The following is a 101,775-nucleotide window of genomic DNA, read 5'->3' on the forward strand; positions in this document are numbered from 1 at the left end:
TAAGAGGTTTTTTGCGTTTAATGGTTTCTTACCGGCCACTTAGTGGTATTCGTATATCTGGAAACGCCATTAACTCATCCGGGCGTTCTCCCGGCTATTGGCAGTGTTTATTTTCAATCTTCATCAACTGCCAATAGATAAAGGGTGTTACTTCAAAATAGACAGGATTTGCCTTTTTTTAAGCTTTGTATAGTACGCGCTGTTTGGGGAGTTAATGAAGAGCCAACAAATATCGAATGGGTTGTTTGCTTGAAAGGCACTGTGAAGTCTATATAGCAGCTGTTTTTTGGCGCGTGTTTGTATGAGCATTAGTTCCTTAAAGTAGGCTTTCATGTGCATTAAAAAGGTAGCTAAGGAATGCCGGGTGGTAAACTCTCAGTTACATGCCCCACATGTTGTGAATTTAGTTAGGAGATTTCCATTAAATATGTGGTGTTGTCAGTTGTTATTTAAGATTCATATACCGATGTATAATTGCTGTAGATAGTTCAGCGGTGGTTAAATGTTTTTAGTGTGGTTGTATTTGTTCTTTTGCTTAAAATTTAGGGAGTTATGCTTATATTAACTCAGAAAAGCTTACTAATTTGCAGCTAAAATAACAGATAATTATGCGTATAGTTTCAAAAGTAAAAGGTGCACTACTCGGGTTATCAATTATCCTGAGTTTGAGTAGTTGCAATGAAACGGTGAATAACTGTTTGCAAGTTGAGGATCCTGTTGATTATGCTAATCCGCTGATGGGAACCGATTCAGAGTTTGCTTTGTCCAACGGAAATACTTATCCGGCAATTGCAACCCCATGGGGCATGAACTTCTGGACACCACAAACCAATAAAATGGGTGATGGATGGGGCTATCAATACGATGCTCATAAAATTCGTGGGATTAAACAGACTCATCAGCCGAGTCCTTGGATTAATGATTATGCAGCTTTTAGTTTAATGGCTGTTACCGGAGATCTTAAATTTAAGGAAGAGGAAAGACAGAGTTGGTTTTCTCACAAGGCAGAAATTGCCAAGCCACATTACTATCAGGTTTACTTGGCGGATTATGATGTTAATGTAGAGGTAACACCAACGGAAAGAGCGGCACAATTTCGTTTTACCTTCCCGGAAAATGAATCGAGTTATGTGCTTGTTGATGGATTTCATCAGGGCTCCTACGTTAAGATTATTCCCGAAGAGAAAAAAGTAATTGGCTATTGCCGAAATAATTCAGGAGGTGTGCCTGAAAACTTCCATAATTACTTTGTAGTGGAGTTTGATAAGGAGTTTACCGCTATAAATACCTGGAATAAAGATGAGTTGACTGAAAAAAATGAGGTAGAAGGCTATCATGTAGGTGCTGTTCTGAAGTTTAAAACGTCAAAAGGAGAAAAGGTACATGCTAAAGTGGCCTCTTCATTTATTAGTTATGAACAGGCGCAGCTCAATCTGGACAGAGAAATTGGTTCAGATAGTTTTGAAACAACAAAGCAGAAAGCTCATACGGCTTGGAGTAAGGAGCTTAATAAAATAAAAGTTGAAGGGGGCACCGTTGATCAACAGCGAATCTTTTATTCGACTTTGTACCGGGTATTGTTATTCCCTCGCAAGTTTTATGAATACGATCAGGATAACAATGTGGTTCATTACAGCCCATATAATGGAGAGGTATTGCCAGGCTATATGTTTACAGATAATGGATTTTGGGATACTTTCAGAGCCGTTTTCCCATTCTTCACCGTGATGTATCCGGAGTTGAATAACCAAATTATGCAGGGGTTGGTAAATACCTATAAAGAGAGCGGATGGTTACCCGAATGGGCGAGTCCTGGTCACCGTGGCTGTATGATTGGAACCAATTCTGCTGTGAATATTGCAGATGCCTACTTAAAGGGTATGCGCGATTATGATATCGAAACGCTGTATGAGGCCATCCTTAAAAATACTGAATCGTACAATAAAGAGGTGACATCAGTTGGGCGTTATGGAGCATCTTACTACAATGAATTGGGGTATGTGCCGTATGATGTGGGTATTCATGAAAACGCAGCACGAACGCTCGAATATGCCTTTGCCGATTATAACATCTACAAACTGGCTAAAGCATTAGGAAAGCCGCAGGAAGAGATTGATTTATTTGCTAAAAGGGCTCAAAATTACCGTAACCTGTTCTGTGCCGACAATAAATTGATGAGAGGTAAAAATGCGGATGGAACATTTCAGGCACCATTTAGCGCTTTCAAATGGGGCGGTGCTTTTACCGAAGGAAACAGCTGGCATTACACATGGTCTGTGTTTCACGATATTGAAGGTTTGAAACAGCTTATGGGAGGTAACCAGGAGTTTATAGGTATGCTAGATAAGGTGTTTGAGTTACCACCTGTATTTGATGATTCCTATTATGGTTTTCCAATTCATGAAATCAGGGAGATGCAAATTATGAACATGGGACAATATGCGCACGGCAATCAGCCCATTCAGCACATGCCTTATCTTTATAATTATGCTGGTCAGCCTTGGAAATCACAGTATTGGGTAAGAAAGGTAATGGACAAATTATACACTCCAACGCCAGATGGATATTGTGGCGATGAAGATAATGGTCAAACATCAGCTTGGTATGTCTTTAGTTCTATGGGATTTTATCCTGTTTGCCCTGGTCAGCCTATGTATGTTATTGGAAGTCCAATTTTTGATAAAGTAACAGTTACATTACCAAATGGAAACGAATTAGTAATTGCCTCAGAAAACAATGGCAAGGATAATGTTTATGTTGAGGGACTAACCTTTAACGGATCCGTTTGGGACAAAAACTATATTGAGCACGATGAGTTGCTGAAAGGTGGTCTGCTAGAGTTTACCATGAGCAACGAACCTAATAAGAAGCGTGGTGTTGGAGAAGAGGCTTATCCGCCCTCAATGAGCATCGAATAATAATCTTCTAATAAAAAAAAAGAGGCTTGCGTTTACAGCAAGCCTCTTTTTTGCTTTATAATTTAACTACTAACTCATCGAGAGATTTACGCACTTTGGCTAAATGCTGGTATTTATCTTCACTTGAACGAAAACCTACTGCTGCCATCACCACCGAGGTGAGGTTACGGGCTGGCAAGCCTAATATTTCATCAAATGCTTTTTTGTCAAAACCTTCCATTGGGCAGGTATCAATACCTTCAACCGCACAGGTTACCATTAATTGGCCTAGCGCAATGTAAGTTTGCTTTGTGGCCCAGCTTAATATGGCTTCAGCTGGTAAAGAGTGGATGGTATTTTTCATCAAAGCATCGTACTCGGCTAGTGTTTCAACCGGTACTTTGCGGGTGTCAGAAATGCGTTTAACAAACGCTTCCACATCCTTATCAGATAAATTGGTATTGGCAGCAAACAGGATCAGGTGAGAGGCATCTACTGTTTGTGCTTGGTTACGTGCAACGCCACGCAGCTTTTGTCGGAGCTCAGCATTTTCTATTACCACAATTGAATAGGGTTGTAGTCCAAACGAAGAGGGCGCGAGATTGGTGGCCTCAAGGATAAGTTGCAACTGCTCGTCGGATAATTTTTTGCTCGCATCGAATTGTTGAGTGGCATAACGCCAGTTTAATTTGTCTATGATATTCATCTATTTTTTCTTTAATCCTACTTTGCACAAGTAACAACGCAGTCTATATTTTTGTTTGTTATGGCGATACATTTGTTAAAGTTGCCAGTTTCATTACTTTTATACCCATTAAGTTGTAGCGATTGGGAGCTTCTAGATATATATACAGAAATTGTTTAGTCTTACTTGTATTGTTGTTATCAGGTGTGTTAACAACTGTGGGGCAGGTCAGGCGTTATTCTACGTACACTTTTTCAATAAATGATGGGTTATCGCAAAATTCGGTCAACTGCATTTTGAAAGATCAAAAGGGCTTCGTTTGGTTTGGTACTGAAGATGGTTTAAATCGTTACGATGGCAATGAAGTGACCGTTTTTAAGTCTTCCGAGAATAGAAAGAATGGTGTGTTGGTGAATACCATTAGCTGTTTGCTGGAGGATGCCAATACCGGCTTAATTTATATTGGAACAAACGGAGGCGGTGTGAGCGTGTTTGATCCGGCTACCGAAGAATTCACCCATTATTTTTATGAAGAAGGAGAAAACTCCATTTCATCGAGTTTTGTTTATGGATTACATCAAGATGAAGAGGGAAATATTCTTATTGCTAATTCTTATGGGATAAGTGTTCTCAATCCTCAAACCCAGTCGTTTGATAATTTTGAGTCTTCACAGGCCAAAAATGGCAGTTTTCCTTTTGTAGTTGCCACGTGCGTTTTTTCAGATGACAAAGACGTTATCTGGGCAGGCACATACGGTCAAGGACTGGTTAAAATTAATGTCAAAGAAAGAACCTATCAAAAGTACATCAATGAAGGCACTAAAAACCAGCGCTTCAATAGTAACATCATTGTGAAAATTGTGCCGTCAGGTAATCCGCGTTACTTATGGCTGGCAACCGATAATGGTTTCTTCCAGTTTGACAAAAAGAACGGTACTTACAAATTATTATACCTCGAGGATACCAAAGTAAGTGATGTGGTGGTAGACAGCCACAGGGGAATTTGGTTAAGTAGTGGCTTGGATGGTATCGCCTACGTATCGCCTGAAGGCCAGCTCACCCATTACCGGAACGACCCCTACGATATTTATTCATTAGAGGAAAACTATGTTCGTTGTTTATATCTTGATGAACGGCAACACCTTTGGATTGGCACCAAAGGAAAAGGCTGTATTCACATGGATGTTTCAGGCAATCAGTTTTTGCATTACTACCAAACTAAAGACGGCGAAGGCGTTAATGGAACAACCGTCTATGCCCTTGATAAGGACACTGCAGATAACGTATGGATTGGAACCATGAAAGGGTTATCTGTTTGGAATGCTTATAATGGGCAGATAAAAGGATATTATCCCTTTAGTGGCAATCGTAATTTTTCGGTATGGTCTTTATACAATGATGTGAATAGCGATTTGTGGATAGGAACCTCACAAGGGCTATTCAGGCACAATAGGGCAACCAGCGAAAATCGTGAATTCAAGTACATCGATGGCGATACGACCTCCTTGCCAGATAATGAGGTGTTCGCCATTGAAAGAGATGGTGATGGACATTTATGGGTGGGCACAGCCTATGGTTTGGCCCGATATATCGACAGTTCAGATGTATTTAAACGTTATCAGTTCACCAATTATGACGGGACGCATACCAATGAAATGATTTGGGATGTTTTTTGCGATTCAAAAAAACGCTTGTGGATAACTTCTCAGTATGGGGTTAATTTATATCAGGCCGAAACCGATTCGTTTATCTACCTGTTTAACAACACAGCCGATTCATTGCAGCTGAGCAGCTATAATGTGACATCGGTTTATGAAGATAGCAAAAACCGAATATGGCTCACAACCAGCAAAGGCCTTAATCAGGTTAGTGATGACCTGAAGATTGTGAAGCACTACGGTATTAAAGAGGGGATGAGCAATTCCTATGCGTATCATGTGCTTGAGTATAACAATGAGTTATGGGTGTCGACCAATAAAGGGATTTCTCGCATCATATTGCAAACAGGTGAAGTCTTAAACTACGATGTTCAGGATGGGTTGCAAAGCAATGAGTTCAACCCCTCATCAGAAATGTTGACTGATGGTCGCATGCTTTTTGGTGGTATTAATGGGTTCAATGTTTTTCATCCGGATAGTATCAAACAGTCAAAGTATTCCCCACCTATCTACTTTACATCCCTTGAGCTTTATGATCAGCATGTGGCTGATGAAGACTCTGCCGCACTCAATAGGGTAGTAGTAAAGAGCTCGTTGTTAGGTGGGAAGCAGGTTAAATTGGAACCCGATCAGCGGTTTTTTACCATCAATTTTGTAGCCCTCGATTATCAGGCACCATCAGAGGTTGATTATTACTACCGGATGCTTCCCAATTCGCAGGAATGGATTCCTTTGGATAATAAACGTAATCTGACCTTTATTGATCTCAGCACAGGTGAATACACGCTCGAAGTGCGTTCGACCAATGCTGAGGGCTTCATCTGCGACAATGCCCAAAGTATTACAATAACCGTGAAGCCCCCGCTGTGGAAGAAAGGGTGGTTTATCGCCCTTGCCACCTTGTTGTTGGGTTTATTGGTTTATCTGGCTGCACGCTTGTATTACAATCGCCTGCAAAGAGATAAGGAAATTTTGGAGAAGCGGGTGGAGATTCGGACAAAGGAAATTCAGCTGCAGCGCAATATTGCCAATCGTCAGCGTGATGAGATAGCCCGACAAAAAGAAGAGATAGAGAGTTTTGCTAAAAAACTTGAAGACACTGTTGAAAAACGGACCAGAGAATTGAAGTTGGCCAAAGATGCTGCTGAAGAGTCAGATCGCCTGAAGTCAGCATTTTTGTCGAATATGAGTCATGAAATTCGAACACCCATGAATGCAATTATGGGTTTTTCAGAGCTGCTGCTCGACGAATCATTCAATGAAACGGAAAAAACCAATTTTGCGCACCTCATTCGAACCAATGGGGATAACCTTCTTCACTTGCTGAACGATATTATTGATATTTCAATGATCGAGTCGGGGCAGCTTAATCTGATGCTCAGTGAGGTGAATGCGAAGGAACTGGTTGCAGAAGTATACCAAACCTTTAAAACTTCAAAAGTATTGCAGGAAAAACCAGGTATCAGTTTTGAACTTCAGTGTACCGACGAAGCTATTTGCCTGTTAACTGATGTGTTTCGCCTGAGGCAGGTTCTCAATAATCTCATAAGTAATGCGCTGAAATTTACCAGCTCCGGATACGTGAGAATCTGCTTGAGAAGAGAAGAAGGCAATGCCTATTTTAGCGTTGAAGACAGTGGAATTGGGATAAGTGAACAGCACCAACAACGCATTTTCGATCGCTTCTCGCGAATTGATAATACGAACGAGAACATATACAGTGGCAATGGCCTTGGCTTAACCATTACCAAAAATCTGGTAGAAAAGCTCAATGGGTCTATTCATGTCAAATCGGCTCCGGGTTTTGGCTCCTGCTTTTACTTTTATTTGCCAATCAATGTGCCAGACTAGTCCAGGTGTAATTCTGTGCCCGATTTTATTTCCCTCATAACAAACGAACTCTGCACATTCCCTACATTGTTGACGGCTGCTAGCTTATTGTAAATAAAGTTGTGGTAGGTTTCCATATTTTTGGTGATGATTTTCAGGATGTAGTCGAACATCCCGGCGATGTGCAGGCATTCAATCACCTCGGGAAGCTGAGCTATGGCCTCTTCAAACTCTCGAATGACATCATGCGAATGCTGTTTAAGTGAAACATTGCAGATGGCAATCAACTCCTTTCCAACCTTTTCTTTATTAACTATCGCTACATATTTTTCTATCACGCCATTGCGCTCAAGTCTCTTAATTCTTTCAAAAACGGGGGTGGTCGATAAGTTAAGGTGGTGAGCAAGTTGTTTCGTGGTTAGCTTTGCATTGTTTTGCAGTAGGCTAAGTAGCTTTTTATCCGTCTCGTCAATGCTGATCTTAGAAAATTTTTCTGCTTTACCCATTAGAAGGTTGGTTTATAATTTTAATAATCTGCTTGAGTGTTAATATATGGAATAAATAACTAATATATAACTATTATCTGGTATAAATAACTAGTATCTCTTAAATTTGTTAAAAAATGATTCGATGATGAATAAACAGATGAAGCCAGAAAGTTTAATGATGTCTCACGCTTATGATGCACATGAGCATCAAGGGGCCGTTAAATGTCCTGTTTATCAAACGTCTACATTTGCGTTTAATAGCTGTGAGGAAGGAAAAGCCTTTTTTGAACTGGCTTACGGATTACGCGACAAACGTGAAGGTGAAGAAATGGGAATGATCTATTCTCGTCTGAATCATCCAAACATGGATATCCTGGAAAAAAGATTGGCATTGTGGGATGAAGCTGAAGCCGGGGCGTTTTTCTCCAGTGGCATGGCCGCTATATCTACCACCATCCTGTCTTTTGTAAAGCCTGGGGAAGTGTTGCTTTTTTCATCGCCGGTTTACGGAGGTACGGATCATTTTATTCATCACGTCTTGCCTCAGTTTAATATTGGTGTAGTCAGCTTTGTGAAAGGCGAAAAAGAAGACGTTATTATCGAACGGGTTGAAAAGAATTATCCCGGACGGCGGCCGTCAATGGTCTATGTTGAAACACCAGGAAACCCAACTAATTCGATAATTGATATTGAAATGGTTGCACGCATAGCGCGCTACTTTAGTTCTGAAGAGAAAAAATGTGTGTTTGCCGTGGATAATACCTTTCTAGGGCCCGTTTTTCAGCATCCGCTGCAATTTGGTGCTGATTTGGTAGTGTACTCGGCCACCAAATTTATTGGAGGACATAGTGATGTAGTGGCAGGTGCCATTACAGGATCGGCCAATTTGGTTGGGCAGGTTAAGGTGATGCGCACTTTCTTTGGAAGTCAACTCGATCCAAATTCCAGCTGGTTGTTGCAGAGGAGTTTGGAGACGATCAAGATAAGAATGGAAGCTCAGGCTAAAAGTGCACTTGTTGTGGCGAACTTCCTGAAAGATCATCCGATGGTGGATAAAGTGCATTTCCTTGGTATGCTAGATGCAGACAGTGAGATGCAGCAAATATTCAATAAACAATGCTTATCTGCCGGTTCAATGATTGCATTTGATATTGCAGGAGGTGAAAAAGAGGCTTTTATGTTTCTTGATAACCTAAAGTTGTTTAAATTAGCAGTAAGCTTGGGCTCAACTGAAAGTTTAGCTGAGCATCCAGCTACCATGACACATGTTGATGTGTCTGCTGAAGATCGTGAGAAGCTAGGTATCTCTCCGTCTTTAGTTCGATTAAGTATAGGACTAGAGGATCCGCAGGATCTGATAGAACAAATAGCAAACGCCCTCGAAGTGGTTAAGAGGGCGAATAGTTCGGCCATTTGCTAGCATTTGGTTTGAATTTGGTTTTTATGGTTAATGTTTTGCTAAAGTCGCCCTGTGGTGGGGCGACTTTTTTGGTGCTATGAATCAGAATTGAAGGTCGTAAAACCCGATAACAATAAATGCTAATTCGTAATTGATAAATGTTATTTTATTCAAAAATTGTAGGCATTCATACATTAAAACTTCCAATTGTTTGATTAATTATTTACATTCGTTACACTTATCACCTATTATGTATTTAGCTCTTTATAATCCTTCTAAATTAGTAGTGAAAAAGAGGTAAGATAGGCTATATTTGAAATCCAAAAGAATGTTAATTTATGACATTGCAGCTTAAAATGAATAATACGGATTGAGCCCTGATTTTTTGTAATTAGCTCTGAAACACCTAATGCACTTAGAGGAAACTTTCTGGTTAAGAAATCGTTTGTTGTTGTAGCTGCTTTTTCATAGATGATGTTGCTATAGCCATTCAACTTAAACATAGAAAGAATAAAGTATTGTGGTCGATAGCGAAAGAAAGGCCAATTAGCAGCACAGCTTCAGCACCGAAGTTGCAGAAGCTTTCGGCATGGCGATGAGGAATTGGAATACATAGAAGGGGCAGTTTTTTAAAAAAACTATTAGCTAACGAGCTGTTAGTAAGGCAAGATGTATTATTTTTAGCTGAATAAATATACATTATTTGTTGCATAATAAAGGCTGCCGTAATGAATCAGTAATGGGGAGCCAGTTGGTGAAAATCAACTGCTTTTAAAATATAAAATATGAACGATATCAATAACAAGAGGACAGGAACCCTTATTTCCATCCAGGACTCGTTGGTGAAGGCCCGATTCTTTGACGATGTAATAATGGGTGAGACTGCTGAGATTTTCGTCGATGGAAAATTCCTTCAGGCGGAGGTATTGCAGATACAGCCTGACCCTAAAAATGCCGATGCAGGTATTGTCGAGATGCAGGTTTTTGAAGATTTGACCGGGGCTAAAATTGGTGACGAAGTCGTGTTTAAAGGCACGCCACTATCCGTGCTTTTAGGTCCGGGACTGCTAACCAGTGTTTGGGATGGACTTCAAAACCCTTTGTATAAGTTAAGCGAGGAAGATGCCTACTTAAAGCCAGGTATGAAAGCTCCGGCTCTAGATGAAGAAGCTTTGTGGGATTTTACTCCGCTAGTAAAGGTGGGCGACACTGTAACTGGTGGTGACGTTATAGGTACGGTACCCGAAGGTAAAGTGGACCATAAAATTTTGGTACCATTCAATTTTGGCGTTTGCAAGGTCGAAAGCATTATTGGCCAAAGTGCAGTGAATATAATACAGCAGGTAGCCGTTGTGGTCGACGGGCAAGGAAAAAAACACGAGCTTAAATTAGCTTTCCGTCATCCTGTGAAGTCGCCAATTCCTTTTAAAGAAAGGGCAATACCTAACAAGCCGATTTCAACGGGTACGCGCGTTATTGACCTGTTGGCTCCGGTGGGTTATGGTGGTACAGTAGGAAACCCTGGCCCCTTTGGTGCAGGGAAAACCGTATTGCAGCACTCATTGTGTAAGTATGCTTTAGCCGATATTATTATAATGGCCGCCTGTGGTGAACGGGCTGGTGAAGCAGTAGAGGTATTTAAAGAATTTGCCGAGTTGGAAGATCCTTCAACTGGTGAGTCCTTAATGAAACGGATGTGTATTTTTGGTAACACCAGTTCCATGCCTGTGGCAGCGCGTGAAGCTTCGGTATTTATCGCCTTAACAGTGGGAGAATACTACCGCTACCAAGGGAAAAAAGTGGTGTTGTTAGCCGATTCAACATCACGTTGGGCACAGGCTTTGCGTGAGCGAAGTGGTCGTCAGGGAGATATTCCAGGTCCTGAAGCGTTCCCAATGGATATTCCGGATCAGATTAAAGGGATGTACCAGCGGGCTGGCGAAGATTTGGGCACCAACGGGTCGTTAACCTTTATTGGTACGGTATCGCCTGCCGGTGGTAACTTCCAGGAGCCGGTGACTCAGGCAACCATGGATGCGACAGGTGGTTTCTGGGGATTATCACAAGACCGTGCCGATGCTAAAAAATATCCGGCCATCGATCCTCTAGTTTACACAACTTCCGTGTACGATGGCTTTGTATCTTGGAAAGATCGTCGGAAAATGCTTCAGACACTGAACGAAGCGAATGACATTGATCAAACCATCAGCACCATTGGATTAAAGAAGGTGCCGGTGGCAAACTACATACAATTTCAAAAAGGGTTAACTATCGATTTCTGCGTCATGCAGCAAGATGCCTTTGATAAAGTGGATGCCTGTACGCGCCCTGAGCGTCTGGATGTTATTAACCGGGCTGTTCAGAATTTAATTGATAGCGACATTGATTTTCAGGTAGACAACTTGGATGATGAGCAGTTAAAGGAACTGATAAAACAGAAGTTTGATGAGTTGCGTCAGTGGTGGAAAGATTGGAACTACTCAGCTACTACCGACGAGCAACTGGCTCAGTTACCAAAGGCAATTGATAAATTTATATTACAGGAGGAATACGCCGTATGATAAGAAAAGAAATTAATAAAATAAGCGAGGTAGGTAAAGCCCTTATTTCTGTTGAGGGAAATCCGGGAGTCGCGCTTAATCACGTGGTGGAACTTTTAGAGGCTGACTCCGGTCAGAGCTTATCGTTTGCCAAAGCCATTAATATCACCGAGGATTCAACCCGATTTCAGGTGTTCAATGGCACCACCGGCTTAAGCACGCGTACCAAAATTCGCATGCACGAGCTTCCTCTCACAGCCGGGTTTTCTAATAAAATGTTGGGCCGTAGTTTTGATGGGTCTGGTGCTGTTGCTGATGGAGGTCCGGAAATTATTTTTGAAAAGCAGCTATCTACGCGCTTAGACACGCTTAATCCAACAGTTCGTAACGTGCCCAAACAAGCGTTGTGGACCGGTATCCCAATGATTGATGTGTTTAATACATTGGTGAAATCGCAAAAGATTCCAATCTTCGCTGGTCCAACAGAGCCCTATAACCGTCTGTTATCGCAAATTGCTCAAGGCGCCAAAGCCGATGTCATTATTTTTGCAGGTATCGGATTGAAGTTTGATGAATATCACTACTTTAAGGAACAGTTGTCGCAGTCGGGTAACATTGATAAAACCATCATGTTTACGCACCTGGCCGGCGATTCGCAGATTAAAGGCTTGATGTTGCCGGATGTTGCCTTAAGTGTGGCGCGTGAGTTTGCCGACCAGGGGAAAGATGTTCTGGTGCTATTGACCGATATGACTAACTGGTCGAATATTTTACGTAACGTGGCCAACTATCAGGATATGATTCCTTCGTTGCAGGGCTATCCGGGTTCACTCTATTCGGAGTTAGCAAAAAGATACGAGGTGGCTGCCGATATTGAAGGGGCTGGTTCTATTACCATCATTGGAGCTACCACGCTGGAGTCATTGGAAGATCCCGTGCCGGATAATACAGGTTATATCACCGAAGGGCAGTTTTTCCTGGAGAATGGTAAGCTGAAATTGGCTCGTTCGCTTTCGCGTTTGAAGCAAGGGGTGAATGGTAAAACCCGTAACGATCATCGTGCTATTATGACAGCCATGGCCTCTTTATTAGCCGATGCAGAGAAAGCTTATGAAGCATCAGAAGTAGGTGCTGCAAATGATCCATACTCACAAAAGCTATTGCGTTACCGTACCGACTTTATCGACAATATTGAGGAGCCTTTTGGCGAGCCAATGGAGCTCGAGGCTGCTTTGGATAAATGCTGGGCCATCCTTAAGCGCCATTTCGATTCTACGGAAACCGGTCTTAGTAAAAAGCTGATTGAAGAATATTGGGATAAAAACTAAGCGATTATCTATAAAAGTGAAACGAACATGAATTTTAGCCATCAGAATAGAAGCTGGCGCATGATTAAAATTCATCAAGAGTTTCGTCTGGTAATTGAATATTAACGTTAAACAGATGAATGAAATGCACGATAATAAAGAAAACCTGGAAACGATAGTTGCGAAACTGAAGGAGCAAGGGATTGATGCAGGAGAGGCTGAAAAGCAACGCATTATCGAAGATGCTAAGAAGCAGGCTGAAGAAATTATTTCTGCAGCTGAAGCTCAAAAGCAAACTATCATTGACGAGGCTAATATAAAAGCTGAGCAGGCAGAGACTAATGCACGCATGGCTTTACAGCAGGCTTCCCGCGATATGATTGAAGCAACCAAAGTCGCTGTTCTTAAATACATGGAGTCTATTTTTGGTGGTTTGAGTGAGAGCTTATTTACTCAAGAGCAGTATTTGCAGGAGTTGACGAAAGCAGTTGTGGCTTCCATTGCAGGCGACAAAAAGGTTTCTGTTCCTGCCGAAACGTTAAAATCCATGGAGGCATTCATTACAAATGCCGGTTTAAAAGAGCAGGTAGAATTGCAACCTTTGGCCAATAACGAGGCTAAAATTGTAGTGCAGTCAAAAGATAGTGCTGGTGTGCAGTTTGTGTTGAGCGATGAGGATATACAACAAGCGATGTTCACCTTATTAAATAAAGATTTGGTTGAACGTATAACTCAAAACCAGGAGGACTAAGCATGTCAAACTTGGTTTATTTAATGTGTAGTTTGCCTTCCTTGAAATTTGGTCAGGTGCCACCCATCACCATGGATGAGTTTACCGAAAGTGCCAAAAATCAATTGTCGGCAAAGCACTTTAAAAAACTCGAACCGGTAGATATTTATCAGGCAACCGATTCGGAAGGGAAGGTGAGTCTTAAGAGTATTGCCGTTATGTTGGATGAAATGAAAGAAGACATGACGGAACTCAGAGCCGCAAAGGCGCAACGGCGAACCCCCAATTTGGCGAAACTTCCATTAGCTGTTGTGAATGCCAATCCATTGGAGCGCGAGAAGCTGATAATGAGATGGCAATGGGAAGAACTCGATACCATACAGTCCGGCGAAACGTTCACTTTAACAGAGGTGATGGTTTATAAATTGCGCTTGCAGATTTTAAACCGTTTGAACTCCTTTGATAAAGAACGAGGTTCGCAAGTATTGGCGTCGGTCGTTAACCCACCTAAAAAGAAGGAGGAATAATGGCAGGAGTAAAAATAAAATATACAAAAACAGAGCGTGCCCGACAGAAGAAAATTCTGAAGGTGTCTTTGCGCATGCTGCCTTTGTTTGAAGCCATGGAGAAATCCTTGATGTCAACAATTAATACAATTGCTGAACGCATTGAGGAAATTCGCCATGTGATTGATAAGAACAACAAGATGGCAGAGCCGTGGGTAGCTGTTATGAGTGATGTGCATGTAGATGTGACGTCCTTCATTTCTGTTAACAAGGTTGTGACAAAACCCATAGATGTAGCTGGTGTTAGGGTGTATCAGTACGAAAGTGTTGATTTCAAAGTAGAGCCTATCCAGGTGGATACGCCTTTATGGGTAGACAATGCGATTGAGTTAATGAAGGAGCAACTGCAACTGATGGCCGAAATTGACTGTCTGCAAGAGCAGATTCGTTTGCTAGAGGAGGAGTTACTCGATGTGCGCGCCCGTATCAAGCTATTCGAAAACCGTCGTATTCCTAATGCTAAAACGGCCATTCGTAAGATTGGACAAAAGCTGCAGGATGATGAGCGTTTAACAATTGCTACAGCCAAAGTTGTTAAAACCAGTCAAAAGGAAGGAGTGATGGCATGATTACAAAGATGAAAAAACTATTGCTTTTCATGGCTCATCCAACCAACGATATGGATGAGGATTTGACTGTGTTAGGCGAATTAGGCTTAATGCATATTTCGCCGTTTCAGCCGGCTAAGGATGATTCAATTGAACAGGTGTTAAATCGCATCGGTCAGTTGGAGAAAGCCATTTCGATATTGGATAATTGTGAAGGCACTGAAACAGCTTCAACTATAAAAGTACCCGATTATGCCAAGGCTCAAAGAGGCGATATTGCATTATTGGAGCAAGTTTTGGAAACAAACAGGGCGAATAAGGAGCTGCAAAAGCAGATATCCGAACTATCAAAGGCAAAGCAGTGGTACGACAGCTGGGGCAGTATCTCATTAGACGATATTCAAACAATCAATAATAAGGGTGTATATCTAAAGCTTTACGAAGTGCCTGAAAAGGATATGAAGAGTATCCAGGCTCAGGAAAACGTGAGGGTAGTAGGTAATTCCAATGGTATAAATCAAGTTGTGCTTGTTTCGGAGGATCAGGAAGATGCTTTAAACTATGCGCAAATTGAGCTGCCTGCCATATCGCAGCAAGAAGTAGAGCTTGCTTTGAAGGAGAAGAGTACTGAATTAGCTAATGGAGAACAACTCCTGCTTCAGATGAAGGCTCAGAAAGGCCTTCTGGAGGATGCTTTGGACGAACGGAATCGCCGTTTAAAGATTCGCACCGTTCAATATGGTGGGATGGCTTTTCATGATAAGGTTCGCTGTTGGGAAGGCTATGTGCCGGAAGACAAAGTTGCCCATGTTACACAAACAGCCGAAACAAATGGTTGGGGCTATGTTGTAAGGGATCCGCGACCAGATGAGTTTGATTTAGTGCCTACTTTGCTGAAGAATCCAAAGTGGTCGGATAAGATAAAGCCTGTCATGAATTTTATGGGCTTGGTGCCGGGATATAACGAGATTGATGTATCGAAAGTATTTTTAGTTTTCTTTACATTTTTCACTGGTATATTAGTTGGTGATGCAGGTTATGGACTAATCTTCTTTGCAATAACTCTATTGGTTCATTGGAAACAAGGGTTTGCTAAGCAAATTGAGTTTGGTCTGATGTACACGCTCTCGTTTTCTATCATGACTTGGGGGGTGCTGACCGGAACCTATTTTGGTGCAGAAACCATTGCTACTATTCCATTCTTAAAGCAACTGCAAGTAAAAGAACTGGCGAGTTTTGGAGGGGATGACCTGAAGATACAACAGTTCATGTTCTTGATTGGTGCGGTGCATTTAACCATTGGTCATATTCAAAAAGGCTGGAAATACGTTAATACCGTTTTGGTTATTGCTCAGGTTGGTTGGATTGCCATTGTCTGGGGATTGTATTTCATGGTTAATAAGATGGTATTATCCATTCCGGCGCCTGAATATATGCCCTGGTTATTTATTGGCGGAGGTATATTAGTAGCTTTGTTTTCAAGTCCGGGACAACCGATTGTAAAAGGCATATTATCCTCACTTGGTAACTTGCCCCTGAATGTGATTAATGGTTTTTCTGATGTGATTTCATACATTCGTTTGTATGCCGTTGGTTTGTCAACCGTTTTAATGGCCAGTAGTTTTAATGACATGGCTATTGGCGAGGGGATTACAACCGTTGCCTCAGGGATAAGTGCTGTATTAGTGCTTGTGCTGGGTCATGCACTGAATATGACATTGGCAGCTATGGCAGTATTGGTGCACGGTGTACGATTAAACATGTTGGAATATGCAGGCCACGCCAGTGTAGAGTTTTCAGGTAGTGAATACAACCCTTTTAAATTAAAAAATAAGTAAAATCTCATAAAATTAAATACGATGACATTATTAACAGCAGTAAATGGATTTGGTGGTCACGCCATTGCTTTAGGGATAGCAGGAGTTGGTTCTGCAATTGGAACAGGAATAGCAGCTATGGGTGCTATGGGACTATGGAAACAATCAATTAAAGACAAAAAGAAATTACCCGCATTGGCCTTAGCGATGGTAGGGATGCCTTTAAGTCAGGTGATTTACGGTATGATCTTCATGAACACTTTAATTGGAGCCAACCTGAATCCAGACAGCTATATGAACCAGATGATTTTTGCCTTATTCGTGGGTATTGCCATTGCAGCATCGGCTATCATGCAAGGACGTGCAGGTGCAGCAGCTTGTTCTAACTTGGCGGTAGATGATAAGCAAGGTGCCGGTATGTATATTGCGGCCATGGGTGTGATTGAAACAGTGGCCCTTTTGGCAATGGTATTTGGAATGGGCGCCATTCCTGCCGCATAAGGATGAAGGTTTTTACGAAAGCTTAAGTCTTTCAACTGTATAATGTTAAGAAATATATACACACTTTAAAGGTGTATTTATAATATTTAAAAGAGTTGGTTATCTTTGCCAGCTCTTTTTTTATTTGAATTAAGAAGGTTGTAGGATGATCATGCTAATAATTATTACTTCAGCCTTTTGACTAAATGACAGGATTGATGAATTTAACCGGGCAATGGCATTTTTTTGAACAGTTTGAAGCTGGATTTGATATCGGATATGCCTTGCTTAAGCAAAGAGGAGCGCACATTTCCGGCACGCTTGTATATCACGAGTATATTTACGATGAGCCGCCATTCCTGATAGAAGTGAATATCGAGGGGGAAGTTGTGGAAGACAGGTTGATGCTTCGAGGACAATCTTATTCTGTTATTGAGTCGCCATACCCTATTGAATACTGCCTCGATGACAGGATTGCTGAGTTAAATAATAGCAGTAAAGTGGAGGGACATAGTGTCGATGATCAGGATCTGGAAGGGCGCTTTATTTTACGTCGAATGCAGACAATTGGTTGCTGAGGTTATTTGATGCATTTAGATGCTTGTTTAGGTTTCTTATTGTTGATGAATAACTTCTAGTATTTGACGAGTTGTTGGTTTTTGTTGATGAAAAGCAAAACTATCCATTATTTTTTTTCGTATAATAGAGTAACATGTGGTTCGTAATTTTATCGAACAGGTGTGAACCACCAATCCTTTAGCACATGTTACTTTTCCGAAAAGGTTCGGTAATGAGTTTTCCTACGGCGATTAGTGCCGGTGCCGCAAGTAGCTTACCTAATTACAAAAAAGTGTGTTATGAAACGGATTTTGTTACTCACCGATTTTTCAGACACTGCCAGGAACGCTGCCATGTACGTACTCAAGATGTTCGAAAATGAGAAAGTGTATTTCGATCTCTTAAATGCGTATGATCTTGAATTTAGCGGCAGTCCTTATATTATGCAGGTAAAAGAGGAGCTGGCTGAAGAGAGTCTGAAAGGCTTGAAGAATGAATTGTCCTTACTGCATCGACGTTTCCCTAATGCCCGAATAGAGTTGGCATCCCGCTTTGGTTCGTTGTTAGAAGTTGTGCAGGGTGAAATTAAAGATTTTAAACCTGAATTGATTGTTATGGGATGTCGGGGCGAAACCGCTCTAGAAAATTTTCTATTGGGCAGCAACGCCTATGAAGTAGTCAAAAATGTTAATGCTGCTTTGTTAGTTGTGCCCAAGCATGCTAAGTTTAAAAAGCCCGATAAGATTGTTTTTGCAACTGACTTAAGAGATTTGAAGGTAGATGACGTGGTTGAGCCTTTGCGTGATCTGTCGCATCACTTTGGGGCTGATTTGATGTTTGTCAATGTACTTGAAGATGATTATGTGAATCGAATTGAGGCAGAGAATAAAATTGCGGCCCACTTTGAAGGGATAAACCTTTCCTTCAATTTCATCGAAGGGGATGATGTCAGTAATGGAATACTCAAATTTATGGAGGATAATGATGCCGATATTGTTACGCTGGTGCGTCATAACGAGTCCTTCTTTGAGCGTCTGTTCCATCCAAGTGTTACTAAAAAGATGGTGCTGCATCCCGAGCACCCCATGTTAATATTGCATGATGAAGCATAAAAAAAGCGGCCAAAGGCCGCTTTTTTAGTATATAATTAAGTTCAAATTATTTCGAAACTCTTTCTAACCACTTCAACATAAATAGCATGGTGAACATGGAAATGATACAGGCTACAACAAAAATTGTCCAGGTAGCCCAAATTGGAATTGACTCATAGAAGATTGCTCCAATAAATAATAACTGGTTACCAAGTGCTGTAGCACCTAACCAACCACCTTGCATAATTCCTTGATACTGAGGAGGAGCTACTTTTGATACAAACGAGATACCAAGCGGGCTAATAAACAGCTCAGCAACAGTCAGAATAAAGTAGGTACCAATCAATAGCATTGGGGTTACTTTAGCTGCATCATCAAGTGGAGTACCCCCTTGTGATGGATCGATTGAAGAGAATAGCGGCAGGTCTAACGAGCCTAAGGTCATCACAACAAATCCTAATGCAGCAATAAACATACCGATAGCAATTTTCTTAGGGGTTGAAGGCTCAAGATTTTTCGCACGTAACCAGCCAAATATTGCCATTACTACAGGAGTAAGCAGAACAACAAAGAGCGGGTTTATTGACTGGAATAACTCAGCTCCCTGGATGCTTACAACACCTAAATCGATATTAATCGCACTTAAATCGGTAAAGTTCTTAGCAAACATCGTTAAGGTTAATCCGTTCTGGTGGAATGAAAACCAGAAAAAGATAACAACACCAAATACGGCAAATAAAGCATAAATACGTTGCTTAATTTCTTTAGCATCCATTTGTGGTACCTCTGCCTTTGTGCCGCCTTCGTGAACTTCATGACCACCTGGGTTTGGAAAGTTCTTTTTATTTACCAGGTAAATAATAAAAGAAATTAGCATGGCTATAATAGCAGTTCCGAATGCATAGTGGAAACCTGTTGAGAAAACATTGAGGTATTCATTGGCAAATGTGCCAAGATCAGCTACTGCAGAACCGTTAGCTACATTAGCCATCTCCTGGAACTTGGTAGTTGCTTCAGTAGAAATAGTGCCATCAATAAAAGAGTGGCAAATGGCAGGAAGGTCAGCATCGTAGTTGAAGCCGTTGTGGCTTAACCACCAGTTGCGAACACCAACAGCCAAGAAAGGCGCGAAAATAGCACCAACATTGATAAACATATAGAATAGTGAGAAACCTGAGTCTCTATATTTGCTATACTGCTCATTGTCATACATTTGACCAACAAGAGCCTGAAGGTTACCTTTGAATAGTCCGTTACCGAAAGAAATAACGAATAAAGCCAAACAGGTCATTACAAGTGTGAAAGTGCTGGCTCCGGTTGGAATTGCAAGAAATACATAACCAAGCCCCATCACTATTAAACCACTTAGAATGGTGCCTTTATAGTTACGCGTTTTATCAGCTATAACTCCTCCAGCTAATGATAGAATGTAAATTAAAGCATAAAATACAGAATATATCAGTCCTGCATCTTTACCATTTAATCCAAATTTGGCCTGCAAAAAAAGCACAAGAATAGCCATCATGGTATAAAAACCAAAACGCTCACCCATATTGGCGAGAGCGGCCGGTATGAGTCCTTTAGGATGTTGTTTAAACATATCTATTTAATTTATAATTAGTTGTTAAATCAAAGCGAAGCAAATATATATTTTTTTGCAGCACTTACAAATCGTAAGTGTCATGCTTTGGAGCAGTGTTTTTGTAAGTTTGTGACGACTAGTTAGGTACGCCTTAAATTATCTCCATAAAATTTGGCGATATACTAGCGGAGCGAGAGCCGCTTATAGTGTGTCAGGCACTTGTTTTTGTTTGTATTGCACGGAGATAAAACGGAGGTGCTTCAATAAAAACTTTGTAAATTTGATTGTTTCCATAATTTAGTTGCATTCTGATATGAAAATATTCCCTGTCAAACAAGTGGCCAAAATTGATAAGTTTACTATTGAGCATGAGCCTATTGCTTCGATCGAACTGATGGAGCGTGCTTCATTAGCGTTTTATGAGCGTTTTATTGAATTGTATCCGCATGGAGATGTATGCGTCCTGGTGGGGCCTGGAAATAATGGGGGCGATGCATTAGCTGTTGCCCGGCTATTGCTTCTAAATTGGCGACACGTGCAGGTTTGTTTAATAGTTGAGCCAGAAAAGTTAAGTGCCGATGCGTCCATCAACTATGAGCGCTTAAATAAACTGCAGGCTAGCATCAGTATCTTTACCGATGAGGAGCAATTTGCTGAAATTAATAAAAACAGTACAATAATCGATGGTCTTTTTGGTTCAGGATTAAATCGTCCCTTGGTTGGATTGGCTGCTAAGCTTGTGACCTATGTTAATAGTCTGGATGCAGAAGTGGTGAGTATTGATATTCCGTCCGGTTTGTTTGGTGAAAATAATGCTGGAAATATTCCGGAATCTATTATGATGGCTAACTGCACCATTAGTTTTCAGTTCCCTAAGTTGGCTTTTTTGCTGGCTGATAACGAGGCGTATGTTGGACAATGGATGATTGAGGATATTGGTTTGCATCCTCAAATAATTAATGATACAAGTTGTGACTACAGTTACAGTGATCGAAACAATGTCAGTAAGTTATTGCAAAGTCACAGTCGGTTTACCCATAAAGGTAATATGGGGCACGCCCTGCTTTTGGCGGGTAGCTATGGTAAAATGGGCGCTGCTGTATTGGCATCAAAAGGGTGCCTGAAGACAGGTGCCGGGTTACTGACAACGCATGTTCCGCGTTTGGGTTATACCATTATTCAGACAGCTGTACCTGAAGCCATGGTTAGTATTGATCGTTCAGATATACTATTAAGCGAATTTCCGGATTTAAATGCCTTTGATGCCATTGGTATTGGTCCGGGCATCGGCTTAAAGCCAAATACGGTGGCGGCCCTCAGAGATTTGCTTACAAACTTAGGCAATAAGCCAGTGGTGCTTGATGCTGATGCGCTAAACATTCTTTCACAAGACGAATCGTTATGGGATTTAATGCCTCAACATGCCATTCTAACGCCACATCCGGGGGAGTTTGATAGGTTGGTGGGCCCAAGCCATACTGCTTATGAGCGTCTTCAAAAAGCCCGCAGATTCGCAATGGACATGCAGGTGGTTCTGGTTCTGAAAGGAGCCTATACAGCAGTTGTTGATGTTGACGGACATTGTTACTTCAACTCAACAGGTAATTATGGCATGGCAACGGCAGGAAGTGGTGATGTACTCACAGGTATCCTCTTGGCGCTGTTGGCACAAGGCTACGTACCTCTGAATGCCGCCCGAATTGGAGTTTATCTGCATGGTTTGAGTGGGGACCTCATGCTTATTGAGTCGGCCGAGGAAGCCATCATCGCTTCTGATATAATCAATAAAATAGGTGCTGCATTTCAGCAGTTAAGGCGATAATTATCATCTTGGCTTTTAATTTTTTTCGTTTACCTTTGGTGTCCGTGTCCCCAATAAGTTTAAAATGGGGTGTGTTTAAAGAATCTCGTGCAGAGAAAGAGTGTGGTTTTCTGCACCTGATGCCATGGTAATCTGAAAAAATGTTAGTTATGAATAAGCTACTTCTTTCAATAGGTGTCGCAGCTGTGTTTTCTTCATGTGCGGTGCAGCAAACAGTTCCTTCAAAAGTTGATGTGCAGGATGTTACAACAATGAGTAACGCAGCTGGTAATGTGTTGTTATACAGTTTGCCTACAACAGTAGTCAGGGTTAATGTCGAAGTTGAAAAAACAATCAGTAGAGTTGGTCCGTTTTATCGCTACTCTCAAAAAATGCTCAACATTAGTGATGTTGTGACAGAGAATAAAGAAGAGTGGAGGATTAAGTCTATCAATATTGAAACTTATGGGAAGCCAAATCCTGACAGGCAGTATGCTATTTCTTTCACTGGCCAATGTGCGGCCCCCTTTGTTAATTTGACCCCATCAGGTATTTTGGCCGGTATAAACAATGAATCTTCAGTTTCGGCTAGCTACTTAAAAGATTTTACTCAGCCTGTAATTCCAACCATTAATGATGTTAATTTCAATGATGTGCCAATGATTGAAAAACAGATGGTGAAAACATCAACCGCTGCTATGGCTGAGGAAACAGCTAATTACATTTATAAAATACGAAAGCGTCGTTTTAAAATTTTAGCTAGCGACTATGAGCAGCTTCCGCCTGATGGCCAGTCGTATGAAGTGATGGTACGCGAACTAAACAAGCTCGAAAAGCAGCACATGGAATTATTTGTTGGCAAAACAGAAACTTTTACCATCACCAAATCCTTCGATATTGTGCCCGATAAAATGAGCACAAGCAATGATGTGTTATTTCGCTTTTCAACCGTTAAGGGCATAGTTGATAAAATGGATGTGAGTGGTTCGCCCGTATATTTTGAGCTGGACACGCAGGATTTTAAAAATCTGCAAGGCTCAGCTAATGTGATTGATAAGAAACAGGACGTGCGAAACGGCCTTTTCTATATCAAACCAGGAAAAGGCTTGGTGAAAATTATAGATAAGAACGTTCTGGTTAAAGAAAAAGAAGTCTATCTCAGTCAATATGGCCAGGTGGTGTCCATGCCGGCCAATGTGCTGGAGCGCGATGATGTGCGTATTCGCATTGATTCGGCTACAGGAGCTTTACAAAGCATCGATAAAAAACAGTAATTATTATATAATACCTTTTTAAACAAAAAGTTATGAGTGACGAAATAGCTAAATTATCTCCCCAGGGTCTTTGGGAAAATTTCTATAAACTAACACAGATACCTCGTCCATCAAAAAAGGAGGGTAAGGCCATTGATTTCATCGAACAGTTCGGTAACTCCTTAGGCTTTACCACTATTCGCGATGAGGTTGGTAACGTGATTATTCGCAAACCTGCTACACCAGGCTATGAAAACCGGATGGGTGTGATTTTGCAAAGCCACGTTGACATGGTGCCGCAAAAAAACAGCGATAAGGTACATAATTTTGAGACCGACCCGATTGAAACATACATTGAAGATGGTTGGGTGAAAGCTAATGGAACCACACTGGGAGCTGATAACGGCATTGGTGTGGCAGCTGCTTTGGCCGTTTTGCAGGCCACCGATATAGAGCACGGACCCATCGAGGCCCTTATCACAATGGATGAGGAAGCTGGTATGACCGGAGCCAATGCTTTGAAGCCTGGGCTGTTGGAAGGAGATATTTTGCTTAATATGGACTCGGAAGATGAAGGTGAACTTTATGTGGGTTGTGCTGGTGGATCGGATGCTAATATCAAATTTACCTATACCGATGCTGAGGTGCCGGAAGGGTCTGTAGCTTTTAAACTCGCACTAACAGGGTTAAAAGGTGGTCACTCAGGTATGGATATTGTTTTGGGTCGAGGGAATGCTAATATTTTAATGTTCCGCTTTTTAAAGTTTGCCGTGGCCAATCTCGATGCACGCTTAGCATCTATCGATGGTGGAAGTCTGCGTAATGCCATTCCTCGTGAAGCTTTCGCCGTGGTTACAGTAGCAGCCGATCAGGCAGATGATTTGGTAGAGAGCTTGGAAGAGTTCGAAGATATCTATAAAGCAGAGTTCGGTCAGGTTGAGCCAGACTTGTCGTTTACAGCGGAAAAAACAGACTTGCCTGCAGCCTTAATTGACGAGCTCACGCAAGATGACCTTATTAATGGAGTAATTGCAGCTCCCAATGGCGTGATGCGCATGAGTACCGATATGGAAGGATTGGTTGAAACATCGACTAACCTGGCCATTGTTAAGTCTGAAAATAATGAGATTCATGTAAAGTGTCTGATGCGTAGTTCTGTAGATTCAGCTAAAGAAGAGCTGGAGTCAAAAATGGAAAGTGTATTCCGTTTAGCAGGTGCTGAAGTGTGGTTTGGTGGCCAATATCCCGGATGGAAACCTAATCTGGAATCACCAATCCTAAAAACCATGCAGGAGGTTTACAACCGAAAATGGGGAAAGGTACCTGAAATCAAAGCTATTCACGCAGGCTTAGAATGTGGGATCTTAGGAAGTGCTTATCCACATTGGGATATGATTTCTTTTGGACCAACCATTCGCTTCCCTCACTCACCCGATGAAAAGGTGAATATTGAAACGGTTTCCCTGTTCTGGGAGTATTTGGTAGAGACATTAAAGAATGTACCGGTAAAGAAATAATTATAAAATAGATAGAATAGCTGCAATGAAGTTTGTAGCTATTCTTTTTTGTTCGTATAACTAACTACAAAACGTAATGACAGAAGTAATAAAAAAGACATTAAAGGATAATGTAGCAATGCGTTGGCTTGTATTAGTCCTTGTGAGTACTTTACTTTTTTCAACCTATTGGTTTCAGGATTTTTTCGGCTCCTTAAAGGGACTTATGGATTCGGAACTGGGTATTAATAGTGAGGAGTTTGGTCGTCTCATTGGTTTAACAACCATTGCCAACATGTTTGGTATGATTATCATTGGGGGGATAATTCTTGATAAGTGGGGAATTCGTATTGCTGGATTAGCTTTTGGAGGTTTAGCAACTCTGGGGGCAAGTATTTCAGCCCTGGCGGCCGCCGGATTTTTTGGCGACGATAAAGGCGTGATGTTAACCTGGATGATCATTGGTCGTGTAATGTTTGGATCAGGATTGGAAGTGGTTTGTGTGGTCGCTACGCGTACCATTGTAAAATGGTTCAAAGGGTATGAACTGGCATTGGCCATGGCTATTAACATGGGCTTTGGTCGTTTGGGGTCGGCACTTGGGTTGGCTATATCTCTCGATATCGGTGGTGGAGCTGTATCACCTGCAGTTACATTTGCTGCTGCTCTTATCGGTATCTCGCTGCTCATGTTTGTTATCTACCTGGTGTTTGATATTAAGCTGGATAGGCAGGTGGGAGCCTCGGAAATTGAGGCTGGAGAAGATGAAGATTTTAAATTTAATGATTTGGTAAAGTTAGTTACTAACAAGTCCTTTGTGTACATCGCGCTTCTCTGTGTGTCTTTTTATGCAGCGGTATTCCCGTTTATTCAATATGCACCCGATTTACTAGTGAATAAGTTTGGCTTTTCTTACGATCTTCCAGAGGCTGGACTGTTTAAATTATTTGGCAGTTCTGCTGTTGGTACCGCTGGTATTTACGTGCTATTATTTGTGTTTGGACTTGCCTTTTCAATGGTGCCATCCAAAATGAAAACAGTACCAACTAAGTTTATTAGTTTGGTGGTTATTGGCGCTCTTTTTGGAGTTTTTGTCTATAGCTTAAAAGATGTATTCAGTGTTTGGTTGGTCAATGGACCAAAAACAGCGTCCTTAATTCCAATGGGTACGATTTTATTTACTCCTATCTTTGGTAATTATGTCGATAAAAATGGTAAAGCCGCTTCGTTGATGATTTTAGGATCTTTGCTATTGATTTTTGCTCACCTTTCTTTATCGGTATTTCAAAGTGAGCTATTGGGGTATTTTGGTTTACTCAGTTTGGGTGTTGCTTTTTCGCTGGTGCCAGCTGCTATGTGGCCATCAGTGGCTAAAATTGTAGCAGAGAGTCGATTGGGTACTGCTTATGCTTCTATGTTCACCATTCAGAATTGGGGATTAGGCCTTTTCTTTTGGGGAATTGGTGCCTTGCTCAATGCTGTGAATCCTGGTGTGATTAAGATAACAGAAGATTTTCGTAATAAATTTGAAGCAGCGGGCCTAGATAAGGCAGCTGTTGCTGAAAAGATTGATGCTCTGAAATTATCAGGAGAAATACCTCCATTTGACTATACTATTCCAATTTTGGTATTAGTGCTATGTGGGGTTGTTTCTATCTTTTTGTCATTTATGCTTAAGAAATCAGATAAGGAACAGGGCTATGGTTTGGAACAGCCTTCTGTTGACTAATTTTATGGTATAATCTAATTGTCTACTATATTAAAACAGCTGCCTTTTGGGGTGGCTGTTTTTTTGTGTACACTGGTATTAAAAGGTACTTAGTATGTAGTTTGGTTTGTTTATTGGTTCAATAATTAACCTTCCAGCATTAGTACTTTACTTTATAGGAGAGTGTGTGATATGCTCAAAAAAAGAGGCCAATCGTTTGAAAGGCCTCTCTTGATATAATAGTTGATGGAAGTTTTTACATGAAAATAAACTTCAGAATAAACAGTATTGCTAAGATGTAGCTGATGATAGAAATATCTTTGAATTTACCGGTAAGCAGCTTTAAGAGTACGTAAGACAGAATGCCAAATACAATACCTTCAGCAATTGAGAAAGTAAGTGGCATCATAATCAATGTAAAGAAAGCCGGAATAGATTCGGTAAAGTCATCTAAATCCAGGTTCATAATAGGCGTCATCATCATCACACCTACTAATACCAATGCAGGCGCTGTAGCTGCCGCCGGTATCATTAAAAAGAGAGGTGATAAAAATAGCGCACAAATAAACAGAACTGCGGTAGTAAGCGCCGTTAAGCCTGTACGTCCTCCTTCGGCAACACCCGATGCTGATTCTACATAGGTGGTAACCGTTGAGGTTCCTAATGCAGCACCAACTGCTGTACCAATTGAGTCGGCCATCAGTGCTTGCTTAACGTTAGGAATGCGACCGTCCTTATTAATCATATTTGCTTTTGTTGACACACCAATCAAAGTACCAACCGTATCGAACATATCCACAAACAGGAAGGTAAATAATACCGTAATCATGGTAAAGATGCCTTCAGCCGAGTTAATCCATGTCCAATCAAATTGCCAGGCAATGGAAGAGATGGATGGTACAGAGAAATCAAAGTGAGGAAGTTGAGTAACCCCCAATGGTAAACCAACAACAGTAGTTGCCACCATACCAATTAATAAAGCACCTTTTACTTTTAAGGCTAAAAGAACACCAGTGATAACAATGCCTCCCAATGCCAGCAGGACAGCAGCGCTCTTCATGTCTCCTAAATGCACAAAAGTTGCATCGTGGGCGATAATAATACCGGCGTTTTTCATCCCGATAAAAGCGATGAACAGACCAATACCAACAGAGATGGCATTTTTAATACTGCCCGGGATAGCGTTGATAATTAACTCACGGATGTTAAAGGCCGTCATTAAAATGAACAAGATACCTTCCAGGAAGACGGCTGTAAGAGCAAACTGCCATGACATTCCCATTCCGATACACACACCAAATGCAAAAAAGGCGTTAAGTCCCATACCTGGAGCCAATGCAAAAGGGAGTTTGGCCCAAAGAGCCATTACTAACGTACCCACAGCTGCCGAAATAGCAGTAGCTGTAAATAAGGCTCCTTTATCCATGCCTGTCGCCGAAAGGATATCCGGGTTAACAGCCAGGATGTAGGCCATTGTCATAAACGTTGTGATACCGGCAACGATTTCCGTTTTGACAGTGGTCTTATTTTCCGATAGTTTGAAAAATTTTTCTAACATGATTGTGTTATATTAATTAGAAGGTCCACTTAACGGCCAGGGTTGGACAAACTAAAGAACCTTCTTTAACAAAGTTATTGCTGATTTCTACCTCTCCACCGAACGAAAAGTTGTTGCAGGCATTGTACCAGATTTGTGGCTCTGTAAGGAAAATATGCTCGCTACCACCAAAAGAATCTTGCCTCCACCAGTCAGCAAAACCAACAAATGATACTTTTCCTTCTAATAGTTGAACGGCCCATACAGCTGTTAGTTGATAACCAGTCAGGTTGTCGCCATTCGCCTTGCCTTCTTTAATTTGCTTAACGTTAGCTTGTAGTGTCAGGATTTTAGAGAAATCGGTTGAGTTAAAGGTATATTGACCACCTACTAACCAAGAGTTTTTAATTGGAAAGTTGAATCCCTTTCCTAAACCCACACCGCCATTGTATTCAATGCGTGGTTCTAATTTTTGTGTTTCATTCCATTTGAAGCTACGGGCGATCTCCCAATAGGCCAGGGAAACACCGTTTTCAACACCTCTGGAGTCGTTGCTGTAGTCCATATCCACAAAGAAGAACGTGCTACCGTATTTGTCTGGCTTAAACATTTCCAGTGTGGTTGTAACCATTTTGCGATCCTCACCAAAGTCGTAGTGAACTTGTAGGTTTTGAGCTTTTGCAACTGCTCCAAATGCCAAAATGGCCATCAATGAAAATAAAATTCTTTTCATAAGTGATGCGTAATTAATCGTTTATACTTAGTTATTGATGGCGCAAAAGTAAATAAAAAGAAGTTGTAATTGGTGATAAAAATCTGTAATTATATTTTGAGGCGTCTTATTTAAAGTGAATAAAAGGTAGTTTTAATGAATGTCATATTTTAATGAACGCTCCAAATTCTTATCTGAGGAGTTATCCTTAAAAAAACCGGAAATTAGTTTACGATACCATTTAGTATTCTTTTTATATGATTGGAGCGAGTTGATTTCTTTTCCAATTGATAATTCTGATAAAATTTTAGGTGAAATGTATGTGTAAATACTTTCAACTAATGTACTATCGTTGTTTCTGTTTTTATAAGCTGTATCTGAGGTGTTAACGAGCAACGAGACTTCTCTTTTTTTACATTCGCTTATAAGGCTATCAATTACAGCTGTGTATTTAGGAAGCTTTTCATGCGTAATTGTTTCTTTGTATTTTCCTCCGATGTCCATTATTGGTCGAATTTGGACAGTTTTTATATCGAATCTATCAAGGAAGCTTGGGAGTAGGGCTAGATCGTCAAGGTTGTCGTTGTTTGCAGTGTAATTAATGCGAACTTTTAAAGCTTTATCTTTTTTGTTCAATTTCGTTATAGAGTCAAGTAGACTAATGAACTTATCAAAGTTGCTGTTGGTCATGAATTTTTCATACGTCTCTTTTGTTAGTCCATGTGCTGAAATGATTATTTCATCAACTCCAACTTCTTGCATTTTTTCAATCTGGCTCGTTCTCAGCAATAAACCATTTGTTACTATACTAATGTTCGGAACTTTATGTTCGCAGGCAAGTACCAATAATTTCATAAAATTGGAGTTCATGGTAGGTTCAGCTCCACAGCCAAGTACAACTTGGATGGCTTTTGGGAAGAAAATTTTTGCTATATTTTGCATGTCTTCGTTAGTAAAGCTGCCCCTGTATGACTTGCGGATTTCTCGATTGCTAAAATAACACATTTGACACATTAAATTGCAGGATAGGGAAGGGTCAATCCTTAGTGATAAATGCCTGAAGCCAAGTTTTGCTATAATGTATAAGCCAATTATTTTTAGCCGCCTGCTCTTTATGGAGTGATAGAGCTTTATTAGTCCATAAAAGTTTAAATAGTTTTTCATTGTTAAATTGTTATCAAACTGCATGTTTTTAGTAACGGGAGTTTGACTGAATTATTTTAAACAAGTAAAAGGATTAAAATAAATATATCTGTTTGTTTTTAACTGTACCAACATCTATATTTGTACACTTTTTTAAAATTAGGGTAAAATATTTAATTAATGAGCGCAAAATTTCCGGAATATAAAGGATTAAATCTGTCGCAGGTAAATAAAGATGTTCTTAAGGCCTGGGAAGATAACGGAGCATTCGAGAAGAGTATTACGACCAGAGAAGGTAAACCGACGTTCGTTTTTTACGAAGGGCCTCCTTCTGCCAATGGTATTCCTGGTATTCACCACGTAATGGCGCGAACCATTAAAGATATTTTTTGCCGTTTTAAAACACAGCAGGGCTACCTGGTTAAGCGTAAGGCAGGATGGGATACTCATGGATTGCCAGTGGAACTAGGTGTTGAAAAAGCACTGGGTATAACCAAAGAGGATATTGGAAAAAGCATTTCCGTAGCTGAGTATAACGAGGCTTGCCGGAAAGATGTGATGAAATATACCGACTTGTGGGAAGATTTGACGCACAAGATGGGGTATTGGGTAGATATGGATGATCCATACATCACCTACGACAATCGATATATTGAGACCTTATGGTGGCTGTTAAAAGAGTTGTATAATAAAGGCATGCTTTACAAGGGCTACACCATTCAGCCATATTCACCGGCTGCAGGAACAGGCCTAAGTACGCATGAATTAAATCAGCCGGGCTGCTATCGTGATGTTAAAGACACAACTTGTACTGCCCAGTTTAAGATTGTGCGCAATGAGGTTTCTGAGAAGCTGTTTGATAACGACGAAGAGTTAAGCTTTTTAGCCTGGACCACTACACCATGGACTTTGCCTTCGAACACCGCTTTGGCTGTAGGCCCAAAAATCGAATATGTAAAAGTAAAGTCATATAATCCGTATACAGGTAAGCCTGTTTCGGTTATTGTTGCCAAGTCGCTGGTGAATAATTATTTCAATCCGAAGCATGCCGAATTGGATTTTGATGCTTATCAGGAAGGAGATAAAAAGATACCGTTTAAAGTGGTTGGTGAGTATGTGGGAACGGATTTGGAAGGGGTGCGATACGAGCAGTTGATGCCATGGGTGAAGCCCGATGGCGATGCCTTTCGCGTGATTCTGGGTGACTATGTAACTACTGAAGATGGTACAGGGATTGTTCATATTGCACCTACTTTTGGTGCTGATGATGACCGTGTTGCCAAAGTAGCAGGTATTGCTCCGCTTATCTTGATTGATAAGGAAGGTAAGCGTCAGCCAATGGTTGATAAGACCGGAAAGTTCTTCAAGATTGAAGATTTGGACGATGAGTTTGTGGCTAACTTTGTCAATAAGGAAGCCTACGCAGAATATGCAGGTCGTTTCGTTAAAAATGCCTACGATACTTCTTTATCCGATGATGACGCTACCCTTGATATTGATTTATCGGTGATGCTGAAGAAGGAAAATAAGGCCTTCAGGGTTGAAAAGCATGTCCATAATTATCCGCATTGCTGGCGTACAGATAAGCCCGTTTTATACTATCCACTGGATAGCTGGTTCATAAAAACAACAGCAGTCCGCGATCGTATGATCGAGCTGAATAAAACCATCAACTGGAAACCTGCTTCAACAGGAACAGGGCGTTTTGGGAAATGGCTCGAGAATTTGGTGGACTGGAACCTGAGTCGTTCGCGCTACTGGGGAACGCCGCTTCCGATTTGGAAGTCAGAAGATGGAACAGAAGAAAAATGCATCGGTTCAGTTGAAGAGCTGATGAATGAAATAAATAAAGCCGTCGAGGCCGGAGTGATGGATACGAATCCATTCGAAGGTTTTGAGGTCGGTAATAATTCAAAAGAAAATTACGAGAAGATTGATTTGCACCGTCATCATGTTGATGGCATTATTCTCGTTTCAGATAGCGGTCAAGCAATGCATCGCGAAGCTGATTTGATTGATGTGTGGTTCGATTCCGGAGCTATGCCATATGCGCAGATGCACTATCCTTTTGAAAATAAAGAAGGGTTTAACGAGGTGTACCCGGCCGACTTCATTGCCGAAGGGGTAGACCAAACAAGGGGCTGGTTCTTTACACTGCATGCTATTGCTACCATGCTATTTGATTCTGTAGCCTTTAAAAATATTATTTCCAATGGCTTGGTGCTGGATAAGAAGGGTAATAAAATGTCTAAACGTCTCGGTAACGGCGTTGACCCTTTTGAAGTAATTGAGCAGTATGGCTCAGATCCTTTACGTTGGTACATGATTACCAATGCGCAGCCTTGGGATAACCTTAAATTCGATATTTCCGGAGTTGATGAGGTGAAGAGGAAGTTCTTCGGAACACTTTATAATACCTACTCATTCTTTGCCTTGTATGCCAATATTGATGGCTTTACTGGACGGGAAGAGTTAGTGCCGATAGAGAAGCGTTCGGAGATCGATCGTTGGATCATGTCCCTTTTAAACTCCTTGGTGAAAGAGGTAACGGATAGTTATGAGAGTTATGAGCCAACCCGTGCAGGGCGAGCTATTCAGAATTTTGTAATGGAAAATCTGAGTAACTGGTATGTGCGACTCAATAGAAAACGTTTCTGGGGTGGTGAAATGAATGAAGATAAGCTGGCTGCATATCAAACACTTTATGCGTGTTTGGAAACAGTTGCGTTGTTATCTGCACCAATTTCGCCGTTCTTTACCGATCAGTTATTTAGTGATTTAAATAAAATTTCCGGAAGATATCAGGAAGTGTCAGTTCACCTTGCTGAATTTCCATCTTTCGATGCGCAATTAATTGACAAAGAACTGGAGGAGCGCATGGAATATGCACAATCCATCTCGTCAATGGTGCTAGGTTTGCGTCGTAAGGTGAATTTAAAAGTTCGCCAGCCGCTAAATAAGGTCATGATTCCAATATTAGATGAAGCTTTTGAGCATCAACTGGAAGCGATTAAAGATTTGGTACTTGCAGAGGTGAATGTTAAGCAAATGGAGTTCCTGAAAGATGCTGCAGGTGTGTTGGTGAAGAAAATTAAGCCCAATTTTAAAACCCTTGGGCCTAAGCATGGTAAGCACATGAAGGCAATTTCAGGAGCAATTAATGCAATGGGTCAGGAAGAAATTGCTATCTTCGAAAAAGAAGAGCAATATTCATTGGATGTCAGCGGACAAACAATTGTTCTGACACGTGAAGATGTAGAAATTTTATCGGAAGATATTCCGGGTTGGTTAGTAGCCACTGAAGGTAAAATCACTGTTGCACTGGATATTAATGTGACCGGTGAGCTACGCGAGGAAGGGATAGCACGTGAGTTTGTTAATCGCATCCAAAACCTGCGTAAAGATTCAGGGTTTGATGTGACTGATAAAATTAGACTACAAATTCAGCGACATGATGCAATTAATAATGCGGTGGAAAAACATGCCGGATACATTGCAGCGCAAACTTTAGCTGAAGAAGTTAAATTAGTAGATAATTGCAATGGCGATGGTGTGCACACCGTTGAAATTGATGATGAGATAAGTACCGCTATGCATATTCAAAAAGCATAGGCGGGAGGTAGATAACTAAAACTTAGTCGTTATGGCTGAAAAAACCCGTTACACAGATGAGGAACTTCAGGAGTTTAAAGAAATCATACTGAAGAAGCTCGATAAGGCCAGGAAAGATTATGAATTGCTGCGAAATACCATAACACATCAGGATGGTAATGATACGCAGGATACTTCTCCTACATTTAAAGTATTAGAGGAGGGAGCTGCTGTATTGTCAAAAGAAGAAGCTGGGAAATTAGCTCAGCGACAGCAGAAATTTATTCAGCATCTTTCTGCAGCATTGGTTCGTATCGAAAACAAAACCTATGGTGTTTGTCGGGTAACCGGTAAGCTGATTCCTAAGGAACGGCTAAAGGCGGTACCGCATGCCACCTTAAGTGTTGAAGCTAAACAGGGACAGAAATAAGACTGTTCTTAAAATATTAAGCATGAACATTGGCCAATGGAATATCTAATATTTTCCATTGGTCATTTGTGCGTTTATAACCCGGGTTGGTCATCGCTTTTTAAAGTAGATTGACACCTAAATGCTAATGGTACTTTAATTTACTTTTATATGTCTGTACTTAAAAAATCGTTTCTGATAATTTTCTTAATTCTGTTGGTCGATCAGGTGGCTAAGTTCTACATCAAAACACACATGATGTTGGGCGACGAAATTCCTGTTTTTGGCGACTGGTTTATTATTCATTTTGTTGAAAATAACGGAATGGCTTTTGGGATGCAACTGGCAGGCAAGTTTGGGAAAGCTTTTTTAAGCATTTTTCGAATTGTGGCTGTTGTTGGTATCGGATGGTACATAGTCAACCTTAGCAAAAAAGGGGCTCCGAGTGGTTTAATTTATTGTGTAGCCCTTGTTCTGGCAGGTGCTTTAGGCAATATTGTTGACAGTGCATTTTATGGGATGATTTTTGACCATAGCTATGGACAGGTTGCAACCTTCTTACCCGAAGGTGGCGGTTATTCATCGTTTTTGCACGGTAAGGTGGTGGATATGCTTTACTTTCCTCTTATTGAGGGACGTTACCCAGAATGGCTTCCCTTCGTTGGAGGTAATCCATTTATTTTCTTCCGTCCAGTTTTTAACATAGCTGACTCTTCAATTACAATTGGCATTGCCATAATATTATTCTTTCAAAAACGTTTTTTTAAAGAGTAGTTGCTGAATATCCGATACGGTCTTTTAGTAATGATTATGTTGAAAAAAAGTTTTTTTAACACATGATTGCAGGCAATATTGCCTAACTTCGCGCGGTCTTTCGTAACGTGTAATGCGTGCACAGTGCGCACCGTTGTGTAAATCAGATTATTAGTTAAGGGTGGCTCGCATTGTGGCGTATGTTCGGTATGTGAGTCAGGAAACGGTAGTGTATCTTGTTGCGTACATCTACCATAAAGGCATGAAAAATATTTCTTGAGATGAAAATTAGATTAGTACTTCTTTCCTTATTTCTAACGGTGGCTTCTTTAGTGACCACCTTCGGTCAAAAGGTTGACCCAAACTCCATTGATCCCTCTAAGGTGAATGTTGATGAACTCTCCGATGAGCAGATCATGCGTTTGATTCAGGAGATGGAAAAAAGAGGCTTAACCGAGGATCAGGCAATTATGTTGGCTCAGGCGCGCGGCATGTCATCCCAACAAGTAATGAAATTGCAGCAGCGTATACGTGAGGTGAAACTGAGCGGTGTGCCATTAGATCCAGATATGGGAATTGATCCTACTAAAAGTGCAATGGCTTTTGATATGGTTGAATCTGTTAAAGAGCCTGTTGATTCAGCACAAATTGATACACGCATTTTTGGGTTTTCGTTTTTCAATAATGAAAACTTAAGTTTCGAGCCAAATGTGAATATTCCGGTACCGTCTTCTTATGTTATTGGCGCTGGTGACGAAATTTTGATTGATGTTTGGGGCATGTCGCAGCAAAACTACATGTTTAATGTTGATAAAAATGGCAACATTACGATTCCGAATATTGGACCGATACGATTAGGAGGGCTGACACAAGACGCCGCTTCGAAACGCATATTAAATAAATTATCATCGATTTATAACGATCTCAAGTCAAGTACGCCCCAAACATTTGCCAGTGTATCGATTGGGAGTGTTAAAGCCATTAAGGTAAATGTAATTGGAGAGGTGTTCTTACCGGGTACCTATACTATTCCTGGTACTGCGAGTGCCTTCAATGCTTTATATTTATCAGGTGGTCCTAATCCTAATGGGTCATTTCGAAATATTCAGGTTATTCGTAATGGTAAAGTACATGCCGTCCTGGATGTCTATGAGTACCTGTTAAAGGGGAAAAGCTCAGTAAATATTCCACTGAGAGAGGATGATGTGATTCTGATTCCAACCTATGAGAAACGGATAAAAGTAGGTGGTGAGTTGAAGCGTAACGGACTATTTGAAGCAAAAGACAATGAGACGGTTGCTGATATTATTGAATATGCCGGTGGCTTCACAGAGGAGGCTTATACACATCGATTAGAGTTGTATCGCAATTCCAGCCGTCAAAAAGTGTTTAAAGATATATTTAGTGACCAATTTGCAGCTACTATCTTGCAAAGTGGTGACAGTGTTTATGTTGGTCCTATTTTGGCACGTTTTAAAAATAAAGTGTCAATAACAGGAGCTGTTTACCGACCAGGAAATTATGAATTGTCTGATAACCTGACCTTAAAGCAGTTGATTGATAAGGCGGATGGCATACGGGAGGATGCATTTTTAAACAGAGGTATGATTACCCGTTTAAGAAGCGACTTGTCTTTGCAGAATATCACATTTGATGTGAGTGCAGTTCTTCGTGGGGAAGTTAACTATGAGTTGCAGCGGGAAGACATGGTGACTATTTCATCCATTGAGAGTTTGCGAGAGGTGAGAACAGTGGAGATTTTTGGCGATGTGCAATACCCTGGCGAGTTCGATTTTCAGGAGGACATGACTTTGTCGGATCTTGTTTTTAAAGCGGGGGGATTCAAAGAATCAGCCTCCGACTCCTACATCGAAGTATCCAGACGCTTGAGTCATGAAGAAGCCAAGAAAGCATCTGCTAAAATTGCTGATGTCTACCAGTTCAATATCTCCAGAGACCTGAAAATGCATGGCGAAGACGCCGCATTTGTTCTTCAACCTTTCGATCAGGTGTTTGTGCGCCGGGCACCAGGTTTTGAAAACAAGTCGGTGGTGCATGTGCGCGGTGAAGTTAATTATGCAGGACAGTTTAGCCTCACTTCGAAGAACGAGCGGATATCCACCATTATCGCACGGGCAGGAGGCTTTACACCTGATGCTTATGCGGCGGGTGCCATGCTCACGCGTCGTTCCGCAAAATCGGAAAAGGAGAGGAAGCTGCGGGAGCAGTTGATGAAGAATGATAAGTCCATTGAACTCAACGATATTGGCTTTGATGTAGTTGGTATTGATTTGGAAAAAATCATGAAAAACCCTGGGTCAAAAGATGATATCTTTCTTAAAGATGGGGATGAACTAATTATTCCCCGTGAATTACAAACAGTCGAAGTATCTGGGGCGGTCCTCAACCCTTTATCGGTATCGTTCCAGAAAGGGAAGAGTTTACGGCATTATGTACGCACAGGTGGTGGGTTTGCTCTTCGCGCCAAAAAGGGGAAGGTGTATGTGATTTATCCCAATGGAGTAGCGGCAGCGACAAAAAACTATGTATTCTTTAATAGCTATCCTAAAGTACTGCCGGGAACAGAGATTGTGGTACCGAAGAAACCTGAGAAGGCACCAATGTCAGCCGCTTCATGGATAGCCATCGCCAGTAGTTTGGCATCATTATCTCTGACTATTGTAACTGTAATTAACGCCACGAATTAATCACAATGAGCACTCAAAATAACAATGCGTCTAAAGAACATGAGGCACTGAGCATTATCAAGGATGATGAAATAGATTTGGTGGCCTTGGCTAAAACCATATGGAACGGACGAAAAACCATTTACTACAGTGTAGCGGTTTGTGTGTTTATCGGACTTTTAGTGGCCTTTCTTTCTAAACCAAAGTATGAGGCCTATGCGACGCTACTACCCTCAGAGGAAAAAGATATGATGGGCAAGTTAGGAGGACTTGGAGCTTTGGCAGGTATGGCAGGTGTTGACATTGGTTCCATGATGGGCGGTCCCGCAAGTGGCATCCCGGCTGAGATATATCCATCAGTAGTGGAAAGCTATCCGTTTAAAAAAGAGCTGGTGCATCAAAAATTTCATTTCGAAGCCTTTCAGGAGCCTGTTTCCATCTATGAATATGCGCTTCTGGATACGGTTGAATCAACAGGCGATAAGGTTCTAAAATACACCATCAAATTGCCATGGACCATTAAAAAGGCCATACAAGGAGAAAAGGAGGCTGCTACCATACCCGATTATGGGGTGTTGCATCTCTCTAAAGAAGAATTATTCGCCTTGTCTTTTGTGCAAGATCTTATTTTAATAGAAGTTGATAAAAAAACAGGTCTAATCAATGTTTCAGCCGAGGCTGGAGAGCCTGTGTTTGTCGCACAGTTCGTTCAAAAAGCCATTGACTTGTTGCAGAATTATGTGATTGATTACAAAACCAAACAAGCTCGTCAGAACCTGGAGTTTATACAGGAGCGATACTTCGAAAAGGAAAAGGAGTACCTGTCAGCCAGAGAAGCTTTTTTTCAGTATAAGGATAAACACCGGAATATGGTGTCTGAGCGCATTAATATTGAATACGAACAGCTCAAAGATGAATATGAGATAACAGGTAGTATCTATAAAAGCCTATCTACTCAGTTAGAACAGGCTAAAATTAAGATTAAAGAAGAAACCCCTGTTTTTACGGTGATTGAACCGGCTAAGGTGCCAGTCGACAAGAGTTGGCCTAAAAAAAGTATCATACTAGTAGTGAGTGTGTTTTTAGGTGGGTTTATTGGTTTAGGACTGATATTTGGTAAGTTAGTTTGGGTGAGTTTTAGAGGAAACTAGAAAATATGGATAAAATAGCAGTAATTGGACTTGGTTACGTCGGTTTACCCTTAGCTGTTGAATTTGCTAAGTTCTATACGACAATAGGGTTTGATATAAATAAAGAGAGAGTCAGTGAATTAAATAAAGGACATGATTGTACTTTAGAGGTTGATCATGAGTTGCTTGTTTCAGTTCTTGACAAACAGGATAAAGGACTTTTTTGTACCTATGAAGAGAGCGAGATTAAGAAAGCAAACATTTATATTATTACTGTACCAACACCAATTGACAATAATAATCGGCCAGACTTAACTCCTCTTATTAAGGCTAGTGAAACAGTAGGTAGAGTGTTGAAGGACGGGGATATTGTGATTTATGAGTCAACAGTATATCCGGGAGCTACAGAAGAGGAATGTATACCAGTGTTAGAAAGGGTCTCAGGTTTCGTTTATAATAAGGATTTCTACTGTGGATATTCACCCGAAAGAATTAATCCTGGCGATAAAGAACATACGGTATCAAAAATACTTAAGGTGACATCAGGGTCAACACCTGAAATAGCCCAAAAAGTTGATGAGTTATATAAGTCAATTATAACAGCAGGAACTCATTTGGCTCCATCAATAAAGGTGGCAGAAGCAGCTAAGGTCATTGAGAATTCACAGCGTGATATTAATATTGCCTTTGTTAATGAATTATCAAAAATTTTTAATCTTTTAGATATAGATACAGAAGCCGTCTTAGAAGCGGCTGGAACCAAATGGAACTTCTTACCATTTAAACCGGGTTTAGTTGGAGGACATTGTATTGGAGTTGATCCATATTATTTAGCACAAAAAGCCCAAGAGGTTGGTTATCATCCAGAGATAATATTAGCAGGAAGGCGATTAAATGATGGTATGGGAGCGTATGTTGCTAAAAACTTTATTAAAGAATTAATTAAAGCAGATTGTAAAATAAAAGATGCAAATGTCCTTGTTTTAGGGATTACTTTTAAAGAAAACTGTCCTGACATTAGGAATACAAGAGTTGTAGATATTATTGATGAACTTGAAGGCTATGGTGTAAATGTTGATGTTTATGACCCTTGGGCAGAGATGAATGAGGTAAAAGAAGAATACGGAATTCGATTAATCGAACAGTTGGATAATAAAAGATACAATGGTATTATATTGGCCGTAGCGCACCAGGAATTTTTAAAGTTGAATATTGATAGTATAAAAATGGATGCTAGCTCTATTGTTTTTGATGTAAAAGCAATACTTCCTAAAAATCAGATTACGGCAAGACTGTAAGTTGGATAAATTAGAATCATTAAATGAAAAATAGTTAACGAAGCTTATAATTATTGGATTCTTTATGAAGGTACAGATGGTTGATCTTAAAGGTCAGTATGAAAGAATAAAAACCGATGTTGATAATGCAATACAAGAGGTAATTAATAATACTTCGTTTATTAACGGTAAACAAGTAGCCGAATTTGCCGTAGAACTGGCTAAGTATAATAACGTCAATTATGCAGTGCCATGTGCCAATGGTACCGATGCATTGCAAATTGCCATGATGGTTCTGAATTTGCAGCCAGGCGATGAAGTTATCGTGCCTGTTCATACATATGTGGCCACTGCTGAAGCAATTGCTCTATTAAAGCTGGAGCCTGTATTTGTGGATGTAGATGAGAAGTTATTTACAATTAGTGTAGAACAAATTGAAAAAAAGATTACATCAAAAACAAAGGCTATAGTTCCCGTGCACTTATACGGACAATGTGCGGATATGGAAGGGATTTTAGACATTGCCAGAAGACATAATCTTTTTGTAATTGAAGATACAGCGCAGGCTATAGGAGCAGAATATACCTTTTCTGATGGTACAAGAAAGAAAGCAGGAACTATGGGGGATATAGGCTGTACATCTTTTTTTCCATCGAAAAATTTGGGATGTTATGGTGATGGAGGAGCCATGTTAATTAATGATGAACAATTGGCCAAAAAAGCTAAAATGATTGCCAGTCATGGGCAGAGTATTAAATACCATCATGATATTGTTGGTTGTAATTCAAGGCTAGATACTATTCAGGCGGCGATTCTTAATGTTAAACTACCTTATTTGGACGATTATAACAAGGCACGTCAAGAAGCAGCTGCTATTTATGATCAAGAGTTTCATAATATGGAGGAAATAAGTATACCTGCTAGAGCAAGCTACTCAAGCCATGTTTACCATCAATACACAATTAAGGTAAAAGGGGTTAATAGGGATGCATTAATAGACAAACTGACTGAAAATGGCATACCAAGCATGATTTATTATCCGATTCCATTGCATCGTCAAAAAGCATATTTACAGAATAATTCAGATGCAGTGAATTATCCGATAACAGAGGAGCTTTCAAAAACAGTATTGTCGTTGCCAATTCATACGGAGATGACTAAAGACATGCAGGATTTTATTGTTAGTGGTGTTAAAGAATCTATTAAAGCGCTTAAATGAAAAACAAATATTTCGCACATGAAACCGCCGTTATAGATGAAGGGTGTCAGATAGGAAGCGAAACAAAAATCTGGCATTTTTCTCATATCATGAGTAACTGTATCATCGGTAATGCTTGTAATATTGGTCAAAACGTTGTTGTATCACCTGAGGTTAGACTTGGAAATAAAGTTAAAGTTCAGAATAATGTTTCAATTTATACCGGGGTGACTTGTGATGATGATGTGTTTTTAGGGCCGTCCATGGTCTTTACTAATGTGACGAATCCGAGAAGTGCTATTAATCGTAGAGGGCAATATGCAAGGACACATGTTGGCAAAGGAGCATCAATAGGAGCCAATGCAACTATCGTTTGTGGTCATGATATTGGGGAATATGCCTTCATCGGGGCAGGTGCAGTGGTAACTAAAAATGTTCCGCCTTATGCCTTAGTAGTGGGTAACCCTAGTAAACAGATTGGATGGATGAGTGAATATGGACATCGCCTGAAGTTTGACGATGATAATATTGCAAGCTGTCCCGAGAGTAAAGAAAGGTATCAATTGATTAATAATAGCGTAAGAAAAACTATCTAATATGAAGAACTTTGCTTTAATTGGAGCATCCGGATATATTGCTCCTCGACATTTAAAGGCAATTAAAGAAACAGGCAACAATCTTATTGCTGCATTAGATCCTTATGATGGAGTTGGTATTATGGATAGTTTTTTTCCAAATGCAGACTTTTTTGTTGAGACAGAACGTTTTGATCGGCATATTGAGATGTTGAAATATGACAAAGGTGTTCGAGTTGATTACATGAGTATTTGTACCCCAAATTATTTGCATGATGCACACATCCGAATGGCCTTAAGACGTGATGCGGATGCTATTTGTGAAAAGCCACTGGTACTAAACCCATGGAATATTGATGCTTTAGCACGAATGGAAGAAGAATCTGGGCGGAAAATCAATAATATATTACAATTACGTGTTCATCCAAGTATAATTGCCCTTAAAGAGAAGATTGAGAATGGACCTCAGGATAAGATCTATGATGTTGATTTAACCTATCTGACTTCTCGGGGACATTGGTATTACACGTCCTGGAAGGGAGATGTGTCGAAGTCAGGTGGTATTGCTACCAATATTGGAGTACACTTCTATGATATGTTATCTTTTATATTTGGAAAGGTAACCAAAAATGTGGTGCATGTTCATACGCATGATCGGGCAGCAGGGTATCTGGAGTTTGACCGTGCTCGGGTGCGTTGGTTTTTATCCATAAATGATCAGGTATTGCCCGAAGAGGTGATTGCCAAGGGACAGCGTACTTATCGTTCCATTACAATTGAAGGCGAAGAGTTAGAGTTTAGCGGTGGTTTTACCGATTTACATACCCGAAGCTACGAAGAAATATTGAAGGGTAATGGATACGGTGTTGAAGCGCCGCGCCAGGCCATTGAAATTGTTCATTCAATCCGTCATGAGAAGCCGGTTGGCCTAAAAGGAGACTACCATCCCTTTGCAAAGAAGCCATTGGCAAAACACCCATTTGATAAATAAGCGTAGTTGATTACAAAGATTAAAGATAAATGGAAGTCATCAGAGTTTTTACGTAATGTAATGACTCTGATGAGTGGAACTGCTTTTGCGCAGGCTATGCCTATAGTTTTCACACCAATCTTTGCAAGGCTGTATACGCCTGAAGAATATTCTAGATTAGGGATTTTTATTGCACAAGTTTCGGTTGTTAATGTCATCTTATTATTAAGATATGAGTTCTCAATTTTATTGCCCAAGGAAGATAGAGATGCTAATAAAATCTACATGGGCAATTACATCATTTTAATATTTACTGTGTTCATATCCACAATTGGATTGTACATATATAATTATAGATTTGATAATTCAAATTGGGATACTTTAACCGGCATTCTGATAACATTTTATTTGATTTCTTATGGTATTATCTTAAATAGTACATTTATTCTGAATAGGATGAGAAACTATAAAAGAATATCATTAGCAAAGGTGTTCAGAGCAATTGTAATAATTATTCTAAATTTCTCAATGTTATGGCTGGATCGCAGTAGAGGATTAATTTATGCATATGTCTTAGGAACACTCATAGAAAGTATAATCCTTCTTCGGGGTGATCCTATGTTAAAGAAGATGAAGGATTTTACTTTTGATTATAGGTTAAATTTAAAATATAGAAAATTTCCACTAATCGATATGCCATCAGCATTGATTAACGCTGCATCTTGGCAAATACCTTTTTTTATTCTTCCAATATATTTTAATGATAACGAAATTGGTCAATTTTTTCAGGCAGTAAAAATTGTTGGAATACCCGTAACTTTTATTGCGTCTTCAATTGGTCAAGTATATTTTAAAGAACTTTCAATATGCAAAACAAGTGAAAGTGCGTTTATTCTGACAAAGACTGTGATATTAAGGTTGAGCTTGATTAGTTCGTGTATTTTTGTACCTGCGGCATTTTTATTTCCAGTGATTATGCCCTTAGCGTTAGGTCCAGAATGGAGCCTGGCTGGTAAATTAGCATCTTGGTTGTCTTTGTGGATATTATTTCAATTAGTAACATCATCCATATCGTCAGTGTTTAACGTGTATGGACTTCAGATGGTTGCAATGGTTATCAATATTGTTTTGCTTCTGCTCAGATTTAGTCTTTTGTTCTTTTGGGGAGGGGATTATGATATAGTGAGTTTGACAATGAGATATTCAGTGTACAATGCATTGGTTTATTTCATTGTACTATTATTGATCTTTTACATTAGTAAAACAAGAAAATTAAGTTATGCGTAGTAACATTATGTATTTAAATATATTTTCTAAGCATATAGAGGTGAGTGGAATGCATTTTATAATGTTGCTAAATATAAAAAAATGAAAGCCTTATGTGTCAATCGCTTTATATGATGTGAATTACATGGTAAAGTACTCATAGTTAAGGCCTTAATTCTTCTCGTTGTGCTTGAAGTATTTATTTTGGTACAGATCGTTTTTTCGGTAAAGACAAAGTAAGTTTTAAATTAATGTTGTATGATAAAAGATATATATTTGTTTACTGATCAATACCCGTATGGAAAAGGAGAACAATTCATTGAAAATGAGATTAAGTATGTTTCATCACGTAAAGATATAAATCTTATAATCGTACCGACTCTTATAGATGTGAATCAGCAAAGAGTTGTTCCTGAAGAAATTAAGATTGATAGGACGTTAGCTTTCTCGCTTGCTAGCAATAAATTAACTAAAAATCCAATCGTTTTTTTTAAAAGTATCGGGTTAATAGTTAAAGGTATTTTTCTTCATAAAAAGATTAAATTTAGATCACTATATCAGATAGCATGGTTTGCTCACAATGCGCAAGTTGTAAAGGAATGGGCTAAAAATAAGAACTTGTCAAATGCTATTTTGTATACATATTGGTGCAACTTTCAGTTGTTAGGTTTAATATTGAATAATCAAGGGATTGCTATATATAGCAGAGTTCATAGGCATGACCTATATTTTGAGGAAAATATAAATTCGTTTATCCCTTTTAGAGAATTTGTTATTAGTAAAGTACAAAGAATCTTTTCTATCTCTGAAGATGGTTGTGAATATTTAAAGAGGCAGTATGTAAAATACTCTGATAAAATAAAGTTGTCACGACTAGGAATTGAGGATACCTCAAAATGTACTACAATTATTAATCGTGAAAGAAAAGACTTTATATCAGTTGTATCGTGCTCCTACATTTCAGAAGTGAAAAGGGTTGATTTGATCGCAAAAGGATTGATAGAATTTGCGAAAGAACAGCATGATAATCAAGTAATTTGGAATCATTTTGGTGGTGGCAATAAGGTGCTAATTGATAATATTTATAGTTCTCTGGAACATAAGCCTGAAAACCTTCAAGTAATCTTTCATGGAGATACAAAAAATGAAGATATTATTAAGTTCTATCAATTGAATTATGTAGATGTTTTTGTGAATACAAGCTCTTCCGAAGGAATACCGGTGAGTATTATGGAGTCAATTTCTTTTGGCATTCCTGTTCTGGCCTGTAATGTTGGTGGTTTGAAAGAGATTGTATACGATAATGGTATTTTATTGGATAAAGAATTTACTAATATTGAATTCAGCAAATCAATATCGAAAATTTTGACTAATAGCCATTATAGGACAAACAGTCGCTTAGTTTATGAAAAACTTTATAATGCGGAAAGAAACTATGCTGATTTTTATGATGTTATCACAGATTATAATATAAGATCAGCAAAATTACTTAAAGATTAGTTTAACTTTTTTAAAAAACTAGATTTAATTATGTAAGTAGTTAATGGGTTAGTTTGTTGTGGGTTTACGAGAAAAGGGTTTAAAATATGCATGTTGTGTATGGTCTCCTGTCAAGTATTTGTAATTTTATTGAGCCAATAATTTTAGCCAACTATTTGTAGATGTTATATGATAAGTATTAGTGATAAAAGCATAACCGCAGTTATGTTTGTATATAATGAAGAATTGTACATTGAAGAGATGATACAATCTATTTTAGAGCAAACTTATCCGGTAAAAGATATAATTATTGTTGACGATCAATCAACAGATAATACTGCAGAGATTGTAAAGAAGTTATCAAAGGAGACTGATGGAATTAATATTCGCTATGAGTATAATGAAAATAAGGGTAAAGTTTATGCATATGCAAAAGGTTTAAGTCTTGTTCGAACAGATTATTTCTTTGTATGCGCTGGGGATGATTATCTATATCCGAACTATGTTGAATCCTTATTAGAAGACATAAGGAAATTCAGGACTAAGTTTGTTTATGCCAGATATGTGATTGCAGATTCCTGTTTGAATGAGATAGAAAATGTATCGCGAAAGCAAAGATATTCTTACGAAGAGATGTTGGTAAATAATTACGCAGGTGGATATTTGTTTGCTCAAAGCGACGTGATTAAACATATTTTACCATTTCCATTTGCTGTACCATTTGAGGACTGGATATCTCTTCTAAAACTAATGCAAGTGTCAGAATATGCCTATTTAAGTATTAAAGTATTATTTAAATACAGGAGGCACAACAATAGCACTACAGTACAATTAAAAAGGAGTGGCGTTAAGGAACGAGACTTAAAGTTATATCAGCACATTCTTAATGATAATAGTTTCAAAAAGAATAATAAGCAGATGCAGGTATTAAAACAAAGAATTAGGTTTTGTAAGTTAATGGGAAATGATAGGGCAAGGCTTAAAGATCTGTCCATTCTGACAAGTAGAGCGTTACTTGCCTCTGAGAAAGTGCGTGTTTTGTTATTGTTTTTACCTTTTATTTCAGGGAATGATCATATTGATAGATTATTTAAGAGGTTTAAAATGTTAAGTGCTTAATTTCTAACTAGGTTAAATTAGAGTTATTTTTTATATGAGGGTTCTGCTAATAAATGATTTTAGAGATGGAGGAGGAGCTGAAGGAGTATTTAGAGATACGGCACGCATTTTAGAATCTAAAGGGCACCACGTAAAGTGCTTTTTTGGTGCAGAACAACATCAGCCCCCTGAAAACATATTCAAGTATCTGTATAATAGCTCGGTTAAACATGATTTAAGTATAGTGTTGAATCAATTTAAACCTGATGTAATACACATACACAACTATTACCATATCCTTTCAAGTGCTATTTTTAACTCAATAAAAAAGTACAAAAAGCAACACAACTGTAAAGTCATATTTACAGCACACGATTTTCATATCATTTGTCCTTCAAGCAACTTACTTATATATCAAAATGGAGTATCGGCTAATCTTGGATTACCTTTTTCAATAAATAATTGGTTAATAAAAAAAATAGATAAGAGGGGGATTCAATTCTCCTTACTAAAGAAAGTAGCCTACTTTTTTGAGAAGCTTTGGGTTAAACCGCTCGATGTTGTTGATGCAATTATAACACCAAGTTTTTTTCTTAAAAACGCTTTAAACGTATGTGGGTTAAATAAGTCAATAGTATGTGTGAGGAATCCTTATTTAGGAAAAACTTTATCAAATTATATAAATAGACAAATTGATAAATTAAGTGAGATAAAATTTGTTTTTGCAGGCCGCTTATCGAGAGAAAAGGGGTTATATGAGTTTTTCAATGCAGCTATTGAAAACAATGTGAGAATTGATATAGATGTATATGGAGATGGAGAATTGCTTGATTCAATAAAAGAACTTGTTGATACTTCGAGTAAGATAAGTGTTACTTTTAAAGGGTATATTTCAAATGAAGAGTTAAAAGCTCTTCTGCCAGGTTATGATGTTTTTTTGTTGCCTTCCATTGGCTATGAGAATGCTCCATTAACAATTCCTGAAGCTGCCAGCGCCGGATTAGTCTTATTGGGAACAGATCGAGGGGGCATTAAAGAAATGAGTGAAGAAACAAAAATACCCCACTTTTTGTATGCATCAGATAAAGAATTTCTGTCTACAATAAGCGCGTTAGAAAGGTTTTTTCAAAATAAGTCAAGAGGATTTGAGATAGATTTATCCAAATTCACTTTGGATATTTATTATACGCAGTTATTAAACTTATACAATGGTTGAGTTTTTGGACGTTGTTCTCTTTTTTTGGCTATTAATAAATATCTCTCTGATATTTTGGTTTAAAAGTAATATTCTGAAAATAATACTGTTTGCCTTTGCCTATCCATTTATAACCATGTTCATGTTCTGTCTGGATATTCCAATTGGTGGGTCCTTAGATGTGATTGGGAGACCAACTCATACAGATTACTGTTACGAAGCACTTATTTATGCAATGATTTCCTATAATGTTTTAGTCTTTATAGTTTTTCGTTACAGGAGCAAGATTGTTAGTCTGCAACGTTTAAAAATAAATGAGAAAGGTAGAATATGGATTGTCCTGCTATTACTTGTTTGTGCTATTCTTGCATACCCTAGAGCTATTATAGGAACTGGGCCAAGATGGAATCTGATTCCTGGACAATGGTCTGTAGTTTTTTTGGCCATTAATACCTTATTGGTTTTGAGTTTTACAAAAATAAAGTCGCCATCAACAATAGTACAATTGCTCATTTTGTTACTTGTTGTAAAAGGGGGTGAGCGAGTTGATAGTGTATTGTACTTGTTTATATTTTTTAGTTTTAGACGAAGCGGTAACTACATAAAAGAAATAAGGTTGTCACTAGTAGGTAAAGTTGGACTTATTTTAGCTGCTTTACTCGCTATTTCAGTTGGGTATACAAGAATAGGCTCAGGAGTTTCTCTTGCAATTCTTATTCACAACATTGTATCGCTACATACCGTCGCTGATGTTGTACACGTTTATTTTTCAGCATTTGATAATTATGTGAATAATGGAGTGTCGATATCTCCATTTATAAATCATATCTTTAGTTTAATCCCAATGCACCCTTATGGGGGTGCTGGCAGTAACTTCTGTTTCACTAACGTGCTAATTAAAAACATGCCTAATTTAGGAGGAGGGTTATTTTATGCCGAAGGAATGGTTCTATTGGGTAAATCGGGAATCATTGTATATGGTTGCTTGCTTGGAATAATTATAAAGTGGTTAATGAAGGCTGACAATCAGTTGCGCTCAGTGATTTTTGTTTTATTTATTGCTTTACAACTAAGATTACAATGGTATGGTTTAATATATATTTATACACCAATTTTATTTACTGTTATTACAATAGGTTTTTTAAATTTGTTAAAAAATAATCGCAATAGCTCCAGAAGCGAAGTTCCTATCTAGTTTTTTCAGATATGCTATTAAGGACTATCATTGTAGTTACCTAGTGAAAAATAATATTAAAACTCTAATGTCTTGAAAGTTGCACTTGTACAAGATTGGCTGACTGAAATTGGAGGAGCCGAAAAGGTTTTTTCAAGTTTGATAGAATTATATCCAGATGCACATATTTATACATTAACTTCTCATCCAAGAGTGATTGATGGATTAGGTATAGATAGAAAAAAGTTAAAAGAATCTTTTATTGCAAAGTTACCCTATGGCAGGTCAAAATACAGGAATTATTTGCCTCTTTTTTCAAAGGCGGTAGAAAGTTTTGATTTCTCACCATATGATTTAATTGTTTCTTCATCATCCTCTGTGGCTAAAGGTATTCTGACTAATTCGAATCAAATGCATATTTGTTATTGTCATTCACCTGTTCGTTATGCTTGGGATCTTTATCATCAGTATTTGAATGAGTCTGGTATGAGTGGATTTGGACTTAAGAAATGGTTTGTTAGACATACACTCCATAAATTACGTATTTGGGATATTATAAGTTCTAATAGAGTTGACTTTTTTATTGCTAATTCAAATTATATTAGAAAAAGAATTAATAAAGTATATAAGCGAGATGCACGAGTTATTTATCCCCCTGTGGATATTGAACGTTTTGAGTTGTCAGAAAAGAAACAAGATTATTACTTTACTGCTTCGAGGCTAGTGCCATACAAGAAGATTGACTTAATTGTAGAGGCTTTCGCTCAAATGCCAGAAAAGAAGCTAATTGTGGCTGGGACTGGACCAGATTTTAAGAAGATTAGAGCATTGGCAGGAGCTAATGTGGAAATGAAAGGTTTTGTACCAGATGATGAAATGCTTTCTTTAATGCAAAATGCAAAAGCTTTCGTATTTGCCGCTGATGAAGATTTTGGAATTATACCAGTTGAAGCACAAGCATGTGGAACACCGGTTATAGCCCTAGGTAAAGGAGGTACAAAAGAAACTGTTATTGATAATGAGACTGGAATACATTTTGATGAGCAAAGTGTAAGTTCCTTGATAGGTGCTGTTAATAAGTTCGAAATGATAGATACTTTTAAGGTAGGTAAAGTAAGGGATAATGCGGTGAGATTCTCTAAAGAAAGGTTTAAAAATGAATTAGCAGCCTTTGTTGAAGAAAAAATGAAAGTGTAATTTATTGATTATAGAAACAGAAAAAAGATGTCTTTGAGGTATTTTTTACCTAAGTACTATTAAATGGAAGAATAATGAATTTATCTAGTTTGTCATTGCGAGAACTAGTTGAAAAAATCAGTGGGGATCTGGATTTAGATGACGTTACTCGTCTTGTCTACAGTACTGATGCCTCAGCTTACTTTGAAAAGCCCGTTGGTGCAGTAATGCCGTTAGATGCGATTGATGTTCGCGAAATTGTTTTGTTTGCCCAAAAGCATCATCTAAACTTGATTCCGCGTGCGGCAGGCACTTCATTAGCCGGTCAAGTTGTTGGATCGGGTTTAGTGGTTGATGTGGGACGTTACATGAACCAGATTCTCGAGGTAAACGAAAAAGAAAAGTGGGTACGTGTTCAGCCGGGTGTCGTGCTCGATGAGTTGAATCAATATCTGGCACCATATGGTTTATTCTTTGGCCCTGAAACATCAACATCTAACCGTTGTATGATTGGTGGTATGGTGGGGAATAATTCCTGTGGAGCCCATTCCTTAATATATGGTAGTACTCGTGATCATACATTAGAGCTTAAAGGCTACCTAAGTAACGGGGATGAAGTTGTTTTTAAGAATCTAAAAAACTTGGAATTTGAGCAAAAGTGCCATGAAGACTCTTTTGAAGGAGAAATTTATCGTTCCATTAGAAGTGTCTTAACTGATAAGGGAAACCGTAAATCTATACGCCAAGAATTTCCGGACCCAGACATTCACCGAAGAAATACAGGATATGCACTGGATTACTTAATTGATACTTATCCGTATAAAGAGGAGGACGGAAACTTTAATATGTGTCAATTGCTGGCAGGTTCTGAAGGCACCTTGTTTTTTACAACCGAGATAAAGCTCAATCTGATTGCAGTGCCACCAAAGGAAAAGGGATTGGTTTGTGTGCACCTTAATTCATTGGAGGAAGCATTAGAGGCTAATTTGATTGGATTGCAGTTTAATCCAGGTGCCATTGAGTTAATGGATAAGGCTATTATGGACTTGACCAAAAAGAATGTGCTCCAAAATAAGAACCGTTTTTTTGTTGAAGGTGATCCAGCTGCGTTATTATTAGTTGAGTTTGCACGGCATACCAAAGATGAGATTGAGCAATTGGCTGGTGATATGATAGCAGCTTTGCGGCAGAAAGGTTTTGGTTATGCCTACCCTGTTTTGTATGGCTCTGATATTAAAAAAGTATGGAATCTTCGAAAAGCTGGCTTAGGTGTGTTGGGTAATATGCCTGGTGATGAGCGCCCGGTGCCTGTCATTGAAGATACGGCTGTTCGTCCTGAAGATTTACCTGCTTTCATCGCCGACATCAAGGCGATGCTTAAGAAATATGGTAAGGAATGTGTTTACTATGCTCATATAGGTACTGGCGAGTTGCACCTACGGCCGGTTTTAAATATGAAGAAAGAAAAGGATGCAGAGTTGTTTTATCAGATAGCCAAAGATACAGCTAAAATAGTTAAGCAATATAAAGGTTCATTGAGTGGAGAGCATGGCGATGGCCGTTTGAGAGGTCAGTTTATTCCATGGATGGTTGGTGATCACAACTATCAGCTATTTAGAGAGGTTAAGAAAATATTCGACCCTAATAATATATTTAATGCAGGCAAAATAACTGACACGCCACAAATGAACACTTCGCTTCGCTATAAAGAAGTGAAAAATGAATTGGACAACAAAGCTTTGTTCGACTGGTCATCAACATTAGGGCTAGCTCGGGCTGCGGAGAAATGTACCGGCTCTGGCGACTGTCGTAAGAGTCATTTAATTGGCGGCACCATGTGTCCAAGTTATATGGGATCGCGTGATGAACGACAGACGACCCGTGCCAGGGCTAATATGCTCCGCGAGTTCTTTGCCGGCACAATCCCAGCTACAAAACTGGGTTATGTCCAAGTGAAGCAAGTGCTTGATTTATGTTTGTCATGCAAGGCCTGTAAGACTGAGTGTCCGAGTAATGTTGATATGACGAAACTGAAAGCAGAGTTTCTTAATTCCTATCATGAACAATTTGGTATACCATTGCGCTCAAGACTGATTGCTCATTTACCTACTTTCAATACGATATTGATGCCATTTTCACATCTATATAATTTAAGTGTGAAAAATAAATGGATAAAAGCAATTAACGAGAAGTATTTTGGCATATCATCTAAAAGGCATTTGCCCAGACTTTCGAAGCAGTCTTTAATTAAGTGGAGTAAAAAACGGCAGACATCAGGCAACGAAAAGGTAGTTTATTTCTTTGCCGATGAATTCACCAATTATAACGATACCCGAGAAGGCGTTGCTGCTGTGTTGTTATTAGAGAAATTAGGGTATAAAGTTATCATACCTAGTCATCAGCCAAGTGGTAGAACTTATTTGTCTAAAGGCCTATTGAAAGATGCAAAAAAGCGAGCAATACAAAATGTGGAGTTGCTATCTGGTCTTGTTGATAAAGAGGCGCCGTTGATTGGAATTGAGCCATCAGCTATTCTGACTTTACGTGATGAGTATCTGGAATTAGTGCCTGACAAATTAAAAGAGAAAGCTCAACGATTAGCAACGAATACATATACCTTTGAAGAATTTGTTGCTCAAGAATATGATAAAGGGAGAATATCATCTGAGCAATTTGTGAGTGATAAGAAAACAATAAGATATCACTCACATTGCTATCAAAAAGCGTTGTCTGATACAAAGTTAACCCAAAGGGTTTTGGAGATTCCAGAAAATTATTCCGCCCAGGAAATACCTTCAGGTTGTTGTGGTATGGCTGGTTCTTTTGGATATGAGATAGAACATTATGATTTATCGATGAATATTGGGGAATTAGTTTTATTTCCGGAAATAAGGAAATCCAATAAAAAAACACTAATTGTCGCAGCCGGAACTTCGTGTCGACATCAGATAAAAGACGGAACTCAAGTTGAAGCATTACATCCTGCATTAGTATTATTAGATGCATTAAAATAAGATGATAAAAAGGTTGTTTTTAAATAATCGTTAGTGACAAGTTTATTATTGGTGGCTCCCATAAGCCACAACTTTGCACCAGGTTACCTGCTAATATGGAATTTAAATGCACTAAACTCAAATTAAACTCATATTAAACTCATATTAAATTCGATCGCAGCTGAGTTTAACTTGACTTAAGTGTGTATTAACTGTAACTTGAGTATGACTGAATAACAGGGGCGGTGAGGGAGTTAAAGAGGATAGATGTTGTTAGAGAGGATACACAGGTTGTTAAAGCATCTGTTTTTAAGGCATTGTACGCCCTGTGAACAGTCAGAAGTAATTGATTAATCCTCTTACTGTATTAATATGGCACGATGCAATAACATTAACGAGGGTTCATCTGGTAGAATTGGGAATGTAGTGACCTACCAGATGTATGGCAAAAGTTACATGCGTTCTTTGCCCGGGCAATACAAAGATAAGAAGTCGGAGAGGCAATTGGCGCAGCGGCAAAAAATGCAGTTGGTCAATGAATTCTTAGCACCTTACAAAGATGTTTTGCGAATTACCTTTCAAAAGGAGGCCATTGGTCGTTCAGCTTATATGGCCGCCAAATCATATAATATGCTGCATGCCGTTGGTGGCGAATACCCGGAGCAGCACATAGACTATGCAAAGGCCTTGGTGAGCGCGGGTGCAGTATCTTTATCAGCAGAAGCAAGTGTGGTGCGAACGGAGGAAGGACTGCTGTTCCGGTGGACAAATGATGGACAAGGAAGTCCATTTGACACTCTGTTTGTCATAGCGAATGTGCGTGGTCAGTACAATACGGCCTACAAGCAAACGGAAGCTGAACGAAAGGATGAATCGTATAGGTGGAAATGGGAGCTCAGTGAACGTGAAAAATATGATATTTGGCTGGTATTTAGGGATTATAAAGAAAGAAGCTTTAGTAATAGCTTATGGCTGGGGTTGGTTTAGAGGTGAGTGTTGAGAGGAGAGAGAGACGAGTAATTGACGGTTCACGCAAAGCTGCAAACTTTTTTAGTCGTGAAGTTCGCATGAAATAGGTGTTAGAATTTTGCATTGAGCGTTCTTAGCAAAACCAGGATTCCGTTTTTACTCTCGTGCTCTTAGCGTCATGCCTGACTGCTTTATCGAAAGACTTGGCGTCCTTTGCGAGAAACACATTCCTTTTGGATTTTATTAAAGATAAAGTGATATTTGTATTAGAATAAACAATAGTACAAGGTAGATTCCTTCTTAATTGTTAAGGTATTGAACAATAGGTGAGTCAGTGTTTGAATTAATTATCATAAGAGTATTCTCATCTCTCACTGCTCATATGGAATTCTTCTGCCTTCTGATTGTAAAATACGTAACTTATAAATATGTCAAAAATAGCACTCATCACCGGTATTACCGGACAGGACGGCGCGTATCTTGCCGAATTTTTATTGAAAAAAGGGTATGTAGTTCACGGTATTAAACGTCGTTCGTCGTTATTTAATACCGATCGTATTGATCATTTGTATCAGGACCCCCATGTGGAGAACCGGAATCTGATTTTACATTACGGGGATTTAACAGATTCAATGAACCTGACGCGCATTATCCAGGAGGTGCAACCGGATGAGATTTATAACCTGGCGGCCATGAGCCACGTAAAGGTGAGCTTTGATACGCCAGAATATACAGCCAACGCTGATGGATTAGGGACTTTACGTATTTTGGAAGCTATTCGCTTATTAGGCTTGACTGAGAAAACAAGAGTTTATCAGGCTTCCACATCGGAGTTATATGGTTTGGTGCAGGAAGTGCCCCAGAAAGAAACAACTCCGTTCTACCCCCGCTCGCCTTATGCCGTGGCCAAGATGTACGCCTATTGGATTACCGTGAACTACCGTGAGGCCTATAACATGTTTGCCTGTAACGGTATTTTGTTTAACCACGAGAGTCCGTTGCGCGGCGAAACGTTCGTTACGCGAAAGATTACCCGTGCCGTATCAAAGATTGCCCTTGGAATGCAGGATTGTTTGTATTTGGGTAACATGGATGCCAAGCGGGACTGGGGGCATGCCAAGGATTATATTAAAGCCATGTGGTTAATCCTGCAGCAGGATCAGCCCGAAGATTACGTCATCGCTACTGGCGTAACTACAAAAGTACGTGATTTTGTTACCATGGCTTTTGCAGAGGTAGGTATTGAATTATCGTTTACCGGTGAAGGGGAAGCTGAAGTAGGGATTGTAAAATCCTGTTCAAATGCTGAGTATCAGGTGGCTGTAGGAACAGAGGTGGTTAAAGTCGATCCACGCTACTACCGACCTACTGAAGTGGAGCTGCTGATTGGCGACCCAACTAAATCAAAAGAAAAGCTGGGTTGGGAACCAGAGTATGACTTACCGGCTTTGGTCAAAGACATGATGCAGTCGGATGTGAAATTAGTGAAGAAGGACCGCTACCTAAAAGAAGGTGGGTACGAGGTTCTAAACTATTTCGAATAAAGATAGAGAAGAGAAATGAGTGGAGAGAAATGAGCGTTTTGAATTATGGGACAAATAAATAGTTTTAGAGATTTAATTGTTTATCAGAAAGCCTATACTATTTCTATGGATATTTTTGTTTTGACAAAAACATTTCCAAAAGAAGAAAGATATTCGTTGGTTGATCAGGTTCGACGCTCGTCCCGCTCGATTTGTGCTAATTTGTCTGAAGCTTGGGCAAAAAGAAGGTACGAAAAAGTCTTCATTAATAAGTTAACTGATTGTTTAGGTGAAGAATTTGAAACAGAAACCTGGTTGAAATATTCTGCTGATTGTGAATATTTATCCGATGAGGAATTTTCTAAGCTAATGAGTCAATATGAAGAAGTAAGAAAAATGCTCATTTCAATGATTAATAGCCCTGAGAAGTTCTGTAAATGAGGTGCCTCATCTCTTTATTCTCACCTCTCATCTCTTTAACAAACAATTATGAATATAAATTCTAAGATATACATAGCCGGCCACAGAGGTTTGGTTGGCTCAGCATTGTGGAAAACACTTCAAAGTAAAGGTTATTCTAATTTGGTAGGGCGTACCATTAGTGAACTCAATCTGATGGATGCGGTTGCTGTTGATAAGTTTTTTGCTGAAGAAAAGCCCGAGTATGTGATTTTGGCTGCTGCGAAAGTGGGCGGCATCGTTGCTAATAATACCTATCGCGGTCAGTTTATCTACGAGAACCTGATGATTCAGAATAACGTAATTCATTCGGCTTATGTACATGAGGTGAAGAAGCTGTTGTTTTTGGGTTCAACTTGTATTTACCCTAAACAAGCGCCTCAACCAATGGCTGAAGATTGTCTGTTGATCTCGCCATTGGAATATACTAACGAGCCTTATGCCATTGCCAAGATTGCAGGAATTAAGATGTGTGAGTCCTACAACCTGCAATACGGCACTAATTTCATTTCGGTGATGCCAACCAATTTGTATGGGCCTAACGATAATTTCGACTTGGAGAAATCGCATGTTTTGCCTGCTTTAATTCGGAAGAACCATTTGGGTAAATGTCTTCATACTAATGATTGGAACGCTTTGCGGGTCGATTTGGATAAAAACCCGATTGAAGGCATTAATGGCAGTCATTCCGAAGAAGAGATATTGTCAATCCTCGACAAATATGGTATTCGCCTAAATTCGTCCGATTCGCGAGTTTCGATAGAGATTTGGGGGACAGGTAAGCCGATGCGCGAGTTTCTTTGGTCAGAGGAAATGGCTTCTGCCTGCGTCTACGTGATGGAAAACGTCGACTTCAAGGATACCTATAGTGTGGACGACAAAGAGGTTCGAAATACACATATCAATATTGGTACGGGTAAAGAAGTTTCAATCAAAGAACTGGCGGAAACCATTCAGGCTAAAATAGGATTTGAAGGCGAATTGGTTTTTAATGCCGATAAGCCGGATGGCACCATGCGTAAGTTAACAAATCCAGCTAAGATACATGAATTAGGCTGGCACCACCAGATCGACATCGATGAAGGAATCGGGAAGATGTACGAGTGGTATACGAAATAGAAATGAGAGAAGAGATAAGAGGTGCGTGAACGTCTCATATCTCTTCTCTCATTCTTCACCTCTTAATTAGAAGTCTATGCAAAATAACTACCTAATTATCATGGCAGGCGGTATTGGTTCGCGCTTTTGGCCAATGAGTACCCCCGAAACACCCAAGCAGTTTTTGGATATTTTGGGAACGGGTCAAACCATGATTCAGCAGACCATTAAGCGTTTACACGGCATTGTGCCCATTGAGAATGTGTTTATTGTAACCAGTAAAAACTATAAATCCATTATCAATAAACAACTTCCCGATGTAAAAGATGAGCAAATTCTGCTGGAACCTTGTATGCGAAACACGGCACCTTGCATCGCCTATGCCACTTACAAAATCTACCAGCGTCAGCCCGATGCAAATATCGTTGTGGCGCCATCGGATCACTTAATTACCGATGAAAGTGAATTCCGACGAGTGGTGAGTGAAGGGTTAAATTTTGTGGCATCAAACGATGTGTTGTTGACATTAGGTATTGCACCTCACCGTCCCGAAACAGGTTATGGGTATATACAGGCCAGGCAGGATGAAGGGGTTTTCAAAAATGTAAAGGCTTTCAAGGAAAAACCGGATCGTCAAACGGCAGAACAGTATCTCGCTGAAGGCAACTATTTCTGGAATGCAGGAATATTTTTGTGGTCAGCCTCTTCCATCATCAAGGCACTGCAACAGTATTTACCAGCTGTGGCAGCTATATTTGAGCAGGGGAAAGTGCACTATTTCACTGAAGATGAACAGGCGTTTATAGATGAGTTTTTCCCTCAATGTGAAAACATCTCTATCGACTATGGCATTATGGAGCATGCTGAAAATATTTATGTGATGCCGGCCGATTTTGGCTGGTCAGATTTAGGTACCTGGGGCAGTTTGTGGGAGAAACGCACGCGTGATGAACTGGGAAACAGTGTCGTTGGTTCAGGGGTGAAATTATACGATTGTCAGAACAACATTATAACCGTTCCTAATGAGCGCAAAGTGGTTCTGCAGGGACTGGATGACTATATTGTCACCGAAGCCAATGGCGTGTTTATGGTCTGCAAGAAATCAGAAGAACAGCGCATTAAAGAGTTTCAAAAAGATAGTTAGTAGTTTAGTCAGCTACTTTAAAGCATTTTAAAACGGATTAGTAAAGAAAAAGTAGGTCCGGCCTACTTTTCTTTTATTAGTCCGTTTTTGCATTTGATAAGTTTATTTTTAACCGTTTCACCAAAATACTCCTGGTTAATTGCGTAGTTGTCCAGAAGACCTTCTTCCCCATGATGGAGGTGGTGTTGAAGGGCATAAAACTTTAAGTTGTATATTTTTATACCTGCATTGGTTAAGCGGATAGCAAACTCCTTATCATCAGGTCCTTTGCCGGTCCATCCTTCGTCAAAGCCATTAATGAGGTAGGCGTCCGATTTCCAGTACGACATGTTGCAGCCGCGTACGCCCCTTACCGATTCCGAATTGTATATAAGGTTCTGATGAAGGATGGCAAGTGGGCGACTCCTGAAACTGCTTTTAGGCTCGTAACTCAAGCGGTCGCAGGCAGCAGTGCTCTCTTCTTTGTTAATGCGAATCCGTCGTCCTGCCAGAAAACGTCCTTTTCTTGCAAAGCGGAGGTGGTCTCTAACAAAATGAGTGTCCAGTATCACATCGCCGTCAATTTGTATAATGTATGGGTGCGATGCCCTTTGAATGGCTTTGTTACGGATGGCATTTATTCGAAAGCCCTCATCTTGCTGCCAAACATGAATCAGGGGTATGGGGAAAGTTGCTTTGATTGAGTCAATAGCTTCCTTCGTTGCAATACCCGAACCGTCATCGGCTATGATAACTTCGTTGGGCAAGTGCGATTGATTAGCTATACTTTTAAGGCAAAGAATCATAGCTTCGGGCCAATTGTAGGTGGTTAAAAAGAGTGTCACTTTTGGAAACTTCATGGATACTATTGTTAGTGTATTTGAATAATATTTCCTGTGTTTTGAAGGTAGTTCACCTTGATGCGTTCATGGATAATGTCTGGATTGCCTCTGTAATAGGTATTGCCAGATGAGTAGGTTTTTACATTAAGCGATGCGACAGGGCAAACTTTACAGTTGCCAATGGATTTATGAACCACATTAACACTATGACTTTCAAGATTCAATGCATCAATATTAACACTGCCCTCCATAGTTAAAGATGTCGAATGGCTTTTGCCACCAAGGTGGTAGTTGCCAATGTTATTGCGGCCGAAAACATTAAGCACTACATGTAGGCAGTCGAGGTTTAACTCAATTTCAGCAAATTTGGCTCCCCCGTTCATAATCATTGTAAATTGTTCTGTTTTAATAACCTCAGGCGCCTCTAGTTCAAGGGCGCAGTTGGCGGTTAGCCTATTCAGGTAATTGGCTGAAAGTCCGATTTCAATCAATTTGCTTTTTTGTAAGTAATTTTTCCGTTTGTGGGTGATGCTTAAAGTGCCATTTTCGGTTAATAGTTCAAGATCCTCAATCAAATTGTTATACCCTTTTATGAATGCGATATTGCTTTCACTGTTATGAAGAATAATCCGGCAGGGGGCGTCAGCTATAATGTGGCGAATTTGTCCAATATCAATTGTTTGCTCTGTTATATCGCCCTGTTCCATAAGGTTATGGATGTAATCGCAGGAGGTAAGAAAGTATAGAAGACAGGCTGTAAACAGTAAATTTACGAACTTGAGCATATTATTTTTCTTTTGTGTAGTTAAAGCTGTAACCAATGCCAAACTCCAGAAACTCAGAACGAAAGAAACTGGCTTTAACACTAAAGTTAGCAATTAAATGATTGCTAAGATAATGCCTGATGCCGATCCTGGGATAAACAGGTTGTGGAGGGGCAATGTTGGTGTGTAGGTAGGTTCCAATGTTAGCAAATAAAGTGGTTTTGCCAAGGAATACATTGTAAGATACAAACAAGCCATTAAACAGATAATCCCTGGTTGAAAACCCGATGCTCTCATCGGTGTTTTCAAAACCACCCCAGCTATAGGGGATGGCTTCAGAAAAAAAGTGGTCATAGCCAAGCCCAATGGCACGTTTTTCGTTTAAATGCCACAAATGATTGACGCTTAAGCTCCCGCTCCAATAGAGCTCTCGGTTATAAAAGGTGCTTTGGCTTCTGCCGATACTCCCAATAATAACTACTTCCCGTTTATTACTTTTGGGAGGTTTAATTTTTTCGAGCATTGGAGTTAATGATTCGTTGAAGTGGTATTTAGCACCCAGGCTGGCTGTGAGTGTGTTAATGCCATGATTAGGCTTGCGCACGGCTCCATTTGAAAGATGAGTGAGCGATAAGCTAGCACTTAATGAAACTTGTTCATGTACTCGGTAGTCAGCTAGAATGGCCAGACCTATGTAAGCATTAAGGTGTGAGCTAAATACAGTGTTGTAAGTATTCGTTTCTATATCAAAGGGCTTTGTGGCATAGCCCAGGCCTAAAGCCACCTTATTGTGTACCGAAAACTTTGGGCTGCGGTACATGTTATAGTGAATGTATGGAAATAGCGCATAGCCTGCACCAAAAATATCTTTATTGCCAAATGTACCATAATAGAAGCCAAGTCCTATCTCGGGATAGTTAAAAAAGCTTTCCCAGCTATCGGAGGAGAATAGTGAGCGACCATAATTAATTTCGATTCCACCTGAAAAATCATCAATAAAATACATCATATTAACATGATGGGGAATCACGATGCCGCCATGGATCCGTGTTGTCAGGTACGTGTGTTTTGGGATTTCATTGTCTAAACTATTGGGCGCCTGACCGATTAATGTCACTGTCCCAATAAAGCTCATTATAATTATCGATAGAAAACTTCTCAATGTTCAGAACTGTTTTTCAAATTGAGCCACGAAGATAGTAAAAAGGATAAGGATATTTATTTTAATAATTGTAGGTCGGGCAGAGATTAATCCCGTTTCATCAACCCCGATAGCCAACCAGTTTATTTATCTTTGTACTACCGTAACTTAAGAAGATGGATAATGATTAAGCAAAATACTTCAAGCAGGAGGTTGACAATGTTGGTATTATGTTTTTGGCTTACAGCAGGTCTCTCACTGCAGCTAAGGGCACAGATTTCCAATATAAAAATAGATGCATCTATTCATTCACAGCTGTCCTCAAACGACATTCGTCCAATGTGGTTAATCGCCAATGAATGGGGCCGTTTTGAGCAATTTGGTCATTTCGGCGTGTTGGTTGAAGTGGGGGCTAAACAACAATTATTGGCCAACGAGAATTTTACTCTGAATGCCGGCCTAAGGGGACTGGTTAATTTGGATGTTGCTGAAAGTGCGCTGCAGGAGATATACATCAGTGGGAATGCCTGGTTTATAGATTTTTCAATCGGTAAAGAACAATACTCACCAGTTGCTTATAACGATGAATTGACACCTGGAAGTTTTTTAATGAATTCGAATGCTAGGCCTATTCCAAAGGTTTCGGTAGGGATCTTCGACTACCTTCCTTTGGGCTTCACAAAAAACTGGCTGGAAATAAAGGGAGGCTTATCTCAAGGCTGGTTAAATGATGAGCGAGTTGAGAAACGCAATAGTGCAGAAGATGTATTATTGCACGAAAAATTTGCCTATGCCCGCTTAGGTAATACAAAGTTTAAACCCTACGCGGGATTGGTCCATTCAGCATTGTTTGGCGGAACGCGCCCCGATGGCACGGATATACCCACCGACTTTTGGGCAACCTTCATGGCTAAAGGCTCTTCTGTGCTTGGTGGTGGTGACGAAACAAATGCGGCCGGTGCACACATGGGGATGTGGGATTTTGGTTTTAACTGGCATACAGGTAAAGGGGGTATGCAGTTGTATTTCCAAAAACCGTTTGCCGATGCATCTGGACTAAAATTATATAACCGCTACGATAAAGACTACATTTTGGGCATCCTGTTTCATCCCAAAGATATTAGTTGGTTAAGTGCATGCTCGGTGGAGGTGTTTCGTACCGACCATCAATCAGGTTATGGTATTCCTGATCCGCTTTATCCCAAAGATTACAATGGGCATAAAAAGGGTTCTATTATTTGGATGGATGATATTGAAGATGATTTTGATGGCTTTATGTTGGAAGTGTTTGGAGAAACCCGCACCGGCTGGTCGGAGGATGAAGTCATCAGATACCTGGAAGTGGCCCTGGATGAAGGACATAAATATGGTGGGCGAGATGATTATATGAATAATGGATCCTATTACAACGGATGGACATATAATGGGATGAATATGGGAACCCCCTTGTATCATACAGCTGACAAATTTAGGCGTTATGCAACGCCTCATGTCGAATATGATGAGGTTTTTTTCTACAACAACCGGGTCAATGGATTTCATGTTGGAGCCAAGGGACATATCACCGATAGGTTACAATATCGGGTGAAGTCGACCTATACCATGAATAGAGGAACTTATGGGGAACAATTCCGGGGACGCTACAGTTGGGAGCGAACAGCCGACTATTTTTTCGCCTCCTCTAAACAGCAACTCTATTCAATGGTCGAACTTAACTGGAATACTCATTGGTTGGCAGGGCTGAGCTTAAAGGGGAAGTTAGCTGTTGATACGGGGCAATTATATAATTCAGTTGGTGGACAATTAAGTATAATTTATATACCGGATCTAAACTAGAGTAAGTTTTTAAAAATATCTATCTATTTGCTTACTTTTGTCAGAAATAAAACACGCATTAATGTTAAAGGAAAAAGAAAGGGTCGTTTATAATTTTTTGGCGATAATGGACGCAATAATCGCCTGGCTGTCATTGGATATAGCTTTTTATCTATACTTTGGACAGTTTACTTTTTTAAGTAATAAAGATTCTATCATTCTCCATTTGGTTGTTATAGGTCTGTGGCTGTTACTGTCCAAAGCTTTTCGAACTAATGAGATATATCGCTCCAGGCCTTATTCGATTTTGCTTTTTAATGTTATAGGGATGACCATTGTTGGGGTTGGTGCCCTGGCTTTAGCCGTTTTTCTTTTTAATTTGCACTACATCGGTATTACACCTCTGATATACTTTGGTGCTGTGTCAGCAACAGTTCTGTTTCTGATCAAACTAAGCTTCTTCTCCTATTTGAAAGGAGCGCGCCGCAGAGGTTTTAACTACAGAAACATTCTTATCATCGGAGATGAATCTGCCATTACCTTTATTAAGCAGGTGCTTAAGTATAAGGAATGGGGCTATCGGATCGTAGGTGTGGTGGGTAATGAGCAGTTAAGTAATAAGGTGGGAGACCTGGTAACGGTGCTTCCTGAGGATGCTGATGTGGATAAGCTGATTGAGGAGAAGACTATTGATGAGGTAATTTATTGTCAGCAAAAAGCTAAGATGGAAGATATTATGGCTCTTTTAACAAGCTGTAATGAGCTGGGGGTTGTCTTTCGAATGTCATCGCCGTTTTTTAACATGCTGTCTAATAAAACGCATTTACACTACTTCGACACAACGCCTGTATTAACCATCTCTAATACGCCAATTGATTATTTGCTTTTAACAGCCAAAGGGGTTTTTGATTTTTTGGTGTCTTTTGTAACCATTACAATCTTTTCTCCTCTCTTTATCGGGATTGCCATTGGCATCAAGATGACTTCCAAAGGCCCCATATTTTTTAAGCAAAAACGGGTAGGCATGCGTGGCCGTAAGTTCTGGGTATATAAGTTTCGAACAATGGTGACCAATGCTGAAGATTTGAAGGCTAGCCTGATGGATCACAACGAAATGGACGGTCCTGTTTTTAAAATAGAGAAAGATCCGCGTATAACAGGGATTGGGCATTTTCTTCGTAAAACAAGTCTGGATGAATTGCCGCAGTTTTTTAATGTACTGCTTGGTGACATGTCAATTGTGGGGCCAAGGCCTCCGGTGCCTGCCGAAGTGCGCGAGTATGAGCGGTGGCAATTGCGTCGCTTGTCAATGAAACCGGGAATTACATGCATTTGGCAAATATCGCCTAGCCGAAATGATGTATCTTTTGAGGAGTGGATGAATATGGATCTGGAGTATATTGATAACTGGTCGTTGCGTCTGGATTTTGTAATTATATTGAAAACGATAAGAACCATGCTAAGGGCTGATGGCAGATAAAATGAACACTATGCGATATTTTTTTTATACACTGCTGCTGGTTTTTTTAATAAGTAGCTGTTCGACCCGTCCAAAAGTGCCGGCCGATTTGCCCGATGAAGACGAAATGGCACTGGTTTTAGCCGATATCTATCATCTGGAAAGCGTGCTGGGCCAAACCCGATTGTCTTACAATACGAGTCAAGAGGATAAATTGTCGGGGTATTATCGATACGTGCTTGAGAAACACCACATATCAAAGGCCGAGTTTGATACCGCAATGGTTTGGTATTCGGCTAACCCAACAGTTTTAGCTGATGTGTATGATGAGGTGATTGAAATTCTGAGCAGAAGAGATGCCGAGCTAAAAAATAAAATGAATAAGGAAAAGGAAATACAAAACACGATGCCAAAAGTTGCGGGGCGTGTAGACTTATGGAATGATACAACGGCATTCCAAATTCCTTTTAATGAAGCAGATTCCTTGGACAACCGTGTCCCCTTCAGTATTGATGTGGACTCCCTGAGTGGAGGGATTATTCGTTTGTATGCCAGTTATCTTTATAAAGAAGGTGGGTATCTGGATAGCGCAAAAATGAAAATGATCGCTGTTTACGCTGATAGCACTATGGATACTGTGTCGTACAAGATCCATAAGTCATTTAAGCAAGTTAGTGGCAACATATCTCATAAGGTTGAACGCAATCAGGCCTTAATTAACATTAATGGCTTCCTGTTGGAGCACGATACGAGCAAGCAAACAGTGGTTAATATATGCGATGTGAAGCTGAACTTTCTTCCTACCATTGGGATAGATGAAATGGAATTGCCGTAATGCGAAAAGTTTGTGCGCATTATTACCTCCGACCAGATGGAACATTTGGTAAAGCACCAATCGTAGAGTTGAGTGAAACAGGGTGTATTTTGAGAGTGCACGAAATGGGCGATAATTTTAAGGAAGAGCCAGGGTTGGAGTATTTTCCAGGTATTTTGTCACCCGGGTTTGTAGCTTCCTATCTGGAGGGTCAATCCTCCTTGAATGATAGAGACAAACGCATTGGGTTGGCTAATGGTGTCCTTCGTTTTAAAGAGGAGGTACCTGCTGTTGCAACGGCAGAGTATCAACGCGCCTGGATGAGCATCCGGCAATGGATGAGCACCCGGACTGGAAGCAGTTCGTTAGGATGCACTCTTTTAAAGTACACGTATCAGGCAGCTCTGTCAGCTGGTGTTGATGAGTGGGGAGTTATTGCCGAGGGCGCTGACCCGGGACTGATTGTATTACAAAACATTGATCTCCGCACATTTTCTTTTACTCCAAAATCTTCATTTAAGATAATACAAAAATAATGCACGATTTAACGCAACTTGCCTTGAAAGCATCTGTCAGGGCTGGAAAAGAAATTTTGGAAGTTTTTAATTCAGATGATTTTGGTTTGCGACTTAAAAGTGATGATTCTCCGCTCACCGAAGCTGATTTAAAAAGCCATCAAATAATTGAAGAATACCTTAAAGAAACAGATATTCCTGTTTTAAGTGAGGAGGGCGAGATGCAAGATTATCAGGAGCGGAAATGCTGGTCGAAGTTATGGGTGGTGGATCCCTTAGACGGAACCAAAGAATTTATCAAGCGCAGCGGCGAGTTTACGGTTAATGTAGCCTTGGTAGATCAGCAGCGGCCGACAATGGGAGTGGTGTTTGCACCGGTCCTGGGCAGCCTGTACTGGGGCGATGAATCGGGAGCATTTAAAGCTCAGTTACCGAGCGATTGGTACAATATAGAGTTAAATGAGTTGTGTGCTCAGATAGTTGGTGAGCCATTACCAAGTATACACAATGCAAATTTTACGGTGCTGGCCAGTGTGAGTCATCAGTCGAAGGAAACGGAGGAGTTAATTACTGCTTTGGAAGCAAAAGTGGGCAATGTGAATGTAGCCTCGCGCGGAAGCTCGTTAAAGATGTGTTTGGTGGCCGAAGGTAGTGCCCACCTCTATCCGCGTCTGGCCCCTACAATGGAGTGGGACACAGCAGCCGGGCAGGCTGTTGTTGAGGCTGCAGGTGGCGGGCTGTTCGACTGGCAAACAAAGCAGCCCATGCTTTACAATCGAAAAGAGTTACTAAATAATTGGTTTATAGCGGTAGGTAAGGGGCTGGATGTGAATGATTACTGGTTGTGCTGAAATCGGCAACTTCTTATTCATTACATTTCTTAGTTAAAGAATTTTAAATCGCAATCTAAATACTGATTTTTATCACAATACCTCTTATAATTTCTTATCTTTACCGCTGAATGTTGAATTTTTAAAATCACTACACAAATGGCTGCAATTGACAGTTTTAATTTCGCAGGTAAGAAGGCAATAATCCGCGTGGATTTTAACGTGCCTTTGAATGATAAATTTGAAATTACTGATGATACACGAATTCGCGCTGCAGTACCAACAATCAAAAAGGTGCTGGCTGATGGTGGATCTGTGATTTTAATGTCTCACTTGGGACGTCCAAAAGGCGAAGCTAAAGAAGAGTTTTCGTTAAAACACATCGTGGCTCACCTTTCTGCTACATTAGGTGTTGATGTTAAATTTGCACCAGATTGTATTGGTGATGAGGTTAAAGCAATGGCTGCTGAACTGAATGCAGGCGAAGTGTTATTGCTGGAAAATTTACGTTTCCACAACGAAGAAACAAAAGGTGATGAAGGTTTCGCTAAGCAATTGGCTGAGTTGGCTGATGTTTACGTGAATGATGCTTTCGGTACCGCTCACCGCGCGCATGCGTCTACAACCATTATCGCCAAATTTATGGATGAGAAAATGGCAGGTTACCTATTGGATAAAGAAATTAAGTTTCTGGGTGACACGGTGGAAAATGCCGAGAAACCATTTGTGGCAATCGTTGGTGGTGCTAAAGTATCTGGTAAATTAGAGGTGTTAAAGTCTTTAATTACAAAGGTGGACACCATTCTGATTGGTGGTGGTATGGCCTATACTTTCCTTAAAGCTCAAGGACATAATATTGGTAACTCTTTAGTTGAAGAGGATTTGGTTGAAACAGCGAAGCAAATTCTGATTGATGCTGAGAAGAACGGGGTTAACTTCATGTTGCCTGTTGATAACTTAGCAGCAGATAAATTCGATAACGAAGCTGACATTGTGGAAGTAGGTAACGATATTCCTGAGGGTCGTATGGCTTTAGATATCGGTCCTAAAACGACTGAAGCTTATGCTGCAGAGATTGCCAGCGCAAAAACAGTTGTGTGGAACGGCCCTATGGGATGTTTCGAAATGCCAAACTTCTCAAAAGGAACATTTGGTGTTTGTCAGGCTGTTGCTGATTCTTCAGCGGTATCTATCATCGGTGGTGGTGATTCTGTGGCTGCCGTTAACCAGAGCGGTTTGGCTGATAAAATGAGCCATATCTCTACTGGAGGTGGTGCCTCTCTGGAGTTCCTGGAAGGAAAAGAATTACCAGGTGTAACAGCTATTCGTGGATAATTAGTAGTATCTGAAAATATGTATCAAAGCCTGTTGACTGTTGTCGGCAGGCTTTTTTCATGTTTGTTCAACAAATGTCAAACACAAAGCTGTTGCATAGTGAATCATCCCTTATATTTGCTCAAAATTTGAAACATGACATTCTTATATAACATTGGAATAGCTGCCTACTCACTATTGCTTTTTCTGGTAGCCCCCTTTAACCAAAAGGCCAAATTGCTGCGTTCAGGCCGGAAGGAGACAACCAAACGCCTGAAAGAGTTACAGCTTGAGGGAAAGGTGATTTGGATTCATGCAGCCAGTTTGGGAGAGTTTGAGCAGGGCCGTCCCATTATTGAAGCCGTAAAGGAGAAGTATCCGAGCTACAAAGTTGTTTTAACGTTTTTTTCTCCTTCGGGCTACGAGGTGCGTAAGAGTTTTGCATTGGCCGACCATGTTCTATATCTCCCGGCCGATACCAAACGAAATGCCCGGCAGTTTATTGATGCCATTCAGCCTGAAAAGGTGTTCTTTATTAAGTATGAGTTTTGGCGTCATTTTCTAAATGAATTATCGAAGCGAAATATACCTGTTTATGGCGTGTCTATGATTTTCAGAAAAGAGCAGGCTTTCTTCAAAAACTATGGGGGTTGGTTCCGAAAAATGCTCTTGGCTTTTAAAAAGTTTTATGTGCAGGACGAGACTTCAGGCGATTTATTACAACAAATAGGATTGGATAATTATGCGGTTGCCGGAGACACACGGTTTGATCGGGTTCGCGCTATTGCTCAGGAATCAAAAAACTTTGAGCTGATTGAACAATTTGTTGGCCATACCCAAAAAGTGATTGTAGCAGGGAGCAGCTGGGCACCCGATGAGGATATCCTGCTGAATTATATCCATAATGTGAATCGGGACGTTAAGTTGATTATCGCGCCCCATGAAATACATGCTGAGCATATCCGGCAGATAGAGGCAAAACTGAAGGTTCCCTATTTTAAATACACATCAGCGGAGGACCGCCCTGATGATGCGCGGGTATTAATCATAGACACCATCGGCATGCTTTCTTCGATCTATAAGTATGGGCAAGTGGCCTATATTGGCGGAGGATTTGGAGTGGGAATTCACAATACACTTGAGGCAGCTACTTATGGGATGCCTGTATTCTTTGGTCCGAACTATCAAAAGTTTAAGGAGGCGCGCGACTTAATTGCGGTGCAGGGTGGTTATACCATTAAAACCGGTGATGAGTTTAATGAGCGGGTTGAACAGTTGTGGAGTGATGAAAGGGCTCTGGCTGCTGCATCAAACAGCGCAAAGACCTATGTGGAAAAAATGTGTGGTGCCACCAAGATGATCATGGAGGAAGTGTTTGACTAAGTCTTGAACGTAAATTTGAATCAAAATAGGGGTAGCTGGAGAATTTAAATTCTTCAGCTTTTTTTGTCCTTAACAAGTTGTTGATAACATTCCAAAAATTGGACTACGAGTGCATCGGAAAGAGTTTTCATCTTAAAAGGGGCATGCAAAATACCCATAGAAGTATAGCGGTTTCAAGGCTTGTGAAATTTGCAATAGCAGGGTGGTTAAATTTCTGAAAGGTTGATAAAAATTTCAAAATGGAAAACTTTTGGGGTGATGAGCGATTGTTAAGTGATTGATAGTAAAAGACAAGACAAAAAGTTTTGGACAACTTTGGTGCGTTGTTAATAACTAATGTTTGCTCCACCTTACAACCTTTGCTAACTTGCAAGCACGAAAAATAAGCAGCGAAAAAATACTAAATACCATTTTATCAACACCTTAAATTTTGTGAGCAAATGGCAGTTAAAGAAATCGACCCAAAAACTAGAGAAGTGAAAAAAACATTTACATATGAAGAGGCTTTTAATGCATCGCTTGAATATTTTCAGGGAGATGAGTTAGCGGCTCGCGTATGGGTTAATAAATATGCCCTGAAGGATTCAGACGGTAATATTTATGAATCAAATCCTGATGAAATGCATTGGCGTTTGGCCAGGGAAATAGCACGTATAGAAGAGAAGTACCCCAATCCAATGGCGGTAACCCAGCTGTACGATTTGCTAAAGAACTTTAAGTATATTGTACCACAGGGTGGACCAATGTCTGGAATTGGTAACAACTATCAGGTGGCTTCTTTATCCAATTGTTTTGTAATTGGCGATGATGGCCCATCTGATTCCTATGGTGGCATCATGAAGGTGGATCAGGAGCAGGTGCAGCTGATGAAGCGCAGAGGCGGCGTTGGTCACGATTTATCTCACATTCGTCCTAAGGGCTCACCTGTAAAAAATTCAGCACTTACTTCAACAGGTATTGTGCCGTTTATGGAGCGTTTTAGTAATTCAACCCGCGAGGTAGCGCAGGACGGTCGCCGTGGAGCGCTGATGTTGAGTGTATCGATAAAACATCCTGATTCGGAGTCGTTCATTGATGCGAAAATGGAGCAGGGCAAAGTAACAGGCGCCAATGTTTCGGTTAAGATCGACGATGAGTTTATGCAGGCTGTAGTAGATGGCAAACCCTATCTGCAAAGCTACCCGGTTGGCGCCCACGAGCCCAAGTATACTAAAGAAATTGATGCGGCAGGCTTGTGGTCCAAAATTGTTCACAACGCCTGGAAATCGGCCGAGCCGGGTATTCTTTTCTGGGATACCATTATTAGAGAGTCGGTGCCCGATTGCTACGCCGATTTGGGGTATCGAACCGTTTCAACCAATCCATGTGGCGAGATTCCTTTATGTCCGTATGATAGCTGTCGCTTAATTGCACTCAATTTGTATTCGTATGTCGATCATCCGTTTACACCCAAGGCTAAATTTAATTTTGAGTTATTTAAAGAGCATGTGGCCTATGCACAGCGCATTATGGACGATATCATCGACCTGGAGTTGGAAAAGATTGATGGTATTTTAAATAAGATCAAGGCAGACCCTGAAAGTAATACAGTTAAGCGTGTGGAGCGCGAATTGTGGGAGAATATCCGTAAAAAGGCTGGAGAAGGCCGTCGTACAGGAGTTGGTATCACTGCAGAAGGTGATATGCTGGCTGCCCTTAACTTGCAGTATGGTAGTGATGTGGCTGTTGATTTCTCAATTGAAGTGCACAAAAGTCTGGCTTTAGCAGCCTACGGCTCTTCTGTTGAGATGGCTAAAGAGCGGGGCGCTTTCCCTATTTTCGATGCGGCTAAAGAAGCCAATAATCCCTTTATTAATCGTCTGTTTGAAGCTGATCCAAAATTGGCTGAAAAGATGAAAAAGTACGGTCGCCGTAATATTGCTGCCTTAACAATAGCACCTACGGGAACCACCAGTTTAATGACGCAGACCACTTCGGGCATTGAGCCGGTATTCCTGCCAGTCTATAAGCGTCGTCGTAAGGTGAATCCTAACGATCCTGAAACACGCGTTGATTTTGTGGATGAAGTAGGCGATAGCTGGGAAGAATACACCGTGTTCCACCATAAGTTTGTAACTTGGATGGAAGCCAATGGGTACGAGACAGCCAAAAATTACTCACAAGCAGAATTGGATCAATTGGTGGCTAAATCGCCTTATTATGGAGCTACTTCTAATGATGTAGATTGGTTGAGCAAGGTGCGCATGCAGGGAGGTGTTCAAAAATGGGTTGATCACTCAATCAGTGTAACCATTAACCTGCCTTCAGATGTGTCTGAAGAGTTGGTAGGAAAACTGTATGTGGAGGCCTGGAAAAGTGGCTGTAAAGGGGTAACGGTTTATCGCGATGGCAGCCGCGCCGGTGTGCTTATTGCCAATGATAAGAAAGATGAAGAGAAGACTGGTGCTTTCCCTAAAAAGCGTCCCGAAGAGCTGGATGCGGATGTAGTGCGTTTTCAGAACAATAAAGAAAAATGGATTGCTTTTGTAGGACTGATTGATGGTAAACCCTACGAAATCTTCACCGGACTCTCTGATGACGAGGATGGTATTTTATTGCCTAAATCTGTTCAAACAGGTAAGATTATTAAAAACCGGGAAGCGGATGGTACTTCGCGTTATGATTTCCAGTTTAAGAATAAGCGCGGCTATAAAACAACTATAGAGGGCTTGTCGCATAAGTTTGATAAAGAATTCTGGAACTATGCCAAGCTTATTTCAGGTGTATTGCGTCACCAAATGCCTATCGAAGGCGTGATTGAGTTGGTGGCTGGTCTTCAGTTAGATAATGAGTCGATTAACACCTGGAAAAACGGGGTGGAAAGAGCACTCAAGAAATATATTCCTAACGGCACAAAAGCCAGGAGAGGAAAATGCGAAAGCTGTGGCTCTGATGAGTTGATATATCAGGAAGGATGCTTGATTTGTAAGAGCTGCGGTTCGTCAAAATGTGGTTAATATCTGCCAAATAAGTAACCGTCAAAAAAAAAGAGACACTCGCAAAGTGTCTCTTTTTTTATGCATAATTGGCTAATTATTTCGTCCCTTAAGGGTGATGCACGGAATTATCATTTCTTCAAGCGAGATGCCGCCATGCTGAAACGTATCGCGGTAGTAGTTCACATAGTGATTGTAATTGTTGGGGTAAGCAAAAAAATCATTGTTACAGGCAAAAATATACGAAGTGGAAACATTGTACCTCGGCAGTGCAGCCTCGCCGGGTTTTAATATTTCGTAGACTTCTTTTGCTTTGTAGGCAAGGTTTTTTCCTTGCTTATACCTGAGGTTGGTATTCACTGCCCGGTCGCCAACTACCTTAACCGGGTTTTGCACTCTGGTAGTACCATGGTCGGTAGTGATGACCACCTTTACATTTTCATTTTTAAGTCGTTTCAGTAGTTCCTTTAATGAGGAATGGTTATACCACGATTGGGTTAAGGAGCGATAGGCAGCTTCATCACGCGCCAGTTCCTTAATCATTTTCACTTCGGTGCGGGCATGCGACAACATGTCAACAAAGTTGAATACCACCGCATTCAGGTCATTGGGCATTAAACTGTGCAGCTCATCAAGCAGGTTTTTTCCGGCCTCTCCATCTGTAATCTTTCGATAGGCATAGCTGTGTTTTAGGCGAAAGCGTTCGAGAAGCGTGCCCAAGAGTTCTGCTTCGTACTGGTTTTTACTCTCATCGCTATCGTCATCGACCCAAAATTGTGGGAATAATTCCTTTATTTGAGCCGGCAATAGACCAGCGAATATGGCGTTGCGCGCATACTGTGTGGCGGTAGGCAAAATACTGAAATAGGGACATTCGTCTTCCACTAAAAAATCTTGCGAAATGGTTTTTTTGAGCACCTCCCACTGATCGAACCTGAAGTTATCAATAACGATGAAGAATACTTTTTGGCCTTCATTTAATAAGGGGAGCACCTTGTTTTTAATGAGGTTATTGGACATAAGTGGCGCCTGGTCAGGCGCATTGAGCCACGAGAGGTAGTTGCGTTTAATAAATTTAGTGAAGGTTTGAGTGGCCTCATTTTTTTGCATGCTCAGCACTTCATCCATGGCTCCATCACCTTGTTCCAGTTCCAGTTCCCAGTAAATGAGCTTTTTGTAAATATCGATCCAATCGTTATAAGTGAATGAATCATTTATCTTGAGAGCTATCTGGCCAAATTGCGATTGGTAACCAGAGGTCGTTGTTTTGGTCACCAAATCTTTTTTATCTACATGCTTTTTTATCGAAAGCAAAATCTGGCGCGGATTAACGGGTTTAATCAGGTAATCGGCTATCTGGTTGCCAATGGCCTGATCCATGATGTCTTCTTCCTCACTTTTGGTGATCATGATAACCGGCACTTCGGAGCGCAATTCTTTTAGTTGTGGAAGCGTCTCAAGGCCGGTAAGGCCGGGCATGTTCTCATCAAGAAAAATGAGATCAAAATACGTTTGCTTGACCAGTTCAATGGCATCGTGGCCATTGGTGGCAGTTGTAATTTCATATCCTTTTTCTGTTAAAAACAGAATATGTGCCTTCAGGTGCTCTATTTCATCATCTACCCAAAGGATATTTGTTTTGCTATCTGTCATATCCGGTGTTGTTAACAGTCTGTTCAAATGCATAAAATTGGGGCTCAATATACAAATATCACCCCAATAGCACTTGCATTCTAGTAGTTCGACTTATAAAAAGCCTCATAGGCTTCCAGGTTGTTGAGTTCCTCCAGTTTTTTCAGGTTATCCTCCGATATCAACCAGATGTAGTGTTCGCGTTGCTTGAAATCGCGTGTTAGGTAAGGGTATTTATCCATACTTTTGAGGTAGTTGGCTGCTGCCTCGGCGTTAGCAAAACCATCTATCTTCACCATTCTGTAGCTGTCTGCAAAATCAATCAGCTGGACATTGTTGTTAGCACTAAAGTTATTACGTGTGTAGCTGGCAAAATTTTTGTGAATGCGGTTAAAATCAAGTCGCGTTTTTCGAATCAGCACCACTACGAGGTGTTGAGCGGTTTTTGTGCTGGCAAACACCGATTCCTGACGAGGCGCTTCTGTTGCCACAGTTACTTGCGCAGAGTCGGGACTTGCGGTTTGGATTGGGTTTTCCAATGGCGCTGTAACAGTCCTCTTTTCCTCCACTTGGCTCTGGCTTGTCTCCTGTGCTTGCTCAGGTTTTTGTTGCAAAGCTTGCGGAGCATCATGCGTGGTGACCAGGGTGTCTTGTTCACTTATAAGCTCTTCGGTCACCTCTCTTGTGTTTGACTTTGTTTCTGCCTCCGGGGTGGCAACGTCTTGCACACTTACCTTTTTAATTTCCTCAGCACTGGCTGGTTGTAAGTAATACTTATTGAAAAATGCGGTGTATTCTTTTACCAGCCCCGACAAATAGAATTTGTTGGTATTACTGGCAGAGATGACTATAATCTGGTCGTTCAATTTCTTGAAGCCAAAAAAGTGAGGGTTTTCTCTCAGGCCATAGAAATAATCCATTACTTCGATGCGGTTGCCAAAGCCCGACACAACAATCGCTAAAGAGCCATCCAGTAATCTTTTCTCCTGTATATCAAAGTCGTGCAGTAAGTAGCGGGAGAAGTTGTAATCGGCAACGTGGTAAATGGCCCTGTTGATATCTGTGTCTTTGATGTCGAGTACAATTAACTCATATGGTTCGTTTTCAACGTAAACAAAACCAGCATCCTCAGGAGATGTTTCCCCAACAGTTTGTTCCATAACCGGAATGTTGGTCTGTACTGAGCTAGCAAACAGCGTACCCTGAACCGGCGTTTTACCTGCCTCGATGTGTTCCAGCAGGGCTTTTGCCAGGGTGGCCTGTTCACTCTGCTTGTTATTGCTGATTATGGTCGACAGATCTTGCTTGAAGGGCTCTAAGGCACCTTGTTTTCCATACGACAAGCCTCTTAGTAGCAGGTATTTGTCTGTGAGGCCGCCTGTTTCTGAGGGGGTTTCAATCGCTTGTGTGCTATTGGCGATAACTTCCTCGAAGCGACCAAATAAGAATGCTTCGTAGGTAGCGGCATATGCTTTTGCTTCTTCAGCTTTCTTATCCTGTATCTTTTTGAGAAAATCAGGGTCGTTAAGAAAAGCGACAAACTGGTGGTTTGGGAACTCATTTTCAATGCGTGCTTTGGTTAGCTGCATGCCAGATGTCTCGCTGTTAAGACGGTAAGCGTTGTATAAAGCAATAAGGGCTTCGTCGCGAGACTCAGCTTTTGGATAACGACTGAGTAGCTCTTCTAATGCTTCAATAGCTTTAGGATAATTATTCAGACGGTCCATAAATACCAGCCCCTGTTCCAATAGGGCGTTTTCTATTTTTCGATCCGAAAGCTGGCGTTTGTCCCTACTTAAAGGAATGTCGGCCAGCAGTTGGTTTCTGGTAGGAATAATAACATTAGCAACTCCCGATTCAGAGTTGGTTCTGTTGTCAACCTGCTGCAGAGTTGCGTTTTCTCGAGAGTTCTGGTTAAACGGATCTTCAGGCATATCAAATGGGTCTTGTGCATTGGCCTCATCGGCAACTTTGCTTTTATCTTTCCTCCGCCAGTTGTCTTCGAGTTTTCGCTTGCCCCAGCGCTTTTCAAACTCCATTTTACCCATCGCCATGGAGGTTTGGTTGTAAAAATACCATTTGCCGGTCTGGCCATAATTATCTGAGGAGCGCGTGTTTTGATAGAAGAAGGCATCGCTCATGCTCTCTTCTTCCTGCATTTTTTTGAGTCGTTTTTGTTCTGCCTCTTTCTCGGCAATCATGCCATCGAGGTAGGCGTAAAGAACCGGCTCGCTCATGTCAGCCAGTCGCTGCAGGCTATCTTCGCGCTCTACGGTAAGCAGGTGATCTACCAGTCCACTCAAGCCGTAATGACGTTCCTTCAGTTCATCGAGTTGCTCAAAGTCGGTGTTAATGACCGTTAAAGCACTGTCGTAATAAAAATAGGCATTGGCATAATCCATTCGGGCGTAGAATATTTCGCCGGCCTCCCTGTACGATAAACCTTTTTGGCTGCTGTTGTTTGTACTCTCGTTCACCGATTTCTTGAAATAAGAGAGCGCCTCGGCTTCATTGTTTTCCTGCAAAGCCACTTTTCCAAATGCGTAGTAGATGCGGTCCAGGTATTCTTTATTCTTTTTATCCTTCCGCAATTTGTGCAGTTCTTTCTTTACGTCAGCAATATCTGCATCCTGGTAAATGATGGAAGCCCGATTGACTTTGGCATTAAACGTCATTTCATAATCAGCACTGGCTTTGGCCACATAGTTAAATGCCTGCGCAGCTTCTTCCCGCTGATTATCTAAAAGGTATAGCTGGCCAAGTATGTATGAGTAGCGCAGTCGTTTGTGCTTATCCGTTTCGTCGCCCAGGGCATTTTTGAGGTAAGGAATGGCTTCAATGTATTTTTCCTGCGTCAGTAGCAGGTTGGCATAGGTCGCCATGTAATCAGGGTAGAGCTCAACAGGAGCATTGCCGCCTAAATCATAGCTCTCCAAAGCTGCCTGCGCACCAATAAAATCTTGCCTGTCGGTATAAGCTCTGGCTTGCCATATCAGCGCTTCGTACATGGTTTCCGAGTTGGGGAAATCGCGAACAACCTGTTGCAGGGTGCGAATAGCCAGCGATTGCTCATGCTTATAAACATGTGCTTTACCAATAAGTACATAAGCATCATCCACCCAGGCATTAAATTCTTTTTTGTTGTAAAAATCTGTAGCATAGGCGTTGTTTCGCGAGCGCTTTTTCGGTTTAGCTGTAATTGAGTGTTTCTTGATGAGTTTTTGACCTTTCTCAATGGCTCTGTCCATATCGGCTGCAGCAACGGCAGCGGCATCGGGGTCTGAAGCCTCAAACACAGGCAGGATGTTAGAGTAGTCGTTCTGGTAGCTTTCTATAATCGCGTTTTCCCCGTTTTTAAATGCTTCCCTGCCATTGAAGTAGACATTGTAGTAGGCCGTCAGGTTATGGTAGTTGCGGCTTAGCCAGGTGTTCTTTTTAGTGCTGCAACTCCACACCAAAAGAAGGACAAGTATAATGCTGATTTTTCTAAGAATCATGAATTCTCTTTCGACTTTAGATGTTTGAGGCTATCCACCCTGCACACATTGGTCAGAGTTAATGCCTTTATTTTCAAAAATAATAGCTTTTGTTTAAGTGTAAGCTTTTTAACTTACTAAACTCGTATTTGACAAAAATATTTCATTAATCTTCAAAAATAGCCCTATGGAGCAAAAACAATTTTTAAATTTACCAATTATCGGCTCTAACTCCGTGTTATTAGGACATGGCGAATTTTTTGGTAAGTTATGAGAATTAATATTATTGAAGACGACAGGGTTTTTAACAAACTGATTGAACATACACTCAAGCTCAATCCTGATTTTGAAGTGGCCACTTTTTTTAATGGGAAGGATTTTATCCGAAGCCTGGGCGATAACCCTGACGTTGTAACGCTGGATCTTGGCTTACCTGATTACACGGGCAATGAAATTCTTAAAAAGATAAAAAAGTTTAATCCCGAGATTGATGTCATCATTATATCGGGACAAGACGATGTTTCAACAGCAGTGCAGCTGTTGCGTGAAGGGGCGTATGATTACATTACCAAAGATGAGAACATTAAAGAGCGCCTGCTGCATGCCCTGAATAATATTAAAAATCAGAAGTCCCTTAAGAATGAAATCACTCAGCTGAAGAGTGAGATAGGGAATAAATACGACTACGAAAATGCCATTATAGGTGACAGTCCGGCCATAAAAGCTGTATATGCCCTCATCGATAAAGCCATTAAGGTGCCAAATATTAATGTGTCGGTGTATGGTGAAACAGGTACAGGTAAGGAGTTGATTGCCAAAACTATTCATTATAATTCACCACGTAAGGACAGGTCGTTTATTGCTGTTAATATGGGCGCTATTCCTCGAGAGTTAATCGAAAGTGAGTTATTTGGTCATGAAAAAGGAGCGTTTACAGGTGCTCTCAATACCAAAAAGGGAAAGTTTGAGGAAGCGGACGGAGGCACAGTTTTTCTAGACGAGATTGGGGAGATGGATTTTAACCTGCAGGTCAAATTATTACGTGTGTTGCAAGAGCGTGAAATTACACGTGTAGGAGGAAATGCGGTGATTAAAATCAATACGCGCATCATCACAGCTACCAATAAGGATTTAGCTGAAGAGGTTCGAAAAGGCAATTTTCGGGAGGATCTGTATTATCGTCTTTTAGGCTTGCCTATTCACTTGCCATCTTTAAAAGAGCGCAATAAAGATGTGCTATTGCTGAGTAGCTATTTTCTAAGCGCATTTTGCAAAGAAAACGGCTTGAAAAAGATCGATCTCACACCGAGAGCTAAAAAGAAGCTGCTGAACTACAACTTTCCGGGGAATGTTAGGGAGCTAAAGGCCATTGTTGAACTGGGTGCTGTGTTGACTAATAATAACATCATCGATGAGGAGCACATTGTGTTTAGCTCGGCACAGGGAGAGATGGAGATGTTTGGTCGCGAGATGACACTGAAAGAGTATAGCGAGTCAATCATTCGGCACTTTCTGAAAAAGTACAATAACAATGTGCTGAAAGTGGCCGCTAAATTGGATATTGGTAAGTCCACCATTTATAACCTGATTAAACGGGATAAAGAAGCGGATAGGAACTAAAAAACTTTTGCCTGTTTCTAAAGCTCTTTTCGTTTGCAGGGGCAAGGCAAAAAGTATTATCAGTTTCGAACGTTCTGCCTTGCTTTCTGTTTTACATGTAGACCGACAAAAAGCTGAAAGGCAATTGAAAGCATGGTCGTAACTGAAAGGCTTGTAGTATGTGGGCGCAACTATCGATATTTAAGAGGGGCTGTTTAGTAGTCCTGTTACTTATAGCCGTTTCTGGTTTGAAGGCTCAAATTAAGTCTGCAATTGTTGAAAAGGTGAATGGCTACCCTCCTACTTTTAAGCACTACGAGCAGCTTGTGCAACAAATTACTAATGACTTTAAGAACGATAAAGACCGAGCGGCTGCAATATATGTGTGGGTAGCGGCCAATATTGCCTATGATACAAACGGCACACCTCAGTCCTCTATGCGAATCAGCTATCGTAGCGAAGAAGAAAAGCTGCAGAAACTGCAACAGCTCAGAAAGGAGCTGGCAGTGAGAACCCTTAAGAAGAAACGGGCTGTTTGTCAGGGTTATGCCGAGTTATACCGCTTACTATGTGAGGCTTGTGGGATTAGGTGCGAGGTGGTGGAAGGCTATTCAAAAACCAGGCCTGAGCAAATAGGGCAAATGCCGCAAAGTGCAGATCATGCGTGGAATGCTATTTGGCTTGATGAAAAGTGGCATTGGGTGGATGTAACTTGGGGAGCCGGACATGTTAAACTGCAGAATAATCGCTTTGTACCGGATTTTTCGGACGTGTACTTCATGATGTCACCAGCCTTATTTGCCCTTAACCATTTTCCCGAAGATGTAAAGTGGCTGAACCAGAGTGGATCTATTAAGGAGTTTGCTGAGCTGGCTTTGTTTCATAAATACTATTTCTCAAGCAATCTCAGGGTTGTACCCTTAAGGGGAACCATAACAAAAGCCTCCAAAGGACACATCAAAATAGAAATAAAGGGAGCCGCTGAGGGTAAGCAACTGCATTATGCGTTTCATGATCAGAAATACATGCAACAAGTGAAAGGGGAACGTAAAGGAAAAAGGTGGATACTATCTATACCTGTAGAGCATCGAAAAACTGGTTATCTGGATTTGATTAGTAACAACAAGACCATTGTGACTTATAAGCTCATGCTAAAGTAACTGTTTAATTATTGTTCTCAGGGAGCACAAGGGGAGATTACTAACCAAGGCTGCGGGGGCATGCCTGTTCGCGTATTCTGGCCTCGAAGGGTTCATTCAATAAAATGTCTTAAATCACACCCTTCATAAGGCTTTATGACCTATCTGTTTAAATAAGTTTTAGTAATTTCGCATTTTGAAAGTAGAGTATCGAATGTTACATGCGTAATACGCATTAAGTCAACCTTATAATATGGAATACAATTTTAAAGAGATTGAGCAAAAGTGGCAAAAAAGCTGGAGCGACAATAAAGTTTATAAAGTAGAGGTAGACAAAAGCCGTCCGAAATACTATGTGTTGGATATGTTCCCATACCCTTCCGGAGCTGGTTTGCACGTAGGTCATCCACTCGGCTATATTGCCTCCGATATTTATAGCCGCTACAAGCGACTGAACGGGTTTAACGTGCTGCACCCTATGGGTTACGATGCCTATGGTTTGCCTGCCGAACAGTATGCAATTCAAACAGGGCAGCATCCTGCAGTTACTACCGAAAACAATCTAAACCGTTACCGCGAGCAGCTCGATAAAATTGGATTCTGTTACGACTGGGATCGTGAGGTGAAAACCTGTGATCCAGACTATTATCATTGGACTCAGTGGGCTTTTATCCAGATGTTTAATCACTACTACTGCAATCAGGCGAAGCAGGCACGACCAATCAGTGAGTTGGTTGAGGTGTTTGAAAAAACAGGCACTGAAGGTTTGGATTTGGCTTGTAGCGAAGAGTTGAGTTTTACAGCTGATGAATGGAAGGCTAAGACGGATAAGGAGCAGCAAGCGATTCTACTTAACTACCGTTTAGCCTACCTGGCCGATACGATGGTGAACTGGTGTCCCGCCTTGGGCACTGTTTTGGCCAACGATGAGGTGAAGGAAGGTTTATCCGTTCGGGGAGGGCATCCTGTGGAGCAAAAGGTGATGCGTCAGTGGTCTCTGCGAGTGTCAGCTTATGCCGAGCGTTTGTTGGATGGCCTGAATAATGTGGACTGGAGTGATTCGTTGAAAGAAATTCAGCGTAACTGGATTGGTCGTTCAGAAGGGGCCGAAATGACTTTCAAGGTGAAAGAATCAGATGTGGAGATGGAAATCTTCACCACACGTGCCGACACGGTGTATGGCGTAACCTTTATGGTATTGGCTCCAGAGAGTGAATTGGTAGATCAGCTCACGACACCAGAGCAGCGGACAGCTGTTGATGCTTACATTCAGGAGACCAAAAAACGTACTGAGCGCGAGCGCATGGCTGAAGTGAAGAAGGTAACCGGCGTGTTTTCAGGTGCCTATGCCATCAATCCCCTCACCAATGAGGAAATTCCGGTTTGGATCAGTGATTACGTATTGGCTGGTTACGGTACAGGTGCCATTATGGCGGTACCAGCGCACGATTCGCGCGACTTTGCCTTTGCCAAACACTTTGGTTTGCCCATTCGTCAGGTAGTGATTCCTGTAGGAGCTGAGGAAACCGATCCGATGACCTGGGAAGATTCCATCGACTCGAAAGAAGGGACCATGGTCAATTCGGGCATCATCAACGGGCTTGATGTGCAAGAGGCCATTGCCAAAACGAAAGAATATATAGCTGAAAAGGGCATTGGTAAAGTAAAAGTAAATTACCGCCTGCGCGATGCCATCTTTAGTCGTCAGCGTTATTGGGGCGAGCCATTCCCTGTGTACTACAAAGACGATATGCCTTACATGCTGGACGAGTCGAAGCTGCCTTTGACATTGCCAGAGATAGATAAATACTTACCAACCGAACAGGGAGAACCACCTTTAGGACGCGCTAAGAATTGGACAACTGAAGAAGGGTATCCTTTGGAGCTGAATACCATGCCTGGCTTTGCCGGTTCATCAGCCTATTATCTGCGCTACATGGATCCGAAAAACGACAAGGCACTGGTAGGTAAAGAAGCCAATGAATACTGGCAGGATGTAGACCTGTACATAGGTGGTACCGAGCATGCAACCGGTCACTTGATTTATTCACGTTTCTGGAACAAATTTCTGTTTGATATTGGTGAAGTGATTAAGGATGAGCCCTACAAGAAACTGATTAATCAGGGGATGATTCAGGGGCGCTCTAATTTTGTGTATCGCATCAAAGGCACCAATACCTTTGTGTCGTATAACCTGCGCAAAGAACACGATGTGCAGCCCATTCATGTGGATGTAAATATTGTGCGCAACGATGAGCTGGATTTAGACGCTTTCAAAAAATGGAGTCCCGATTATGCCAATGCCGAGTTTATTCTTGAAGATAGTAAATACATCTGTGGCTGGGCCGTTGAAAAAATGTCTAAATCAATGTATAACGTGGTGAACCCGGATACAATCATTGAGCAGTATGGCGCAGATACTTTGCGTTTGTACGAGATGTTTCTGGGACCACTGGAACAATCGAAGCCATGGGATACCAATGGTATAGATGGTGTTCATAAGTTCCTGCGTAAAACATGGCGTTTGTTTTACAAAGATGAGGCGTTTGCCGTGAGTGATGAAAAAGCGACACCTGATGAACTGAAAGTGTTGCACCGCACCATCAAAAAAATTACAGAAGATGTGGAGCGTTTCTCCTTCAACACCTGTGTGAGTGCGTTTATGATTTGTGTGAATGAGCTGAATGATCTTAAATGCAATAAGCGCGAAATCTTGGAGCCTTTATTGGCATTGCTGGCGCCATTTGCTCCGCATATGAGCGAAGAGCTATGGCACGCACTGGGTAATACTACAACCGTTTGTGATGCCAAATGGCCTGAGCTGAACGAAAGCTACCTGGTTGAATCTTCAGTGACTTACCCGGTATCGTTTAACGGGAAAATGCGATTTAAAATTGATTTACCCGCAGAAATGAGCAATGCTGATATTGAGAAAGCCGTGATGGCACATGAGTCGGCTGCCAAATGGCTGGAAGGTAAGTCGGTACGAAAAGTAATTATCGTGCCAAAGAAAATTATTAACATCGTTGTAGGATAATAATGATAAGCTATAATTACTATATCAAGTTATTAGCCGCTTTAGAACAATAAAACAACATAAAGCCTGACCTTAATTAAAATTGAGGTCAGGCTTTTTTTTAGTTCATACTGATTAGTAAAACATACATGCAAAACACATCAACCATATTCAAAGAAATTAGAAGCTATATTATGCTGGCCATTGGTTTAGCCATAGGAACTCTGGGGTGGACTGCTTTTTTAATCCCTGCTAAAATTGTAGGAGGCGGATTAACAGGTATTTCAACAATAATTTATTTTATAACAGGCTGGGATGTGGGTTTAACTTCACTAATTATTAATATCGGACTGATTTTGTTAGCCATGCGGGTTCTTGGGGCTTCATTCGGCATCAAAACCATCTATTGCGTGTTGGTCTTTTCCGGCTTATTAACAATTCTCAGGCCCTTGTTTCCAGAACCGGTGGTGTCAGAAGTGATGATGAATGCCATCATTGGTGGCATATTGGGTGGTATTGGTGCTGGAATTGTATTTGTTAATGGTGGCAGTACCGGAGGGGCCGATATTGTGGCCATGATGATTAATAAGTATAGAAACATCAGTTTAGGACGCCTTTTGTTAGGCATGGATGTGATCATCATTTCTTCTTCCTTCTTTTTGGTGCAGACATCCTCCATCGAAACGGTTGTTTATGGCCTCATGACGATGGCCATTCTTGCCTATGCTGTGGATATGGTGATTTCAGGTAATAAGCAAACAGTACAGTTTTTTATTATCTCTAAAAAGCCCGAAGAACTCAGGAAGTCAGTGATTTTTGATGCTCAACGCGGGTTGACTATTTTACATGGCACCGGTGGCTATTCCGGTGAAGAGCGCAAGGTGCTGATGGTTATCGCCAGGAAAAATGAGGTGCAGGAAGTATTTAAGGTCGTGAAGCAGATTGATCCGGATGCTTTTATTACTGTGGGAACAGTAATGGGAGTTTACGGACAGGGTTTCGATAAAATTAAAAGATAATTTTTCGCCTATCTTTTTGTATCATTAGCCGGTGTATTGTTAATTTGCAAGTACTTCAAAAATAAAAACTGATGACCAAAAAAAAGCTGTTTATTCTGGTAGTAGCAATTGTAGTAATTGTTCCTGTTGTTTTTTTACTTTTAAATCGACCTAAACATCCAACATCGCCAGTAACGGAGGAAACGCTTGATTCGCTCGAGGTCATTGAAATTCCGGAGCCGGAATTGCTATATGGCCTGCCCGTCGATTCGTTTCAGATAGAAGAAAGCAAGGTAAAGCGCAATCAGTTTTTAGCCGATATTTTTTTAAAAGCCGGGGTTGATTATCCAACTATTAACACCATTGTTGAGAAAATAAAGCCGGTGTTTGATGTCAGAAAAATTAAAGTCGGAAACCCTTATACCTTATTTTATGGTACAGACAGCTTAAAACAACTGAAGCATTTTGTCTATGCCATTGACAATACCGATTACATTGTGGTATCGCTCGAGGATTCCATTCGTGCTTATCGCGATGTGAAAGAAATACGAAATGAGCTTAAAACGGCTGCGGGGGTGATTAACTCATCGCTTTGGGTAACGATGACCGAGCATGACATTAACCCGTTACTGGCAATTGAATTATCTGAAATTTTTGCCTGGACAGTTGATTTTTTTGGGATTGAGAAAGGGGATAACTTTAAGGTGTACTACGACGAACTTTATGTTGACAGTGTTAGTATAGGAATTGGAAAAATACATTCTGCAGTTTTTCACCACCGCGGCAAAGACTATTATGCGTTTAACTACATCGAAGACAGCCTTGCGCATTTTTTTGATGAGGAAGGGCAAAGTTTGCGAAAAGCATTTTTAAAGGCACCACTGAAGTTTTCACGAATTAGCAGTCGTTTTTCCAATAGTCGTCTGCATCCGGTATTAAAAATCAGACGCCCACATCATGGAATTGATTATGCCGCACCCACAGGTACGCCTGTTTATGCATTGGGGGATGGAAGAGTTATAGCCAGAGCCTACCAAAAGCGCGGCGGAGGAAATTACATCAAAATAAAGCACAACAGCGTTTATACGACTGTTTACATGCACTTGCATGGTTTTGCCAAAGGCATTACTAAAGGGTCGCATGTGCGGCAAGGGCAGCTGATTGGCTATGTCGGGTCAACCGGCCTGTCAACTGGTCCGCATCTTGACTTCAGGGTGTTTAAAAATGGCAAACCCGTTGATCCGTTAAGAATTGATGCACCACCAGTTAATCCCGTTAAGGAGGAAAATATGGAAGCATTTAAGTCGTTTATTCAACCACTTAAAGAGCAACTGGACGCAATACCATTGCCTTCTGCAGAAAAGAAGTAAACAAGTAAACTATAATAAAACAAGAAAGGAGCCGTGAGGCTCCTTTCTTGTTTTATGCTTCTAATAGTTCTTGAATCGTTTTTGGAAAATATTCATACTCCAGAGCATGTACTTTTTTTGCCACATCCTCTGCGGTATCGGTGCTGAGTACCTCACACCTGGCCTGGCAAATAGTATTGCCTTCATCATAGCGTTCGTTAACAAAGTGAATGGTAATTCCTGATTCCGACTCCCTGTTGGCAACGACTGCTTCATGAACGTGTTGTCCATACATGCCTTTACCTCCATATTTTGGTAAAAGTGCCGGGTGAATGTTGATAATCTGGTCCGGAAATGCCTTAATATATTCTTTAGGAACCAGCCAAAGGAAGCCGGCCAGCACGATCAAATCGGGCTCAATCGCCCGTAAATCCTCCAATACCAAGAGGTTTTCCCTGAAATCTTTTCGACCAAACACAAAGCAAGGTAGTCCTAGTTCTTTGCAACGCTCAATAACATAGGCATTTGGGTTGTTTGTGTAGACCTTGGTGATTTCGACTTTTGGGTTTTCTTTAAAATAATTAACAATGTTTTCGACATTCGATCCTGAACCTGATGCAAACAGAACTATCTTTTTCATTTTCTTGTATTTGCGCGTTTTAAAAGCGGGAAAAATCAGACGCAAAAATAGCTAAAAATGACCATGAAAGGTTAATTTCTTTACATGAAGTTTGAATTATTATCCACAAATGTATTTCTTTGCAAAGTTGTTTAAGAACATTTTTTAGTATTAATTTAAAAAACTTAGAGCTATGTCAGACGTTGCATCAAGAGTAAAAGCAATTATCGTAGACAAGTTGGGAGTTGACGAGACTGAAGTTACACCAGAAGCAAGCTTCACTAACGATTTAGGAGCTGACTCACTTGACACTGTAGAATTAATTATGGAATTCGAAAAGGAATTCAACATTGCTATTCCAGACGATCAGGCTGAGAACATCGGTACTGTAGGTGATGCTGTTGCTTACATCGAAGAAAACGCAAAGTAAGAAGAGTAGGATACGTTAAAAGTAGTTATGGAGTTAAAAAGAGTAGTTGTTACGGGGCTGGGTGCCATTACCCCACTAGGTAAGACTGTTGAAGAAACATGGACGAACCTGGTAAATGGAGTAAGCGGTGCTGCACCTATTACTCAATTTGACGCCTCTAAATTCAAAACGCAGTTTGCGTGCGAAGTTAAGGGTTATGATCCTCAAGAGTATTTTGATCGTAAAGAAGTGCGAAAGCTTGATCTTTACGCTCAATACGCTATGATTGCTGCCGATCAGGCTGTTGCAGATGCAAAGCTTGTTGAAGAGAACATTGATGCCAACGAGGTTGGTGTAATATGGGGAGCAGGAATCGGAGGTCTTAAAACTTTTCTGGATGAAATTTCAGGATTTGCTAAAGGGGACGGAACACCACGTTTAAGTCCTTTCTTTATCCCGAAAATGATTGCCGATATTGCACCGGGGCATATTTCAATGAAATATGGTTTCCGCGGGCCTAATTTCGGTACCGTTTCGGCCTGTGCTTCATCTACGAACGCAATCGGTGATGCCTATAACCTAATCCGTTTAGGCAAAGCCAAAGTGTTTGTAACCGGAGGTTCAGAAGCTGCTATTAATGAAGCCGGAGTTGGCGGATTTAATGCAATGCAAGCTTTGTCAACCCGTAATGATGATCCGAAAACTGCATCTCGTCCATTTGATAAGGGACGTGATGGTTTTGTGATGGGTGAAGGTGGTGCTTCAATTATTCTTGAAGAATATGAGCACGCCAAGGCGCGTGGTGCCAAAATCTACTGCGAGGTAGTAGGAGCTGGTATGACGGCTGATGCATATCACTTAACCGCACCACATCCTGAAGGATTGGGAGCAAAGAGGGTTATGGAGAATGCCTTAAAGGACAACAATATTGATCCAAATGAAGTAGATTATATCAATGTACATGGTACAGCTACTCCACTGGGTGATATTGCGGAAACCAAAGCTATTAAAGAAGTATTTGGGGACCATGCCTATAAGCTGAACATCAGTTCAACAAAATCCATGACCGGACACTTGCTGGGAGCTGCCGGGGCTTTAGAGTCAATGGCTTGTATCCTTGCTATTCAGAACGGTATTGTACCTCCTACCATTAACCACTTTGATGACGATCCGGAAATTGACAATGCGCTGAATTTTACCTTTGGTAAGGCGCAGGAACGTACAGTTAAAGTGGCTTTATCCAATACATTTGGATTTGGTGGTCACAATGCATCTGTGGTATTTAAAGCATTGTAAAAAGCTGTGATTAAACCGCTTTTGCACATTATAAAACTTTTCTCTCCAAGGAGGGGAAAGTTTTATAGTTTTATACGAGACCTTACAGGAGAGAAACCTGTGGATATTCAGCCCTATGAGCTGGCATTTATTCATAAGTCAGCTATGAAAAGAGGGACCGATCATCGCCCGCTTAATAACGAACGATTGGAGTATTTGGGAGATGCCATGCTTGGAGCAATAGTAGCCAATGTGTTATACCAACAGTTTCCCAATAAAAACGAAGGTTTTCTAACTAAAACACGTTCGCGTATTGTGAACCGGGGGCGGCTTAATGGTATTGCGCTTAAGATGGGACTCGGCCAATGGATTGATGCCCAATCGAAGATCGATATTGCCCAAACAAGTATTTTAGGCGATGCGCTTGAGGCTTTAATTGGTGCTGTATATGTAGATAAAGGTTATCAGGCGTGTGAGCTGTTTGTGACCGAACGCATCCTTAATCAGTACGTCGATCTTAAAGCGGTGGCTAAAAGAGATAGTAACTACAAGTCTTTACTGATTGAGCTCGGGCAAAAGAATAAACAAAGTGTTCATTTTATTACCGAAGAGAAGCACTTGTCTGATGTTGTTGCACCAATATTTGTGGCCCGTGCCGCAGTAGATGGGGAAGTAATTGGCCAGGGTGAAGGGTTTTCCAAAAAGGAAGCTCAGCAAAATGCGGCCAAAGCTGCCCTCGAAAAGTTGCGTAACGACGAAGTAAAATAGGTGATTAGCACGACTTTATACAAAAGCGCTGTTAATTAATGTTAATTAGCAAGATTAATCCCTTTAGCCTGCTATTTTTGTTTCTATGAGTAAGAAATTCATTCTTGGGCTTACAATTATTATGGCCATTGCACTGGTAGGTATTACTTACATACAGGCTATGTGGATTTTGAACGCTTCTGAGATTGAAGAAGAGCAGTTTGATCAGTCTGTTCGTCTGGCTTTAGATGAGGTCATCACCCGTTTAGAAAAAGATGAAATTCTTATGTACGATAGTCAGAAGCGACTGGCGGCGAGTAATAGCAAAGTGCCACCCAGTTTGCGTCATGATTCAAAGTATTTTAATAGTGATCAAGAGTCGCTTTTATCCACCAACCAGCAATATAAGTTTGAATTTAATCTGAACGTTTCAGCAGGTTACTACACAGCTTCGGCTTATATGCAAGATTCCTTATTGGCGGCCTATCAGGGTCCGGCATCCATCCGTGGTTTTGAGCGGACCGATCCTTTTACCGGAGCCATGCAGTCGATTCAAAACGATATCAGACAGAAAGCAGAGCAAAAGCGCGAAGCCTTGGTTAAGTCCTTGCTGGAAGATGTGCCCATTGAGCGTCGCATTGAAAATATGCGTGTAGAGCAGTATATTTTTGAGTACTTGCAGGGCAGGGGTATTACCTATCCGCATGAGTTTGCCATTATCAATTCAAGAGGCGAAACCGTTTTTCAGACCAAAGGGTACAACGAGGAAGAGGCCTCGTACATGTATCGAAAACATTTATTCCCCAACGATTTTCATGCACAGGCGAACTACCTGAATTTGCATTTTACCGAAAAGCCCAATCCCATGTTGGAGTCAATGGGCCTGGTAGTTCCGTCGGCCGCATTTACTCTGATTGTTATTTTATTGTCCATCGTAACCATTGTTATCATAGTAAGGCAAAAGCGCCTGGACCAGATAAAAAATGACTTTATCAATAACATGACGCATGAGTTCAAAACGCCGATATCCACCATTTCGTTAGCCTCGCAAATGTTAAAGGACGGTGCGGTGGCCAAAACGCCAAAAACCTTGCAACATATTTCGGGCGTTATTCAGGATGAAAGTAAACGTTTAAGTTTTCAGGTGGAAAAGGTGCTGCAAATGGCTATCTTTGAAAAGGGAAAATCAGGATTAAAGCTGAAACGACTGGACGTAAACGAACTTATTCATCATGTTACCAACAATTTCAGGATAAAAGTTGAGAATCAGCAAGGAAAGATTATTGAACGTTTAGAAGCAAAAAATAGTATAATTACTGTTGATGAGGTGCATTTTACAAATGTTATTTATAACTTGCTCGATAACGCTGTTAAGTACAGGAAAGGGGCTCCTGTATTGTACGTAAAGACATGGAATAAAAACAATGGAATTGTTATTTCTGTTAAAGATAATGGTATGGGGATATCAAAGGATAACCTCAAGCGAATTTTTGAAAAGTTTTATCGCGTACCAACGGGGAATGTTCATAATGTAAAAGGTTTTGGATTAGGCCTTGCTTACGTTAAGAAGATTATTGATGACCATGGAGGTCAGATATCCGTTGAAAGCGAACTTGAAGTTGGCACAAAATTTGACATTTTCCTCCCTCTAAAAAACACAAAAGAATGGAAAAAGAATATAAAATCCTCCTAACCGAAGATGACGAAAATCTGGGAATGTTGCTTCGCGAGTATTTAGAAGCAAAAGGCTTAAAAACTGATTTATTACCCGATGGTGAAGAGGGTTATAAGGCGTTTATGGCCAATAAATACGATATCTGCATCCTGGATGTGATGATGCCGAAAAAGGACGGTTTCTCGCTGGCAAAAGATATACGAATGGTAAACACCGAAGTACCGATCATATTTCTGACAGCCAAATCGCTTAAAGAGGATATTTTTCAGGGTTTCAAGATTGGGGCTGATGATTACCTGACTAAGCCATTTAGCATGGAAGAATTGTTGTTCCGTATTGAAGCTATCTTACGACGTACCAAAGGAGGCAATACCGCACAGGAATTTTACCAGCTGGGTAAGTATAAATTTGATACCCAAAAGCAGCAGCTGATTGAAGGGGATAACACCATTAAGTTAACCACTAAAGAATCTGAATTGCTTAAGTTGTTGTGTACGAATGCTAATAAGGTGTTGGAGCGTAACTTTGCACTTAAAACCATTTGGGTGGATGACAACTATTTCAATGCGCGAAGCATGGATGTGTATATCACTAAACTGCGTAAGCACCTTAAAGACGAGCCAAGTGTAGAAATTATCAATGTGCATGGTAAGGGCTATAAGCTGGTGATGTAATTTGAGACTATCGAAATAATTATAGATACACCGTTTGTCCTTTGGGGCAGGCGGTTTTTTTGTTTTCTTGCTTTCAATATGAGTTTAATTAGCTTAATGGAACTCAGTTTTTTAGTAATTTCAATGCTTTAATTTACTAGCCAATGGACTGCTTCAGAACACCAGTTGATGTTAAGCCCGGTGAGCACTTAATTGGGTATCACTCCAGGATGTTGTTTATGGGAAGCTGCTTTGCTTCAAACATCGGGCAGTATTTTGCTAATATCGGCCTCAATGCGCTGGTGAATCCTTTTGGTGTGCTTTACAACCCTTTCTCTATTGCAAATTCTCTGGAACGCCTCATTAAGGATAAACAGTTTACGGAGGATGATGTGCAGAATTATAACGGTTTATACCACACTTTTTACCATCATAGCCAGTTTAGTGCAATCGAGCCCGATGCCTTTCTAAAGGGCATCAATCAGTCATTCGAGGCGAGTCGGAACTTCTTGAAAGACACAGACGTACTCATTCTTACTTTTGGTACGTCCTGGGTGTACGAACATGTTGAGCAAGGCCTAATTGTATCCAACTGCCATAAATATCCTGCCAGCACATTTAAGCGCTACCGTTTGTCGGTGGATGAAATTGTGGAACGGTTTGTAAGGCTCATTGAGGGCGTGCGAGAAGTAAATCCTGATGTGAGGGTGATGTTTACCGTTAGTCCGGTCCGGCATTGGAAAGATGGAGCGCATGGCAATCAGTTGAGTAAAGCCACCTTACTATTGGCCATCGAACAGCTCATTGAGAAAGTGGATAATTGCGACTACTTTCCGGCTTATGAATTACTGCTTGATGATTTGCGCGATTACCGGTTCTTTGCCGATGATATGCTTCATCCTTCAGAAATGGCAGTGGCGTATATCCGACAGAAATTCATCGAAGCGCAATTTGATGAAACCGCTAAAACAGTGCTCGGGCAATTATTAAAGTTGCAGCAGGCGGTTCAACACCGACCGTTTAATCCTTCATCAAGCCAGCATCAGGCTTTTATTCAAAAACAGATAAGGAAATTAAAAGCTTTGCAGAGTCAATATCAAGGCTTAAACCTGTCGCCTGCTTTAGACGCTTTTATGCAACAGGTAAAATAAAAAAAAGCGGCTATCAGCCGCTTTTTGGTATGGTATTATGATGTTGATTAACCAATTACTTCCTTGTATTGCTCTGCAGTCAGAAGGTTATCGAACTCAGCAGTGTCAGTAACTTGCACCTTAATCATCCAACCGCGACCAAAAGGCTCTTTGTTAACCAGGTCTGGTTGATCTTCTAAATCCGGATTTACTTCGATAACTTTTCCGGCAACTGGCATGTACAAGTCAGAAACAGTTTTAACTGCTTCAATTGTTCCAAACACTTCTTCTTTATCAAGGTCTTCGTCTTCTGTTTCAATTTCAACAAAAACGATATCGCCCAACTCTCCTTGAGCAAATTCTGTAATACCAATGGTTGCTACATCACCATCAACTAGAACCCATTCGTGGTCCTTTGTATACTTTAGATTTTCAGGTACATTCATGATTGAACGATTTATTTTATTTACGATGATTCAAATGTAAAGAATTTATTAAAATATATCTATGACAAGTTTGACCATTTATTGAGTGATAAAGCAAAGTAGCTTTCTAAGTGTCATATAATCAGTTGTTAGTCGTTATGATTAAAACGTAAACCCTAATAAAAATCATGTATTAATTGGTGAACAAATGGCTGATGAATTGCACTGTAGTTAAGGTCCTGACGTTTTAACTGCCCTATTGCGCTAACGAAAAGCGGAAGCTGACTCCAAAATTCGAATTGGTAATAGGATAAGATAAGGATACATATGGTTTATTTATGTTGGTATCATAAAACAATTGCATATTAAATCGGTCGCTTAAGGCATAATCAGCTGTAATTTTTACCTTGGTGATTTTCTGACCTGCAGTTAGCTGATTGTAATTTTCCTCTATTTTTCGGATAAAACTAATATTGTCCTGAATTGAAAAGTCGGCACGAATATTCAAATCATTGCTCACCGATTTTTGACTACTTCCTTTCCCAAATATCAGGTTGAGTTTGTCAAAACGATAGCCCAGGCCAATAACAATTTCGTCGTTGTAGTTTTCAATCACCTGGTTGTTACCCATACTTAAACTAAGCGTGCGTGCCTTTTTTATTTCGGCGCGGGTGGTAATAGAGTTCGTCCAGGTGACATTAACCCCAATTAGCGGGCTAAATTGTTCTGATATAGTAATGGCATTTACATCGTATACCATTAACGGGTTGTCTACGCGCTCTTCAATGATGCGAGAAACATAGGCTCCCATGTTATAAGTAGAGCGGTAGGAGTGGGTTAAATCGAATGATTTAATCACCTTTTTAAAGGCTTTCACGCGCGACAGGCCGTCATAGGTAATGCGCCAGTTAGGCTGTATTTTTGAAAATCCGGGGAATTGCTCAGTGAATATGGAGTTGGCATCTTTTCCGGAGTACGCTGCCAAAAACGCAGGAATTAATACTTCCTGACTATTCTCATCAGCAATATTTAATCTGTTTGCAACAATGGTTCGGTTGGTTTTAAATTCTTCAAAGGTTGCGGAGGTGAGTTCACCTGCTTTTTCAGGCCTGTCAAAAGCTGTTTTAATGGCGTTAAAACTCATTGAAAAACGCCCATTGGCTGTTTGACCCGATGCATTGGACATGCCGCCCCAGTAATACTCATTGATGTTGCGCTCGTAGCTTCTGTCAGCGTTTAAGTCAATGCGCAAGCCGCGAATTGGCTCAAGCGTTACTTTTAACGAGAAGTCATCTCCATGGGTCATTACATATGGGTTCACCATGGTTGTGTCTTCAGTGAGCCAACCGTTATTAGCCGCTGATTTGGCAAAGTTGCGATCCTGCCAGCCTAAAATAAACGGCACACCTGGCGCTGTAAAGCTGGTGGATGTACCCATAAAGCCGGCATCTGGCGTGTAGCCTGGTAAAATGGTTCCGTTCTGTTGCGAGTAGGAGGCACTCACGTTTTTAACCGAGGTTAACAGTAAAGCTGAGTAATCAGCTATTTTTTGCAGCGGCGAATTGTTTTCTGTTATGGTGCCGGTCACCATAATGCGTGCCTTGTCAACAGATTTTTCGGGCGTAAATTCAACCTTGTTCTTGCCCATTGCTTTCACCTCTCCACGTACCGGTTTGCCCGTTGCATCAAATACCCTTACTGCTGTTTCGGTGGTTTTTAGCTTGTGATTAATAATCAGGGCCTCATTGGCAGTTAGTTCAACATTGGCTTCGTTGAAGCGTACGGTTCGTTTACCGTCATTGCTGCGGCTGGTTCTTCTGCGCGATGAGCGGTATTTCTTGTCCAGCTCTTCAAGGTACGATACCTTACGGTACAGAGTGGTCATGTTTAGTTGACCATTGCCCTGTACCACATTTGAATTTCGGATGGTATTTCCCCAGTCGGGCGTGAATTTATCTGCTTCGTTATTGAGCAGCGGTTGTGCCTCCCATTGGTACATGCCCCGATATTGAATATTGGCCGACGTAAAGTCGAGTAGCGGCAGTTTATTTATAGGGATGGCATAGCTCACATCAAAGTTATGCTGATAGGTAGTGGTGCGACCCATGCTTTTGATATTTTGCCATACTTCATCGCGCCATTCGTAGTAAGCATCGCGGTCATAATCTTTATTGACGGCTCCTTCCGGTTCGTCGATGCGGGCGTTGGTTATTGCCTTGAAGTTGAGCTTTAATGATTTGGTTAGGTTATAGCGCATATCGAAATAGCGGTTCCACTCAAAATCTTTAGAAACAGTTAAGGCCGGACTAATAGGAGAACTGGTGTTGTTACGCAGTTGCAGCTCCCGGTACTGCCTGTCAAATTCCCATCGGTAAGATATCTGGTTGGGCAGGTAATAAAAGTTAAAATCCCGCACCAAGGCCAGCGAATTACTTTTTATGCCCTTTTTAAATGGCTCTACTGCTTTAGGGCGGGCGTTGTAATTATAGGCCAATATGCCCCGGTAGTTTTTGTCTGTTGCATGCTCTGTATCCACATCATGCTTGGATGTTTCGTTGTAGGAGTAGGTGGCCGAGATGTTTGAAGGGCTGTAAAAATGCACCTTTTCGCCCAGTGGCTTCAGCTTTACATTAGTGAAGTTCACACTCTTTCGCTTAATCACATTTTGTGATATCGATTTGATTGAGTCACGAGCGGCTTCGTTTTCAGCGTTATCGAGTGCCACGTCTAAAGGAATATCCGGGTCGAGCGGATAATACTTTGGGCTTGCCACCGACTTGGAGTAGCCAAAATAGAAAGGTACGCTTAGTGCTGATTCAGGCCCTAGTAGCTTACCCAGTTCCAGATTGGTAGCTATGTCATATTGAAAGAAGTCTTCCTGACTGCGCTCCTGCACATTTTGGTCGATACTTCCCCATCCAACGGTGCTTTTCTTTCCGGCTACCGATACATTTCCTAAGTCGGCCAGCTTAACGGTCATGCGGGCATTGGCGGCCCATCCGCCTTCTTCATTGAAATCTGTGAGGCGCAGTTCATTCATCCATACTTCAACCGATTTGCTTTGTGAACCACGGGTGCGAACCCCCATTGTAATGGTTCGGATGTTGCTCAGGTTCGGGTTACCTTTAACCGACACAAAATTTGTTGGGGTTTCGGGGTCGGGCATTACATACACCTGGTTGAAGGTGAGAGTTGAGCCTTCTTTTCGTTTCTCATCATTACGCCTTAATTTAACCGATTGAAAGAGGTCGAGAGGAATATTCATCTCATTTTCTTCTGGCCAAACTTTGTAGCGTTCTTCAATAATATTGTTGTTATAATCGCCTTTGGGCGTTAGTTTAAGGGGAATTTCGTATTCGTAGTAGTTGTCGTTGTAATCGCTACCTACCCGGATAAAAGCCATCATCTCATTATCCTGCAAACCCCTGTCGTCAACATCTTCGGCATGGATAAACATTTTCATGCGCTGATACTGGCGGATATCGATGCTCACATTTTTGTAAACAGCGCGGGCATCACCACCGGCCAAGTTTTTCACTTTGAGTAGAAGGGCCTGCTCGTTGAGTTCTCTTAATTGTGGGTTGGCCGGGTCAATCACGCGGTCGATTCCAGGCGGTAATACGTAGTTAACCGGTTTCTTCTGAGTGCTTTCCTCGATGTTAACTACTGATACTTCAAACTCAGTGTTGGCATTTCCGGCTATATTATCGTAAAGTGAGCCGTTGAATTTGCGCCAGTCGGCCTTAATCAAATCGAGCGTTGCCATCCTCAGGATAGTGGTATCCTTAAAGCCTTTCATAAACATACGCATGAATCGAATGCTTCTTTTATCTTTTATAGACCCAATTGTTTCAGTTGGTTTTTCGATGGGAATCCTGAACAGGTACCAGTCGGCAAGTACCCCTTTTTTATCTTCACGCGTTCCTGTGCGCTTATCCACAATATACGGGTTGGACTCAATGCTCATGGTGTTTTTTGAGATGGGCACCCGGTATTGAAAGTAGCTTTCGTTTTCGCTAAGCGTATTGTCGTTGTTAATATCCTCCATGTCGGGAAGTGCCTTGGCCGCCCGTTTGGTGCCATCGCCTTCGTATTCCGAAGGAAGAGAGTTGCCTTCGGGGTTGTTAAACAGCTTGTAGCGGTCTAAGATGCTGGTTTTATTTTCATCGTGCTTACCGCCCAAAAAGTACAGAAAGTCATCGGATGCCGGGTCTCTAAGCAGTGCCTCTCGTGCCGCTTCTTCCAGGTTGGTTCCCATGCTTTCAATGATGTTCAAAAATGGGTAAGCTTCCTTGCGATAGAAGTAACGCTCAGCCTCAGAGTTCATCCCGTTAAGCCCCACATCTTGCGCCAGTCGTGTGGCTGCATCGTTACTAAAGGCATTAACCAGGTTTTGTTTACGCGATACGTAGCCCCATTGCGTAGAGTCCACATCGAAAGGTTCACCTGGCCCGGGTAAGCCATTTTCGAATGATTTACGGGTATCCCTTAAAATATCTTCAGAAATATTACCCAGGTTAAAAAATAGCTCCCCATTATTTTGCTCCAAATCATTATCATACACATAGGGATCCATCATCCAGAACTCGATGTACTCGATATTGGCCGCTTCAAAATCGTTGATGTCAATCTGACGCATCATACCGCCCCAGCGTTCCTCTGGTTCTTTCAGGCTACCATCGGGGTTGATACCATGACCAATCCCGTTGGTGGACTCCCCATTTGATCCGGCATCAAAGTTGTAGGGGCCGCGTTCGCGTGGGTAAAAGGCAATGTTTAAGACCGGCATGTTGGTTGGCTGGCCATATGGAGCCTCGCGATTGGGAAAAATTTCCTGCTCATATACCTCTCTTACAAGGTGGTTTTCTTTCTGTTCTTCATCGGCTTTAATATGGCCGGGTGTTTGCGTGCTTTTTCTCAAAAACAAGGGATCGATGGTGTACCAGGCAAAGCGAGCGCGGTTTACTCCCGACAAGAGGTTGTCGATGTACTTAGCTTCTTCAAATAAATCTTCTTGACCTTGCGGGGTGCTGGCCAGCTGCCAGGCCATCCAGTTGCGCATATCGTAGGGGATGCGAGTGCCTTCAAAATCATCAATGTATGAGGTACCCGATTCGTCAATCACCTTCGGGTGTCCGGGTATTAATTGGGCAAACTCCCCTTCAAAGGTTACGCTCGACATTTCTTTGGTTTCCACCAATGGCAGTTTGTCAATCACTTCGGTGATGCCCATCGACTCGGTGTAGAAAGAAGTGTTGAGGCCCCATATGGTGTTGGCGATAGGCTCGTCACCAATATTTACTTTTTGTGTTAGCGGCCGTTCGCGCAGGTGCATGATGGTACCGCCCACATTGAAGTTGTCATTGAACTGGTAGTCGAGGTGAGTACCCATTAATGTTTTGGTTTGCAGGGCAAATAAGGATTGGTTTTCGAGCGACACCTGAATTGGAGTGCCCGATGAAAGGATGCCCTGATTGATGATGCGCACCCGCCCTAAAGTATAATCAACCGTGTAATCCTGATTCTCAACCAGCTTGATACCTCCGGCGGTTACAATCACCGAACCTTGCGGAATATTCATGGCATTGAGCGATATCTCCGAACCGGAGCTCGACTTATAGCGCCCTTTTATTTTGTATTTATTGAGCGAAGCATCCTGTTCGGCCAGTACTTGTGTGCTGTCGTAAAGCGATTGAAAAACGTACTTTTTATAGAGCGGATCGCTGGGATTATTGCCAAATAATTGGGCCATATTGCTTCCGAAGGGTTCCAATACCGGAAAAATAATTCGTCCGTTATCTGGTTTGATGGTCAGGTTTTCAACGTAGTCAAAAATGCCATCGGGCTGATAATCGTTATTGGAATTGAGGTTATCCAGGTTCATCAGGCGGATGAACAGCTGTCCCATAACATCTTCTGGTCCTTCGGGCAAATAATTGATGTCGCCACCTGTACTGTCGTTGGTATAGGTCACATTCATCATAAAATCATCGCGGTTTACCTGATAGGCATTGATGGAGTAGATGTTCTTCATCATCAGATCCCACGTTGGATTTGTTTTGCTTTGGCCCGATACAATTATTTGGCCAGGCGAAAGATTGGTGGGCTTTAAAAGCTTCAGAAACAGCGTCTGTTCTGCTTCATTTTGGGTGTTGGAGAACTCACCTACCATAAAGGTTTGCCCGTTGTAGGTGTACTCATAAGCAATACAAAGGACCTCGTCGGCATTTAGAGAGGTATTTAATGAGATATAACCCAGCTTGGGCTGAATAGAGTATTCTGTGTCGGATAACTTACGCGCATTTTCCAGTTTTTCGTAGTCAATGGCGTTGTAGAACTGGTTGCTTTCCAGGTTCGAAAGCGTAGCCGTAACCCTGTTAATGTCGCGCACCGCAGAATAGGTTGTATTCATTTGGTCGTAAAGGTTGTTGGCATCGTTTTGAGGAGGAATGCCAGTTCGTCCTCCCCATAAACCATTGTTGTGGGTGTGATTATGCGGTTCTCCTAAATCGACAAAACCAACAATGTTACGCGATTCTTTAACATCACTCCGATTATTAGTTACCCATACTTCAACACGGGTAATATTGATTGGGCTATTGATGAGCGGCAAACGCTCCAAAGCGCGGTTATACCTTTCTCTAAAATACTTACTCAAAAAGAAGTGTCGGTTGCGGTCATACTGGTCGGCATGGATCTCAAACTCCTGTGTTTCGGCACCTCCCTCAATATTCATTACTGAGGTTTCGCCTTTTTGTTGTGAGAATATGCTGGTTACTGTAAGCTTACCAAACTGCATTTCGGTTTTTACACCAAATAGGCTCTGGCTTCCTGTTATCAGGGTTCCGGGCAGGGGCAGAGTAACATTACCGGCTTCCACTTTTTTCAGAATGTCGTCTTCACCGCCTTCGTACTCCAGATTAATCTGGTTTTCAAAATCAAAGGTGGCTTCGGTATTGTAGTTAACTCCCAGCTTCAGCTTTTCCCCAATGCTTCCACTCAGGTTCATCTGAATTTTTTCCTGAAAGTCAAACGTGGTCGTTTTTCTAAGGCGCTCCTGAAGCGTTGGGTTATCTATTTTTGTATACTGTATGCCCACCTTGAGTTCGGCCATGCCCTGCAGACGCACATTGATGGCATTACTTCCGAAAATACCTTCAAACGCTTCGCCACCCACATTTTTCCACATTTGGTTGAACACCGAATTGTCTCCAAACTGGTTGGCTTCTTCCTGTTGTTTCTGACGCCAATAAGAAATTACCGATTTTCTGGTATCATAATCGAGGTAATCCTCCAGTGGCATGGAATAGGGGAGGCGAACATCCATGTTTCCCACTTTCCGGTAGATGGTTACATTGCCGGTTTGGTAGTCGTACTCAGCTCTGTAATCAACGTTGGATGGATCACTGAGATCGATGCCACGATGTTCTTCCTGCTCTAATAGTGGATTGCCACTTCGGTCGTTAATCTGGTACTTCAGGTTAACGGGCTCCAATGGTTTTATGGAGTCTGGCTGCTGGTAATCGATCTGTTTATACTTACTGATTGTACCATGCAATGAGGAGGTACCACCAACTACAAGGGTAATGGTTAATACAGTAAAGGCAATCGTATATTGTAGTGTTTTTCTCAAAGATTTATTGCAATGTATTTAACTACATAATTTTTAGGGCCTGCTTGATCAATTCTTCCACTTTTAATTCAGGAGATTGTTTCAAAAGTTTATCAAGTGCTTTTTGTGCACTTGCCTTAACAAAGCCTAACATTACTAAAGCAGATAACGCTTCTTCGCGAATAGTATTGTCTTGTGTAGCGAAAATTTTCTGGTCAATAGGCTCCTTGCTTAATTTATCTTTGAGATCCACAATTACGCGTTGGGCTGTTTTTGCCCCGATGCCTTTTACGCCTTTAATTATGTTTACATTATCGGTTAAGATAGCGCCTCTCAACTCTTCGGCCGATAATGAGCTAAGCATCATACGGGCAGTATTGGCTCCAATGCCCGACACGGAGATGAGGTGGCGAAAAAGTTCACGCTCAGAGGGCTCGGCAAAGCCAAATAAGGCGAACGCGTCCTCACGTATGTTTTCATGAATAAATAATTGGGCTTCAGTTTTTCCTTCCAGATGCGAAAAGGTGTTGAGAGAGATTTGTAGAAGATACCCGATGCCATTTACATCAATAACGACATGGGTAGGACTAGCTTCGGCAATTTTGCCTTTAATATATTCGTACATGTGAATTAGGTTATGCGATAAAGATATAAAGGAAATAGCTGATGCAAAAATATTTGCATCAGCTATTCTGTATCTTATTCCTTATTGTTTATTTTTTAAGGGATTCCAGCCTTGAGCCTGCAGTTTCACTTCCTGATCGGCATTGGTTACGAGGTAGGCCCCTTTGCTTTCTTCGGTTACGTGTCCAACAATGTAAATGTTGATATCCCCGGCCTCCTTGAACTTCTCATAGTCCTGCTGACTGATGGTAAAGAGCAGCTCGTAATCTTCACCACCGTTTAGGGCCGTTACAAGCGGGTTAATGCCCATCTCCTCGGCCAGCATGGCTGTTGTTGGGTCAATAGGTATTTTGTTTTCATAAACACGGCAGCCTGTTTTTGATTGGGTACAGATGTGAAGCAGTTCGCTTGATAAGCCATCTGATATATCAATCATTGCAGTTGGAACAACCTCCAACTTGTGGAGCAATTCTGTGACTTCTTTTCTGGCCTCTGGTTTCAACTGTCGCCCCAGAATATAGTCATATCCGCTTAAGTCTGGCTGAACACCGGGGTTATCTGCATAAACGCGCTTTTCTCTTTCAAGTAGTTGAAGGCCCATGTAAGCTCCTCCTAAATCGCCGGATACACAAATCAGGTCGTTGGGTTTAGCTCCGTTTCTGTAGGTAAGCTTTTCTTTGTCGGCTTCACCCAGTGCCGTAATACTAATTGTGAGGCCTGTTAATGAGGAGGTCGTGTCGCCGCCCACCAAGTCAACATTATAGTGGTCGCAGGCTGCATAAATACCTTCATAAAGCTCATCGAGTGCCTCTACAGACATTTTTGAGCTAAGGCCTAATGAAACAGTAATTTGTTTTGGTGTGGCATTCATCGCATAAACGTCGCTCACGTTCACCACCACCGCCTTGTACCCCAAGTGCTTCAGGGGCGTGTAGGTCAGATCAAAGTGAATCCCTTCCAACAATAAATCAGTTGTTACTACTGTCTGCTTTTCATTAAAGTCGATTACTGCAGCATCGTCACCAACTCCTTTTACAGAAGAAGCATGCTTCAGCTTAATATTATCTGTTAAGTGGTGTATTAGGCCAAACTCCCCTAATTGTCCCAACTCTGTTTTTTTTACATCGCTCATAAGTGCTGTTTTGAATAACGTGCAAAATTAGCAATTGATTAGACGTGCCACAACCATTACAAGCCTATTTGTTAACTTTTTAATTCAGGTTGCCCAAAATGGTGTATAAACAGATGTTGGTTTCCGTCTTATCGGATAGATTATTTTTGAGGTTTTAAAGCTGGAGACGATTAATACAGTTGCATGAAGGATAAATGTTTTTTTTTATTGGTCCTCTTGGGATTGTGAGCCTGAACATTACAGCTGACGGGGCAAGCGGGTGGCAATATAAATCAATAAAAAACTTGCATCCTAATATCATATGATCTATATTTGCACTCGCAATTGAGACAGATAACAACGTGTTATTAAGATATATTGCGGGGTGGAGCAGTTGGTAGCTCGTTGGGCTCATAACCCAAAGGTCGTCCGTTCGAGTCGGGCCCCCGCTACTTCAAGTCGAAA

At 40.9% G+C, this 101,775-nt stretch carries 72 protein-coding genes and 1 tRNA gene; 57 read left to right on the plus strand and 16 right to left on the minus strand.

The window, feature by feature from the left end; genetic code table 11:
- The first annotated feature begins 608 nt into the window (after nt 1-608).
- On the plus strand, nt 609-2,918 hold the full coding sequence (locus ACSX1H_RS15910; RefSeq protein ID WP_439185222.1) for a GH92 family glycosyl hydrolase: 2,310 nt from the start codon (nt 609-611) through the stop codon (nt 2,916-2,918).
- 55 nt (nt 2,919-2,973) lie between these two features.
- On the opposite strand, the gene ACSX1H_RS15915 is transcribed toward ACSX1H_RS15910, so the two are convergent.
- Nucleotides 2,974-3,603, minus strand: coding sequence for an NAD(P)H-dependent oxidoreductase (locus ACSX1H_RS15915; RefSeq protein WP_439185223.1), 630 nt, complete (start codon nt 3,601-3,603; stop codon nt 2,974-2,976).
- Nucleotides 3,604-3,800: 197 nt separating this feature from the next.
- Between ACSX1H_RS15915 and ACSX1H_RS15920 the strand changes: the two genes are divergently transcribed.
- Nucleotides 3,801-7,091 carry a ligand-binding sensor domain-containing protein gene (locus ACSX1H_RS15920; protein ID WP_439185224.1) on the plus strand — a complete coding sequence of 1,097 codons (3,291 nt, stop codon included), beginning with the start codon at nt 3,801-3,803 and terminating at the stop codon, nt 7,089-7,091.
- Here ACSX1H_RS15920 and ACSX1H_RS15925 read toward each other — a convergent pair.
- Entirely contained in the window at nt 7,088-7,576 is a 489-nt protein-coding gene (locus ACSX1H_RS15925) for an Lrp/AsnC family transcriptional regulator (RefSeq protein ID WP_439185225.1), read from the minus strand. The genes ACSX1H_RS15920 and ACSX1H_RS15925 overlap by 4 nt on opposite strands.
- 124 nt (nt 7,577-7,700) lie before the next feature.
- On the opposite strand from ACSX1H_RS15925, the gene ACSX1H_RS15930 reads away from it, so the two are divergent.
- From ACSX1H_RS15930 to ACSX1H_RS15975, 10 genes are all read left to right on the plus strand, one after another.
- On the plus strand, nt 7,701-8,978 hold the full coding sequence (locus ACSX1H_RS15930; protein ID WP_439185226.1) for a cystathionine gamma-synthase family protein: 1,278 nt from the start codon (nt 7,701-7,703) through the stop codon (nt 8,976-8,978).
- 764 nt (nt 8,979-9,742) lie between these two features.
- A complete protein-coding gene (locus ACSX1H_RS15935) occupies nt 9,743-11,518 on the plus strand; it encodes a V-type ATP synthase subunit A (RefSeq protein ID WP_439185227.1) in 1,776 nt (591 codons plus the stop codon).
- Nucleotides 11,515-12,825, plus strand: a complete 1,311-nt coding sequence (locus ACSX1H_RS15940) for a V-type ATP synthase subunit B (RefSeq protein ID WP_439185228.1) — start codon at nt 11,515-11,517, stop codon at nt 12,823-12,825. The genes ACSX1H_RS15935 and ACSX1H_RS15940 overlap by 4 nt, the downstream gene beginning before the upstream one ends.
- Before the next feature lie 115 nt (nt 12,826-12,940).
- Nucleotides 12,941-13,555: a hypothetical protein gene (locus tag ACSX1H_RS15945; protein ID WP_439185229.1), complete on the plus strand. Its 615-nt coding sequence runs from the start codon at nt 12,941-12,943 to the stop codon at nt 13,553-13,555.
- Nucleotides 13,556-13,557: 2 nt separating this feature from the next.
- The gene (locus ACSX1H_RS15950; protein WP_439185230.1) at nt 13,558-14,061 is read left to right on the plus strand and encodes a DUF2764 family protein; all 504 of its coding nucleotides are present in this window, start codon (nt 13,558-13,560) and stop codon (nt 14,059-14,061) included.
- A complete protein-coding gene (locus tag ACSX1H_RS15955; RefSeq protein WP_439185231.1) occupies nt 14,061-14,669 on the plus strand; it encodes a V-type ATP synthase subunit D in 609 nt (202 codons plus the stop codon). The genes ACSX1H_RS15950 and ACSX1H_RS15955 overlap by 1 nt, the downstream gene beginning before the upstream one ends.
- 8 nt (nt 14,670-14,677) lie before the next feature.
- A complete protein-coding gene (locus ACSX1H_RS15960; RefSeq protein ID WP_439185232.1) occupies nt 14,678-16,486 on the plus strand; it encodes a V-type ATP synthase subunit I in 1,809 nt (602 codons plus the stop codon).
- Nucleotides 16,487-16,507: 21 nt separating this feature from the next.
- Complete coding sequence (locus ACSX1H_RS15965) at nt 16,508-16,966, plus strand: ATP synthase subunit C-like protein (RefSeq protein WP_439185234.1); 459 nt, start codon at nt 16,508-16,510, stop codon at nt 16,964-16,966.
- Between the two features lie 197 nt (nt 16,967-17,163).
- Nucleotides 17,164-17,523 (plus strand): hypothetical protein, encoded by a 360-nt coding sequence (locus tag ACSX1H_RS15970; RefSeq protein ID WP_439185235.1) that lies wholly within the window; start codon nt 17,164-17,166, stop codon nt 17,521-17,523.
- 279 nt (nt 17,524-17,802) lie between these two features.
- Nucleotides 17,803-18,615, plus strand: a complete 813-nt coding sequence (locus ACSX1H_RS15975) for a universal stress protein (protein ID WP_439185236.1) — start codon at nt 17,803-17,805, stop codon at nt 18,613-18,615.
- A gap of 46 nt (nt 18,616-18,661) precedes the next feature.
- Here the strand turns inward: ACSX1H_RS15975 and ACSX1H_RS15980 are convergent, their stop codons facing one another.
- A complete protein-coding gene (locus ACSX1H_RS15980) occupies nt 18,662-20,194 on the minus strand; it encodes a peptide MFS transporter (protein ID WP_439185237.1) in 1,533 nt (510 codons plus the stop codon).
- A 295-nt stretch (nt 20,195-20,489) separates the two neighbouring features.
- Between ACSX1H_RS15980 and ACSX1H_RS15985 the strand changes: the two genes are divergently transcribed.
- From ACSX1H_RS15985 to ACSX1H_RS16000, 4 genes are all read left to right on the plus strand, one after another.
- Entirely contained in the window at nt 20,490-21,998 is a 1,509-nt protein-coding gene (locus ACSX1H_RS15985) for an NAD(P)H-hydrate dehydratase (RefSeq protein WP_439185238.1), read from the plus strand.
- Nucleotides 21,999-22,147: 149 nt separating this feature from the next.
- Entirely contained in the window at nt 22,148-23,251 is a 1,104-nt protein-coding gene (locus ACSX1H_RS15990; protein WP_439185239.1) for a DUF4831 family protein, read from the plus strand.
- Nucleotides 23,252-23,283: 32 nt separating this feature from the next.
- Complete coding sequence (locus tag ACSX1H_RS15995; RefSeq protein WP_439185240.1) at nt 23,284-24,747, plus strand: aminoacyl-histidine dipeptidase; 1,464 nt, start codon at nt 23,284-23,286, stop codon at nt 24,745-24,747.
- A 76-nt stretch (nt 24,748-24,823) separates the two neighbouring features.
- Nucleotides 24,824-26,455, plus strand: coding sequence for an MFS transporter (locus ACSX1H_RS16000; protein WP_439185241.1), 1,632 nt, complete (start codon nt 24,824-24,826; stop codon nt 26,453-26,455).
- A gap of 235 nt (nt 26,456-26,690) precedes the next feature.
- Here ACSX1H_RS16000 and ACSX1H_RS16005 read toward each other — a convergent pair whose 3' ends face one another.
- The 3 genes from ACSX1H_RS16005 to ACSX1H_RS16015 all read right to left on the minus strand — a co-directional run bounded on the left by ACSX1H_RS16005 (nt 26,691) and on the right by ACSX1H_RS16015 (nt 29,871).
- A complete protein-coding gene (locus ACSX1H_RS16005) occupies nt 26,691-27,992 on the minus strand; it encodes an NCS2 family permease (protein WP_439185242.1) in 1,302 nt (433 codons plus the stop codon).
- Between the two features lie 16 nt (nt 27,993-28,008).
- Nucleotides 28,009-28,704 (minus strand): DUF5020 family protein, encoded by a 696-nt coding sequence (locus tag ACSX1H_RS16010; RefSeq protein WP_439185243.1) that lies wholly within the window; start codon nt 28,702-28,704, stop codon nt 28,009-28,011.
- Nucleotides 28,705-28,836: 132 nt separating this feature from the next.
- Entirely contained in the window at nt 28,837-29,871 is a 1,035-nt protein-coding gene (locus ACSX1H_RS16015; protein WP_439185244.1) for a radical SAM protein, read from the minus strand.
- A gap of 135 nt (nt 29,872-30,006) precedes the next feature.
- On the opposite strand from ACSX1H_RS16015, the gene ileS reads away from it, so the two are divergent.
- From ileS to ACSX1H_RS16120, 21 genes are all read left to right on the plus strand, one after another.
- Complete coding sequence (gene ileS / locus ACSX1H_RS16020; protein ID WP_439185245.1) at nt 30,007-33,438, plus strand: isoleucine--tRNA ligase; 3,432 nt, start codon at nt 30,007-30,009, stop codon at nt 33,436-33,438.
- A 31-nt stretch (nt 33,439-33,469) separates the two neighbouring features.
- Nucleotides 33,470-33,847 (plus strand): TraR/DksA family transcriptional regulator, encoded by a 378-nt coding sequence (locus ACSX1H_RS16025; RefSeq protein WP_439185246.1) that lies wholly within the window; start codon nt 33,470-33,472, stop codon nt 33,845-33,847.
- A gap of 150 nt (nt 33,848-33,997) precedes the next feature.
- Nucleotides 33,998-34,600: a lipoprotein signal peptidase gene (locus ACSX1H_RS16030; protein WP_439185247.1), complete on the plus strand. Its 603-nt coding sequence runs from the start codon at nt 33,998-34,000 to the stop codon at nt 34,598-34,600.
- A 260-nt stretch (nt 34,601-34,860) separates the two neighbouring features.
- Nucleotides 34,861-37,287: an SLBB domain-containing protein gene (locus ACSX1H_RS16035; protein ID WP_439185248.1), complete on the plus strand. Its 2,427-nt coding sequence runs from the start codon at nt 34,861-34,863 to the stop codon at nt 37,285-37,287.
- Nucleotides 37,288-37,292: 5 nt separating this feature from the next.
- Nucleotides 37,293-38,417 carry a Wzz/FepE/Etk N-terminal domain-containing protein gene (locus tag ACSX1H_RS16040; RefSeq protein WP_439185249.1) on the plus strand — a complete coding sequence of 375 codons (1,125 nt, stop codon included), beginning with the start codon at nt 37,293-37,295 and terminating at the stop codon, nt 38,415-38,417.
- Nucleotides 38,418-38,422: 5 nt separating this feature from the next.
- Complete coding sequence (locus ACSX1H_RS16045; RefSeq protein ID WP_439185250.1) at nt 38,423-39,694, plus strand: nucleotide sugar dehydrogenase; 1,272 nt, start codon at nt 38,423-38,425, stop codon at nt 39,692-39,694.
- Nucleotides 39,695-39,758: 64 nt separating this feature from the next.
- Nucleotides 39,759-40,892, plus strand: a complete 1,134-nt coding sequence (locus tag ACSX1H_RS16050) for a DegT/DnrJ/EryC1/StrS family aminotransferase (RefSeq protein WP_439185251.1) — start codon at nt 39,759-39,761, stop codon at nt 40,890-40,892.
- Nucleotides 40,889-41,467 (plus strand): acyltransferase, encoded by a 579-nt coding sequence (locus ACSX1H_RS16055; RefSeq protein WP_439185252.1) that lies wholly within the window; start codon nt 40,889-40,891, stop codon nt 41,465-41,467. Before ACSX1H_RS16050 ends, ACSX1H_RS16055 begins: the two co-directional genes overlap by 4 nt.
- A gap of 1 nt (nt 41,468) precedes the next feature.
- Entirely contained in the window at nt 41,469-42,437 is a 969-nt protein-coding gene (locus tag ACSX1H_RS16060) for a Gfo/Idh/MocA family protein (protein ID WP_439185253.1), read from the plus strand.
- A 6-nt stretch (nt 42,438-42,443) separates the two neighbouring features.
- Entirely contained in the window at nt 42,444-43,703 is a 1,260-nt protein-coding gene (locus ACSX1H_RS16065; protein ID WP_439185254.1) for a lipopolysaccharide biosynthesis protein, read from the plus strand.
- Between the two features lie 237 nt (nt 43,704-43,940).
- On the plus strand, nt 43,941-45,182 hold the full coding sequence (locus ACSX1H_RS16070) for a glycosyltransferase (RefSeq protein WP_439185255.1): 1,242 nt from the start codon (nt 43,941-43,943) through the stop codon (nt 45,180-45,182).
- Between the two features lie 168 nt (nt 45,183-45,350).
- Complete coding sequence (locus tag ACSX1H_RS16075) at nt 45,351-46,280, plus strand: glycosyltransferase family 2 protein (RefSeq protein ID WP_439185256.1); 930 nt, start codon at nt 45,351-45,353, stop codon at nt 46,278-46,280.
- A 34-nt stretch (nt 46,281-46,314) separates the two neighbouring features.
- The gene (locus ACSX1H_RS16080; RefSeq protein WP_439185257.1) at nt 46,315-47,475 is read left to right on the plus strand and encodes a glycosyltransferase family 4 protein; all 1,161 of its coding nucleotides are present in this window, start codon (nt 46,315-46,317) and stop codon (nt 47,473-47,475) included.
- Nucleotides 47,468-48,649: a hypothetical protein gene (locus ACSX1H_RS16085; protein WP_439185258.1), complete on the plus strand. Its 1,182-nt coding sequence runs from the start codon at nt 47,468-47,470 to the stop codon at nt 48,647-48,649. The genes ACSX1H_RS16080 and ACSX1H_RS16085 overlap by 8 nt, the downstream gene beginning before the upstream one ends.
- A gap of 72 nt (nt 48,650-48,721) precedes the next feature.
- On the plus strand, nt 48,722-49,825 hold the full coding sequence (locus ACSX1H_RS16090; protein ID WP_439185259.1) for a glycosyltransferase: 1,104 nt from the start codon (nt 48,722-48,724) through the stop codon (nt 49,823-49,825).
- A gap of 74 nt (nt 49,826-49,899) precedes the next feature.
- Nucleotides 49,900-52,818: an FAD-binding and (Fe-S)-binding domain-containing protein gene (locus ACSX1H_RS16095; protein WP_439185260.1), complete on the plus strand. Its 2,919-nt coding sequence runs from the start codon at nt 49,900-49,902 to the stop codon at nt 52,816-52,818.
- A gap of 351 nt (nt 52,819-53,169) precedes the next feature.
- Nucleotides 53,170-53,784 (plus strand): DUF6266 family protein, encoded by a 615-nt coding sequence (locus tag ACSX1H_RS16100; RefSeq protein ID WP_439185261.1) that lies wholly within the window; start codon nt 53,170-53,172, stop codon nt 53,782-53,784.
- A 410-nt stretch (nt 53,785-54,194) separates the two neighbouring features.
- Nucleotides 54,195-55,310 carry a GDP-mannose 4,6-dehydratase gene (gene gmd, locus ACSX1H_RS16105; protein WP_439185262.1) on the plus strand — a complete coding sequence of 372 codons (1,116 nt, stop codon included), beginning with the start codon at nt 54,195-54,197 and terminating at the stop codon, nt 55,308-55,310.
- A gap of 45 nt (nt 55,311-55,355) precedes the next feature.
- Nucleotides 55,356-55,730 (plus strand): four helix bundle protein, encoded by a 375-nt coding sequence (locus ACSX1H_RS16110; RefSeq protein ID WP_439185263.1) that lies wholly within the window; start codon nt 55,356-55,358, stop codon nt 55,728-55,730.
- A 48-nt stretch (nt 55,731-55,778) separates the two neighbouring features.
- On the plus strand, nt 55,779-56,867 hold the full coding sequence (locus ACSX1H_RS16115; protein WP_439185264.1) for a GDP-L-fucose synthase family protein: 1,089 nt from the start codon (nt 55,779-55,781) through the stop codon (nt 56,865-56,867).
- A gap of 76 nt (nt 56,868-56,943) precedes the next feature.
- Nucleotides 56,944-57,990 (plus strand): mannose-1-phosphate guanylyltransferase, encoded by a 1,047-nt coding sequence (locus tag ACSX1H_RS16120; RefSeq protein WP_439185265.1) that lies wholly within the window; start codon nt 56,944-56,946, stop codon nt 57,988-57,990.
- Between the two features lie 62 nt (nt 57,991-58,052).
- Here ACSX1H_RS16120 and ACSX1H_RS16125 read toward each other — a convergent pair whose 3' ends face one another.
- Genes ACSX1H_RS16125 through ACSX1H_RS16135 form a run of 3 tightly spaced genes read right to left on the minus strand, consistent with a single transcriptional unit; the run spans nt 58,053 to nt 60,710 of the window.
- Nucleotides 58,053-58,829: a glycosyltransferase family 2 protein gene (locus tag ACSX1H_RS16125; RefSeq protein WP_439185266.1), complete on the minus strand. Its 777-nt coding sequence runs from the start codon at nt 58,827-58,829 to the stop codon at nt 58,053-58,055.
- Nucleotides 58,830-58,840: 11 nt separating this feature from the next.
- A complete protein-coding gene (locus ACSX1H_RS16130; RefSeq protein WP_439185267.1) occupies nt 58,841-59,596 on the minus strand; it encodes a GIN domain-containing protein in 756 nt (251 codons plus the stop codon).
- Between the two features lies 1 nt (nt 59,597).
- The gene (locus ACSX1H_RS16135) at nt 59,598-60,710 is read right to left on the minus strand and encodes an acyloxyacyl hydrolase (RefSeq protein WP_439185268.1); all 1,113 of its coding nucleotides are present in this window, start codon (nt 60,708-60,710) and stop codon (nt 59,598-59,600) included.
- A gap of 189 nt (nt 60,711-60,899) precedes the next feature.
- Here ACSX1H_RS16135 and ACSX1H_RS16140 point away from each other — a divergent pair, with 189 nt between their 5' ends.
- The 8 genes from ACSX1H_RS16140 (at nt 60,900) to ACSX1H_RS16175 (ending at nt 71,842) form a co-directional block, all read left to right on the plus strand.
- On the plus strand, nt 60,900-62,552 hold the full coding sequence (locus ACSX1H_RS16140) for a capsule assembly Wzi family protein (RefSeq protein WP_439185269.1): 1,653 nt from the start codon (nt 60,900-60,902) through the stop codon (nt 62,550-62,552).
- A gap of 61 nt (nt 62,553-62,613) precedes the next feature.
- A complete protein-coding gene (locus ACSX1H_RS16145) occupies nt 62,614-64,011 on the plus strand; it encodes a sugar transferase (protein WP_439185270.1) in 1,398 nt (465 codons plus the stop codon).
- 10 nt (nt 64,012-64,021) lie between these two features.
- A complete protein-coding gene (locus tag ACSX1H_RS16150) occupies nt 64,022-64,825 on the plus strand; it encodes a DUF4296 domain-containing protein (RefSeq protein WP_439185271.1) in 804 nt (267 codons plus the stop codon).
- Nucleotides 64,825-65,340: a hypothetical protein gene (locus tag ACSX1H_RS16155; RefSeq protein ID WP_439185272.1), complete on the plus strand. Its 516-nt coding sequence runs from the start codon at nt 64,825-64,827 to the stop codon at nt 65,338-65,340. The genes ACSX1H_RS16150 and ACSX1H_RS16155 overlap by 1 nt, the downstream gene beginning before the upstream one ends.
- Nucleotides 65,340-66,170 (plus strand): 3'(2'),5'-bisphosphate nucleotidase CysQ, encoded by an 831-nt coding sequence (gene cysQ, locus ACSX1H_RS16160; RefSeq protein ID WP_439185273.1) that lies wholly within the window; start codon nt 65,340-65,342, stop codon nt 66,168-66,170. The genes ACSX1H_RS16155 and cysQ overlap by 1 nt, the downstream gene beginning before the upstream one ends.
- A 138-nt stretch (nt 66,171-66,308) precedes the next feature.
- Nucleotides 66,309-67,484 carry a phosphoglycerate kinase gene (locus tag ACSX1H_RS16165; RefSeq protein WP_439185274.1) on the plus strand — a complete coding sequence of 392 codons (1,176 nt, stop codon included), beginning with the start codon at nt 66,309-66,311 and terminating at the stop codon, nt 67,482-67,484.
- 135 nt (nt 67,485-67,619) lie between these two features.
- Nucleotides 67,620-68,846 carry a 3-deoxy-D-manno-octulosonic acid transferase gene (locus ACSX1H_RS16170; protein WP_439185275.1) on the plus strand — a complete coding sequence of 409 codons (1,227 nt, stop codon included), beginning with the start codon at nt 67,620-67,622 and terminating at the stop codon, nt 68,844-68,846.
- Nucleotides 68,847-69,286: 440 nt separating this feature from the next.
- Nucleotides 69,287-71,842 carry an adenosylcobalamin-dependent ribonucleoside-diphosphate reductase gene (locus ACSX1H_RS16175; RefSeq protein ID WP_439185276.1) on the plus strand — a complete coding sequence of 852 codons (2,556 nt, stop codon included), beginning with the start codon at nt 69,287-69,289 and terminating at the stop codon, nt 71,840-71,842.
- Between the two features lie 72 nt (nt 71,843-71,914).
- Here the strand turns inward: ACSX1H_RS16175 and porX are convergent, their stop codons facing one another.
- Both porX and porW read right to left on the minus strand, forming a co-directional pair.
- Nucleotides 71,915-73,474: a T9SS response regulator signal transducer PorX gene (gene porX / locus ACSX1H_RS16180; RefSeq protein ID WP_439185277.1), complete on the minus strand. Its 1,560-nt coding sequence runs from the start codon at nt 73,472-73,474 to the stop codon at nt 71,915-71,917.
- Nucleotides 73,475-73,554: 80 nt separating this feature from the next.
- The gene (porW, locus tag ACSX1H_RS16185) at nt 73,555-76,950 is read right to left on the minus strand and encodes a type IX secretion system periplasmic lipoprotein PorW/SprE (RefSeq protein ID WP_439185278.1); all 3,396 of its coding nucleotides are present in this window, start codon (nt 76,948-76,950) and stop codon (nt 73,555-73,557) included.
- Nucleotides 76,951-77,199: 249 nt separating this feature from the next.
- Between porW and ACSX1H_RS16190 the strand changes: the two genes are divergently transcribed.
- From ACSX1H_RS16190 to ACSX1H_RS16210, 5 genes are all read left to right on the plus strand, one after another.
- Complete coding sequence (locus ACSX1H_RS16190) at nt 77,200-78,549, plus strand: sigma-54-dependent transcriptional regulator (protein WP_439185279.1); 1,350 nt, start codon at nt 77,200-77,202, stop codon at nt 78,547-78,549.
- Nucleotides 78,550-78,707: 158 nt separating this feature from the next.
- Complete coding sequence (locus ACSX1H_RS16195; RefSeq protein WP_439185280.1) at nt 78,708-79,688, plus strand: transglutaminase domain-containing protein; 981 nt, start codon at nt 78,708-78,710, stop codon at nt 79,686-79,688.
- 232 nt (nt 79,689-79,920) lie between these two features.
- Nucleotides 79,921-82,704 (plus strand): leucine--tRNA ligase, encoded by a 2,784-nt coding sequence (gene leuS / locus ACSX1H_RS16200; RefSeq protein ID WP_439185281.1) that lies wholly within the window; start codon nt 79,921-79,923, stop codon nt 82,702-82,704.
- Nucleotides 82,705-82,832: 128 nt separating this feature from the next.
- Nucleotides 82,833-83,702 carry a YitT family protein gene (locus tag ACSX1H_RS16205; protein ID WP_439185282.1) on the plus strand — a complete coding sequence of 290 codons (870 nt, stop codon included), beginning with the start codon at nt 82,833-82,835 and terminating at the stop codon, nt 83,700-83,702.
- 71 nt (nt 83,703-83,773) lie between these two features.
- Nucleotides 83,774-85,051: a peptidoglycan DD-metalloendopeptidase family protein gene (locus ACSX1H_RS16210; protein ID WP_439185283.1), complete on the plus strand. Its 1,278-nt coding sequence runs from the start codon at nt 83,774-83,776 to the stop codon at nt 85,049-85,051.
- Nucleotides 85,052-85,103: 52 nt separating this feature from the next.
- Here ACSX1H_RS16210 and purN read toward each other — a convergent pair whose 3' ends face one another.
- Entirely contained in the window at nt 85,104-85,670 is a 567-nt protein-coding gene (gene purN / locus ACSX1H_RS16215) for a phosphoribosylglycinamide formyltransferase (RefSeq protein ID WP_439185284.1), read from the minus strand.
- A 172-nt stretch (nt 85,671-85,842) separates the two neighbouring features.
- Here purN and ACSX1H_RS16220 point away from each other — a divergent pair, with 172 nt between their 5' ends.
- The 6 genes from ACSX1H_RS16220 to ACSX1H_RS16245 all read left to right on the plus strand — a co-directional run bounded on the left by ACSX1H_RS16220 (nt 85,843) and on the right by ACSX1H_RS16245 (nt 91,559).
- Nucleotides 85,843-86,079 carry an acyl carrier protein gene (locus tag ACSX1H_RS16220; protein WP_200466673.1) on the plus strand — a complete coding sequence of 79 codons (237 nt, stop codon included), beginning with the start codon at nt 85,843-85,845 and terminating at the stop codon, nt 86,077-86,079.
- A gap of 27 nt (nt 86,080-86,106) precedes the next feature.
- A complete protein-coding gene (gene fabF, locus ACSX1H_RS16225; RefSeq protein ID WP_439185285.1) occupies nt 86,107-87,354 on the plus strand; it encodes a beta-ketoacyl-ACP synthase II in 1,248 nt (415 codons plus the stop codon).
- A 6-nt stretch (nt 87,355-87,360) separates the two neighbouring features.
- Nucleotides 87,361-88,101, plus strand: a complete 741-nt coding sequence (gene rnc, locus ACSX1H_RS16230; RefSeq protein WP_439185286.1) for a ribonuclease III — start codon at nt 87,361-87,363, stop codon at nt 88,099-88,101.
- Nucleotides 88,102-88,186: 85 nt separating this feature from the next.
- On the plus strand, nt 88,187-89,773 hold the full coding sequence (locus ACSX1H_RS16235) for a sensor histidine kinase (protein ID WP_439185287.1): 1,587 nt from the start codon (nt 88,187-88,189) through the stop codon (nt 89,771-89,773).
- Nucleotides 89,746-90,429 (plus strand): response regulator transcription factor RprY, encoded by a 684-nt coding sequence (rprY, locus tag ACSX1H_RS16240; RefSeq protein WP_439185288.1) that lies wholly within the window; start codon nt 89,746-89,748, stop codon nt 90,427-90,429. The genes ACSX1H_RS16235 and rprY overlap by 28 nt, the downstream gene beginning before the upstream one ends.
- 143 nt (nt 90,430-90,572) lie before the next feature.
- The gene (locus tag ACSX1H_RS16245) at nt 90,573-91,559 is read left to right on the plus strand and encodes a GSCFA domain-containing protein (RefSeq protein ID WP_439185289.1); all 987 of its coding nucleotides are present in this window, start codon (nt 90,573-90,575) and stop codon (nt 91,557-91,559) included.
- A 47-nt stretch (nt 91,560-91,606) separates the two neighbouring features.
- Here the strand turns inward: ACSX1H_RS16245 and gcvH are convergent, their stop codons facing one another.
- The 4 genes from gcvH to thiL all read right to left on the minus strand — a co-directional run bounded on the left by gcvH (nt 91,607) and on the right by thiL (nt 101,331).
- Complete coding sequence (gene gcvH, locus ACSX1H_RS16250; protein WP_439185290.1) at nt 91,607-91,984, minus strand: glycine cleavage system protein GcvH; 378 nt, start codon at nt 91,982-91,984, stop codon at nt 91,607-91,609.
- Between the two features lie 235 nt (nt 91,985-92,219).
- Nucleotides 92,220-99,596, minus strand: a complete 7,377-nt coding sequence (gene sov, locus ACSX1H_RS16255; protein WP_439185291.1) for a T9SS outer membrane translocon Sov/SprA — start codon at nt 99,594-99,596, stop codon at nt 92,220-92,222.
- Nucleotides 99,597-99,618: 22 nt separating this feature from the next.
- Nucleotides 99,619-100,200, minus strand: a complete 582-nt coding sequence (ruvA, locus tag ACSX1H_RS16260) for a Holliday junction branch migration protein RuvA (RefSeq protein ID WP_439185292.1) — start codon at nt 100,198-100,200, stop codon at nt 99,619-99,621.
- Between the two features lie 81 nt (nt 100,201-100,281).
- A complete protein-coding gene (thiL, locus tag ACSX1H_RS16265; RefSeq protein WP_439185293.1) occupies nt 100,282-101,331 on the minus strand; it encodes a thiamine-phosphate kinase in 1,050 nt (349 codons plus the stop codon).
- A gap of 358 nt (nt 101,332-101,689) precedes the next feature.
- Here thiL and ACSX1H_RS16270 point away from each other — a divergent pair.
- Nucleotides 101,690-101,762: transfer RNA gene (locus ACSX1H_RS16270), tRNA-Met, on the plus strand.
- Nucleotides 101,763-101,775 lie beyond the last annotated feature (13 nt).

Origin of the sequence: Carboxylicivirga taeanensis, from assembly GCF_051851475.1 — a bacterium.
In the GTDB taxonomy this organism is placed as follows: Bacteria; Bacteroidota; Bacteroidia; order Bacteroidales; family Marinilabiliaceae; genus Carboxylicivirga; species Carboxylicivirga taeanensis.

Bases quoted from the DNA above. Each gene is read 5' to 3' on its own strand.
- porW (WP_439185278.1), bottom strand. From the start codon at position 76,950: ATGATTCTTAGAAAAATCAGCATTATACTTGTCCTTCTTTTGGTGTGG.
- thiL (WP_439185293.1), bottom strand. From the start codon at position 101,331: ATGAGCGATGTAAAAAAAACAGAGTTGGGACAATTAGGGGAGTTTGGC.
- fabF (WP_439185285.1), top strand. From the start codon at position 86,107: ATGGAGTTAAAAAGAGTAGTTGTTACGGGGCTGGGTGCCATTACCCCA.
- ACSX1H_RS16170 (WP_439185275.1), top strand. From the start codon at position 67,620: ATGACATTCTTATATAACATTGGAATAGCTGCCTACTCACTATTGCTT.
- cysQ (WP_439185273.1), top strand. From the start codon at position 65,340: ATGCACGATTTAACGCAACTTGCCTTGAAAGCATCTGTCAGGGCTGGA.
- ACSX1H_RS15945 (WP_439185229.1), top strand. From the start codon at position 12,941: ATGAATGAAATGCACGATAATAAAGAAAACCTGGAAACGATAGTTGCG.
- ACSX1H_RS16095 (WP_439185260.1), top strand. From the start codon at position 49,900: ATGAATTTATCTAGTTTGTCATTGCGAGAACTAGTTGAAAAAATCAGT.
- ACSX1H_RS16015 (WP_439185244.1), bottom strand. From the start codon at position 29,871: ATGCAGTTTGATAACAATTTAACAATGAAAAACTATTTAAACTTTTAT.
- ACSX1H_RS16245 (WP_439185289.1), top strand. From the start codon at position 90,573: ATGGACTGCTTCAGAACACCAGTTGATGTTAAGCCCGGTGAGCACTTA.
- gmd (WP_439185262.1), top strand. From the start codon at position 54,195: ATGTCAAAAATAGCACTCATCACCGGTATTACCGGACAGGACGGCGCG.
- ACSX1H_RS16060 (WP_439185253.1), top strand. From the start codon at position 41,469: ATGAAGAACTTTGCTTTAATTGGAGCATCCGGATATATTGCTCCTCGA.
- ACSX1H_RS15975 (WP_439185236.1), top strand. From the start codon at position 17,803: ATGAAACGGATTTTGTTACTCACCGATTTTTCAGACACTGCCAGGAAC.
- ACSX1H_RS16150 (WP_439185271.1), top strand. From the start codon at position 64,022: ATGCGATATTTTTTTTATACACTGCTGCTGGTTTTTTTAATAAGTAGC.
- ACSX1H_RS15965 (WP_439185234.1), top strand. From the start codon at position 16,508: ATGACATTATTAACAGCAGTAAATGGATTTGGTGGTCACGCCATTGCT.
- ACSX1H_RS16135 (WP_439185268.1), bottom strand. From the start codon at position 60,710: ATGAGCTTTATTGGGACAGTGACATTAATCGGTCAGGCGCCCAATAGT.
- ACSX1H_RS16010 (WP_439185243.1), bottom strand. From the start codon at position 28,704: ATGAAAAGAATTTTATTTTCATTGATGGCCATTTTGGCATTTGGAGCA.
- ACSX1H_RS16130 (WP_439185267.1), bottom strand. From the start codon at position 59,596: ATGCTCAAGTTCGTAAATTTACTGTTTACAGCCTGTCTTCTATACTTT.
- ACSX1H_RS15930 (WP_439185226.1), top strand. From the start codon at position 7,701: ATGATGAATAAACAGATGAAGCCAGAAAGTTTAATGATGTCTCACGCT.
- ACSX1H_RS15950 (WP_439185230.1), top strand. From the start codon at position 13,558: ATGTCAAACTTGGTTTATTTAATGTGTAGTTTGCCTTCCTTGAAATTT.
- ACSX1H_RS16125 (WP_439185266.1), bottom strand. From the start codon at position 58,829: ATGAAGTTTCCAAAAGTGACACTCTTTTTAACCACCTACAATTGGCCC.
- ACSX1H_RS16175 (WP_439185276.1), top strand. From the start codon at position 69,287: ATGGCAGTTAAAGAAATCGACCCAAAAACTAGAGAAGTGAAAAAAACA.
- ACSX1H_RS16165 (WP_439185274.1), top strand. From the start codon at position 66,309: ATGGCTGCAATTGACAGTTTTAATTTCGCAGGTAAGAAGGCAATAATC.
- ACSX1H_RS16035 (WP_439185248.1), top strand. From the start codon at position 34,861: ATGAAAATTAGATTAGTACTTCTTTCCTTATTTCTAACGGTGGCTTCT.
- ACSX1H_RS15970 (WP_439185235.1), top strand. From the start codon at position 17,164: ATGAATTTAACCGGGCAATGGCATTTTTTTGAACAGTTTGAAGCTGGA.
- ileS (WP_439185245.1), top strand. From the start codon at position 30,007: ATGAGCGCAAAATTTCCGGAATATAAAGGATTAAATCTGTCGCAGGTA.
- ACSX1H_RS15935 (WP_439185227.1), top strand. From the start codon at position 9,743: ATGAACGATATCAATAACAAGAGGACAGGAACCCTTATTTCCATCCAG.
- ACSX1H_RS16195 (WP_439185280.1), top strand. From the start codon at position 78,708: ATGTGGGCGCAACTATCGATATTTAAGAGGGGCTGTTTAGTAGTCCTG.
- ACSX1H_RS16000 (WP_439185241.1), top strand. From the start codon at position 24,824: ATGACAGAAGTAATAAAAAAGACATTAAAGGATAATGTAGCAATGCGT.
- ACSX1H_RS16115 (WP_439185264.1), top strand. From the start codon at position 55,779: ATGAATATAAATTCTAAGATATACATAGCCGGCCACAGAGGTTTGGTT.
- ACSX1H_RS15990 (WP_439185239.1), top strand. From the start codon at position 22,148: ATGAATAAGCTACTTCTTTCAATAGGTGTCGCAGCTGTGTTTTCTTCA.
- purN (WP_439185284.1), bottom strand. From the start codon at position 85,670: ATGAAAAAGATAGTTCTGTTTGCATCAGGTTCAGGATCGAATGTCGAA.
- ACSX1H_RS16120 (WP_439185265.1), top strand. From the start codon at position 56,944: ATGCAAAATAACTACCTAATTATCATGGCAGGCGGTATTGGTTCGCGC.
- ACSX1H_RS15955 (WP_439185231.1), top strand. From the start codon at position 14,061: ATGGCAGGAGTAAAAATAAAATATACAAAAACAGAGCGTGCCCGACAG.
- ACSX1H_RS16055 (WP_439185252.1), top strand. From the start codon at position 40,889: ATGAAAAACAAATATTTCGCACATGAAACCGCCGTTATAGATGAAGGG.
- leuS (WP_439185281.1), top strand. From the start codon at position 79,921: ATGGAATACAATTTTAAAGAGATTGAGCAAAAGTGGCAAAAAAGCTGG.
- ACSX1H_RS15980 (WP_439185237.1), bottom strand. From the start codon at position 20,194: ATGTTTAAACAACATCCTAAAGGACTCATACCGGCCGCTCTCGCCAAT.
- ACSX1H_RS16155 (WP_439185272.1), top strand. From the start codon at position 64,825: ATGCGAAAAGTTTGTGCGCATTATTACCTCCGACCAGATGGAACATTT.
- ACSX1H_RS16075 (WP_439185256.1), top strand. From the start codon at position 45,351: ATGATAAGTATTAGTGATAAAAGCATAACCGCAGTTATGTTTGTATAT.
- ACSX1H_RS16030 (WP_439185247.1), top strand. From the start codon at position 33,998: ATGTCTGTACTTAAAAAATCGTTTCTGATAATTTTCTTAATTCTGTTG.
- rprY (WP_439185288.1), top strand. From the start codon at position 89,746: ATGGAAAAAGAATATAAAATCCTCCTAACCGAAGATGACGAAAATCTG.
- ruvA (WP_439185292.1), bottom strand. From the start codon at position 100,200: ATGTACGAATATATTAAAGGCAAAATTGCCGAAGCTAGTCCTACCCAT.
- ACSX1H_RS16045 (WP_439185250.1), top strand. From the start codon at position 38,423: ATGGATAAAATAGCAGTAATTGGACTTGGTTACGTCGGTTTACCCTTA.
- ACSX1H_RS16110 (WP_439185263.1), top strand. From the start codon at position 55,356: ATGGGACAAATAAATAGTTTTAGAGATTTAATTGTTTATCAGAAAGCC.
- ACSX1H_RS15960 (WP_439185232.1), top strand. From the start codon at position 14,678: ATGAAAAAACTATTGCTTTTCATGGCTCATCCAACCAACGATATGGAT.
- ACSX1H_RS16070 (WP_439185255.1), top strand. From the start codon at position 43,941: ATGATAAAAGATATATATTTGTTTACTGATCAATACCCGTATGGAAAA.
- ACSX1H_RS16005 (WP_439185242.1), bottom strand. From the start codon at position 27,992: ATGTTAGAAAAATTTTTCAAACTATCGGAAAATAAGACCACTGTCAAA.
- ACSX1H_RS15985 (WP_439185238.1), top strand. From the start codon at position 20,490: ATGAAAATATTCCCTGTCAAACAAGTGGCCAAAATTGATAAGTTTACT.
- ACSX1H_RS16040 (WP_439185249.1), top strand. From the start codon at position 37,293: ATGAGCACTCAAAATAACAATGCGTCTAAAGAACATGAGGCACTGAGC.
- gcvH (WP_439185290.1), bottom strand. From the start codon at position 91,984: ATGAATGTACCTGAAAATCTAAAGTATACAAAGGACCACGAATGGGTT.
- ACSX1H_RS16025 (WP_439185246.1), top strand. From the start codon at position 33,470: ATGGCTGAAAAAACCCGTTACACAGATGAGGAACTTCAGGAGTTTAAA.
- ACSX1H_RS15925 (WP_439185225.1), bottom strand. From the start codon at position 7,576: ATGGGTAAAGCAGAAAAATTTTCTAAGATCAGCATTGACGAGACGGAT.
- ACSX1H_RS15910 (WP_439185222.1), top strand. From the start codon at position 609: ATGCGTATAGTTTCAAAAGTAAAAGGTGCACTACTCGGGTTATCAATT.
- ACSX1H_RS15940 (WP_439185228.1), top strand. From the start codon at position 11,515: ATGATAAGAAAAGAAATTAATAAAATAAGCGAGGTAGGTAAAGCCCTT.
- ACSX1H_RS16145 (WP_439185270.1), top strand. From the start codon at position 62,614: ATGTTAAAGGAAAAAGAAAGGGTCGTTTATAATTTTTTGGCGATAATG.
- ACSX1H_RS16100 (WP_439185261.1), top strand. From the start codon at position 53,170: ATGGCACGATGCAATAACATTAACGAGGGTTCATCTGGTAGAATTGGG.
- ACSX1H_RS16050 (WP_439185251.1), top strand. From the start codon at position 39,759: ATGAAGGTACAGATGGTTGATCTTAAAGGTCAGTATGAAAGAATAAAA.
- ACSX1H_RS16085 (WP_439185258.1), top strand. From the start codon at position 47,468: ATGGTTGAGTTTTTGGACGTTGTTCTCTTTTTTTGGCTATTAATAAAT.
- ACSX1H_RS16080 (WP_439185257.1), top strand. From the start codon at position 46,315: ATGAGGGTTCTGCTAATAAATGATTTTAGAGATGGAGGAGGAGCTGAA.
- ACSX1H_RS15995 (WP_439185240.1), top strand. From the start codon at position 23,284: ATGAGTGACGAAATAGCTAAATTATCTCCCCAGGGTCTTTGGGAAAAT.
- ACSX1H_RS15915 (WP_439185223.1), bottom strand. From the start codon at position 3,603: ATGAATATCATAGACAAATTAAACTGGCGTTATGCCACTCAACAATTC.
- porX (WP_439185277.1), bottom strand. From the start codon at position 73,474: ATGACAGATAGCAAAACAAATATCCTTTGGGTAGATGATGAAATAGAG.
- ACSX1H_RS16205 (WP_439185282.1), top strand. From the start codon at position 82,833: ATGCAAAACACATCAACCATATTCAAAGAAATTAGAAGCTATATTATG.
- ACSX1H_RS16210 (WP_439185283.1), top strand. From the start codon at position 83,774: ATGACCAAAAAAAAGCTGTTTATTCTGGTAGTAGCAATTGTAGTAATT.
- ACSX1H_RS16220 (WP_200466673.1), top strand. From the start codon at position 85,843: ATGTCAGACGTTGCATCAAGAGTAAAAGCAATTATCGTAGACAAGTTG.
- ACSX1H_RS16235 (WP_439185287.1), top strand. From the start codon at position 88,187: ATGAGTAAGAAATTCATTCTTGGGCTTACAATTATTATGGCCATTGCA.
- ACSX1H_RS16140 (WP_439185269.1), top strand. From the start codon at position 60,900: ATGATTAAGCAAAATACTTCAAGCAGGAGGTTGACAATGTTGGTATTA.
- ACSX1H_RS16190 (WP_439185279.1), top strand. From the start codon at position 77,200: ATGAGAATTAATATTATTGAAGACGACAGGGTTTTTAACAAACTGATT.